The sequence below is a fragment of the Mesorhizobium marinum genome (assembly GCF_040813675.1).
Taxonomy (GTDB): domain Bacteria; phylum Pseudomonadota; class Alphaproteobacteria; order Rhizobiales; family Rhizobiaceae; genus Mesorhizobium_K; species Mesorhizobium_K marinum.
Genome location: NZ_JBFOCI010000005.1, coordinates 109,138 through 220,840, shown reverse-complemented (window position 1 = coordinate 220,840; position 111,703 = coordinate 109,138). Strand labels below are relative to the sequence as shown.

Genomic DNA, 111,703 nt, shown 5'->3' with positions numbered 1-111,703 from the left:
CGTCTCCTTCCCGCACATGAAGGACGCCTACTGGCTCGGCGTCGGCTACGGCGTGGCCGAGGAAGCCCAGCGCCTCGGGGTCAAGATGAACCTCGTCGAGGCCGGCGGCTACACCGAACTCGCCAAGCAGATTTCGCAGATCGAGGACTGCGTCGCCAATGGCGCGGAGGCCGTCGTGATCGGCGCCATTTCCTTCGACGGCCTGAACAACCTGGTGAAGGAAGTCCGCGCCAAGAACATTCCGGTTATCGACGTGATCAACGGCATCTCGTCGCCGGAAGTCTCGGCCAAGTCGCTCGTCTCCTTCTACACGATGGGACACTCCGCCGGTGAATACCTGGCCAAGAAGCATCCGGCCGGCGGCGAAGAAGTGCTCGTCGGCTGGTTCCCGGGACCGGCCGGCGCCGGCTGGGTCGAGGCCGCCAACAAGGGCTTCCTCGACGCCGTCAAGGACACCGCCGTCAAGGTCCTGCCGGCCAAGTACGGCGACACCGGCAAGGAAGTTCAGCTGAAGCTCGTCGAGGACGAACTTCAGGCCAACCCGGGCATTCGCTACATCGCCGGCACGGCGGTTACGGCGGAAGCCGCCCAGGGCGTGATCCGCGAGCGCGGGCTCGAGGGCAAGGTGGACCTGCTCTCCTTCTACATCACGCCGGGCGTGTACGAAGGCATCAAGCGCGGCTTCATCGCCGCCTCGCCGGCGGACTCGATGGTCATCCAGGGTCGCATCGCGATCGACCAGGCCACCCGGCTCCTCGAGGGCCAGGAAGTCATCAAGCATGTCGGCCCCAAGATCTTCGTGGTCGACAAGGACAACGTGGATTCCGTTCCGCAGACCAACATCCTGCCTCCCGACGACTACAAGCCGGTCTTCAGCGTAAACTAGGAAGAACCGACGGCGGTCCCGCGCGAACAGCGCGGGACCGCCGCAGGCGGGAGAGACACATGAGCGAAGCTCCTCTGGTCGAAATGAAGGGGATCACCAAGGAGTTCCCCGGCGTCAAGGCTCTGTCCGGCGTCGATTTCCGGCTCAATCGCGGCGAAGTGCATGTGCTGTTCGGCGAGAACGGCGCGGGCAAGTCGACGCTGATCTCGATCCTCTCCGGCGTCTATGCGCCGACGAGCGGGACGATGAAGATCGACGGCCGCGATGTCGAGTTCCGCTCGGTGCAGGATGCGCGGCGTGCGGGCATCGGCACGGTCTTCCAGGAATTCTCGCTGGTTCCGACGCTGAGCGTTTTCGAGAACGTCTACCTCGGCAAGGAGCCGAAGCGCGGCCTCTTCGTCGACCGCAAGGCGATGGAGCGCAACACCGAACAGCTGTTTCGCGAACTGGGCTTCGAGGTCGACATCCGCGCGCCTGTGGCGCGCCTGTCGCGCGCGCAGCAGCAGATGGTCGAGATCGCGAAGGCGCTGCATGCGAAGGCCAAGGTGCTCATCCTCGACGAGCCCACCGCGTCGCTGACCGAGAAGGAAACGCAGAAGCTCTTCGCCTTCATGCGGCGCGCCCGCGAGGGCGGTGTCGGCATCATCTACATTTCCCACCGCATCCAGGAATTCCAGGAAATCGCCGACCAGATCACCGTGCTGCGCGACGGCCGGCTGATCGGCACGGTTAACGCCAAAGACATTTCGGAGAAGGCGCTGGTCGAGTTGATGACCGGACGCTCGATCGATCAGGTCTACCCCCACATCGAGCGGCGGCCCGACAACCATACGGTGCTGTCGCTGCGCGGCATCCAAGCCGCCGGCGTCAGGGGAGTCGACATCGACGTGCGCGCAGGCGAGGTGCTGGGCGTCGCCGGACTGGTCGGCTCCGGCAAGTCGCGCGTCTGGCGCAGCATCCTCGGTCTGCAGCCGCTGAAGGCCGGCAAGGTCTCTTTGAACGGCAAGGACGTCACCGGCAGGCCGACCCGGCAACTGCTGCGCGAAGGCGTCTTCTATCTTCCGCCGGATCGCAAGTCCGAGGGCCTGGTGCTGACCGCATCGGCCCGCGACAACATCCGCCTCGGCCTGCTCGACAGGCGCGACCTTGGCGGGCCTCTCGGCCTGCATTCTCCAGCGAAAACCCGGATCGAAGCGGACGCCATCGCCGAACGCGTCGATCTGGCGCCGCACGCCTTCTCCAAGGCCGTGGCGACGCTGTCGGGCGGCAACCAGCAGAAGGTTCTGTTCGGCAAGGGTTTTGGCGAGGACCGTCAGGTCTACATTTTCGACGAGCCCACGGTCGGCGTCGACATGGGAACGCGCAGCCAGCTCTACCTGCTGATCCGGGATCTGGCGCAGGCGGGCAAGGCGATCGTGGTCATTTCGTCGGACCTGCCCGAGGTCATGCACCTCTCCCACCGTTTGCTGGTCTTCTCCAACGGCCGGATCTCGGCCGAACTCGAAGGAGACGGCATCACCGAAGAGGCCGTGCTCGGCCACTTCTTCAGTGACACAAGGATGCCTGCCTGATGCGTTCACCCGATATCGTAAAGGGGACCCCCGCAATGTCACAGCGCTTCTCGCCGGGCGATGCCGTGAAAACGGTCTTCCTGAAGGTTGGCGTGCTGCCCTTCTTTCTGGTTGCGGCGCTCGTCATCTTCTCGCTGGTCTCCGGGAATTTCGTGTCGGTGCAGAACCTGACCAACGTGGCGCGGCAGTCCGTCTACCTGATCCTCGTCTCCCTGGGGCAGATGATCGTCCTGATTACCGGGGGCTTCGATCTCGCGGTCGGCACCGCGATCGCGCTCACCTCCGTGGTCAGCGCGATGGCGATGGTGGCGCTGGCGGCGATGATGCCCGATCATGTCTGGATCGCGATCTCGCTCGGATGCCTTGCCGGTTTCGGCGCCGCCTTCGCGATCGGCTGTCTGAACGGGATCGGCGTCGCTCAGTTCGGCGTGTCGCCCTTCATCATGACGCTCGGCGTGCAGTCGGTGGGCGCCGGTCTGGCCCTCTTCCTCACGGGCGGCGTCCCGGTCTCGAAACTACCCTACGAGTTCGGCAACTTCTTCGGCTTCGGGCGGGTCTTCGGCATGCCGGTCCCGGTGATCGTCGCCATCCTGGCGATCATCGCCATCTGGATCCTGATCAACCGCACGCGTCTGGGCTCGCATATCTACGCGGTCGGCGGCAATCCCAAGGCGGCGCACCTGTCGGGCGTCAACACCAAGCGCGTGCTGTTTCTCGCCTATGTGATCTGCGCCCTCCTGGCCTCGCTTGCCGGTCTTCTGCTGACGGCCCGCGTGGAGTCCGGAGAGACCAATCTCGGCGGTTCGGTCGCCCTGGAATCGATCGCGGCATGCGTCATCGCCGGCGTTTCGCTCAGGGGCGGCGTCGGCCGTGTCGAAAGCGTCGTGCTCGGCGCATTCTTCATCGTCCTTGTCCAGAACGGCATGAACATCGCGCAGATCGGTTCGTATCTGCAGATGGTGCTGCTCGGCGGGCTTCTCATCCTCGCCGTGATCCTCGACCAGTTCCGCTACCGCATGCTGGTCGGCCGCGCGTAGCAACAACCTCAGACGCAGGAGTCTCACATGTCCGCAATGGTCACCCATCCGACGATCACAGACAGACTGGCCGGCGGCGGCAATGCCCGGCTTCGGAACATCTCGCTGGCGATTGCAGGATCGCTGGCGCTGTGGGTATCCGCCAAGGTGCAGGTGCCGTTCTATCCCGTACCGATCACCATGCAGACGTTCGTCGTCCTGGCGATGGGCATGGCGTTCGGCTGGCGCCTGGCCGCCGCAACGGTGGCTCTCTACCTGGCACAGGGCGCGATGGGGCTTCCCGTCTTTGCCGGCACCCCGGAAAAGGGCCTCGGCCTCGCCTACATGATGGGGCCGACCGGCGGCTACCTCCTCGGCATGCTGCCGGCGGCGGCTCTGTGCGGCTGGCTTGCCGAACGCGGCTGGGACCGGAGCGTCGTCAGGACGGCGCTGGCGATGATCGCCGGCAACGTCGTCATCTATGCGTTCGGCGTCACCTGGCTCGGCGCCGTGATCGGTTGGGACAAGCCAGTGCTTCAGCTCGGCCTCTACCCGTTCCTCTACGGCGACCTCGCCAAGCTCGCCCTTGCCGCCTGCGCCTTGCCGCTTGCCTGGAAACTGCTGGGCGCGCAGCCGTCGGGCTCCGGTCTCTAGCACCCCGGGATGCGGCGCGAGAAACGATGGATGGCGGCCGCGTGATGATCCAGGGAGGACGTCGGGTTGCCCGCCACTAGCGCCATCACACTCGTCATGCCCGAGGCGGTCGACGATGCCGTCGCTGCGCTGGCCGAATTCGGCCCGGACGGCGCGCCGCTCGCCGGAGGCACGTGGATCATGCGCGCGCCGATCCGCGGCGAAGCGCGGCGTAGCGCCTATGTCGGCCTGGGTCGCATCGCCGCGCTGCAGGCCGTCGACCTGGATGACGATGAGATCCGCATCGGAGCCGGCGTCACGCATGTCGGCCTCGTCGCAGCCCTGTCGGACGTGCCTCAGTGCCGCGGCCTGGTGACGGCGGCGGCAAAGGCGGCAAATCCCGCCGTGCGGCAGATGGCGACGATCGGCGGCAACCTCGCGGCCTGGGAGTTCCCGGCGTCCGACCTTACCCCGGCCTTGCTCAGCCTCGAGGCGGCCGTCGAGTTGCGGTCGCCGGGCGGCACGGAACGCGTTTCGCTCGAGCGGTTCCTGCTGCGTCGCCGGGCCGTCGAGCCGGGCATCCTGGTGTCCCGCGTGGTGATCCCGCGAAGGCCCCTGACGACAGGCCATGCGCGCCTGCCGCTTCGCAAGGCTGGCGACTATCCCGTCGCGATCGTCAGCGCCGCCGCGTCGATGGACGGGCACGGCAAGGTCGACGACATCCGCCTGGCGGTCGGCTCGGTGGAAGCGTCGGCGCGCCGCTGGCCCGGGCTGGAACGCGCGTTGCTCGGCGCGCGGCTGGACCCGGCAAGCGCGCAGGAACTGGCGCGAGAACGCAGCGGCGACTTTGCCGGGCGCGACAGCGTCGAAGCGCCTGCGTGGTACCGCGTCCAGGTGCTTCCGGCTTTGGTGAGGCGCGCCGTGGAAGCGGTGCTGGCGTCGCCGCGATGACGACGGGTTTTTGAGATGCCGACATTCCTGACAGTCAACGGCGAGCAGAAGGTGTCTATGCGGGCGCCGATGACGCCACTGATCGACGTGCTGCGCGAGGAATTCCAGCTGACCGGCGCGAAGAACGTCTGCCGGGAAGGTATCTGCGGCGCCTGCACGGTCCTTGTCGATGGTCGCCCTGTCGTGTCGTGCCTGGTCCCGGTGGGCAGCATTCCGAACGCGGAGGTTCGAACGGTGGAGTCGCTCGCCGACGACGGCGAGCTTTCGCCGCTCCAGCGCATCATGGAGGAACACGACGTCGTTCAGTGCGGCATGTGTTTTCCGGGGATCCTGATGGCCCTCACCAGCTTCTTCAAGGAGTGTCCGCACGCGGACAAGGACGAGATCCGGGCGGCGCTGGTGGGCAATATATGCAGGTGCACCGGCTACGAGCGCCTGATCGATGCCGCAGTGGCGCTGGCGAAGTCGAGTTGATCCATGGTTGACGCTGATCCCTCCACGGTCCGGATGAACCTTTCGCGGCGGGATGCGCGCGACAAGCTGCTCGGCCGCACCAACTACACGGTGGACCGGGCCTACCCGCGCATGCTGCACGCGGCGATCAGGCGTGCCGACGTCGCGTCGGCGCGGATCGTCCGGCTCGACACGACGCGGGCGCGGCAGATGCCCGGCGTGCGCGCCATCGCCACCATCGACGACGCGCCCGGCATGCACGGCATCGGCATCGCCGACCACCCTCTCTTCGCTTCGGGCGTGATCCGCTTCCACGGCGAGCAGATCGCGGCGGTGGCCGCCGACACACTCGAGCAGGCGGAGGCGGCGGCCGCCGCGATCGAACTCGAACTCGAGCCGCTGCCCGCGGTGCTGACCATGGAAGAGGCGCTGGCGCCGGGCGCGCCGCTCGTCCACCCGGGCTGGAAGGACTACGAGATCCTCGTCGAAGGCGCGGCGCGCGGCGGCAACGTCGCGTGGGAGGCCACCGTCATCCGCGGCGACACGGACGCGGCCTTCGCGCGCGACGACGTCACCATCGTGGAGAGCTGCTTCCGGGTTGGCCGGCAGAACCATGTCTCGCTGGAGGGAAGGGCGGTCGTCGCCGCCTTCGAGGACGGCCGCTATCGCATCGAGACATCGACGCAGGTGCCGTGGACGGTGCGCAACCAGACGGCAAAGCTGCTCGGCGTCGCGCCGTCCATGGTGCAGGTGACGGTGCCGCCGGTCGGCGGCGGGTTCGGCCAGAAGTTCGACTGCACGCTGGAACCCTATGCCGCGATTCTCGCCCGCAAGTCCGGCCGGCCGGTCCGGCTGGTCTACTCGCGCCAGGAGGAGATGCTGACCTGCCTGTGTCGCGAAAACGCCGACATCAAGATGCGCTCCGCCGTCACCGGGGACGGCGAGATCGTCGGGCGCGAAGCGGTCGTGCTGATGGACTGCGGCGCCTACGGCGGCGAACAGATATTCCTCACCACGATGACGGCGCACACGCTGACGGGCAACTACAGGCTTGGCTCCGTCAAGCTCGTCAGCCGGGCTGTCTACACCAACACCGCGCCGAATGGGGCGTTCCGCGCCTGCAACGGCGTCTACAACACGTTCGCGATGGAATGCCACACGGACGAGATCTGTCAGGCGATCGGCATGGACCCGCTGGAGTTCAGGCGGCGGCAGGTGCTCGGCGACGGGGACATCGGCGCGACGGGACAGGTCTTCGAGGGCGACGTGCTCGGCCCGATGCTGGACCGAATGGAGGCGATGCGCGCCAGGTCTCCGTCGAAGAAGGACGAGGCCGGCGACCGTCTCTACGGTCGCGCCACAGTGGTCGGGACATGGTTCGTCTTCGTCGGCCCGTCGACGGCGACGATCAATCTGAATGCCGACGGCAGCGCCACCCTAATCACGGCCGCTGTCGAAATCGGCCAGGGCACGACGGTCCAGGCCCTGCCGCAGATCGTGGCGCACGAACTCGGCATCCATCCGGACAAGGTTATCGTGCGCGGCGCCGACACCGACGCCGCCGGCTTCGATCTCGGCGTCGGCGGCGGCCGTACCACCGTGTCGGTCGGCGCGGCCAGCAAGGCGGCCGCCAGGGTCGTGCGCGACCGGATCCTGGAGACGGCCGGCGAACTGCTGCAGACGAAGCCCGAGAAGCTGGTTCTGAAGGAGGGCCGCGTCGAGATCGCCGGCGTTCCCGGTTCGGGAATGACCATCGCCCAGGTGGTGCAGCGTGCGCATCAGGTGTCCGGCCCGGTGGTCGGCAGCGGCTCCTTCACCAATCCGGGCACCGCGGCGATGCCAGGCTGCGCGGCGGGGCACTTTATCGACGCGATCGACATCCCCGTCTTCAACGTCCACGACTGCGAGGTAGCGGTCGACCCCGACACCGGCCATGTCGACATATTGAGCTACCGCGTCGTGCAGGATGTCGGCCGGGCGCTGAACCCGCGCGCGATCCACGGGCAGATCCAGGGCGGCGTCACGCAGGGCATCGGCTATGCGCTGCACGAGGAGCACACGATCGGCGATGACGGCTGCATCCGTCAGAACAGCCTTGAGACCTATCGGGTGCCGCTGGCGCTCGACACGTTGCCGATCGAGATCGAGCTCTACGAAGGCGCGCCTTCGATCGGGCCGCTTGGCGTGAAGGGCGCGGGCGAGGTGCCGATCCTCAATCCGCCGGCGGCGCTGGCCTGCGCCATCCGCAACGCCACCGGCTGCCGCGTCCAGCAGACGCCGATGACCCCTCCGCGCATCCTCGGCTACATGACGGGACACGAACCGGCGCTCGAACTGCCCCATATCGCCGAGGACTGGTGGGACAACGTCCTGATGACCCCGCCCGCCCGCTGACGTGCTCGATAGGGCTGTGGGGCTTGTTCAGGACTCCGTCCGGCGATCCGCAGGTTCCTGTGCCGGGTTCGTCGACTCTTCATGCCTGGCGAGCGAGCCCATGATCCATTCCTTCAGGCGGTTCACGCGTTCGTCCTCCACGCTCCTCGGCGCGAGCAGATAGTACCCGCCCACGCGGATGTCAGTCTTGAACAGCTCGATCAGCGAACCCCGCTCGATCTCGTTTGCCACCATCAGGTTTGTCGTGAGTGCGACGCCCTGTCCGGCCAGGGCAGCGTCAAAGCCCAGATTGGCGTCCCAAAGCCTGGGGCCGCTCAGCGAGCGGTCGAGCTTCACGCCGGCCTGCAGGAACCAGCTCGTCCACTGCGTGTAGGACTCCTCGTGGATGAGCGGCAGGCGGGTGAGGTCCTCGATCGTCTCGGGCATGCCGTGCTTGACGATCCAGGCAGGACTGACGACCGGGAACATGCGCGGCCGGAGAAGTGGCACCGCTCCGTCCGGAAGGCGCGCGAAATCGCCGAAACCGATCATCACGTCGGCGTCGCCCTCCGCGAAGTTCGGCACCTGGTCCGTTGCCCGCACCAGCACCTCGCCGGACGAGATTACTTCTCTCAGTTCGTCCAGGCGCAGGATGAGCCAGCGTGTGGCGAGCCCCGGATAGCACCAGATGTGCAATTCGTCGGCGCCTGCCTTGGCGCGAAGCTGCATCGCCACGCTGGCGATCGACTGGAAGGCGGCGGAGGTCGCGGTGTACAGCGACCGGCCCTCCGGCGTGAGGTCCACGCCTCGCGGTCCGGCGCTCAAGAGCTTCCAGCCGATCCAGGTTTCCAGGCTGCGCACATGCCGGCTGACGACGGTGTGGCTGACGCCGATGTCGTCGGCGGCCTTGCGCATGCTGCCCGTGCGCGCCGTCGCCTCGAAGGCGCGCAGCATCGTCAGGGGCGGCAATCGCCCGGAAAGCGGCCGTGCCGGGTCGAAGCGGACACCGCCTCTCTTCTTGTCGGTGATGGTCGTCATTCGGCAGGTTAGTGGTGCATCAGATGCACCACTGTGCCATAATCCATCTCATACCTGAAGGGCCTGCGGCTCTGATATCAATTCGGGCAGCTGCCTCTGCCGGAGCGAACCGGTCGCGCATCTCAGCGTACCCCGCCGCCGGCAGCGGCTCATGTTCGACAGACGCCATCGATTGGAGAACCAGGATGCCAAATGCTGCCATCGCTGCACGCCGCCAGGACGCGATTTCTCGCGGCGTCGGTGTGACCACGCAGATCTATGCGGACAGGGCCGAGAACGCGGAGCTCTGGGACGTCGAGGGACGCCGCTATATCGATTTCGCGGCCGGCATCGCCGTGGTCAACACCGGGCACCGCCACCCCAGGGTGATCGCCGCGGTCAAGGACCAGCTCGACCACTTCACCCACACCTGCCACCAGGTCGTGCCGTACGAGAACTACGTGACGCTGGCCGAACGGCTGAACAAGGTCGTCCCGGGCGACTTCAAGAAGAAGACGATCTTCGTCACGACCGGTGCCGAAGCGGTCGAAAACGCCGTCAAGATTGCGCGCGCGGCGACCGGACGCTCGGCGGTGGTCGCGTTTACCGGTGCGTTCCACGGCCGCACCTTCATGGGAATGACGCTGACCGGCAAGGTGCAGCCCTACAAGGCCGGCTTCGGCGCGATGATGCCGGACGTCTTCCACGTGCCGTTCCCGGTCGAACTGCACGGCACCTCGATCGAGGATTCGCTCGGCGTGCTCGACAAGCTGTTCAAGGCCGACGTCGACCCCAACCGCGTCGCTGCCTTCATCGTCGAGCCGGTACAGGGCGAGGGCGGCTTCTACGAAGTGCCCAAGGCGTTCATGGTCAAGCTGCGCGAACTCGCCGACAAGCACGGCATCCTGCTGATCGCGGACGAGGTGCAGACCGGCTTCGCCCGCACCGGCAAGCTGTTCGCCATGGAGCACTATGGCGTGGCGGCCGACATCACCACCATGGCGAAGGGGCTCGGCGGCGGCTTCCCGATCGCCGCCGTCACCGGCCGCGCCGACATCATGGACGCGCCCGGGCCCGGCGGCCTTGGCGGCACCTATGGCGGCAACCCGATCGGCGTCGCGGCGGGCAATGCCGTGCTCGACATCATCGCGGATGAGGACCTGTGTGCGCGCGCCGAGCGCCTGGGCGCACGCCTCAAGCAGCGGCTGCAGTCGCTCGCCGGCTCGGTGCCGCAGATCGCCGACATTCGCGGTCCGGGCTTCATGAACGCCGTCGAGTTCAACATCCCCGGCGGCAAGGCGCCGAATGCCGACTTCGCCAACAAGGTCCGCGAGAAGGCCCTCGAGAAGGGGCTGATCCTGCTGACCTGCGGCGTCTACGGAAACGTCATCCGCTTCCTCGCGCCGATCACCATCCAGGACGAGGTGTTCAGCGAGGCGCTCGACATACTCGAAGACACGCTGCGCGCCTGCGCCGCGGAGGCCTGAACCATGAGCATTTCGAACGCGCTTTTGTCGAAGCTGAAGGACCCGTCGCTTGTCACCGACAAGGCGCTGATCGGCGGCGACTGGATCGCCGCGGGCGACGCCGGCAAGACATTCGAGGTGACGAACCCGTCGACGGGCGACGTCATCGCGGTGCTGCCCGACATGAACCGGGCCGAGGCGTCCCGCGCGATCGACGCGGCCCACGTGGCGCAGAAGGTCTGGGCCAGGAAGACGGGCAAGGAGCGCGCTGCGGTGCTGCGCAAGCTCTACGACCTGATGGTGGCGAATGCCGACGACCTCGCCACCATCCTGACCATCGAGATGGGCAAGCCGTTCGCCGAGGCCAAGGGCGAGATCCTCTACGGCGCTTCCTATGTCGAGTGGTTCGGCGAGGAGGCCAAGCGCGTCTATGGCGACACGATACCCGGCCATCAGCCCGACAAGCGGATCATCGTCATCCGCCAGCCGGTGGGCGTGGTCGCGGCGATCACCCCGTGGAACTTCCCGAACGCCATGCTCGCCCGCAAGTTTGCGCCGGCGGTGGCGGCGGGCTGCGCGATGATCTCCAAGCCGGCGGCCGAGACGCCGCTTTCGGCGCTCTCGCTTGCCGTCCTAGCGGAGCGGGCCGGCTTGCCCGCCGGCGTGTTCAACGTCGTCACCTCGAAGGACTCGCCCTCGATCGGCAAGGAGTTCACCGAGAACGAGAAGGTGCGCAAGCTGACCTTCACCGGCTCGACCGAGGTGGGGCGCATCCTGATGCGCCAGGGCGCCGACCAGATCATGAAGCTCGGGCTCGAACTCGGCGGCAATGCACCGTTCATCGTCTTCGACGACGCCGACATCGACGCCGCGGTCGAGGGCGCGATGATCTCGAAGTACCGCAACAACGGCCAGACCTGCGTGTGCGCCAACCGCCTCTACGTGCAGTCGGGCGTCTATGACGCCTTTGCGCGGAAGCTCGCCGAGAAGGTGTCGGCGATGAAGGTCGGCGACGGGTTCGAGGCCGGCGTCAGCGCCGGGCCGCTCATCGACCGGAAGGCGCTGGCGAAGGTCGAGGAGCACATCGCCGACGCCGTGTCCAAGGGCGCCGCGGTCGCGCTCGGCGGCAAGCCGGATGCCAGGGGCGGCCTGTTCTTCGAGCCGACGGTGCTGACCGGCGTCACCCGGGACATGAAGGTGGCGCGGGAAGAGACGTTCGGGCCGGTCGCGCCGCTGTTCAGGTTCGACACCGAGGACGAGGTCATCGAGATGGCCAACAACACCGAGTTCGGCCTCGCCTCCTACTTCTACGCGCGCGACGTCTCCAAGATCTTCCGCGTCGCCGAGGCCCTCGAATACGGCATGGTCGGCATCAATACGGGACTGATCTCGACCGAGGTCGCGCCATTCGGCGGCATCAAGCAGTCGGGCCAGGGCCGCGAAGGCTCGAAATACGGCATCGATGACTATGTCGAGATGAAGTATCTCTGCCTGAGCATTTGACGTCCGTCGCGCGGCGGCCCCGCCGAGGGCCGCCGCCGATCCTTCAGAACCGACGCTCGCCGTCGGGGCCTCTCTCGCCGCTCGATGACGGGACGGCGACCGGGCCTCGGCCGGCCTCCTCAGCCTGGCCCGGCGATCTTGCGCCTGCGTCGCGGGCGGCCGGGCGATAGTTCAAGCGGGAGTGGCATGCGCATCCGCGATGCTTCTGCGGGCGGAAAAGCCGCGCGAGGAGGGACCTGATGCTCATGTCGCCTGCCTTTCCCAGCTTGGAAACGGGTCGGGCAACGCGCGCCAGCGGCCGGGCATGTAGTCGCCATCGGGCACCAGGCACGCGTCGAGCGCGGCGCAGATCCGGCCCTCGTCCATCGGGTCGCAGCCGATGAAGACGATTTCCTGTCGGCGGTCGCCCCAGACCGGGTCGAGATAGGGCTTCATCGCCGCCTTCCACTCGGGATGCTCCGGCCACTGGCTTTTTGGAACGGAAGCCCACCACAAGCCGCGCTTGCCGGTGCGGACCAGCGCTCCGGCCTGGCTGATCTCGCCGACATGGTGCGGCCGGGTGGCCAGCCAGAAGAAGCCCTTGGCGCGCACCACTCCTGGCCAGGCGTTTTTGACGAAGGCATCGAATTTGGTCGGGTCGAAGGGCCTGCGCTCGCGATAGACGAAGGAGCGGATGCCGTACTCCTCGGTTTCCGGCACATGGTCGCGGAAGCCGTTCAGTTCCTTGAACCAGAGAGGATGCTGCTGCGCCCTGTCGAAGTCGAAGCGGCCGGTGTCGAGCACCTTGTCCAGCGGCACCTGCCCGAAATCGGCTTCCACCAGTTCGGCGTCGGGATTGAGCGCCCTTACGATCATTCGCGCCAGATCGAGATCCTGCGGCGACGCGTCCGACACCTTGTTCATGACGACGACGTCGGCGAATTCGATCTGTTCGACCAGCAGGTCCACCAGTGCGCGCTCGTCGCCATCCCCGGCGACTTCGCCGCGATCGCGCAGGAAATCCTGCGATGAGTAGTCCTTCAGCAACTGCGCCGCGTCGACCACGGTGACCATCGTGTCGAGGCGGGCGACGTCCGACAGGCTTGCGCCGTTCTCGTCGCGGAAGTCGAAGGTGGCCGCGACCGGCAGCGGTTCGGCGATGCCGGTGCCCTCGATCAGCAGATAGTCGAAGCGGCCCTCCCGGGAGAGGCGGCGCACCTCGTCGAGGAGATCGTCGCGCAGCGTGCAGCAGATGCATCCGTTGTTCATCTCGACCAGCTTCTCGTCGGTACGGGACAGATTGGCGCCGCCGTCGGCCACCAGCCGGGCGTCGATGTTGACCTCGCTCATGTCGTTCACGATCACCGCGACACGGCGGCCTTCGCGGTTGTTGAGCACATGGTTGAGCACCGTGGTCTTGCCGGCTCCCAGGAAGCCGGAGAGCACGGTGACGGGCAGGCGGTCGGGGCGGTTGGCGTTTTCAGGCACGGCGCTTTCCGTTGGCGTTGAGGGGGCATCCGGCCCGGCGGGGGCTGTCCGGGCCGGATGCGGGTACCGCTTGGGAGGAGCGGGCGTCGGGCGGCCGATCCGGTGTCCCGGGGCGTTCGACACTTGACTGTTATGTAATACCATAACAAAACACAAGCGTGCGGTTCGGAATTGTCCGCGGCCGCTTGCCACGAATCTGGGGATTGGCTAGGAACGGGTGTCGGTTTCCGCAAGGAAATAACAGGGAATTCGCCGCGGCCCTGCCGCGAAACGAAACTGCCCCCGCAACTGTAGGCGGTCAGTTCCTCTCGAACGAGCCACTGGGTTTGTACCTGGGAAGGCCGGGAGGAACGAAGACCCGTCAGTCAGGAGACCTACCGACACCCTAGTAACTGAACGCGCCGGGCGGGGTGTCCGGGGAGGTTGTCGATGATGTTTGCCACGCCTGGAGTGCAGCCGCATTGCGTCCGTTGGGACGCGATGACGATCATTGCCGTCCCGCCCCGTCTCCTTCGGTGCCTGTTCGCAACCGATCGGAGCTCTTCGCGTCATGACTTCCTCGCGCCTGCCATTCGCTGCCGCTAGCCTCGCCGCCCTGACGACCGTCGCGGCGGCCGAGCCGACCCTATATCCGCTGACCCTCGAGAATTGCGGCGAGACGCTGACCTTCGAGAAGGCTCCGGCATCGACGGTGGCCGTCGGCCAGGCGGCGACGGAAGTGCTCTATTCGCTCGGCCTCGCCGACAGCGTGGCCGGCACGTCGGTCTGGTTCAACGAGATCCTGCCTGAGTTCAGGGACATCAACGACAGGGTCGAGCGGCTCGCCGACAACGATCCGAGCTTCGAGAGCGTCGTCGCGAAAAAGCCTGAACTCGTATCGGTGCAGTTTCTCTGGCATGTCGGTCCGGACGGCATTGTCGCCACCCGCACGCAGTTCCACGATGTCGGCATCCCGACCTATGTCCTGCCGGCCGACTGTGAAAAAAAGGACAACACCGTCGGCGTCGATGGCACGCGCAGCGAATTGTTCTCGACCGAGGCAATCCATCAGGGCGTGCGCGAACTGGCGCGGATCTTCGACATCCGGGACAGGGGCGAACAACTCGTCGCCAGCCTGACCGAGCGCGAGCGGAAGGCCGTCGCCGCCGCCTCGGCGCTGAAGCTTGAGGATGTCTCGGCGGTGTTCTGGTTCTCCAGCGCGGAGATGGACATCGATCCCTACGTGGCCGGCAGCAAGGGCGCGCCCGCCTACATGATGGACAAGCTCGGGATCGCCAACGTCGTCGAATCGGATGAGGAGTGGCCGGTCGTCGGCTGGGAGACCATCGCCAGGGCCAATCCGACCCTGATCGTCGTCGCAAGAATGGACCGCCGCCGCTTTCCGGCCGACGACCACGAGAGGAAGCTCGAGTTTCTGAGGACCGATCCGGTCACGAGCCAGATGGACGCCGTGAAGAACAACCGCATCGTCGTCATGGACGCCCATGCGATGGACGCGACCATCCGCACGGTGGCCGGCATCGAGGTGCTTTCGAAGGCGCTCGAGGATTTCGGGCTGGCGAAGAAGTGAGCCTCACCGATTCCCAAGCCATCTACGTCTCCCGGCTCGGCCGGGGGACTTTGGGACTGTCCGTAGTCGTCGTGGCGATCCTTGCCGGCATCTGCATCGGCGAGACGCCGATTCCGGTCGCGACGGTTCTGCGGACGCTCGCCAACAGGATTTTCGGCGCCGCATATGCGGTCGATCCGATCGAGATGGGCATCGTCTGGAACTATCGCCTGCCGCGCGCCATCGTCGCCGCATGCTGCGGTTCCGGGCTGGCGATCTGCGGCATGGTGCTTCAGTCGCTGTTTCGAAACGCGCTGGCCGATCCCTATCTGCTCGGCATTTCCGCCGGCGCCTCGACGGGCGCCGTCGCGGTGACGGTCGCCGGACTTGGCGCCGGCGTCGTCTCGATGTCGGTCGGCGCATTTGTGGGCGCCGTCGCAGCCTTCCTGTTCGTCGCGGCGCTGGCGCGCGCCGCCGGCGGCGGCGTGACGCTGCAGGGCACCGGCCAGATCGTCCTCGCCGGCATCGCCGGCTCGCAGCTCTTCAACGCGCTGACCTCCTTCGTCGTCACCAAGTCCGCCAACGCCGAGCAGGCTCGCGCCGTCATGTTCTGGCTGCTGGGCAGCCTGAGCGGCGCGCGCTGGCCCGACGTATGGCTGGCCGTCCCCATCGCGGTGATCGGACTGTTCGCCTGCATCTGGTACGCGCGCGCCCTGGACGCCTTTGCATTCGGGGCTGAATCCGCGTCGTCGCTCGGCATCAGCGTCAAGCGGGTTCAGGTCGTGCTCATCGGTCTGACCGCACTGGTGACCGCCGTCATGGTCAGCATCGTCGGCTCGATCGGCTTCGTCGGCCTCGTCATCCCGCATGCGGCGCGGTTCCTGGTCGGCGTGCGCCACGGCCGGCTGGGACCGACAGTCGCCCTCATCGGCGCCGCCTTCCTGATTGCCGCGGACGTCATCTCCCGCACCGTCATTCCGGGCCAGGTCCTGCCGATCGGCGTCATCACCGCGCTCGTCGGCGCGCCGGCCTTCGCGCTGATCCTCCTTCGCGGTCGCCGCCGGCCATGATCCTCGAGGCGCGCAATCTCGGCTGGTCGGTGCGCGGCAGGCCGATCGTGTCGGGCGTCGACCTTGCCGTCAGCGAGGGCGAAACGCTCGGCCTGGTCGGGCCGAACGGTTCCGGCAAGTCGACGTTGATGAAGCTGCTGGCCGGCATCCGCGAGCCGACCGCCGGCAGCGTCGCCGTCGCCGGCAAGGCGCTTGTCGCGATGCCGCGCCGCGAGGTCGCGCGACGGATCGCCTTCCTGGAGCAGCAGTCGGAAACGACCGAAGCCATCACTGTGAAGGATGCGGTCGAGCTCGGCCGCACGCCGTGGCTCACGCCGCTGCAGCCATGGTCCCAGGAAGACGACCGCATCGTCGCCCAGGCGCTCGCCGACACCGACATGCGAGGTTTCGAGCGGCGCTCGTGGACCACGCTGTCCGGCGGCGAGCGCCAGCGCGTGCACCTGGCCCGCGCGCTCGCCCAGCAGCCGCAGATCCTGCTCCTCGACGAGCCGACCAACCATCTCGACATACAGCACCAGCTGTCGCTCCTGCACCTGGTCGCGACCCTGCCGGTCACCTCCATCGTCGCGCTCCACGATCTCAACCAGGCGCTTTCCTGCGACCGCGTCGGCGTACTGTCCGGCGGCAGGCTGGTGGCGCTGGGCGCGCCGCGCGAGGTGCTCACCGTCGGGCGTATCGGGTCGGTGTTCGGCGTCCGCGCAAGCGTTCTCGTGGATCCGGCAGACGGCTCGCAGATCTTCCGCTTTCACCCAGCCTCCTGAAAGGAGACCCATGCGCTCGCAGATACTTGCCCTCTTCCTGTCGCTGTCGGCGTCATCGTCCGCCTTGGCCGAGATGCACGAAGTCAGGATGCTCAATCGCGGCGCCGCCGGACCGATGGTCTACGAGCCGGAGTTCGTCCACGCGAGGCCTGGCGATACCGCCAAGTTCCTGAACGGCAGCAGGGGGCACAACGCCGTCACCGTGGACGGCATGCTCCCCGAAAAAAGCTCCGGCTTCAAGGGCAACCTCAACGAGGAGATCGAGGTCAGCCTCGACCAGGAAGGCTTCTACGGGATCAAGTGCTCGCCGCACTACGCCATGGGCATGGTGATGGTGATCCGCGTCGGCGACGCGGCCTTGCCCGATGATTTCGTAAGGGCCGACGTGCCCGCCCGCGCGCGCCGGCGATTCGGAGAGATCATCGCCCGCGCGGGGCTCGCGCAATGACGGCCGACGGTTCGGTTTCGACGCCTGGCAACTTCGACCTGCGCGACGAGATCCATGAATACTGGTCGCGCCGGTCGGAGACCTTCGACCTGGCGTTCGGACACCATATCGCGCCCGGGCGCGAAGCGGACGCCTGGGCGGCGCCGGTGCGGGAAGCGCTGGGAGCCGTGCCGCGGCGGATCCTCGAACTGGCATGCGGCACCGGCGAGGTGACGCGCCTCCTGCACGATCTCGGCCATGACGTCACCGCGCTCGACTTTTCGGAGGCGATGCTGGTGAAGGCGCGCGCAAAGCACGCCGGGAAGCCGCGCCTGCGGTTCCTGAACGCCGATGCCGGTCGCACGATGGAGCCCGACGAGGCCTACCACGCCATCGTCTGCCGGCACCTGGTATGGACGCTGACCGACCCGGCCTGCGCATTTGCGGACTGGCTCCGCATCCTGCGGCCGGGCGGCAGGCTGATCGTCTATGACGGCGACTGGACCAAGCCCCGGCCGTCGGGTGTCTGGGCGGCGCGCGTGCTGGCTCTGTGGGAGCGCCTGGCGCCGGACCCGTACTACGACGCCGCCATGGGTGATAGGCACGCCGCGATCATGTTGCGGCTGCCCTTCAGCCAGGGCCTGACATTCGATCGCCTGGCGCCGCTCCTGGCCGACGCCGGCTTCGTCTCGATCCGCGAGCGCTCGCATGACGGCATCGCCCGGGCGCAGAGGCACGGGCAGGGCCTGCGCAACCGCATGCGGACCCTCGTCTACCGCCGCTTCATCCTGGTCGCCGAAAAGCCGGCCGGCCCCGACGGTCCTTCCCATCCAAGGAAATCCCCATGACGATGCGCTCCGTTCTGGCCGGGCTGGCCCTGGCCGCTTTCTCCTCCGCAGTCGCGATAGCTGGCAATGCAGGCTACCCGTTGACGATAGAGAACTGCGGGCGGACGCTCACCTTCGAGAAGCCGCCGCAGAAGGTCGTCTCGCTTGGCCAGGCCATGCACGAGATTGTCTACGCGCTCGATCTCGGGCAGCGTCTGACCGGGACCGCCGTCTGGCTGGGACCGGTCAGGGAAGAACATGCCGAGGCGAACGCGACGGTGCCGCGCCTTGCCGATGAATCGCCGAGCTTCGAGAGCGTTGTCGCCTCCGGGCCTTCGCTGGTCCTGTCCGAGTTCGAATGGCATGTCGGGCCCGATGGCGTCGTCGGGACGCGCGATCAGTTCGCCGAACTCGGCATCCAGACATACATCGCGCCGATGGACTGCACCGGAAAGGACAATGCGTCGGGCGGCAACGGCCGCCGCGTGCAGCCCTTCACGATGGAGCAGGTCTACCGGGCGATCAGCGACCTTTCGCAGATATTCGATGTTCGCGATCGCGGGAATGCGCTCATCGCCACGTTGAAGGAACGCGAGGCCAGGGCGGTGGCCAGCGTGGCGAGGGCCAGCGATGTGCCGGTGCTGGTCTGGTTCACCAGCCCGCAGATGAAGGGTGACGCATCGGTCGCCGGCAGCAATGGCGCTCCGGCCTACATCATCTCGAAGCTGACTGCCCGCAACGCGATCGCATCCGACGACGAATGGCCGTGGGCGAGCTGGGAAACGATCGCGAAGTCAAATCCGGCGGTGATCGTGCTTGCCGCGATGGACCGGCGGTTCAATCCAGGCGATGACCCGCAGGCGAAGATGGCGTTTCTCAGGACCGATCCCGTCGCCAGCCAGATGCCTTCTGTGCAGGCCGGCCGCTACTTCGTGATGCGCGCCGAGGCCATGAATCCCAGCATGCGCACCATCGACGGGATCGAGCTTCTGGCCAGCAAGATGCGGGAGTTCGGCCTCGCCGAATGAGCGGTCTGGTCTGCCTCGCCAACCCTGGAGTTCGCGCAGCGCGCCGGATCGTGTCGGTGCTGTTGACGGGATGCGTGCTCGGACGCTAGATCGCCGCTGCCCAATCCGCGCAGACAAGGGATTGTAGATGTTGGAGCTTGTGACCTTCCGCTGATCGTCTCGGTTGATCGAGACATCTAGCTGCACCGTTCAGCCACGGCCGCACCGGCCGGGGGCCTGGATCGTGCGCGGGTGGTTTCTTTTCACAGGCTTTTCCATGAACATCTCACGCAGCGAGCAGCGCGTCCTGCACGTGCTCGCACAGGGCGGCTACATCCGCCACCAACGCGGCGAAAACGGCCGCATCGTCGACGTCCTCTGCTTCACCCGCGACGGCCACGTCCTGGTCGATTGCACGACCGAGGTCTTCGCCAAGCTCCGGCGCAAGCGGCTGATCGAATCCAGGGCGTCGAGCCCCTACCGGATTTCCGACAGGGGCCGCCGTTCCGTCCGCGCCCAGCTCGACAACCGCTAGGGCGCCGTTCCCCGCTCCGTTCGTCCGCTAAAAGGGGGGGACTGTTGGTTATCACCGCACAGTCATGCGCACGCGACTGTGCGGTGATGCCATACCGGTCTCCCGAGAGCCAAGCCTCGGTGCGCAATGATCAATCCAGCAGATGCGCCGGCACGCCGAGCGCAGGCGCGGCCTCGGCCAGCCGACGGTCCAGCGTATGGACCGTCGCGCCGTGGTCCGACGCGATGGCGAGATGCAGCGCATCCCCGGCGCGAAGCCCGAGCGCGTACTGATCGGCAAACCTTGCCGCTGCCCGAAACTGCCCGCCGGTCACGCCCAGCACGGTCAAGCTCTCCGCCACCAGCTTGTTGAACATTGCGAGCGCATCGGCGCGCTGTGTCACGTTGATCTGACCAGTCCGCACCTTGATCGCCATGGCGGAGGATATTTCGGTGACGCTCCAGTCACTGATGAGGAGCTGCGCCGGATCCTGCTCCGCGAGCCACGCCTGAACGCGCGCCGTCATCGCTTCGTTGGAAAGCGCCGCGACGATCAGCGACGTGTCCAGATAGAGCATCAGTAGCGGTCGCCATCCCGCATCGACCGCACGAGGTCGGCGGCGCCCTGGGGCTGGGGCGGCAGTGTGGCCGTCAGCGATTGAAGCAGCGCAACATCGATCGGCTTGCGGGGCCTCGCTACGGCGGTGAGCCGCGCGACCGGCTTGCCGCGGCGCGTGATGTCGATCGAATCGCCCGCCTCGACCCGGTCGATCAGTTCGCTCAGGTGGGCTTTGGCTTCCGCCAGATTGATCGCATTCATGGTGCGCTCCTGACTATGTAGATGGTCATATAGCGCGTTGAGGCTGAAAATTCCAGAGTACGTCGCGTCACTGGGGCGGCCCTTCCGTCCGCGCCCGGGCAACTGGCGAAGCGCTATATGGCGACCGTCCTTCCTTCCCCGTCGCAGCCGAGCGCCCGCAGCAGGGCAACCGGTGCGTCCAGTTGGGCTTCCTTGCCGGCGGTCAGGAGGAACGCCGCCGTCTGCGGCTCCCGGTAGGCGAGGATGACGTCGCGCGCCGCGCCCGTATAGAGGCCGCGGAGCGCGCGCAGGCAGCCGCTGTGCGTGACCGCCACATGCGGCCGGTCGGTATCGAGCGCGGCGAGCCAGCCTGCAAGCCGGTCTGTATGCTCGGTGCGGGTTTCTCCCGCGGGCATGCGATAGCACCAGGGATCGGCGGCGTTGCCCCGGTGCTGGTCCGGCAGGTCTTGCTCGACCTCGTCGAGCGTCATGCCTTCCCACGCGCCGTAGCTGCGTTCGGCGAGCCTTGGATCTTCGGCGAAGGCTGCGAACGGCATCGACCAGATGTCGGCGAGGATGGACGCCGTCTGCCGCGCGCGGCCGAGCGGACTGACCCAGAAGACAGGATCTTCGAGTTCGGCCACCGCCGGCGCGAGCCTGGCCGCAACCGCCAGCGCCTGGCGCATGCCGTTGACGGTCAGCGGGGTGTCGAGGCGACCCTGCAGCCGCCCGGCGACGTTCCACTGGGTCTCCCCGTGCCGGACGACGAGGAGCGTGGGCAATTGTCGTGTCATGAACTCAGGCGCTGCTTTGCATCGGTCGGACGTGTCAGGCGGCGAGCCACAGCGCGGATCCCGGCTTGATGCCGAGCACGGTCTTGCTGCCCGGCGAAAGAAGCGCGTCGCCCGAATGGAAGGGGGCGTCGACGAGCACGGTGGATTTGCCGATCTCGACGCCGTATCGCACCGTGGCGCCCAGGAACTCGCGGTGTGCGATGGCGCCGGCGAGCGGCACCGCGTCTGGCTCGACCGTGCCGATCGTCGCGTATTGCGGGCGGAAAACGAGCTTCGCGCCGGGCGGCACGTGCGCGTCGGCCGGCACCGGGATGCTGCCGCCGCCGGCCACCTCGAAGGCGCGCGAGGAGCCGCTGCCCTCGACGCGACCCTCCAGGATATTGGCGGTGCCCAGGAAGCCGGCGACGAACAGGTTGTTCGGGCGTTCGTAGAGCTGCATCGGCGCACCGGTCTGCTGGATTTCGCCGTCGCGGAACACGGCGATGCGGTCGCAGATCGTGTTGGCTTCCTCCTGGTCGTGGGTAACGAAGATGGTGGTGAGGCCGAGGCGCTGCTGCAGGTCGCGCAGTTCGCGCCTCACCTGCACGCGCATCTTGGCGTCGAGGTTGGACAGCGGCTCGTCGAGCAGCAGCACCTTGGGCTCGATGGCGATGGTGCGGGCAAGCGCCACGCGCTGCTGCTGGCCGCCGGACAGCTGCGACGGGCGGCGGTTGCCGAGGTGATTCAGCCCGACGATCTCGAGCGCGGCGCCGACACGCTGCTTGATCTCCGCGGCCGGCAGCCGCCGCTCCTCGAGCCCGAACGCGACGTTCTTCCAGACGCTCAGGTGCGGCCAGAGCGCATAGGACTGGAAGACCATGCCGATGTCCCGTCGCCATGGCGGAAGGCTGAGGATCTCGCTTCCCGCCACCTGCACGCTTCCCGTCCGCGCCTCCACGAAGCCGGCGATGAGGCGCAGCAGCGTGGTCTTGCCGCAGCCGGACGGGCCCAGGAAGGCGAAGAACTCTCCCGGCTCGATGTCGAGGTTGATGTCTTTCAGGGCGTGGAAGTTGCTGTAGAAGACGTTGGTGTCCCTGATGCGGATGTCCTTCGCCTGCGGCTTGTCGTCCGAGTGTTTTCTGTTGCCGGTCATGACCAACTCCTAGTGCCGTGTTCCGTGGCTCTGTTCGACGAGCCGACGCGAGCGTTCGAGAACGTAGTGTGAAGCGAAGGTGCAGAGCGCGACGAGGATCACGGCGATGATGCCGAGCGCGGCGCCCGGGCCGCGACCTGCCGCCGACTGCATGAAGACGTAGAGCCCGTAGGCGATCGGTGCGTCGGCGTTGCTCTGGATCAGCATCAGGGTGGCCGAGAGCTCGACGGCCGCCGTCGCGAAGCTGGTGACGAAGCCGGCGAGGATGCCGCCGATCATCAGCGGCAGGACGATGCGCCGGACGGTGCGCACCTTGGTGGCGCCGAGGTTTTCCGCCGCCTCTTCGAGCGACGGGGAGATCTGCTGGAGCGCCGCGTAGCAGGACCTGAGCGCGTAGGGCAGGCGACGTATCGCCAGCGCCAGCACGACCATGAACCATAGCGTCGCCAGCGGCGTTCCGTCGGGCAGGGTCACGCCGTAGAAGGTGCGCAGGTAGCCGATGCCCAGCACGACGCCCGGAACCGCGAGCGCCGCCGTCGCCGCCCAGTCGAGCCATTGCCGGCCGACCAGCTTGGTGCGCAGGACCAGATAGGCGATCGCGCTGCCGATGATGACGTCGATCAGCCCCGCCAGCGATGCGTAGATCAGCGTGTTCTTGATGTAGACCGAGCTGTCCTCAAGCACGCGTCCGTAATGGGCGAAGGTGAAGCCGTCCGGCAGCGGGCTGAAAGACCAGACGGTGGCGATCGACAGCAGGAACAGGCCGATATGCGGCGACAGCACGAGCAGCAGGATCAACCCGACGATCCCGTAGGCGACGATGCTCTGGCCCGTCGTGAGCTTGCGCCGCGCCATGCCGCCGCCGCCGCGCTGGACCGTCGAATAGTCCTTGTTGCGCATGGCGACCGCCGACAGCCACATGGCGGTGATCGAGACGACGATCAGGATGACCGAGATGACGTAGCCCATCGGATCCGCGATCCCGATCGAGGTGATGCGCAGATAGGCCTGAGGGGCCAGCATGTCCTTGACGTTGAGCAGCAGCGGCGTGGCCAGGTCGTCGAACACCTTGACGAACACCAGCGATGCGCCGGCCAGGTAGCCCGGCATGGCCAGCGGCAGGACGATGCGCCGCATCAACCGGAAGCCCGACGATCCCAGGTTCTGGGCAGCTTCCTCCATCGACTGGTCGATGTTGCGGAGGCTGGCCGAGAGGTTGATCAGGATGAACGGGAAGTAGTGCAGCGACTGCACGAAGATGACCCCGTTCAGGCCGTCCATGAAGGGGATCCTGAAGCCGAACATGTCGTTCAGCAGCAGGTTCACCGTGCCGTTGCGGCCAAACAGCAGCTGCATGGCGACCGCGCCGACGAAGGGCGGCATGATGAGCGGGATGAAGCCCAGCGTCTGCACCACCATCGCGCCGCGGAAATCGAAGCGGGTGGTCAGCACGGCGAGCGGCAAGGCAAAGACGGTGCCCCAGACCACCGACATCGCCGAGACGTAGACGGAATTCCAGAACGACCTGACGAACAGCTCCGACCGGAAGAAGTCGGCGAAGTTGACGAGCGTCAGCGTGCCGGTCCCCCGTTCGACGAAGGCGGTGTAGATGACCGTACCCGTCGGGACGATCAGGAAGAGGCCGAGGAAAGCCACGATGAGACCCGCGGTCAGCCATTGACCTGGCGAAAAGCGGATCTGCGCGGCCCTGCTGACGGTGATGGCTGTCATGTCGGGCGGTTCCGGAATCTGGGTTGATCTGCCCGTGCCGCGTCGCGGGGCGCGGGAAGCCGGGCGAGGGGAGGCGGCCGGCATCGAGGACGCCGGCCGCGCTCTGCCGCTAGTTGACCAGGGCGAGCGCTTCCTCGGCCTTGGCCTTGGCGTCGGCGTAGTTCTTGTCGGCGAACGCCGCCCACTGCTGCTCGAGCTCGGCCTGGCGGCTGGTCTTCTGGTCGCCGCCCGTGAAGGCGTCGCCGATCTCGGGGCTGGCGGCCTGCTCGGCCGTGATCGGCATCGCGGCGATCAGCGCGCGGGCTTCGTCGAGCTTCGCGCTGGCCTCGGCGTTATCCTTGCCCTCGAGCGCCTTGCTCGCCGCATGGATCGCCGCCGATGCACCCTTGAGGTTGTCGAGCTGGAACGAGATCAGCTGGTCGAAGAGCACGTCGACGACGTCGGACCGGCTCGATGAGGTTTCCGCGCTGAAGGTGATCATCGACTGGAAGCGCGGATCGGTGAACGGGTTCGGAAAGCCCTCCGGCGCCTTGGCATAGATGGCGGGGTTGACCGGAAGCCTGCGGATCGCCGGTTCGAGCAGGATCGTCTGCCCGTCCTCGCCGAGCAGGAAGTTGATGAACTTCGCTGCGCCGTCGGCGTTCGGCGCATTGGCGACGATGCCGATATTGGCCGGCACGACCGTCGTCACCGACGGGTAGGCGAAGCCGACCGGGAAGCCGCTGCCCTGCGCCGAGAAGGCGAAGAAGTCGATGACGATGCCGATGCCGGTCTGGCCCGAATTGACGGCGTCCGGCACGCCGAAGGAGCGCTCGGTAACCTGCTGGAGGTTGCCGCCGATCGCCTTGAGCGTGCCCCAGCCCTTGTCCCAGCCTTCGCCCTGGAGAATGGTCTCGATGGTCAGGTGCGTGGTGCCGGAGCGCGACGGCGCCGCGATCGCCACGTGGTCGTGATATTCGGGCTTGACCAGATCGATCCACTCGGCGGGCTTGGCGATGCCGTTGGCCTCGAGATAGCGGTCGTTCCACATGATGCCGTAGCCCGATGCGGCGAAGCCGAAATAGTAGCCGTCCGGGTCGTTCACGCTGTAGGAGCCGACCTTGTCCGGCAGGCCGGTGACGGACGGGCTGAACTTCGCCAGCAGGTCCTGGCTCTTCAGGTTCTCGAACGCGTCGGGGGCCGAGGCCCAGAACAGGTCGACCTGGTTGTTGGACTTCGTCTCGGCGAGATATTTCACGCCGGCGCTGGTATTCTTGTTCTGGACGTCGAGCGTGACGCCGGGGTGCGCGGCCTCGAAGCCAGCCTTGAACGGGTCGGTCACGTCCTTCGAGAACGACGTGACGATGGTTACCTTGCCGCCTTCGGCATAGGCGCTCGTAGATGCGGCAAGCGCGAGCAGCGCTGCCGCCGTTATCGATCTGATCATGTTTTCCTCCACTTGCGGACCCTTGGCGGGGCCGGCGCAAAGGACTTTGCAGGTTGCGTGCCAGATCGATGGGCTGAACGATTACAATAAGTTAGCTTCTGAAGCCTTCGCGCGATGGGAAAAATCGGTAACATCGCGGGAGCGCCAAGGGGAAAAGAATGTAACGCCCTGGCCGAGTCAGGAACCCGGCGATGCGGCGGCTTCCTGAGAGAGGCCCAGCTTCTTCATCTTGAGATAGAGCGTCTTGCGGGAGATGCCGAGCGCGCCCGCGGTCTCGCCGATGCGCCCGCCGAAACTGGCAAGCGTGCTAGCGATGATCGCCGCCTCGTGCGCATCCATCTGCTCTTCGAGGCTTCCTCCCGTCGGTGCAAATGGCGTTGCCGGTGCGGGATCGGCGACGTCGTCGATGGCCAGCGCGTAGCGTTCGGCCGCGTTGCGCAACTCGCGGATGTTGCCCGGCCATTCCTTCTGGCCGAGTTGCTGCAGGGTGCGTGCGTCGATGTCGCGGACGGGCCGGTCGTACCGCCGCGCCGCCTGGTCGACGAAATGCCTGAACAGGAGGGCGATGTCGCCGTGGCGCTCGCGCAGCGGCGGCAGCACCACGCGGGCGACGTCGAGGCGGTAGGACAGGTCCTCCCGGAACCGTCCCTGCCGGACCAGATCGGCCAGCGGCGTCTTTGTCGCGGTGACGACCCTTAGGTCCACGGGAATTTCCTTGTTGGAGCCAAGCCGCTCCAGCTTGCGCTCCTGCAGGACGCGAAGAAGGCGGACCTGGGCGGCGGCGGTCATCGACTCGATCTCGTCCAGGAACAGCGTGCCGCGATTGGCGTATTCGATCTTGCCGATGCGGCGGTCCCTCGCGCCGGTGAAGGCGCCGGGCTCGTGGCCGAACAGCTCGGTCTCCAGCATGGTCTCGGGGATCGCGCCGCAATTGACCGCCACGAAGGGATGCTTCGCGCGCGCGCCGAAATCGTGTAGCGCGCGGGCGGCGACCTCCTTGCCGGTCCCGGTCTCGCCGACGATCAGGACATCGGTGTCGAGATCGGCGAGCCGCATCAGCGCGCGCCGCATGGCCACCGTCGCGTCGGCATGGCCGATGATGCGTCGCTCCCAGTCGCCCTGTCCGTCGACCGCCACCCGAAGCCGGCGGTTTTCGAGAACCAGCCTGCGATGGTTCAGCCCGCGCCGGATGGTCTCGACCAGCAGGACGGGATCGGCCGGCTTCTCCAGGAAATCCCAGGCTCCGGCGCGAAGCGCGCGCAGCGCCATCGGCACGTCGCCATGGCCGGTGATCAGCACGACCGGAATTTCCTCGTCGATGGTTTTCACCAGTTCGAGGACGTCGAAGCCGTCGCGCGAAGGCATGCGCACGTCGGTCAGCACCACGCTCGCGGATTCGCCGGTGATCCCCGCGAGCGCGCCAGCGGCGTCGCGGCTGGACGCAACCTTGAACTGCTCCAGTTCCAGCGTTTCGGAATACGCCTCGAGGACCTGCGGGTCGTCATCGATGAAGATCACGTCAACTGCGGTCATCCGCTGCGGCCCTGAGCGTTACGAGGAAGGATGTGCCCTCCGGCGAGGTGCGCAAAACCGTCACGCCGCCGCCGAAGTCTTTGAGGATGTTATAGGTGATCGACAGCCCCAGGCCGAGTCCCGAGCTGGGCGGCTTGGTGGTGAAGAAGGGGTCGAAGATGACGTTGACGTCGTCGGCGACGATCCCGCCGCCGGTATCCTCGACCGTGATCTCGACCCGCTCGCCGATCGATCTGGCGGTGAGCCTGATCGTCCTCTCGTCGCGGCCGGCCACGGCATCCATGGCGTTGGCGATCAGGTTGACGAACACCTGTTCCAGCCGCACGCCCTCGGCGATCACGAGGGGCAGTGCCTCCTGCAGCGACACAGTCAGAACCGCGTCCTCGTCCTGGAAGCGGTGCGCGAGCAGGCTTGTCGCGCCCTCGACCGCGGCGGCAAGGTCAACCGGGCCGATCCGGCTGTCCGGCAGGCGCGCGAAACGGCGCAGGTGCCCGATCTGGTTGCTCATGCGCTGCGTCAGCTGGCCGATCTTCTCAAGGCTTTGCATGGCCTTGTCAGGGTCGCCCCGCTCGATCAGCACGCCGCCATTGTGGGTATGGGAGCGGATGGCGGCGAGCGGCTGCTTGAGTTCGTGGCCGATGCCCGCCGCCATCTGGCCGAGCGCCGCCAGCTTGGCCGACTGGATGAGTTCGTCGCGGGTGTGGCGAAAGACGTTGAGCGCGCTCGCGAGGTCGCCGAGTTCGTCGCGGCTGGACACCGCCATGGTCGCGCCCGGCTGCCCGGCCGAGATGTCGAAAGCCGATTCGGCCAGCGCCCGGATGCGGGCCAGCAGGTTCCTGTGGACATAGAAGTAGCCGATCGCCAGCGCGGCGGCTACCGACAGCACGGCGATCGCCAGCAGGACGCCGCTGCCGGTGGCGATGGCCCGCTCCGCGCGTTCCGAAGCCAGCCGGCCGCTCGCCTGCGCCGCGCCCACCTCCAGGCCGATGCGCTGTCCGAGTTCCTCGACCAGTCTGCGGTTCTCGTTGGCGAGCGCCTGCACGTTGCCGCGTTCGATCAGCTCGGAGCGCTTGGTATGCGGCAGGCCCGCGGTGACGTCGGCGCTCGACAGGATGCGTTCGGCCAGTTGCCGGACGGTGATGCTGTCCGGCCAGTCGGCCAGCGTCTGCTGGCCGAGCCTCAGGGCATCGGTTGAATCGCCGAGATAGGCGATCGTCTCCTGGATGTCCTCGACCGAATTCAGGTCGACCAGCCGGGCGATCAGGCCGGTGGCGAGGCTCGCCTGCGCAATCACCGACATCAGCGCCTCGCTCTTGCGCTGCTCGTTCAGGATGCGCGCCTCGCGTGCATCCGCCTTGAGTTCGGTCTCCATGTTGAAACGGACGTCGTCGACCAGCGGCTCGGCTTCGCCCAGCAGGTCCGTCTGCACCCAGCGGAGCTCGTCGAGGTCCGCGCGCATCTCTTCCTGCAGGGTGAAGCGCCGGCCCGATGCGATGTCGAGTTCAGACAGGTTCCGGTTGATCGATTCGACCAGCGGGCCGAACTCGCCGTTGTCGAGATCGGCCGCCTGCATTTCGGCGAGCACGGCGTTCAGCGTATCCAGGCGCTGCGCGTAGACGGCCCGGATGGCGGTGTAGCCGGATCGTGTAGGGCTGCTGGCGAGGTTCGGCATCACCGAGCTGATGTCGGCCCCGGTCTTGGAGAGCCGGGTGGCGAAAGCCAGCCGCGGCATCTGCGAGCGGGCGATCTGCGAGAGTTCGCCGGACAGGCTCACATAGGACAGCCAGCCGACGATGCAGGCGCCCACGGCCAGACCGACGATGGTGACGAACGCCGCCCCGAGCCGGAAGCCGATACCGTGGCGCGAGCGTCGCGCCAATCCGGTCGGGGAGCTGTCGGCGCCTCCTTGCAAAGCCATTGTCATCGCTCAGCGCAACAGCCCGCGTTCGTCCTGCGGCGGGGCCAGCGCGTCCAGGATCTCGCCGGCGCGCCGAAGGCGGACCTCGATCGACGAGCGCAACTCGTGCGTGAAGTCCTGCAGCGCTTCGGAACCGGGCAAGCCCGCCGGCATGTCGTCGATGCTGAGCGCGCCGGAGCGGTCGACCGCCCTGGCCTCGGCCAGCGGCGGGCCGACGAGTTCCCGCACGGCTTCGTCGATCCGCTCCTGCGCCTGCGGGCTGGGCGCGGCCGAAGAGATGATGTTGACGCGTCGCCACAGGCTGGCCAGCACCGGCCGCTTGCGCACGATGAACTCGTCGAACAGCAGGTTCACCATGTTGTAGCGGCTGGCCGACAGCGACGCGTCGAACGTCTTGCCGTTCATCAGCCCTGGAAAGTCGAAGGGACGCGCCGGCTCGGCCGCCGCGTCGCGCAGCCCTGGGACGACCGGGATGCGGTCGATCCCGCGCGTCAGCAGCAGCGATTGCCCCTCCAGCGAAAGCACGAAGTCGAGAAAGCGCTCGGCGGCGGCGTCGTTCCGGCTGCGGGCGAGGATCGCGATGCTGGCCGGCACGAACACCGTATTGTGCGGCAGGACGAAGCGGACCGCGTCCGGCCGTTCGGTCGGCTGCGCCAGGAAGTCGATGGTGATGCCCACGCCGAACCGGCGCTGGACGACGCCGGAGGGAACTCCGAAGCTGCGCGCCGTCACGGTGGACAGGTTGCCGCCGAGCCTCGACAGCAGGGCCCAGCCATCGTCCCAGCCATAGGTCTGCAGGATGATCTCGACGATCAGGTGGGTGGTGCCCGAACGGGACGGCGAGCTGATTCCGATATGCCCGTCATAGACCGGCTTGGTCAGGTCGGCCCATGTCGTGGGCACCGGCAGGTTGTGCGCGGCCAGGTAGGCCGGGTTGTAGACAAAGCCGTAGCCCGAAAGCGCGAAGCCGAGATAGTAGTGGTCGGGATCGTTGACCGGATAGCCGGAAACCAGTTCCGGCGCGCCGGTATTGCGCGCGGTGGTCCGGCTGAGCTGCCCTTTTGCCTTCAGGACTTCGAAGGCGTCCGGCGCCGACGCCCAGAACATGTCGGCGTCGAAGTCGGGACGCTCCAGGATCAGGCGCATGCCGTTTGCGGTGTTGCGCTGGACGACGACCAGGTCGATTCCCGGGTTCGACCGCTCGAAGGCCTGCTCGAACGGTTCGTAGAAGGATTGCGGAAAGGACGTCAGCACCCTGAGCTGCGTCGATCCGTAGTTGGCCCGCGCGGCCTGCGGCAGGACCCCTATAGTGGCGGCGGCCAGGATGGCGACCGCCAGAAGGCGCGAGACGGCGCCGAAGCGCTGCGCGCGGCGGTGCGTCGCGGCGATGTCTTGATCGATCCTGCCCGGTTTCACGGACCGTTTCCCCATGTTCCATGCGCGGCGCCTCGGCCGCTGCAGCCGGCGACAAACTATGACAGCACCCCCCGGGTGGCAAAATCTATGTTCCAGGCAGGAAAGTCAGCACCTTCGCAAGCGGCGAATTGGCCCTGTCGGCTGGTTGCTTGACTCGGTCCGATTCTGACCGCAGTGTGAAATCGGTCAGACCATTTGACCGATTGCACGGTTGCGATCCTGCCGGGGAGGGGCGGGGACGATGCCCATACACGCCATCGAAACCCCGCGGCTCTACCGCCAGGTTGCCGACCAGCTGAGGCAGCTGATCGACAACGGCGAGTATCCCGTCGGCGCCCGCCTGCCGACCGAGCGCGAGCTGGCGCAGCAGTTCGGCCTGTCGCGGCCGACCGTGCGCGAGGCCCTGATTGCGCTCGAGGTGGAAGGGCGGGTGCGCATCCGCGTCGGCTCGGGCATCTACGTTCGCGCGGTCCGGGACCCTGCGCCGGCGCGCGCCCGCGACAATGACGAAGGACCGTTCGAATTGCTGCGCGCCCGCGAGTTCGTCGAGGGCGCGGTGGCGGCCGAAGCCGCGCTCCATGCGGGCGCCGAGGATATCGGCAGGCTGGACGACATCCTCGCGCGCATGCGGACAAGCAGCCACCCGTCCAGGGAGACGATCGTGCTCGACCGCGATTTCCACACGGGCGTGGCCGGCATTCTCGGAAACGCCGTCCTGGTGCGGGTCGTCGGCGAGATGTTCGACCAGCGCCTCAATCCCTTCTTCGAGCGCCTGTCCAGCTATTTCGAGAACGACCAGTCGTGGCTTGCGGCCGCGGACGAGCACGAGGCCGTCCGCGACGCCATCGCCGCGCATGACGCCGAGGGCGCCAAGGAGGCCATGCAGAGGCACCTGCAGCTGTCGCAACTCAGATTCTCGCGCAACTTCGGCGAGAGATTCGAGCCCTGAGCTCGCCAAGCAAAGGCCGGGAGGAAATCGGCCGAACGTCAACCTGAGGAGGAAATACATGTCCAGGAAATACGCAGTCCTCGCCTCGGCGCTCGGCGCCCTGGTTCTCGCCTGTGCCCCGGCATCGGCCCAGACCGCGCTCAAGTGGGCGCACGTCTACGAGACGTCTGAGCCGTTCCACACCGAATCCGTGTGGGCGGCCGAGGAGATCGCCAAGCGCACCGACGGGCGCTACACGGTCGACGTCTTCCCGGCGTCGCAGCTCGGCAAGGAGTCCGACATCAACCAGGGCCTGACCCTGGGAACGGTCGACATCATCATCTCGGGGTCCAGCTTCGCGGCGCGCGAATACGCGCCGATCGGCGTCACCTACTACCCCTTCATCTTCCGCGACGCCGCGCACCTGCTCAACTACACCAAGAGCGATACCTACAAGGCGCTCACCAAGGGCTATGAGGAAAAGTCCGGCCACCACATCACGGCGACCACCTACTACGGCACGCGCCATACCACGTCGAACCGGCCGATCGCCAAGTGCGCCGACATGGCCGGCCTGAAGATCCGCGTTCCCGACGTGCCGGCCTACCTGGCGATGCCGCGAGCCTGCGGCGCCAACACTGCGCCTATCGCCTTCGCCGAGGTCTATCTCGCCCTGCAGAACGGCACCGTCGAGGCGCAGGAAAACCCGCTGACCACCATCGAGGCGAAGAAGTTCTACGAGGTGCAGAAGCACATCGTGCTCACCGGCCACATCGTCGACCACCTCAACACCATCGTGTCGAAGTCGCGCTGGGCCTCGCTGTCCGACGAGGACAAGCAGATATTCACCGAGGTGATGCAGGAAGCCGCGGCACGCGCCACCGAGAAGATCGTCGCGCGCGAGAAGGAACTCGTGCAGGTGTTCAAGGATCGCGGGCTGACCGTCACCGAGGTCGACCGTTCCGACTTCGAGAACAACGTCATCGAAAAGGTCACCTTCGAGGAGTTCGGCTACAACAAGGCCGACTGGGAGGCGATCCGCGCCATCCAGTAATCCGGCGTCAGCGGATCGAGCCCGGCGCCGTGCGGCGCCGGGCTCTGTCCCGATGTCTTTGCGCAAGTGCTATCGCCCGACAGCCGAAGGTTGACGCCATGTCCGAGGACCACCACTCGCAGATCACCGCCGAGGAGATGGCGCAGGCTTTCGAGGAGGAAGCCGAGCCGGTTGATCTGTCCGGCCACGCTATCGAGGACTGGGTGACGCTCGCCGCCTTCTGGGGCATGTCGCTGTGCGTGTTCCTGCAGTTCTTCACCCGCTACGTGCTCAACAACAGCCTCGCCTGGACCGAGGAGATCGCGATCAACTGCCTGATCGTCACCGTCTTCCTGGGATCGGCGATGTGCGTGCGCATGAGCCGGCACATCCGCGTCGACTTCATCTACCGCTACCTGCCGCGTACCGCCGGCCGCTGGCTCGCGCTGGCAGTCGACCTGGTGACCATCGGCTTCTTCGCCTACGCCAGCTGGCTGCTCTGGCGCTACGTCGCGGTCGTCGGCGGCGAGCGCATGGTGACCATCGACCTGCCGCGCGGCATCGTCTTCTACGCAGTGTTCGCCGCCTTCGTTCTGATGTTCCTGCGCGCAGTGCAGGTGTTCGTGCACGACTGGCGCGAGGAGGGGCCGCGGCTCGACGAACCCGGACCGGCGGGAGGCTGAGGCGATGCTGGTCCTGATCGGTTCCTTCCTGCTTCTGATGCTGGTCGGCGCGCCGGTAGCGGTCGCGCTCGCCACCTCGTCGCTGCTCTATCTCGTCATCTACGGCGTCGCGCCCGACATCATCGCCGCGCAACGCATGATCGCCGGCGTCGAGAGCTTCCCGTTGCTCGCCGTTCCCTTCTTCGTGCTCGCCGGCAACCTGATGAACATCGCCGGGGTGACCGGCCGCATCTACAGCTTCGCGCTGGCGCTGGTCGGCTGGATGAAGGGCGGACTGGCGCAGGTCAACGTGATCGGGTCGGTCGTCTTCTCCGGCATGTCGGGGACGGCGCTGGCTGACGCCGCCGGCATCGGCACGATCGAGATCAAGGCGATGCGCGACCACGGCTATCCCGTCGAGGCAGCGGTCGGTGTGACGGCCGCCTCGGCGACCCTCGGCCCGATCTTCCCGCCGTCGCTGCCGTTCGTCATCTACGGCATGATGGCCAACGTCTCGATCGGCGCGCTGTTCATGGCCGGCATCCTGCCGGGCCTCGTCATGACCGGCCTGATGATGGCGACGATCGCCTTCTTCGCCTATCGCCGCGGCTGGGGCTCCGACACGCCTTTCAGCGTCCGCCGGCTGTTCGCGGCGTCGCTGGAGATCCTGGTCGTCCTGGCCTTCCCGGTCGCTGTCTATGCGCTCTACGCAGCCGGCCTGTCTCTCAACATCGCCGTCGGCCTCGCGCTGATCGCGCTGATCGCCCTCGACTGGTACTACGACTTCTCGGCCGTCATGGCGCTGATGACGCCGGTGATCCTCATCGGCGGCATGACCATGGGCTGGTTCACGCCGACGGAAGCCGCAATGGCCGCCGTCATCTGGTCGCTCTTCCTCGGCCTCGTGCGCTACCGCACGATGACGCTGCGCACCCTGGTCAAGGCGAGTTTCGACACGATCGAGACGACGGCGTCCGTCCTCTTCATCGTCACAGCGGCGTCGATCTTCGCCTGGCTCCTGACCGTCAGCCAGGCTGCGGCGCTGTTTTCCGACTTCGTCTTCTCGCTCACCGACGACTGGTGGACGTTCCTGATCCTGGTGAACCTGCTGCTGCTGGTCGTCGGCTGCTTCCTCGACACCATCGCCGCGATCACCATCCTGGTGCCGATCCTGATGCCGGTCGCCGCGCGCTACGGCATCGATCCCGTGCATCTCGGCCTGATCATCACCCTCAACCTGATGATCGGCCTGTTGACGCCGCCCGTCGGCATGATCCTGTTCGTGCTGTCGCGAATCTCGAAACTGTCCATCGAGCGCACGACCTGGGCGATCCTTCCGTGGCTCGTGCCGCTGGTGGCGGCGCTCCTGCTCATCACCTTCATCCCGCAGATTACGCTGTGGCTGCCGACGCAGCTCGGGCTGATCCGATGACGGGCGCCGCGCTCGCCGCCACGCTGTTCGCGCCGGAGGACCTGCGCCTCGTCGCGTGCGATCCCGGGCCGCTTGCGCCGGGCATGGTGCGCGTGCGTTTCGGCGCGGGCGGCATCTGCGGCTCGGACCTGCACTACTTTCGCCATGCCCGCACCGGCGATTTCGTGGTGCGGTCGCCTCTCATCCTGGGCCATGAGGTCGCCGGCGACATCGTCGAGATCGCCGGCGAAGCCCCGGGCCTCTCGGTCGGCGACCGGGTTGCGGTCAATCCGTCGCGCTGGTGCGGCCACTGCGTCTATTGCCGGGCGGATCGCCCGAACCTCTGCGAGAACATCTATTTCATGGGCTCCGCGTCGAAGACGCCGCACATGCAGGGGGGCTTCGCCGACCATTTCGACGCGATCCCGGCGCAATGCGTAAAAGTGCCCGCCGCGACGCCCTATGCCGCGGCCGCGCTTGCCGAGCCGCTGGCGGTCTGCCTGCATGCGGTGACGCGCGCCGGCGATATTCGCGACCGCAACGCGGTGGTGTTCGGAGCCGGCCCGATCGGTCTCCTGACCATGCTGGCGGCCAAGCTCAAGGGATGCGCCGCCGTCACCATGGTCGACATCGCGCCGGCGCCGCTGGCGTTTGCCGGAGAGCTCGGGGCTGACCGCGTCGTCAATGTCGGCGACGGGTCGGATGAGCTGGCGGACGCGGCTGCGGAACGCCTGTTCGACGTCGCCTTCGAGGTGACGGGATCGCCTGCCGGTCTGGCGTCGGCGATTTCCGCCGTGCGGCGCGGCGGCGTCCTGGTTCAGGTCGGCAACCTGCCCGGCGGGCAGTTCCCGGCGCCCGCCAATGCCGTGATGGCGAAGGAGCTCGATTTCAGGGGCAGCTTCCGCTTCGGGCGGGAATTCTATGACGCCGTGTCCCTGATCGTCGACGGGGCCGTCGACGTGACGAGGCTGGTCACCGCGCAGTTCCCGCTGTCTTCCGCCGAGGCGGCGTTCCGCCTCGCGCTCGATCGGTCGAAGAGCGTCAAGGTCGTGCTGAGCCGCGACTGACGGCGGCCAGCCTTACCGCGAAGGGAGAGCCTGCGCTCCCTGCTCCGCCAGCGCCCGCTCGAGGAAGGCGCACGCCGCCTTCGGGTCGAAAGCCGCCGTGGTGTCGACGTCCTGCACGGGACCGAAACGCGCCGGCTCGGCGCGGGCGGCGAGTTCCACCAGTTCCCCGACATATTCGGGGCCGGGATGGCCGGGCAGGCGGCTTGCCGCGCGCGCGCCGTAGCGCTTGCCGATGACGTCTGGCGGCGCCGAGCACCAGAGTTCGGCGATGGCGTCCACGCCTGCGTCATCGAGCAGGCCCTCGACGAAGGCGCGCGGCTGGAAGCCGAACCAGGCGTCCATGATGACCGTCGTGCCGGCGGGGGCATCGCGCAGGATGGCGAACATCGCCGCCAGGCTTGCCCGGCCGAGCTTGCGGTTGAACGGGCGGTCGACGCCGTCGATCTCGCGCAGGAACGGCTCCTTGACGGTGTCGAGCGACAGCACGGGCCAGCCGGTTTCGCGAGCCAGCGCGGCCGCGACGTGGCTCTTGCCGCTCGCCGGCACGCCGTTGACCATGACCAGCCGTTTGCCGGTCGCGGCTTTGACCCGCGCGGCGGAAAGCGCCGCGCCGATCATGCCGGCGTCGTCGCCAAGCTGCGCCGGGACCAGCGCGTATCTGAACCAGGACGAAAGGTCGGGATGGGCCGATAGTGCTGCGACCGCCGCGCCGCCGAGCCCGCCGCCGAGAACCACCGTCTCGGGCGAAAATGCCGCCGCGAGGCTGTCGATGGCGGCGCGCAGCGGCTGCGCCCAGGCGCGCAGCACCGCGTCGGCCTGCTTGTCGCCCGCCACGCGCCTGGCGAGCAGGTCGGTCGCCGTGGTTGCCGCATCGAGACCCGCTGCTGCGATATGTCGACCGAGCGCAGTGCCCGAACTGACGGTTTCGACGCAGCCGCGGCGGCCGCATTTGCAGACGATGCCGTCCGCGTCGACCACCACGTGGCCGAGTTGTCCGGCCGCGCCGGCGCCGCGAAAGATCGTTCCGCCGGTGAGGATCGCGCCGCCGATGCCGGTTCCGATGGTCAGCATCACCGCGTCGTTGCGGCCCCTGGCCGCGCCGCAGCGCGCCTCCGCCACCAGCGCCATGTTGCCGTCATTGTCGATGACGACGGGGCGGCCGAAGCGCGCCTCGATCCGCTCGCAGACCGGCGCGGAGGAAAGGTCGACATAGCCGCCCGACAGCACTTTGCGCGTACGGAAATCCACCTGGCCGGGCACGCCGATGCCGATCCCCTCGACCGAGGGATCGTCGATCTCTGCGATCAGCGCCTCGACGCGGTCGAGCACGACGGCAGGGTCCGCCGAACTGGCGGTGCGGGCGCGCGCCAGGATGGCGCCGTCGGCGGCGACGCGGGCGGCCCGAATGTTGGTGCCGCCGATGTCGACGCCGATCGAGGTTGCGGGCAAGGCTGCCGGCGACAATCAGGCGACCCTGGCGGCCGGCGCGTGATAGCGGGCGATGATCGCCTGCAGTTCGCGCAGACGGGGGACGGCGACCGTCTCCAGCCGCTCGCGCGTGACGGCGCGGTCGAGCGAGATACAGTCTTTCCAGAGCGAGCGCCCGGCGATGACGCCCGACGCGCCCTCAGCCATGGCGGTTTCGACCTGGCCCAGGAACGTCGCATGGTCGACGCCGGCGGACAGCACCGCCCACGGCACGTCGCCTGCAAGCCGCGTGACCGCCGCGCAGGACTCCGCCGAGCCGGGGTAGGGCAGCTTGAGCACCTTGGCCCCGAGGTCGAGGCAGATTTTGGTGCCGCCCTGGATCAGTTCCGGAATTTTCGCCTGGTAGTCTTCGGCGCTTTCGCCCTCCAGCCGGTAGGTCAGGAATTCGGTGACCAGGAGCAGGTCCTCGCGCGCGAAATCATCGATGACCTGCCGAAGGATCGCAATGTTGTGTTCGTTCGCGGCCGGCGTGTCAGACCTGAGGTAGACCATGATCTTGCCGCCGGTCGCGCCGAGGGCGCGAACGTGGCGCGCATCGACGCCGTCGACCAGCTTGGAGAGCCGGTAGCCTTCCGGCGACGTGTCCCAGCCGGAGGCGTCGAGCCCGATGAGCAGCGCCGTCCCGCGGTCGAGCACGCCGTCGTCGACCAGCTGCGGCACCGCGCAGATCGGGTCGACCAGCACGCAGGTCGCCTTGCTCGCCAGGTATCGGGTGATGTCGGCCTTGGTCTCGCCGAGCGTGTCGTTGCCGATCTTGGCCTGCTCGTCCGGGTCGGCCGCAAGCAGCGAGCGCATGCCGCCACGCTGGTCGCAGGCGATCACCATCATGGCTCCGTCGGCGTCGCAAATCTGCTGGTAGCCGCGGCGTTCCGCGGTGGTCATCCGTGCCATGCTTCGAAAATCTCCTCGGCACCGCGCTGGCGGCGATGCGCCAACACTGAAGTGATTGCGTGCCAGCGAACAATGGTCTATCCTGTAACATATTGCAGAAAGGATTTGCAAGCTGTCACGCTCCTCAACACCCGGCCAGGCCGTGTCGCGCGCGCTGCTGCATACGGTCGCGAAGCTGCACTACGAGGGTGATCTCAGCCAGGTCGAGGTCGCAAAGCGGCTCGACCTGTCGACGGCGACCATCTCCAGGCTGCTGCAGAAGGCGCGTGCGGAAGGCATCGTGCGCATCGAGGTGCGCGACCTCGCGGCTCCTGAATATCTGGCGAAGGAGGTCGTCCGGAAGCTGTCGCTGAAGACGGCTTCGATCGTCGAGGCGACCGGCGCCGGCGCTCTGGCGTCGCTGGGCGGCCCCGTCGGCGCGCTGCTTCAGGAAGCCGGCCTCGCCGCGGGATCTGTGCTGGCGATCGGCTGGGGGCGGGCGGTGCGCGCCGTGATCGAGGCCGGGCTTCCGGAAATTCCCGGCGTGCTCACCGTGCCTGCGATGGGCGGCATGCAGCAGCATCAGCCGCACTTCCAGATCAACGAGTTCGTGCGCCTGGCCGCGCTGCAACTCGGCGGCACGCCGCATTTCGTCCATGCGCCGTATCTGCCGTCGCGGGCGTCGCGGCGCGCCTATCTCGCCGACCCGGTAGTCGCCGACAACGTCGCGCTTTGGGACAGGGTCGATGCCGCCGTGGTCGGCATCGGCCTGCCGCACGAGACCGCGGCCTCGGGTCCGGAGCATCATCCGGACGCGGCCGGCGACGTGATGCGCCACTACTTCGATGCCGAGGGCGTGCTCCTCGATCCCGAGGCCGGCAAGCGCATGATCGCCATGTCGGCCAAGCAGTTTCGCCACGCGCCGTTGGTCATCGGCGTCGCCGTCGGCGAGGCGAAGGCGCGGGCGATCCGCGGGGCGGCAAAGGCGCGCCTGATATCGGCGCTGGTCACCGATGCGGGGACGGCCGAGGCGCTGCTGGATCTGCCATGAGGAGCGATTTCAAATTTTGCGGCGCGGAAATTTTCATGTTTGCCCGCACAAATCCATTGACAGCCAACCGGCGTCTGCGTCTTAATTCGCGGACGCTAGGCGAGGGTGCCCGCATCGTCGCCGCGCGGGAGGAGGGAAGCGATCGCCGGGGGTCCGTCAGCGGGTCTGCGGATCTGGCGAGAGAGCAGCGCTTCCAGCGAGAATTGCGGGCCGGGTTCCGGTCCGATGCCTGGTTCTAGAGGATGCGGCGGCCGCCGGTCGCCGTGAAGCTTGCAAAAGGGAGGAGTTCCATGAAGCGTCGTTCAGTACTCAAGTCCGCGGTGGCCCTGGCCGCCGTCGCAGCCGTCGGGATCAGCTCCGGCGCCGCACTGGCCCAGGAGAAGCACACGATCGCGCTGATCCCCGGCCTGACCACCGATGCGTTCTACATCACCATGCGCAAGGGCGCCCAGGCTGCCGCCGACGCGCTCGGCGTCGAACTGGTCTTCCAGGGCGGTCCGGAGTTCAACCCGGTCGTCCAGGTTCCGGTGCTCGACGCGGTCATCGCGCGCAAGCCCTCGGCGATCCTGATCGCGCCGACCGACACCACCCAGCTCGTCGAGCCGCTGCGCAAGGCCAACGACGCCGGCATCCCGGTGATCACGGTCGACACCTTCATCGGCAACGGCAAGTACCAGACCGGGGCCGGCGACGCCGACTTCCCGTACTCCTACATCGCCTCCGACAACGTTCTCGGCGGCAAGATGGCGGCGCGCGCGCTTGCTGCGGCGATCGGCGGCGAAGGCAAGGTCTACGTGTCCAACGTCAAGCCGGGCATCTCGACCACCGACCAGCGCGAGGAAGGCTTCAAGACCGCGATGGCCGAGGAGTTCCCGAAGATCACGGTTCTCGAGACGCAGTTCAACGAGAACGACGCGAACAAGGCCGCGAGCCAGTTGCAGGCGGTGTTCGCCCGCAACGCCGACCTGAAGGGCGTGTTCGGCGCCAACCTGTTCTCGGCTCTCGGCGCCGGCAACGGCGTGCAGCAGGCTGGCCAGACCGGCAACATCAAGGTCGTGGCCTTCGATGCGCCGACCTCGATCGTCGACAACATCAAGACCGGCCTGGTCGACGTGGCGATTGCCCAGCACCCCGCCGAAATCGGCTACTACGGCGTGGTCTCGGCCTATGCGCACGTGACCGGACAGTCGATCCCCGTGTCGATCGGCACCGGCTTCACCGTCATCGACAAGTCCAACGTCGATGACCCGAACGTCGCCAAGTACATCTACTCGGAATAGGCAGCCGCATCGGTCGGCTCCCCGCGCTGTCGCGGGGAGCCGACCCACGCCTTCGTCATCACCGGCCAGCCAGCGCTGACCGCCACGGGAAGGGGAGCATATGACAGCTTCCGATACAGGCGAGCCGCTGGCCGGCGCAGCCGCTGAAGAGATTCAAGTCAAGCCGCAGGCCGATCACGCCGACAAGGCGAAGACCCTGGTCCAGCGCATCGCCGACCTGCGCGCCTGGCTGTTCCTGCTCGCATTGGTCCTCGGTTTCGAGGCATGGGCGCGCCTCGAGTTCGGCGGCACCTTCATCCTCAACCCGTTCAACCTGCAGTCGATCGCCATCTTCGCGGTGGCGCCGCTGCTGCTGGCCACCGGGCAGACCTTCGTCATCATTTCCGGCGGCATCGACCTGTCGCTCGGCTTCATCATGGGCCTTGCGGCCGTCGTCGCCGCCCACACGATCAACGCCGTGACGCCCGGGCTGGGCATGCCGATGGCGGTCCTGATCGGCTTCATGGTGGCGATCCTGGTCGCCGCCATTCCCGGCACGATCAACGGGCTGCTCGTCTCGCGGCTGCGCGTCCCGCCCTTCATCGGCACGCTCGGCATGTTCGGCGTCGCGCGCGGCGTCGCCTTCCTGCTCGCTGGCGGCACCACCGTCCCGGTCAGCAACTCCTTCTTCGCCACGATCGGCAACGGGCGCATCATGAACGTGCCCTACATCGTCATCATCACCGCTCTGTTCGTGCTGGTCATGCACTATCTGCTCAGCCAGACGCGCTTCGGCCAGCACAACTATGCGATCGGCGCCAACGCACAGGCGGCGCGGCGCGCCGGCATCGACATCAAGTCGCATCTCCTGCGCCTCTACATCCTCTCCGCATGCTGTGCCGGCATGGCTGGCGTGCTCTACGCCGCCCGCTTCAACGCCGGCGCCGCGCAGGCCGGCGAGCCGCTGCTGCTCGACAGCGTGGCCGCGGTCGTCATCGGCGGCGCCAGCCTCTTCGGCGGGTCGGGCACGATCATCGGCACGGTTGCCGGCGCCTTCGTCATCGCCGTCATCCAGTACGGCCTGGTGTTCGTGAACGTCGAGCCGTTCTGGCAGTTCATCAGCGTCGGCGTGGTCATCATCATTTCGGTCCTGATCGACCAGGCTCAACGTCGCTTCAGTGGAGGTCGCCAGGATGAGTAGCGTCGCCCCCCTGCTGGAAGTCAGCAGCGTCTCCAAGCATTTCGGAGCCGTCCGCGCCTTGCACGAGGTGTCGATGGTGGTCCATCCCGGCGAAGTCGTCGCCCTTGCCGGCGACAACGGCGCCGGCAAGACGACGCTCATCAAGGCGATCTCGGGCGTCTACCGCCCGACGTCCGGCGAGATCCGGCTGAAGGGCGAGACGGTCGATTTCGGCACGCCCCAGGAGGCCCGCGACAAGGGCATCGAGACGATCTACCAGGACCTCGCGCTGGCCGACAACCTGACCATCGGCGCCAACATCTTCCTCGGTCGCGAGCCGATGCGGCGGGCCTTCGGGTTCCTGCCGGTGCTCGACCGCCGCAAGATGGCCGACGCCGCCCGCGAGACGATGGCGCTGCTCGACTTCCATGTCTCTCGCATGGAAGCGCCGGTCTCCAACTTCTCGGGCGGACAGCGCCAGGCGGTGGCGATCGGCCGCGCCGTCTACTGGAACGCGCAGGTCCTCATCATGGACGAGCCGACGGCGGCGCTTGGCGTGCCCGAGCAGCGCAAGGTCATCTCGCTCATCAAGCAGCTCAAGGCGCAGGGCAGGGGCGTCATCTTCATCTCGCACAACCTGCAGGACATTTTCGCCGTGTCCGATCGCATCGTGGTGCTGCGCCGCGGCGTTACCGCCGGCGAGCGGAAAATCTCCGAAACGACCCATGACGAAGTGGTCAAGCTCATGGTCGGCGGCTGACGCCTTGCGCGTCGCCGCACGACTGCCGCGCGCCGGCTGCGCCCGCGACGCCCGTGCGCGCTCAGGCGGAGGAGCGCAGGATGAGGTCGCCGTCGACCAGAACATGCTCGCCGCGCGGCCGCGGCTTGCCGGCGCTGTGCGCGAGGTCGATGCGGGCGAGCAGCATGTCGAGCGCCCGGCGCCCCATCTCGGCGGTGTTCTGCTGGACCGTGGTCAGCGGCGGCCAGATGTATTCGGAGAGCGGCTGGTTGTCGTGACCGGCGACGCGCAGGTCGCAGTCGGGCGTGATCCCGACCTTGCGGCCGGCCTGGTGCAGCGCGGCGAGCACGCCGAAGGCGACACGGTCGTTGCCGCAGAGAACGACGCGGGTAGGGAACCCGCCCTCGCGCAGGATGCGCGACGCTTCTTCGAAGGCGTAGCGCTCGAAGTCCCAGTCCTGCGACCACGTCAGCGGGATGATCACCGGCTCGAGGCCGCGGCGATGCATCGTCGCGATGTAGGCCTCGCGGCGGTCGCGGGCGTTGGAGTTCACCCACGGCATGTCGAAGTAGCAGGGGGCGTCCTCGAAGCGGGTGAGGTAGTCGGTGATCAGGGCCATCGACTGGCCGTTGTTGGTGCCGACGAAATCCTCTTCCTCGTCGAACGGGGCGTCGATGAAGACGACCGGGATCTTCTTGGCCAGCGCCTTGACCTTGGTTCGGTGCGCATCGTCGCCGCTGACCGGCGCCATGATCACGCCGGCGGCGTTGAGGGAGGACAGCGTCTCCAGCGCGTCGGCTTCGAGCTTGGCCCGGCCGTCCGAGGAGAACACGAAGGGCATGTAGCCGAGCGCGGTCGCCTGCGATTCGATGCGCCGCCGCAGTCCCGTGTAGAAGGGGTCCAGCGAACTCGGGAAGATCAGCCCCAGGATCTTGGTGCGCCGGCGGTTGAGGTTGACGGCGAACAGGTTCGGCCGGAAGCCGGTTTCCTTGAGCCCTGCCTCGATCTTCTGGCGCAGCTTGGGCCTTACCGAATCCGGGTTCTGGAAGTATTTGGAGACGGTCGGGCGCGACAGGCCGACCGCCTCGGCGAACTCCTCCATCGTCCGGATCTGTCTGGCCTTCACGATCGTCGTCCATGCGGGTCGGGGCGGAAGTCCGCCCGGGTTCGACGCAACGCTGCCACCAGCTTGCGGCCGGATCAACATGTTTGTCGCGAGGAAATGAAAATATTTGCACGCAATAAAAATTTCGGGCGGGCGTCGTGAGCGCCGCGGAACCCGGGAAGTCCGGCCGGATCGGCTCGATGGGCGAACTGCTCGTCGAGTTCGTCTGCGCCGAAAAGGACGGCCGCAATCTGCGCGCTTCGACCTATGCCGGGCCCTTCGCGTCAGGTGCGCCGGGCATCTTCATTGATCAGGCCGCGCGGGTCGGCGCAAGCACGATCTTCTCCGGCGCCGTCGGCGACGACGCCTTCGGGCGGGTCATTCTCGACCGCTTCGCGGCTGTCGGCGTGTCGGATGCGCTGCTCAAGGTGGCGCACGGCGTTCCGACAGGTTCGGCCTTCGTCTCCTACAATTCGGACGGCAGCCGCGATTTCGTCTTCAACATCGCGCGCTCCGCCTCGGCGCGCCTGCCGGTCGGCCACGCGGCGGTCGAGGCGCTGGTGTCGTTCGGCCTCGACGCCTTCCACATTTCCGGATCGACGCTCGGCGATCGGAAGATGGCGACGGCCGCGCTCGAAATCTGCCGGGCGCTTCGATCACGGGGCGTTGCGATTTCCTTTGACCCCAACGTGCGCAAGGAACTGCTCGCCGACCCCTCCTACATGGACATCGTGCGTGCGTTGACCGACCTGGCCGCTTTCGTGCTGCCGAGCGAGGAAGACGCGGCGGTGCTGTTTCCTGGCGAGGCCTTCGAGGACTTCGCCCCGCGCCTGGTCGCGGCCGGCGCCCGCTGCGTCGTGCTGAAGCGCGGCGAGCGGGGCTGCATCGGCATGGATGCGGGCGGCGAGGTCCAGTCGCTCGGCGCGCACGCGGTCGAGGTGGTCGATCCGACCGGAGCCGGCGACTGCTTCTGCGCCACCTTCGTCGCGCTCTCGGTTGCCGGCAATTTCCCGATGCGCGAAGTGCTGCGCCGCGCCAACGCAGCCGGTGCGCTCGCCGTCGGCAGGCTCGGCCCGATGGAGGGCAACAGTTCGCTGTCCGACATCGAAGCCTTCCTCGCGAGCCGCCCATGAGCGTGCTCGGCGGTATCGTTTCGGCCAACCGGGCAGGCGCGCAGCGCGGCATCCCGTCCTGGTGCACCGCGCATCCGCAGACGCTCGCCGCCATCTTCGCCGCCTACCGCGACGACGACGCGCCGATCCTCGTCGAGGCCACCTGCAACCAGGTCAACCAGTTCGGCGGATACACCGGGATGAACCCGGCTGCGTTCCGGACCTTCGCCGAGGACCTTGCGCGGCGCGAGGGCGTCGATCCGGCGCGCCTCGTGCTGGGCGGCGACCATCTCGGTCCCAATCCGTGGCGGTCGGAACCCGCCGCAAGCGCCATGGCCAAGGCTCGCGACCTCGTCGCGGCCTATGTGGACGCCGGTTTCGCCAAGATCCATCTCGACGCCTCCATGGCCTGCGCCGACGATGTGAACCTGGCCGAAGACACGATCGCCGGCCGCGCCGCCGACCTCTGCGCCATCGCCGAAGGCCGCGGCCGTCAAGGCCTTGTCTACGTGGTCGGAACCGAGGTGCCGATACCCGGCGGCGAGACCCACGCGATCGACGCGCTGGCGGTGACGACGCCGGCCGCGGTGCGAGCGACGTGGTCGATGCACGAGCAGGCGTTCGCCGAGCGCGGCCTGTCGGGCGCGCTCGAACGGGCAATCGGCATCGTCGTGCAGCCCGGCGTCGATTTCGGCAACGACACGGTCTTCGCCTTCGATCCCGGCAAGGCGCGGTCCCTTTCCGCGGCCCTGTCCGGCATGCCGAACCTGGCGTTCGAGGCGCACTCCACCGACTACCAGAGCGAAGCCGCGCTCAGCGCCCTCGTCGCCGGCCACTTCGCCATCCTGAAGGTCGGGCCGGAACTGACCTTCGCGTTCCGTCAGGCGGTGTTCGCGCTTGCGGGAATGGAAGCGCTGATGCGCGTGGCCGAGCCGTCCGGTCTGGTCGACGTCGTCGCCGCCGAGATGCAGGTCGACCCGCGTGACTGGCGCAGCCATGTGGCGTCTGGAGCGCGCGAGCGCGAGATGATGCTCTACGGCCTCTCCGACCGCGTCCGCTACTACTGGCCGCGCCCGGCTGTCCAGGCGGCGCTGCAACGGCTCTGCCGCAACATCGCGGCGGCGAGGCCGGAGCCGGGCATCGTCGCGCAGGCGCTGGGCGACCTCGTGGACCCGAAGCCGGCGGCGGAAAACCTGCCGGACCGCGTCATCCGCAACATGGTCGGCGCGGTCGTGCGCAAGTATCGCGCCGCGGCCGGGGAGATCGGCGCGACGACAGGGGCGCACGGCGCCGTTTTACAGGAGCGGGAAGAGTGCCAGTAAAAGCAGATCGCAGGCTGCGCGTCGGCGTGCTGGGTTGCGGCCCGATCGCCCAGGCCGCTCATTTCGAAAGCTGCGCCAAGGCGGCGAACGCCGACCTCTACGCGATCTGCGACGTCGCCGACGACCTGCGCGAGCGCATGGCCGCCACCCATGCGCCGCAGCGGACCTTTGCCGACTTTGACGCAATGCTGGCCGATCCCGACCTCGAGGCGGTCATCGTCGCGACGTCGGATGCGTTCCATGTGCCCGCCGCCATCCGCGCGCTCGAGGCCGGCAAGCATGTCCTTTGCGAAAAGCCCGTCGCCACCGGCGTGGAGGAGGCCGAGGCGCTGAAGGCGGCGGTGAAGGCCAGCGGCAAGGTGCTGCAGGTCGGCCACATGAAGCGTTTCGACGCCGGATTGCAGGCGGCGCGCGCCTTCATCGACGACGGCATGGGCGAGATGGTCGCGCTGAAGGCGTGGTACTGCGATTCCACCCACCGCTATCCGATGACGGACGCCGTACAGCCGCTGATGGTGACCAGCAGGAGTGCCCGCAAGCCGGCCGGCGACCCGAAGGCCGACCTCAACCGCTACTACATGCTGGCGCATGGCAGCCATCTGGTCGACACGGCGCGCTACTTCGCCGGCGAGATCGTTGCCGTCGATGCCAGGCTCAGCTCCCGCGGCGGCATGCGGTGCTGGTTCGTCGACGTCGAGTTCGCCAACGGCGTGCTCGGCCATCTCGACCTGACGGTGGCCGTGCGCATGGACTGGCACGAAGGGTTCCAGATCTACGGCGCCAACGGTTCGATCCTCGGCAAGACCTACAACCCCTGGTACTACAAGACGAGCGAGGTCGACATCTTCCACGAGGCCGACGGCTCGACCCGCCGGGTGCTCGGGGCGGACGGCCACTTCTACCGCCGCCAGCTTGAGGGCTTCGCCTCGGTGGTCCTCGACGGTGCGCCGATGACCGGCGCCGACGTGGACGACGGCATCGCCTCGGTGCGCGCCATGGTTGCCATCGCCCGTTCGGCCGCGACGCGCCAGCCGGTGCGCCTCGCCGACGTCTCCGGGGACGTGTGATGCGCCTCGGCATCTTCGCCAAGACCTTCCCGGGCAGCGACCCCGCCTCGGTCCTTGCCGCGGTGGCGGCAGCCGGCTTCGAAGCGGCGCAGTACAATTTCGCCTGTTCCGGCTTGCCGCCGATGCCCGATGCCGTCGAACCCGGGATAGCCGCCGCCGTCGCCCGCGCCGCGGCGTCGTCCGGCGTCGCGATTCCGGCGGTGTCCGGCACCTACAACATGGCGCATCCCGACCCGGCGGTCCGCGCCGACGGGCTGCGGCGGCTCGAGGTCGTCGCCGCCTCCTGCGGATCGATCGGCGCCGGCCTCGTCACCCTGTGCACCGGCACGCGCGATGCCGACGATCAGTGGCGCCATCACCCCGACAACGACACACCCGAGGCCTGGCGCGTCATGCTGGCCGAGATGGAAAAGGCCGTCGACATAGCGAGCCGCCATGGCGTCCGCCTCGGCATCGAGCCCGAACTCGCCAATGTCGTCAGTTCCGCGGCCCATGCGCGCCGGCTGCTCGACGAGATCGGCGGCGACAGGCTGGCCGTAGTGCTCGACCCGGCGAACCTCTTCGAACAGGCCGGTCTTGCCGAACAGCGCCGCATCGTCGCGGAGGCAATCGACCTTCTCGCGCCCGACATCGTCATGGGCCACGCCAAGGACAGGAATCCGGACGGCTCCTTCGCCACGGCGGGGAAGGGCGTTCTGGACTTCGGGCACTATCTTTCGCGCCTGCGTGCTGGCGGCTTCGACGGCGATCTTGTCGCCCACGGTCTTGCCGCCGCGGAGGCGCCCGGCGTCGCCCGTTTCCTGCGCGGCGCGCTGCAATGAAGCCGACGGCCCTTTCCCGCTTCGCCTTCGAGCGCGACGGTCTTGCGCTGGCGGCCTATGACAGCGGCGGCGACGGGCCGGCGGTGGTGTTCCAGCACGGGCTCTGCGGCGACATCGGGCAGGTCGCGGAAGCCTTTCCCGAGGGAACCGCGTTCAGGCTGGTCGGCCTCGAATGCCGGGGGCACGGCGCATCGGCGGCCGGCGACGTCCTGTCCATCGCCACCTTCGCGGACGACGTCGCCGCCCTGATCGAGCGGATCGGCGGCCCCGTGGTGCTCGCCGGCATCTCGATGGGGGCGGCGATCGCCAGCCGCATCGCCGTGCGGCGGCCGGACCTGGTGCGCGGGCTGGTGCTTGCCCGCCCGGCCTGGGTTTCAGAACCGGAGCCGGCGAACATGCGGCCGAACGCCGAGGTCGGCGCGCTCCTGTCGCACTATGCGCCCGAGGTCGCCCGATCGCGATTCGTGGCGGGCGACGCCCATGCGATGCTGTCGCGCGAGGCGCCCGACAACCTCGCTTCGCTGCTCGGCTTCTTCGAACGCCAGCCCGCAGACGTCACCGCAAGGCTGCTCAGCGCCATCTCGGCGGACGGGCCCGGGGTTTCGGAGGACGACCTCTCCGGGCTGTCCGTGCCGACGCTCGTGCTCGCGACGGATCGCGACTTCATCCACCCTCTCGCCCATGCAGAGCGCCTGTTCCGCCTTGTTCCGGCCAGCCGGATGGTGGAGATGACGCCGAAGGGCGTCGACAAGGCCGCCTACCTGTCCGATTTCCATACGGCGCTCGGCGCCTTCCTGAGAGAGTTTTGACCATGACAAGCGCGAACTGGCTCGCCACGCTCCCGACCGACCGCCTTATCGCCGAGTATTCCATGTGGTCGGCCGACCTGATCCGGCTCGCCGACGATCTCGACCGCATCCAGGGCCATGCCGACATCCTGCATGTCGACGTTGCGGACGGCCATTTCGCGCCGGCCTTCCTGTTCTTCCCGGATCTGGTCGCCAGGATGCGCGCTGCGACGACGCTGCCGATCCATGTGCATCTCATGGTCGCCGACGCCGTGCTGGTGGAGCAGGTCCGGCAGTTCGCCGACGCCGGCGCCGACCTGATCAGCATCCATGCGGAGAATGCCGCGGTTGCCGACGAGGCGCTGGCGCTGATCGGCGAGCGCGGGCTTGCCGCAGGCATCGTCCTGCGCGTCGAGACCGCCGTTGCCGCCTGCCGCCCCTATCTCGACCGCATCGACTTCCTGACGCTGCTCGGCACCGCCATCGGCGTGAAGGGCCAGGGGCTCGATCCCGCCGCGACCGAACGCCTGCGCGATGCGGCTCGGCTGATCGGGCAGGCGGGCCGACGCATCGTGCTCGCCGCCGACGGCGGCATCCGCGAGAACACCGTGCCCGTGCTGCGCGCGGCCGGGGCCGAGACCGTGGTCATGGGGTCGCTCGCATTCGGTGCCGAAAACCTTGCCGACCGCATGCGGTGGCTGCACGCGCTGTGATCGGTCGGTGTCGCATATTTTTACGCGAGGAAAAGTTATTATTGACGGACTGAAGCATCGTTCATAGTCTGCCGACCCAACAGGCAGGCATCGTGGAGGAGGACGTGCGATGGTGAAGCGGCTGGCAGGCAAGGTCGTTCTGGTCACCGGGGGCAGTTCGGGCATAGGGCGCGCGCTGGCGCGGGCCGCCGCCGCCGAAGGCGCGCAGGTGGCTCTGGCAGGCCGCTCGGCCGAGCGCCTCGAGGCGGCCGCCGCCGCCCTCGAGACCGACGCCCTGCCGCTCGCCGCCGACCTCGCCAAGCCGGCCGAAGTCGACCGTGTCGTCGCGGCCACGCTTCAACGGTTCGGCAGGATCGACATCCTGCTTCCCAACGCCGGCATATACATTCCGGGAGAGGTGGCCGAAGGCGACCCAGACGCCTGGGACGACATGCTGGCGATCAACGTCAACAGCGTCTTCCGGCTGGTGCGCGCGGTGCTGCCCGGCATGATCGGGCAGGGCGGCGGCCACGTCCTGATCACCTCCTCGATATCCGGCCACGAAGCGATCCACTGGGAGCCGATCTATTCCGCGTCCAAGCATGCCATCCAGTCCTTCGTGCACGGGCTGCGGCGGCAGGTCGCCAAACACAACATCCGCGTCGGCGAAATCGCTCCCGGCGTGGTCCTGAACGAGCTCTGGGGGTACACGGACCAGGCGGCGATCGAGGCAAAGGTCCAGTCGCGCGAGGGGCTGCGCTCCGAGGACGTGGCCGACGCGGTGATGTTCATGCTGACCCGACCGGCCAATGTGAACATCCGCGACCTCGTCATACTGCCGCAGAACCAGGACATCTGAACCGTGGACCGGTTCGACTACGTGATCGTCGGCGCGGGCGCAGCCGGTTGCGTGCTCGCCAACCGCCTCAGCGAGGACCCCGGCGTCCGCGTCGCGCTGGTCGAGGCCGGACCGGACCGGAACGCCCGCAAGGCTATCGTGCGGACGCCGCTGGCCATGGTCACCTTCATGGCGCCGGCGCTGGCCTTCCTCGGCGGCCCGAAATTCATGTCGTGGTTCGAGACGGAGCCCGAGCCGGGGCTGCAGGGACGCACGATGGCGCTGCCTCGCGGCCGGGGCAGCGGCGGCAGCACCAACGTCAACGGCCAGATCTTCATCCGCGGCCAGCGCGAGGATTTCGACGGCTGGCGCGACCTCGGCAACCCGGGTTGGGGGTTTGACGACCTGCTGCCCTATTTTCGCAAGCTTGAACGTTTCGAGCCGCTGGCGGACCCTGCGTCCGGCCGGCGCATCCGCGTCGACGGAAAACCCTTCTACGATGATGTCGATCCTGCCTATCATGGCGTTTCGGGGCCGCTGAACATCGCCCCGCTGCGCAGCGTCAATCCGCTCGCCTTCGCCTATCTGGAGGCGGCACGCCTTGCCGGCTTTGCGCTCAATCCGGATTTCAACGGCCCGCGCCAGGGCGGCGTCGGCCTCTACACCTTCACCCAGAAGGATGGCCAGCGCGTCACGGCCGAAGGCGCCTATCTCGACCCGGTTCGCCACCGGGCGAACCTGACGGTCATCCCGGACACCCAGGTGACGAAGGTGCTGTTCGACGGCAGCAGGGCAACCGGCGTCGCGTGGCGGCGCGGCGACGAAACCGGTACGCTCGACGCCCGCGAAGTCATCCTGTCGGCCGGCTCGTTCGTGTCGCCGCATCTCCTGATGCTTTCGGGCGTCGGTCGCGCGCGCGACCTCGCCCGCCACGGCATCGATGTCGTCCGCGACTTGCCCGGTGTCGGCGAGAACCTGCAGGACCATCTCGACGTCACGCTGGAGTACCGGGCAAAATCCACGACGCCCTACGGCATTTCGTGGAAGGCGCTGCCGCGCAACGTGCTCCATGTCGGCGACTGGCTGCTGCGCCGGCGCGGGCTGTTCTCGTCCACCACGGGGGAAGGCGGCGGCTTCGTCTCGACCGACCCGGCGAGCGAGCGGCCCGACACACAGCTGTTCTTCTGCACCGGGCGCGCCAACACCCAGGCAGCCTCGGGCTTCACCGGCCACGGCTTCCTGATGCATGTCTGCCAGCTCCGTCCGGGCAGCATCGGCCGCCTGGCGCTGAACAGCGCGGATGCCGGCGACAAGCCGTCCATCCTCTACAACTTCTTCCGCGGCGACAGCACCATGCAGGTGCTGCGCGAGGGGGTCAGGCTGGCGCGGCGCATCATGGCCCAGAAGCCGTTCGAGCCGCATATCGACGCCGAGATCGATCCCGGCCCGGAGGTGCAGTCGGACGGCGCGCTCGACGCCTTCATCCGCGAGCGGGTCGGCACCCTGTTCCATCCGGTCGGCACCTGTGCGATGGGTCCGGGCGAGGAGGCGGTCGTCGATCCGAAGACGCTGCGCGTGCACGGCGTCGCCGGGCTGCGGGTGGTCGACGCGTCGATCATGCCGGCGATCGTCTCGGCCAACACCGTTGCGGCGACCTACTGCCTGGCCGAAAAGGGGGCAGACCTGATCAAGGCGGACGACAGGCGTCTGCCGGACGCGGCCTGAGGGACAATGACGATGGCGGATTTCACCGGGAAGGTGGCGCTGGTCACGGGGACGACAGGCATAGGCCGGGCGGTCGCGCTGCGGCTTGCCCGCGGCGGCGCGCGCGTGCTCGCGCTGGGCATCGACGAGGCCGGCAACGCGGCGCTCGCAGCCACCGACGGGGCGATCGCCGTGCGCAGGGTGGATGTCGCGGTCCCGGCCGAGGTCGAGGCGGCGTTCCGCGCGCTGGAGCTCGAGTTCGGCGGCCTCGACATCATCGTCAACGCTGCGGCGGTGCATCCTTACGGCGACGCGGTCTCCACCGATCCGCAGACCTTCCAGCGCTGCCTCGCGGTCAATGTCGGCTCCATCCACCTGACGGCGCATTGGGGCGTGCCGCTGATTCGCACGCGCGGCGGCGGCGCCATCGTCAACATCTCCAGCGTGCAGGGGCATGCCTGCCAGCCCGGCGTGGCCGCCTACGTCGCCTCCAAGGGCGCGATCCACGCGCTCACCCGCGCCATGGCGCTCGACTTCGCCGCCGACAGCATCCGCGTCGTGTCGGTGAGCCCGGGCTCTGTGCGCACGCCCATCCTCGAGCTTGCCGCGCGCACCTTTGACGGGCCGGACGCGGACATCGATGCGGCCTTCGCCCGCTTCGGCGCTGCCCATCCGATCGGCCGCATCGGCGAACCCGAGGAAGTCGCGGACCTCGTCGCCTTCCTGGCGTCGCCCGCGGCAGGCTTCATCACCGGATCGGACCATGTCATCGATGGCGGGCTGACCGCCGCCATCGGTGTTCGCTGAAGCATCGCAGGAGGGTATCATGACGGACGACGCCAGCACGCAGTGGGTCGGCACCGCCGGTCCACGTTTCGCCCAGCGCCCGGCGCATCGCCGCTGGCTGCTCGGCCAGGCGATGGGCCTGCTCGACTTCTTCCAGCACGGCAGCTTCAATCCCGCCGGGGGCTTCTTCCCTCTCGACGACCGCGGCATCCCGTTTCCGGCGGCCGGGGACGGCGGCGTCGTGCGCCAGATCCACGACACCACGCGCACCGTGCACTGCTTCGCCATTGCCCACCTGCTCGGCCTGCCCGGCGCCGACCGCATGATCGATCACGGCATGGAGTTCCTGTGGCGGCGCCATCGCGACGGCGCGCACGGCGGCTATTTCTGGGGTGTCGACGACGGTACTGCGACCGACCCGAAGAAGCAGGCCTACGGCCACGCCTTCGTGCTGCTCGCGGCGTCGTCGGCCAAGGTCGTCGGCCATCCCGACGCCGACCGCCTGCTGGCGGACGTCACCGAGATCCTGCGCACCCGCTTCTGGGATGCGGCGGCGGGGGCCACCACCGAGGAATACGCCGCCGACTGGTCGCCGCTCGGCGACTATCGCGGCCAGAACTCCAACATGCACCTGACCGAGGCATTGATGGCCGCCTACGAGGCGACCGGCGAGAAGTCCTATCTCGAGATGGCCGAGAGCATCGCCGCGCTCATCATCGGCCGTCATGCGCGCGAGCAGGGCTGGCGCGTCGCCGAACATTTTACCGGGGACTGGCAGGTCGATCGAGACTATGAGGGCGACCCGACCTTCCGGCCGGCCGGCACCACGCCCGGCCACGCGCTCGAATGGAGCCGCCTGCTCGTCCAGCTCTGGGAACTCGGCGACCGCAAGCACGACTGGCTGATCGACGCCGCGAAAAGACTTTTCCTGAAGACCGTCGAGATCGGCTGGGCGCCGGACACCGGCGGCTTCTACTACACGCTCGACTGGCAGGACCGGCCGGCGCGCTCGGACCGCTTCTGGTGGCCCTGCGCGGAAGGCATCTGCGCCGGCGCGGTGCTAGGCGCGGTCGATCCCGACCCGCGCTACGAGGAATGGTACCGCCGCATCTGGGGATTTGCCATGAACCACCTGATCGACCACCGCAACGGCGGCTGGTTCCCCGAGCTGGACTCCGCCCTGAAGCCGGTCAACCGCGTCTTCCAGGGCAAGCCCGACCTCTACCACGCGCTGCAGGCCTGCCTCATCCCGCTCTTGCCGCCCGACGGCAGCATCACGCGGGGGCTTCTCGGCGGCCTGCCGGCGACCGACGCGTAGAGGTCAGATCCCCCAGCGCAGCGCCGGTGTATGCACCGGCGCGTCCCACAGCCTCGCGGCTTCGTCGTCGAGCATGGTCAGCGTGATCGAGCAGCCCGCCATGTCGAGCGAGGTAACGTAGCTGCCGACGAGCGAGCGGACGACGGTCACGCCCTGCTTCTCCAGCAGCTTTCGCGCGCTGTTGTACATCAGGTAGAGCTCCATCGACGGGGTGCCGCCGAAACCGTTGACGAACAGCAGCGCGTTGCCTCTTGCCGCGCTGCCGAGGTCGCCGACGATCGCCGCGCAGATTTCCTCGGCGATCGCGTCCGCGCTCTTCAGCCGGTCGCGCCGACGGCCGGGCTCGCCATGGATGCCGACGCCGAACTCCATCTCGCCGTCGCCGATCTCGAAGGTCGGCTTGCCGGCCGCCGGCACCGTGCAGGAGGTCAGCGCGACACCCATCGAGCGGGTCGCGCGGTTGACCGTGTCGCCGAGCTCCTTGAGTTCCTTCAGCGAGCGGCCTTCCTCCGCCGCTGCGCCGACGATCTTCTCGACGACCAGCGTTCCCGCCACGCCGCGCCGGCCGGTCGTGTAGAGCGAATCCTCAACCGCGACGTCGTCATTGGTCACCACGTGCATGACGCCTTCCGACATCTCGGCGGCCATGTCGAAGTTCATCACGTCGCCTTCGTAGTTCTTGACGATGAAGAGGCATCCCGCGCCGGTGTTCACCTCGGTGGCGGCCTCCATCATCTGGTCGGGCGTCGGCGACGTGAAGACCTGGCCGGGGCACGCGGCGTCGAGCATGCCCTGCCCGACGAACCCGCCATGCAACGGTTCGTGGCCCGAGCCGCCGCCCGAGATCAGCGCCACCTTGCCCGGCTTGAGGACCTTGCGGCGGATGAACTTGTGTCCGCCGCCAAGCGTCAGGATGTCGGAATGCGCGGCCGCGAAGCCGTCGAGGCTCTCGGCCAGCACGGTGTCGACGCCGTTGATGAACTTCTTCATGCGATTTCCTCCGCTGTTCCGCACCGTCGGCCCCTCTGCCTGCGATGCGGGTGGCCTGCTGCCTATCCGCCCTTGCCGGCGATGCTGGTGATCCTGTGGATGAATTCGTTGATGGCGCGGTCGAGCGCGGCGTTCTGCTTGGCGTCGCCGAGATCGGGCACGACCAGCGAAACGTGTCGCGTGCGCCGCATCTCGCCGTCCACGGGAGCCTTGCCGGGATGCGCGATCCGGTAGGGCGCCAGGAAGGCGTCGCGCTCCTGCTGGCTGAAGTGGCAGACCGAAAAGATCGCCTGCAGGTGCTTGGCCGGGATCGGCGTCGAATAGACCGGGCTGGTGATCTGGGTGACGAAGCTGCGGTGCTTGCCGAGCGCGTCGGCAAGCCGCTGGCGCGTGCCGGACGGGCGTTGCTCGATGACGGCCGACAGCACGCTCTTGTAGGCGCGGATCGACGCTTCAGCGTCGGGCAGGGCGGGCGTCGCCTTCTTCGCCATGTCAGACCGCGACGTCGGCAATGGCCGCCTTGGCAAGCGCAAGCTGCGCCGGGACCACCGACAGGTCGCGCAGCCCCGCCCTGAGCAGATGCGGGATCGCCGCCGGGTCGCCGCCGGCATCGCCGCACAGGCTGACCGGTATCGCATGATCGCGCCCGAAACCGGCGACGCCGGCGATCAGCCGGAGCACGGCGGGGTTGGCGACCGAATTCAGCGCGGCGACCGACGCATTGTCACGCGCCGCCGCCATCACATATTGCGTCAGGTCGTTGGAGCCGATCGAGAAGAAGGCCGCGCGGGAGAAGAGTTCGGGCGCGATCGCCACCGAAGGCACCTCCACCATGATGCCGAGCGGTGGCATGGAATGCGGCACGCCGGCCGCGCCAAGTGCGTCAGCCTCCTCCCTGAAGAGCGCCAAGGCCCGCTCATACTCTTCCGGCACGGCGACCATCGGCAACATCACCTTCAGGGCGCCGTGGACCGCAGCCCTGAGCAGCGCGCGGATCTGCAAACGGAAGATCTCGGGGTTGGCCAGCGACAGGCGAATGCCCCGCAGGCCGAGGAAGGGGTTGCTCTCCTCGACGGTGAAGCCCGGCACCGGCTTGTCGCCGCCCGCGTCGACGGTCCGGATGGTGACCGGCTTGCCGGCGGCCCATTCGAGCACGCGGGCATAGGCGCGGTACTGGGTTTCTTCGTCGGGCAGGCCGGCGGCCTTGCCGAACAGGAATTCCGTGCGCATCAGGCCGACGCCGTCGCAGGTCGCGATATCGATGGTCTCGACATCGGCCGGGCCGGCGATGTTGACCTGCACGCGCACCGGCGTCCCGTCGGCGGTCGCGGCAGGCCGGTAGAGATAGTCCTCCGCCTGCCGGCGTCGCGCCGCGAAGGCGCCGGCATTCGCCCGGAAAAGATCGGCCTCGTTGCCGGCGTCCCCGAGCAGGATGTTTCCGTGTTCGGCATCGAGCAGCGCGACCCCCTCGAAATGCGTCGGCAGCGGTCCGAGACCGACCACCATCGGCACGCCCCGTGAGCGCGCAAGCATGGCGACATGGCTCGCCGAACTGCCGGCCGCCAGCGCGATGCCGCCGCCCTTCGACCAGTCGGTCGCCAGGAAGCGCGTCGGCGCGATGTCGTCGCCGACCAGGATGGCGCCGGCCGGCGCCTCGGCCGCTCCGCTCGCCGTCAGCGCGTCCAGAACCTGCTGCCTGATGTCCCTGAGGTCGGCCGAGCGTGCCCGGAAATACTCGTCGTCCGCTGCCTCGTAACCCTCGATCTCGGCCGCCAGCGCAGCCGACCAGGCTTCGTCGGCCGCGGCGCCGTTCTCGATCGCCGCAAGGGCCGGGTCGGACAGCGAATCGTCGGCGAGCATGGCGAGTTGGAACTCCAGCATCTCGGCGGCTTCGCCCGTCGATTGCGCGGCAAGCTCCGCGAGCTTTTCGGAGGCGGCTGCGATGGCCGAACGCAGCGCATCGGCGTCGTCGGCGGGAGAGGCCTTGCGCTCGTAGCGCGAAGCCGCCGCGGCGAGCCCGAAAAGCGGTCCCTTTGCATAGCCGGCCGAAGCGGGCACGCCGGTCAGGCGGATGGCTGTCGGGGCAGGGGACAGGCCGCTAGGCGCTCCTGGCATGAGCTTCGCCCTCACCAGCCTCGTCGAAGTCGCGCGTGACGAGCGCCACCAGCGCCGCGACGGCTTCCGAGGCGCCTTCGCCGTGCGCGCGCAGGTAGAGCGTGGTGCCCTTCGGCGCCTTCGCCGCCATCACCTTGACGATCGACTTGGCGTCGATCCAGGGGCCGCCTTCGGCGAGCGCCATCTCGACAGTCGCGGGAAACGTCTTGGCGAGCTTGGTGAACTTGACGGATGGCCGTGCGTGAAGCCCGACGGCATGGGTGATTTCGACCTTGGCTGATGCTGTCGCCGTCATGGCTTCTTCCCGTTCGTTCACGCCGGCGCGAGTTCGTGCGCGGTGGCGACGACTTCCTTGAGCGAGGCGCCGCCGGAGGCTTCCGTCGCCGCCATCACCGCGCCCTCGACGATCGGTGCATTGCAAATGACGATCTTCGCGCTTCGCGGTTCGCCTATCATCTCGACGGCCATCTCGCTATTTGTTTCGGCCCCGCCGAGGTCGACGAGGATCGCCACGCCCGCATCCGACCATGCCCGGTCGATCGCCTCCATGATCTCGCCAACCTGCGTTCCGAGGCCGCCGTCCGCATTGCCGCCGCACCAGGCGAGCGGCACTTCCTCGCCGACCATCTGGCGCACCATGTCGGCCGTGCCTTCCGCGACCTTGGCCGAGTGGGAGACGATGACGATGCCGACGTTCTTCATGCGCCGCCCTCCAGGCTTTCTGCCACCGCCCGCACGATCAGCGCGCTGGAGCGCGCCCCGGGATCGACATGCCCGACGGAGCGCTCGCCGAGGAAGGATGCGCGCCCCCGGATCGCCTTCATCGGCGCCGTCGATTGGGCCGCGGCGTCTGCCGCCGTTGCGATGTCTGCCGGGCCCTCGCCGGCGACAAGCGCCGCCTGCACGGCATACAGCACGTCGAGCATCGTCTTCTGGCCGGCCTGCGACTTGCCGCGGGCGGCCACGGCGTCGATTGCCTTGCCGAAGGCTCCGATGAGGTCGGCGCGGCCGGGTTCGGCCGGAAGGTCCTTGCCGAGCGACATGAACAGCGTCCCGAACAGCGGACCCGACGCGCCGCCAACGGTCATCACCAGCTTCGTGCCGATCGCTTTCAGCGCCTCGGGCAGCGGCTTGGCGGCGAGCCCATCCGCATCTGCCCTGACCGCCTCGAAGCCGCGCTTCATGTTGAGCCCGTGGTCGCCGTCGCCGATCGCCTGGTCGAGCGCGGTCAGTTCGTCCGCATGCGCAGCGATCGTATCGGCGACGGCCTCGATCAGTTGCTTCAGATCAATCCTGTTCATCGCGGCGGCTTCCATCACCCTGCTATCCTGTTGCCTGCGCCATCGAAGAAGAGCGGTTCGCGCAGGCGTATGGTCACCCGGTCCCCCTTGGCGAACGGGGTGTCGGGGTCGGTCAGCGTCACCAGCTTGCGGTCGCCGACCGTCACATGCAGGTGGTTCTGGTCGCCCAGGTGCTCGACCCAGTCAACCGTCCCGTCGGCATGGCCGTTCGCCGTCTTTTCGATCGCCAGGTGCTCGGTGCGCGCGCCGATGGTCGTCGCGCCGGCCGGCGCGTTCGTCTCGGGCAGCAGGTCGGCGGGGAGCAGGTTGATCGCCGGCTGGCCGAGTCGCGCCGCGACGTGCAGGTTGGCCGGCTGGGTGTAGATCTGCCGGGGCGTGCCGATCTGCACGAGCCGGCCTTCGGACAGTATGCCGATGCGGTCAGCCATCGTCATCGCCTCGATCTGGTCGTGCGTGACATAGAGCATGGTCGACCCCAGTTCCGCCTGGATGCGTTTCAGCTCGAGCCGGAGGTCGCCGCGCAGCTTGGCGTCGAGGGAGGAGAGCGGCTCGTCCATCAGGTAGATCGCCGGCTTGCGCACCAGCGCGCGGCCAATGGCGACGCGCTGCATCTCGCCGCCCGAAAGCTTGGTCGACTTGTTCTCGAGCTTGTGGTCGATGCGCACCAGCCTGGCCACCTCGAGGACCCGCGCCTTGATCTCCGCGTCGGACCAGTTGCGGGCCGGCGATCGCAGCGGAAAGGCGAGGTTCTCGAACACCGACAGGTGTGGATAGAGCGAATATTGCTGGAACACGAAGGCGACGTCGCGGGCGGCCGGCTCCAGCGCGGTCACGTCGCGCCCGTCGATGACGATCGAACCGCTGTCGGGACGCTCGAGCCCGGCCGCCAGGCGCAGCGTCGTCGTCTTGCCGGCGCCGGTCGGGCCGAGCAGGACGACAAACTCGCCGTCCTTGATCGTCAGCGTCAGGTCGTCGATGGCCTGGGTGTCGCCGAACGCCTTCGACACGCCGCGAAGCGAGACGTCAGCCATGTGCACCTCCTTCCCGCGCGCTCGTCAGGATGGCGCGGCCGGAGGCCTGCTCGAACAGCGACAGGCGCTGGGCGTTGAACGCCAGTCCGACCGGCTCGCCGGTGCGCAGCCGCACGTCGGCCGGGACGCGGGCCTTCAGCATGCCGCCATCGGTCTCCACCGCCACGATCTGCGTCGTCCCGAGATATTCCGTCCCGTAGATCGAGCCGCGCAGTCGCGAGGCGTCGTCGAAGCGGATGTGTTCCGGCCTGACGCCCAGCGCGCAGTCTGCCCCGGCCAGGTCCTCGCGCACCTCCGGCACGGCGATGTCGGCGCCCTGAACCCGGATCTCGGTCGCCCCCTTGCGCAGGCCGCCCGTGAATTTCAGGAAGTTCATCGGCGGCGAGCCGATGAAGTCGGCGACGAACATGGTGGCCGGGTGGTCGTAGATCTCCTGCGGCGTGCCGAACTGTTCGATGACGCCGTGGTTCATCACCGCGATCTTGTCGGCCATCGACATGGCCTCCAGCTGGTCGTGCGTGACGTAGACCGTGGTCGCGTGGATGCGGTTGTGCAGGTCTCGCAACTCGTGGACCATCAGGTCGCGGAATTCGGCGTCGAGCGTGCCGAGCGGCTCGTCCATCAGGAAGCACTTCGGCCGCCTGACGATCGCCCGGCCGAGCGCGACGCGCTGGCGGTCGCCGCCGGCAAGGCCCGACACCGGCCGGTCGAGCAGATGGTCGATGCGCAGCAGTCGCGCGGTTTCTTCGACGCGTGCCCTGATTTCGGCCTTCGGCATGCCCTGCGCGAGCAGCGGGAAGCCGACATTCTTGCGCACGTTCATGTGCGGGTAGAGGGCGAACAGCTGGAACACGAAGGCGATGTCGCGTTCGCGCGCCCTCAGCATGGTGACGTCGTCGCCGCCGAGCAGGATCTGGCCGCTCGTCGGCAGCTCGAGCCCGGCGATCATCCTAAGCGTCGTCGTCTTGCCGCAGCCCGACGGTCCCAGCATGACGAAGAACTCGCCGTCGTTGACGACGAAGTTGGAATCCTGGACCGCCACGAACGCTCCGAATTCCTTGCGCAGGTTCTGGACCCTGATCTCCGCCATCGCCTACTCCGGGAACTTCGAGACGACGATGAACATGGCGGTCCCGGCCAGCATCGTGATGAACGACCAGGTGTAGAGCGGCAGCGCGAAGGGCTGGAACAGCATCAGGAACCCGATGCCGATGATACCGGTCGCGATGTTCTCCATCAGCCCGCGCCGCAGGACCTTCGGCCAGTTGGATCGTTGCTTCCGTCGCGTGGTCATTTGCGCACCGCCCCGAAGGTGATGCCGCGCAGCAGCTGCTTCCTCAGCAGAACGGTGAACACGAGGATCGGCACCAGGAAGACGGTCGTGCCGGCGGCGACCGCCGGCCAGTCCTGGCCGCCTTCACCGATGATCGTCGGGATGAAGGGCGGGGCGGTCTGCGCGGTGCCTGAGGTCAGCAGCGAGGCGAAGGCATATTCGTTCCAGGCGACGATCAGGCAGAAGATCGCGGTCGCGGCGATGCCGGTCGTCGCCTGCGGCAGCACCACCTTGCGGAACGCCTGCAGGCGCGTGTAGCCGTCGATCATCGCCGCCTCTTCGTACTCGCGGGGGATCTCGTCGATGAAGCCCTTGAGCAGCCAGACGGCGAGCGAAACGTTCACCGCCGTGTAGAGCAGGATCATGCCGAGCGCCGTGTCCGAGAGGCCGATCTCGCGGTACATCAGGTAGATCGGGATCGCCACCGCGATCGGCGGCATGAAGCGCGTGGAAAGGATGAAGAACAGAAGGTCGTCGGCGAGCGGCACGCGAAAGCGCGAGAAGCCGTAGGCGGCGAGCGTGCCGAGGAACACCGCGCAGAAGGTCGAGCCGAAGGCGATGATCAGCGAGTTGACGAAGCGCGGCAGGAAGTTCGAGGGGCCGGCGATCACCATGTTGCGCTTGCGCGTGGTTTCGTCGCAGAAACTCTCCGCCGGCGGCAGCGACGCTATGTATTCGGCGGTCTGGCGCGTGCGCGTCGTGAACAGGTTGCAATAGCCTTCGATCGACGGCGTGAAGACGATCTTCGGCGGGTAGGCGATCGAATCCGGCGGTGTCTTGAAGCTCGTCGCGAAGATCCAGAACAGCGGGATCATCGAGACCATCGCGTAGACCACGACCAGCGTCGCGGCGACGCGCTTCGACGTGACGCTCGGCTCGACGACCGAATGGGCGGACGCGCTCATCGGCTTTTCACCCTGTTCAGCACCTTGACGTAGATGTTGGCGAGGCCGAACACCGCGACGAACAGGATGATGGCGAAGGCCGACGAGAAGCCGGTGCGCCACTTCTCGAACGCCTCGCGCTTCAGCGTGATCGACGCGACCTCGGTGGTCGAGCCCGGCCCGCCGCCGGTAAGGAGGTTCACCATGTCGAACATCTTGAAGTTCTCGATGCCGCGGAACAGCACCGCCAGCATGATGAAGGGCAGGGCCATCGGCAGGGTGATCGACCAGAACTGGCGCCAGTTGGAGGCGCGATCGACCTCGGCCGCCTCGTAGATGTAGTCGGGGATCGAGCGCAGGCCCGCCAGGCAGATCAGCATCACGTAGGGCGTCCACATCCAGGTGTCGACGATGATGATCGCCCAAGGTGCCAGGTCGACCGACGACACCATCAGGATCTCGGTCGGCGGAATGCCGGTGAAGAACGAGACGATGTAGGCGAAGAGCCCGATCTGCGGCTCGTAGAGGAAGCGCCAGAAATTGCCGACCACGGCCGGCGACAGCATCATCGGCACCAGGATGATGGTCGTCCAGAAGGCGTGTCCGCGGAACTTGCGGTCGATCAGGTAGGCGAGGGTGAAGCCGATCAGCGTCTGCAGCACGATCGTCCAGAACACGAAATGCGCCGTCGCCTGCATGGCAACCCAGGTGTCGGCGTCGTGCAGGATGCGCGAATAGTTCTGCAGGCCGACGTTCTTGATCGCCTCGTTCGGCCGGTTGGCGCGGTAGTTGGTGAACGACAGCTGGATCGCCCAGATCAGCGGGAAGATGTTGATCGCCAGCAGGAGCACGATGGTCGGGGCGATGAAGATCCAGGCGACCATGCGGTCCGACAGGCCGCGAACCCGCCTCGCCAGGCTGTCGGGCGTCGCCCGCGCCACGGCTTCCGCCGTCCGATCCAGTATGGTGGTGGTGTCGGTCACGACAGGTTTTCCGCTGGGTGGGTCTAGCATCGCTTCGGGTCTCCGCCCCACGCCACTCTACATGGCGCGGGGCGGGCTTGGGAGGACGAAGGCTACATCTTGCCGTCGTCTTCGAAGATTTCCGTCCAGTCGGCCACCAGGCCGTCGAGCGCTTCCTTCGCGGTGCCCTGGCCGGCCACCACATAGTCGTGGAAGCGCTTCTGCGAGGCCTGCAGCAGCGAGGCGTAGCTCGGCTCGGCCCAGAAGTCCTTCACGATCGCCATCGAGTCGAGGAAGGTCTTCGCGTAGGGCTGGCTGGCCGGGAACGCCGGGTCCTCGACGACCGACTTCAGGCAGGAGAAGCCGCCGAGCGACCACCACTTCTTCTGCACGTCGGTGGTGGCGAACCACTTGATGTACTGCAGCGCGGCGTCCTGCTTGTCCGAATAGGACACGACCGAGATGCCCTGGCCGCCGAGCTGGGCGTACTGTTCGCCGTCGGGGCCGGCCGGATTGGCGAAGAAGCCGACCTTGTCGCCGCCGACCATCTCGTCCTTCTGCAGTCCGGGCCAGGTGAAGGCGAAGTTCATGTGCAACGCCACCTGGCCGGATTTGAAGGCGTCGATGCCTTCGCCCATGTAGCTGTTGGAGGCGCCGGGAGGCGTGCAGCAGTCATAGAGCGCCTTGTAGAACTCGAGCCCCGCGACCGACTTGTCGGAGTTGACGTAGCCTTCCATTTCGTAGGGCTTGTCCGGATTCTCGTACTTGAAGCCGAACGAGTAGAGCACGTCCATGACGCCCATGGTGACGCCCTCGGAGCCGCGTTCCGTGTAGATCGAGGCGCCGTAGACCTTCTTGCCGTCGATCTCGCGGTTCTGGAAGAACTCCGCAATATCCCTCAGCTCGGCAAAGGTGGCTGGCACGGCCAGGTCACGGCCGTACTTTTCCTTGAACGCCGCCTGGATTTCCGGCTTTGCGAACCAATCCTTGCGATAGGTCCAGCCGACCACGTCGCCGAAGGCCGGCAGCGACCAGTAGTTCGGGGTGTTCTTCGGCCACTCGGAATAGCCGACGACCGTTGCGTCGACGAAGTCGCTCATCTTGATCCCTTCCTTGTCGAAGAAATCGTTGAGCTTGACGTAGTGGCCGTTCTCGGCCGAACCGCCGATCCACTGGCTGTCGCCGATGATCAGGTCGCACAGCTTGCCCTTGGAGTTGAGCTCGTTGAGGAAGCGGTCGGCGTAGTTCGTCCACGGGACGAACTCGAATTTCATGCCGATGCCGGTCGCGGCGGTGAAGTCCTTGGAAAGCTCGACCAGTGCGTTGGCCGGATCCCACGCGGCCCAGCAGAGCGTCAGGTCTTCGGCCTGCGAAGCGCCCGTCATGGCGGTCGAAGCGGCGAGCCCCGCAGCCAGGCCGAGCGACACTTTCAATGTCGATTTCATGCCTACCTCCCATTTGCGAGGCGGTCCGGATGACTGCCTCTGAAACCCGTCCCCGGTTCTCCTCCCGGGGCCCAACATGCGCGTGATTGGTTCGCGTCGATGTTGAGTAATTTGTTTAGTTGAAACACAATTCACTAAACACGCAAGAGGAAAAGTGTGTTGCGCTGCACAACGCCCGTGGCCGGTGAGCGCGCCCGCCCGTATTGACGGACGCCCGCGGCGGCAGCACTATTTTTGCGGAGCGGGGCCGTCGACACACGGCGCAACGAAACCCCGGGAGGAAGCAGATGGCCACCTCGATCCGGCTCTTTCGCGGATCGTTCGGGCACGTATCGGTGCTCAACGTCGCGAGCGATTTCGTCACCCACGCCCATGCCGAGGCCCATATCATCCTGTGGCTCGACGGGGCCGCCGGCGAGATGACCATCGGCGGCGAGAAGGTGCAGCTCGGGCCGACCGTCGCCGCCGGCATCAACGCGCTCGAGCCGCACAGCCACGCGCTCGCGGCGGACGGGCGTCCGGGCCGCTTCCTCGCCTTCTACATCGATCCCGAATGGTTATGCCGGCGGCGCGGCGTGGCGCTGGACCGGCCGATCTTTGCCTCGCCGGCGATCCCGGTCGACGACTGGCTGCACGGCGTGGCGGTCGCTCTCCATGCGGAACTCGACGGCGGCGGGGCCGACGATCTCGCCTTCTATGAGATCGAGCGGCTGATCGACTGCCTTGTCGACGCCGCCGATTCCATCGGCCGGCGCCGTCGCATCGCCGCTGGCGACCAGCTCGACATCCGCGTCCGCCGGGCGATCGAGCTGATGCGCGCCAATGTCCACGAGCGCATCTGCTTCGACGCGGTGGCGAAGTCGGTTGGCCTGTCGCGGCCGCACTTCTTCACGCTGTTCAAGGAGCAGACCAGCCTGACGCCCAACGTCTACTGGAACACGCTGCGCATGCAGGAGGCGCAACGGCAGCTGCAATGGTCGCGCGAGCCGCTGACCTCAGTCGCCTGGAACCTCGGCTTCACCACCCAGGGTAACTTCACCCGCTTCTTCCGCGACCATGCCGGCGTGCCGCCGACCCTCTACCGCGAGGCCGCGCGGAACGCCGCCTGACCCGGTCGCGCCGAAGTGAGCCCCGTTTCGGGGACATACGGCAAACGAAAGAATTTCAGACGCATCGATAAGCAATCGAGACGCATTGATAAGCGGCGTTTAGCCCCGCTGGATACTCTTCTCTCAACGCATCGAGGGAGGATTGTGTGCCGAAGATCAGGATTTCGAGCGTCATCGACGCGCCTGTCGACAAGGTCTGGGCGCGGATACGCGACTTCAACGGCTTGCCGGCTTGGCATCCGCGCATGGTCGAGAGCGAGATCGAGGACGGCCGCGGCGCTACCGACATCGGCTGCGTGCGCAAGTTCAAGGTGGCATCCGGCGCGACCATCCGCGAGCGGCTTGTCGCCTTCTCCGACGATGACTTCCTGACCACCTACGCCATCATCGAGCATCCGGCGCCGATCTCGAATCATACGTCGACGCTCAAGCTCGAGCCCGTCACCGACGGCGACATGACCTACGCGGTCTGGACGGCGGATTTCGACGCGCCGGCCGACAAGGGCGACGAGATCGCCAAGGGCATGGGCGAGAACGTGTTCCAGGGCGGCTTCAACGCCCTGAAGAGCCATTTCTCGGGACAGAAGTAGAACCGCGGGGAGGCCCGTATGCCGCTTGCGCTGAAGACCTACCCGACGCTTGGCGAAGCCGGCTCGGCGCTCAAGGAGACAGGCGCCCGCTACCTCGGCGGCGGCACGCTGGTCGTTCGTTCGGCCAACGAGGGCGACGTCTCGTTCTCGACCTTCGTGCGCTCGACCGATCCGGCCCTGTCGGTGATCGACGTGAAGGCCGGTCGCGCGACGGTCGGCGCATCCGTCACCATGTCGGCCGTCGCCGCCCATCCGGACCTGTCGGCGATCGCCATGGCCGCGAAGGCCGTGGGCGGACCTGCGGTCCGCAACATGGCGACGGTTGGCGGCAACCTGTTCGCTGCCGCGCCCTATGGCGATTTCGCCGTGGCGCTCCTTGCGCTCGATGCGACGGTGCACACGACGGCGGGCGACCTCGGCATCGAGGAGTTTCTGGCCAGGCGCGACGGCAGGATCGTCGCCGGCGTCAGCTTTGCCGTGCCATTGGCCGGAAGTTTCCGCTTCCTGAAGGTGTCGCGCGTCCGGCCGAAGGGAACTTCGGTACTCAGCATCGCAGCGGTGTTCGATGTCGACGCCGGCGTCGTCGGGGATGCAAGGATCGCGCTCGGTTGCATGGCGGATCGTCCGATCCGGGCCAGGGCCGCCGAGATGGCGCTCGCCGGCGCAACGCTCGGGGAGGAGGACGTTGCGCCGGCGGTGGCCGCGATCGGCGAGGGCACCGAGCCGATCACGGATGCGGTCGCCAGCGCCTGGTACCGCGCGGAGGTGCTCCCCGTGCACTTCCGCCGCCTGCTTCTGGAATAGCGCGCAAGACGGATGTCGCTGGAGTAGCCGTCAGGGAGGAAAGATGGCGAGAGTCCCGGTTCAGTTCACGCTCAACGGCGAGGAGAAGGCCGAGTTCGTCGAAAGCGGCGCAACGCTTCTCAAGGTGTTGCGCGACAAGCTCGGCGACACGTCGCCGAAAGGCGGCTGCCACCAGGGCACCTGCGGCGCCTGTTCGGTCATCGTCGACGGCGAGCTGAGGCTTTCCTGCCTGACGCTTGCCGAGACCTGCGGCGGCGCCGATATCCTGACTGCCGGCGGGCTCGCCGCGGACGGCCGCCTGCATCCCCTGCAGCGCGCCTTCATGGACGAGTTCGCCGCGCAATGCGGCTTCTGCACGCCGGGCATGATCATGGCCGCCAGGGCGCTGCTCGACCGAAATCCGAACCCGACGCGCGACGACGTTGTCGAGGCGCTCTCCGGCAATGTCTGCCGCTGCACCGGCTACGAACCGATCATCCGCGCCGTGCTGACGGCCGCGCGCTCCAACTCACAGAACGCGGCGTGAGGTCCGAGATGAAACTCGCGAAGAGCTATTTCGCCGACCAGCGCAAGGACGATCTCAGGGAACTCGGCCAGGGCCTGCAGCGCGCCGACGTGCCCGGCCACGTTACCGGCAAGACGGCCTACTTCGCCGACCGCACCTTTCCCGGCATGCTCTACCTCAAGATGGTGCGCAGCCCGCACCATCACGCCCGCATCAGGAGCATCGATCTCTCCGAGGCCGAAAGACATCCGGGCGTTCATCGCATCCTCACCCACAAGGATATCCCGCACAATCTCTACACCGTCCTGATCCTGATTCAGGTCGGGCCGGAGGACGAGCATGTGCTGGCCGAGGACAAGGTGCGCTGGAAGGGCGAGGCGGTTGTCGCCGTGCTCGCCGACAGCGAGCGCGCCGCCAGCGAGGCCGCCGCCAGGGTGAAGATCGACTACGAGGTGCTTCCGGCCGTGCTCGACATCGAGGCCGCGCTGGCGCCCGGCGCGCCGGTCGTCAACGAGCACCACGGCCAGAACCACTACATGTACGACAGCGGGCCGTCGCGGAAGGTGCGCTTCGGCGACGTCGCGAAGGGGTTCGCCGAGGCCGACCATGTCCTCGAGCAGACCTACTGGTCCTCGCCGATCGAGCAGGCGCCGATGGAGACCACGGGCTGCATCGTCACGCCCGACGGCAACGACCGCTTCACCTGCTACACCAATACGCAGGCGATGTTCTTCACGCTCGACAACACCTCGATCATCCTGCAGATGCCCGGCCACAAGCTGCACCTGGTGGGCGGCACGGTCGGCGGCGGCTTTGGCGGCAAGGTCGACGTCACGGTCGAGCCGATCGCCATCCTCGCCGCCAAGCTGACGGGCAGGCCCGTTTCCTTCATCTACAGCCGCTACGAGGAGATGCAGGTTTCCTCGCCGCGCGCCGCCGAGAAGATCGTGCTCAAGGACGGCGTCATGAAGGACGGCCGCATCGTGGCGCGGCAGGTCTGGGGCTACACCGACGCCGGCGCCTACTCGCGCCACTCGCCCTATGGCGCCCAGAAGGGCGCGGCCCACTATCCCGGCCCCTACACCATCCCGAACGTCTGGGTCGACACCTGGTGCGTCTATACCAACCGCACGCCGTCTTCGGCGATGCGCGGCTTCGGCGTGACCATCGCCGACTTCGCGCTTGAGGTGCAGATGGACAAGCTGGCGCGCCTGATCGGCATGGACCCGCTCGAATTCCGTTTCGTCAACGCCTACCGCGACGGCGACATGAAGGCGCATCGCCAGGAAACGACGGGCGCGGCCCTCATCGAGTGCATGCAGGAGGCGTCGCGCGTCGCCAGCTGGCCGGTCGCCGAAAAATACATGAACATGTCGTCCTACAGGGAGAGCTAGAGCCATGGCGATCCGGCGCGGCCGCGGCGTTGCGGCGATCAACTACCCGACCGGCATGAATCTCGGCGGCGACCCCAGCCAGGCGCTTGTGCATTCGACGCCGACCGGCAATTTCATGGTCACGCTGTCCTCGGTCGACCTGGGACAGGGGCTGAAGCAGGTGATGGCGCAGATCTGCGCCGAGACGATCGGCGTCAAGACCGAGCAGGTCATCATCGACACCGCCGATACCGACACCGGCCCGCACTGCATGGGCACCTTCGCCTCGCGCGGCACCCACCGCATCGGCAACGCCGTCATCCAGGCGGCGAAGGAAGCGCGCCAGGTGATGCTGGAGGTCGCAGCCGAGGCGCTCGAAGTCGATGCCGGCGACCTCGACACGGACGGCGAGGGCAACATTCACGTCAAGGGTGCGCCGCAGAAGGCGATCTCGATCTTCGACACCGCCCTGATGGCGCATTTCAAGCTCGGCCGGTCGATTTCCGGTCGCGGCATGTTTTTGGTGCCGCGCTCCTACCCGGAGGTGGAGACCGGCGCGATGAAGCCGTCGACCTGCTATGCGCATGCCTGCACCGTGGCCGAGGTCGAAGTCGACGACGAGACGGGCGAGGTCACCGTCGTCTCGGTGAAAAACGTCTTCGAGATCGGCCGTGCGCTGAATCCGAAGATGGTCGAGCAGCAGCTTGTCGGCGGCTCTTGGATGGGCATGAGCCACGCGCTCTACGAGACGACCGAGCCATACTATCCGAGCCGCGACCACGCCGGCGTCGACTTCAACGAATATCTGATGCCTGGCCCCGGCGACCTCCCGCAGACCGAGATCGTCGTTCTGGAACGCCCCGCCGCAGACGGCCCCTATGGCGCCAAGGGTCCCGGCGAAATGTGCGCCAACCCGCAGATTCCGGCGCTCGCCAACGCCGTCTTCGACGCGGTCGGCGTGCGCATCGACACGATGCCGATCACGCCGGAACGCGTCCTCAGGGCACTGAAGCAACAGCGCGCCGGTTAGGCCCGCAAAGGCGATGTCCGTTTGCGTGAACACCCCCCTCTGGCCTGCCGGCCATCTCCCCCTCAGGGAGGGAGATCGGCTGCGGCAACCGCCTTGCATCGCCTTCAAGGTTGGAGATTGGCGAAAGTCGTGGTGCAGGCTGATCTCCCCCCTTGAGGGGGAGATGGCCGGCAGGCCAGAGGGGGGTGCCTCGCACCTGCGTTCGCTACTATGAGGCCCGCCGCAGACCAGATCGCCGCGTCGCCCGAATCCCTCGCCGCCGGGCTCGCGGACATGCGCTATCTCGCCGACGACGGCCTCGCCACCGCCATCTTCCTCGCCATCCGGCTCGGCAAGCCGCTGCTGCTCGAGGGCGCGCCGGGTGTCGGCAAGACGGAGGCCGCGAAAGCCGTCGCCGCGCTTCTCTCGCGCGATCTCGTCCGGCTGCAATGCTACGAGGGCATCGACGCCGCGCACGCGCTCTACGAATGGAACTACCAGCGCCAGCTTCTCGCCATCCGCCAGGCGGGCGAGCGCGAGGTCGACATCTACGACGACCGTTTCCTGATCGCGCGGCCGCTGCTCCAGGTCCTGCAGGATCCGGAGCGCAGCATGCTGCTGGTCGACGAGATCGACCGGTCCGACCATGAGTTCGAGGCGTTGCTGCTCGAGTTCCTATCGGATTTCCAGATCACGATCCCCGAGCGCGGCACGATCCGTTCGGCGAGCCAGCCGCTGGTCGTGCTCACCTCGAACCGAACGCGCGAGCTGGCAGAGGCGCTGCGCCGCCGCTGCGTCTACCACTGGATCGCCTATCCCGACGCGGACCGCGAGGCCGCCATCATCATGCTGCGCGCCGGCGCGGTGGCGGAAGCCACCGCCCGCGCAGTGGCGAATGCGGTCGGCGAGATACGCGCAAGGCCGCTGGCCAAGCCGCCCGGCATCGCCGAGGCGGTCGAGTGGGCCAACGCCGCCACTGTTCTTGAGAAAGGCGGCAGCCCCTGGCCGGAAGCCTTCCGCCGGGCGCTTGGCGTGCTGGTCAAGGACGAGGAGGACATGCGCTTCCTCGATCCCGAACTCGACCGCATCCTGGAAAAGGCGATGGCGTGACCCCCCTCCCGCAAGGTGCGCGTCCCTTCGCCGGCTTTGCCCGGCATGTCAGGCGTTTCGGCTTTTCAGTCGCAGGCGAACAGGCCATCGCCTTCATGCAGGGCGTGGCGCTGCTCGGGCCGCGTTCGATGGAGGACATCCGGCAGGCGGCCCTTGCCACGCTCGGCCCATCCGCCGACCGCATGGTCGAGTTCGATGCGCTGTTTCGCGGCTACTTCTACGGCGAGGCGACCGTCACGGCCGACGCGCGCGGCGACGAAGACACCGAGGTGAAGGACGACAGCGGCGTCGAACAGCAGGGCGACGGGCGGGACCTCAGGCAGGAGGAGGGCGGCGAAACCGCCTCCGCCCTGGAGCGGCTCGGCCAGCGCGCATTCCTGGCCGACCGCGAGACGCTCGGCCAGTTCCGCAGGGTGCTTCCGTCCGCCCTGCCGCAGCGGCGCTCCCTGCGTTCGGTGCGGACGAATTCCCGCGGCACGCCCGATCTCCGCCGTGCGCTCCGCACTATCGTGCGCGCCGACGGCGACGTGCCGGCGCCGCCTTTGCGCCGCCGCCCGACTGTCGCGCGCCGGCTCTTGATCCTGATCGACATTTCAGGCTCGATGAAGCTCCATACCGGCGACTATCTGAAGCTCGCCCATGCCGCCGTGCAGGCGACCGACCGCGTTGAGGTCTTCACGCTGGGGACGCGGCTCACCCGCATCACCCGCGCGCTCAGGCGCGGCGACGCCGATGCCGCGCTTGGCCGCACCGCCGCGCTGGTGGAAGACTGGGACGGCGGCACCCGCATCGGCCCGACGCTTCTCGCCTTCCTCTCGGTGCCGCGCTTTGCCGCCTTCGCCCGCGGCGCTGCCGTCCTGCTCCTGTCGGACGGTCTCGAGCGCGGCGACCATGCCGAGATGGAGACGGCAATCAGGCGGCTCGGCGCGCGCGCGCATCGTCTGACGCTCGCCACGCCGCTCGCCGGCGATCCGCGCTTCTCGCCACAGACCGCCGCCCTGAAGGCGATCCTGCCCTGGCTCGACGATCTGGTCGACGGCTCGTCGCTTCCACGCCTCGCCGATTTCGTGCTGACGCTTGCCCGGCCGGCGCCACCGGCCGCCTCTCTCTGGAGGAGCAACTCCTGATGCAGAAAGCCATCGATTCCCACTTCCACATCTGGCGGCAGAAGGACCAGCCCTGGCTGGTCGGACCCATGGTGCCGCGCATTTTCGGGCCTTACGAGGCGATCCGCCGCGACTACCCGATCGAGGAATTCCTCGCCGACCAGGAAGGATCCGGCGTCGAGAAGGCCGTCTATGTGCAAACCAACTGGGCGAAGGAGGATTTCGAGAACGAGGTCGCCTTCCTGGCCGAGACGGCGGCGCGGACGGGCTGGCCGCATGCCATCGTCGGCTATGCCGACATGACCGTCGACGACGTTAGGCAGCAGATCGACCGGCTGGTGAAGTATCCGCTGTTGCGCGGGGTACGCATGCAGCTCCACTGGCACGAGACGCCGGCCTTCCGCTTCGCAAAATCCGCCGACCAGGTCATCGACCCCGTTGTGCGCAGGAACGTCGCGCGTCTGAAGGACTACGGCCTTTCCTTCGACCTCCAGCTTTTTCCCGCGCAGATGAAGGACGGGCTGCAACTCGTCGGCGAGAACCCCGGAACCGATTTCATCCTCACCCACGCCGGCATGCTGACCGGCCTCGCCGCGCCGGTCGTCGAGGAATGGAAGGCGGGGCTGCGCACGCTTGCCGAGGCGCCTAACCTCTACGCCAAGCTTTCCGGCCTCGGGACCTTCGCGCATCGCAACGACCCGGAGGTGATCGCCACGGTGGTCGGCAACGCCATCGACATCCTCGGCAGCGACCGGCTGATGTTCGGCTCCAACTTCCCGATCGAAAAACTCTGGACCAGCCACGCCGAGTTGATCGCGGCCCACCGCAAGGCGGTCGCGACGCATGGGGCCACGGTCGAGGCCGACATCTTCTGGAACACGGCGGCGCGCGTCTACCGGCTGGATTGACGTTTAAGGCTGGCACAATGTCGTCGTGGCGACACGGCGCAGGCGCGCATGTGGCGCAAAGCGGCGCGCTTTTGTGCTATGCCGATGCCGCAATCGATCGAAGAGGCGAGCAAGCATGAGCAACCATCTGAAATTCTACATCGACGGCAAGTGGGTGGACCCGGTGAAGCCGGCGCTTCTCGACGTGATCGATCCGTCGACCGAAGAGGCCTACACGCAGATTTCGGTGGGTTCGTCGGCCGATGTCGACCGGGCGGTCGCTGCCGCCAAGGCGGCGTTCCCGGCCTTCTCGCTGACCACCAAGGAGGAGCGGCTGGCGCTCCTGAGGCGTATCCTCGAGGTCTACAACGAGCGCTACGAGGACATCGCGCAGGCGGTCAGCCAGGAAAACGGTTCGCCCATCACCTGGGCGCGCGAGGCGCAGGCCTGGGCCGGCAGGGCGCACATGGAAGCGACCATCAAGGCGCTGGAGGACTACTCCTTCTCCGAACGGCGCGGCTCCACCATGGTGGTCAAGGAGCCGATCGGCGTCTGCGCGCTCATCACGCCGTGGAACTGGCCGCTCAACCAGATCGTCTGCAAGGTGGCGCCGGCGATCGCGGCGGGCTGCACGGTGGTGCTGAAGCCGTCCGAGATCGCGCCGATCTCCGGCATTGTCTTCTCCGAAGTGATGGACGCCGCCGGCACGCCGAAGGGCGTCTACAACATGGTCAACGGCACCGGGCCAGACGTCGGCCAGGTCATGGCCGGCCATGCCGATGTCGATATGGTGTCGTTCACCGGCTCGACGCGGGCCGGCATCATCGTCGCCGAGACGGCCGCCAGGACCGTCAAGCGCGTGGCGCAGGAGCTCGGCGGCAAGTCGGCCAACATCATCCTGCCCGACGCCGATTTCGAGCGCGCGGTGAGGAAGGGCGTCAACGCCTGCTTCGGCAACAGCGGCCAGTCCTGCGACGCGCCGACCCGCATGCTGGTGCCGGCCGCCCGCCATGACGAGGCGCTCGAGGTCGCCAGGAAGGCTGCCGACGCCCACAAGGTCGGCGACCCGCGCCTGGAAGACACCCAGCTCGGTCCCGTTGTCAGCGAGCTGCAGTTCAACAAGATCCAGGGCCTCATCGAGAAGGGTATCGCCGAGGGCGCCACGCTGGTGACCGGCGGCCCGGGCCGTCCGGAGCATCTCAACCGCGGCTACTACGTGCGCCCGACGGTGTTCGGCCATGTGAAGCCGGGCATGGCGATCGAGAAGGAGGAAATTTTCGGGCCGGTCCTGTCGGTGATTTCCTACGAGGACGAGGACGAGGCGGTGAAGATCGCCAACGACACCGTCTACGGCCTCGCCGGCTACGTGCAATCGAAGAACATCGACCATGCGCGCCAGATCGCCTCGCGCATCCGCGCAGGCCAGGTGTCGATCAACTATCCCGAGTGGGACACCTTCGCCCCGTTCGGCGGCTACAAGCAGTCCGGCAACGGCCGCGAATACGCCGACTGGGCGATCCACGACTTCCTCGAGGTCAAGGGCATCATCGGCTACGGCGAGTAGGCTTGTAGTTCCGCTACTTTGACGTGAGGGGTGGCGGGAAGTGCCGACCGGGCCCGCGTCTTTATGCGCGACGCTCAAAGGGACGTCTCGCGTTCATCGGCCGCCCCACCCGTCGCGCCGCCTCCGGCAGTCGTCTCCCTCCCCAAAAAGGGGAGGGAAGGTGCCGTCTCAGCTCAGCTTCGCGATCACCGCCTTCAGCGCCTCGCCGAAGCGGCGCACTTCGTCCAGCGTGTTGTAGTGCAGCAGCGACGCCCGGATCGCCCCGGAATCCATCGACAGGTTGAGACGGTTCATCAGGCGCGGCGCGTACATGTGGCCGTCGCGGATGCCGATGTCGCGCTTCGCCATCTCTTCGACGATCCGCTGCGGCGACAGCTTGCCGATGTTGAAGCAGAAGGTCGGCACACGCTCGTCGAGCCTCGCTTCGTCGGCGACGCCGTAGATCGTCGCGCCGCATTCGTGCAGCACCTTCATCATCGCCAGCGCCAGCACGAGTTCGTATTGCCGGATGGCGGTCATGCCGGCGACGATGTTTTCCCGGCGCGTCCGGTTGTTGGATGGCGCGAAGTTGCGGCCGATGGATTCGAGGTAGCGCACGGCGGCGTCCATGCCGGCGACGTTCTCGTAGATGAAGGTGCCGGCTTCCACCTTGTAGGGCGGCTCGTCGGGAATGAAGTCCTCGCGGAAGGTCGGCAGGCGCTTCAGGAGGTCGAAGCGGCCCCACAGGAAGCCCATGTGCGGCGAAAAGTTCTTGTAGCCCGAGCAGACCAGGTAGTCGCAGTCCCAGGCCTGCACGTCGATCAGCCCGTGCGGCCCGTAGTGGACGCTGTCGAGAAAGACTTCGGCGCCGGCCGCATGCGCGATCCTGGCCACGGAGGCGACATCGACGATCGAGCCGATCGCATGCGCCGTGACCGTGCAGGCGACGAGGCGCGTGCGCTCGCCGACCAGCGGCTTGAGATCGTCGACATGCAGGTTGCCGTCCTCGCGCATCCGCCACCAGACGAATTTCGCGCCCTGCGCCTGCAGCGCCAGCCAGGTCGCGATGTTGGCGTCGTGGTCCATGTCGGTGACGACGATCTCGTCGCGCGTCCGGTCGGCGGCGATCATCTGGCCGATGCCGAGGCTGACCAGGCGGATGAAGGAGGTCGCGTTCATGCCGAAGCAGACTTCCTCGGGGCGGTAGGCATTGATGAGGATCGCCACGCTCTGGCGCGCCTCGTCGATCACGCGGTCGACGGTGACGCTGCGGCCGTAGCGGCCGCCGCGCTGCACGTTGTGCGAGACAAGATGGTCGGTGACGGCGTCGAGCACACTCTGGGGGATCTGCGCTCCGGCGGCGTTGTCCAGGAAGATGAAATCGCCGGCCTTCTGCAGCGCGGGAAACATCGTCCGGATGCGGTCGACGGGAAATGCGTCTGCGGCGGCGGATGAATGCTGGTTCATGGACGTTCCTCGGATATTGCGGGGGTCTTGAGGCCGGCGCTCAGCGCGTCTTCTCGACCTTGAACTTGCGCTCGAGCATGCCGACCAGCCGCACCATCGGCCACAGGAAGATCAGGTAGACGAGCGCCGCGCCGATCAGCGGCGACGGGTTGGCGTAGAGCGCCTGTGCGTTGTTGGCTTCCTTCAGGAGCTCGGGCAGTGCGACCACCGACGCCAGCGACGTGTCCTTGAACATCGACACGCAGTTGCTGGTGGTCGGCGGGATGACGAGGCGCACCGCTTGCGGCAGGATCACCTTGCGAAGCGTCAGCAGGAACGGCAGGCCGAGCGCCTGGGCCGCCTCGAACTGGCCCTGCGGGATGCTCTCGATGCCGGAACGGAAGACTTCCGCCGAATAGGCCGACATGACGAAGGTGAACGCAAGCGTCGCCGACGCCCATGACGACAGGCGGATGCCGACGAAGGGCAGGGCGTAGTAGATCAGGATCAGCACGACCAGCACCGGCATGGCGCGGAAGATGTCGATGTAGCCGATGGCAAGCCAGCGCAGCGGCTTCGGCGCATAAAGGCGGACCAGGCTGATCACCAGCCCGACCGGGATGCCGATGCCCACGGCGAGCAGCCCGAGCTTCAGCGTGTTGACGAGGCCGCGCATCAGCGCCGGAAAGGCCGAAATCATGACCTGTCCGTTGAAGAAGGTGTCGAGCAATGTCATGTGCGTCCCTACCCAAAACAATCGTGCCGGCGGTTGCCGGCACGATTCACCACGACAGGTTCCGGGGCCGTCAGGCCTTCGGCATCGGCGCTTCGGCCGCCGTCGAGGAATCGGCCGGCGCGTCGGTGCCGAACCACTTCTTGTGGATCGCCTGCAGCGTGCCGTCCTTCTTCATCTCGGTGATGGCGTCGTTGATCTTGCCGAGCAGCGGCGAATCCTTGGTCATCATCAGGCCGTACTGCTCGCCGGTCTTGATGCGCTCTACGACGGCGAGGCCCTGCATCTTGGTGAAGGCGTAGTCCATGCCGGGAACGTCGCTGACGACGCCGTCGACGCGGCCGGCGGCGAGGTCGAGCAGAACGTCCTGCTGGGTGTTGTAGCCCTTGACCTCGCTGAAGCCCTGCGCGGCCTGGTTTTCCATCGACCACTTCTCTCCGGTCGAGCCGCTCAGCACGCCGACGACCTTGCCCTTGAGGTCGGCCAGCCCCTTGACCATGCCGTCGGTCTTGGCGGCGACGCCCATGTCGGAATCGTAGTAGGGCTGCGTGAAGGACTGCGAGCCCAGCCGCTCCGGGGTGATGGTGATCGAGGAGATGGCGGCGTCGATGCGGCCCGAGCTCGTGGCGGCGAACAGCGGCTGGAAGTCGTAGCCCTCGATGTTGACGGTCATGCCGGCGCGCTTGGCGGCCTCGGTCACGATGTCCACCTCAAAACCCTCGAAGTTGCCGCTTTCGGCCTTGAACTCGAAAGGCGGGTTGTTCGGGTAGGAGCCGACGTTGAGCACGCCCTCGGCGAAGGCGGAGACCGGGCCGGCGGCGATGCCGGCCAGGGCTGCGGCGATGATCAGGTTGCGACGGGTGAATTTCATCTTTCTTTCCCTCTGTTGGTCCGGACGAGTCCTCCCCGCCGGTCTTTTGCCGCCGCTGGTCCGCGCGGCGTCAATTCTTCATGGCGAGCATGCGCTCCAGCGCCGTCTCGATCTGGGCGGCGTCGCGATAGACGCACATCCTGACGAAGGCGGCGGAGGCGTCGCCGAACAGGTAGCCGGGCGCGAGGCCGACGCGCGCCTTTTCGAGGATGTCCGCGCAGAGCCGGCGCGAGTCGCTCTCGCCCTCCATCGCGAAGAAGGCGTACATACCGCCGCGCGGCTTCGTCGGCAGGACGATGCCCGGAATGTGCGAAAGCCTGTCATAGGCGAGGTCGAGGCCGGTCCGGATGCGCGCCTTGATCTCTTCCACCAGCGGCTCGCCCCGGGTGATGGCCGCGGTCGCGCCGGCCTGGATCGGGCCGGCCGTCCCGCTGTTGATATATTGCGTCATCGCGCCGATCTGGTCGGCGACGCCGGAGGGGTGGGTCAGCCAGCCGACGCGCCAGCCGGTCATCGCCCAGGCCTTCGAGAAGCTGTTGACCGACAGCACGCGGTCGCCGTCCTCGGCGACCTGCAGGATCGAAGGCGCGCAGTCGCCGTCGAAATAGAGGCGGTTGTAGACCTCGTCGGAGATGATCCAGACGCCGGTGCGGCGGCTGAACTCGAGCAGCGCCTCCATCTCCGTGCGGCTCGCGGTCCAGCCGGTCGGGTTCGACGGTGTCGACAGGAAGATCGCCCGGGTGCGCGCGTCGCAGGTCGCGAACAGACGGTCGAGGTCGAGCTTCCAGTCGCCGTCGAAATCGAGCGCGAACGGGCGCGGCTCGCCTCCGATCAGGTGGATGGCGTTGTGGATGTTGGGCCATTGCGGCGCCACGTAGACGACGTTGGTGCCGACGTCGACCAGCAGTTCCAGAGCCATGTAGAGCGCCTGCATGCCGCTCGGCGCGACGGTGGTGCGCGTCGTGGGGATGGGCTGCCCGTGCAGGCGCGACTGGTAGGCCGACAGCGCCTCGATCAGCGGGCCGTAGCCGCGCATGTTGGGGATGTAGAAGGTCAGCCCGTCGTCGAACGCCGCCTTGGCGGCGTCGCTTATGAAGGACGGCGTGGCCAGGTCGCCTTCGCCGTACCAGAGCGCGATGACGTCGCCGAGTTCCCTGGCGCGCAGCGCGAGGTTGGCGATGGTTTCGGTATGCAGGTCGCGGATCTGGGCGCGAATGCCGTCGAACGCGTAGCGGGCTTTCGCCGAAGATGACGATTGCGGTGGCAGGAACGACAAGACCGGACCCTTCGCGCACACTCGGGCAACGCTGCGTGCGACGGCCCCCCAAGCCGATGTCCAGGCCACTGTCCCACGCGTTTCGGCCTTCGATGCTATCCGAACCGGAGCGCATTTCAAGGCAAAAGTTTTAAGCTTAAAAAATTAGCGTTACCCCTGCGGCAGGCGCTCGGCAGGCCCGATCGGCCGCCGCCGGCGCGTCCGGGCACTATTTCAGGCTTGAAATATTTCCGACCCGTCGTAGCGTGAGGGCCGGGTCGGGAGGACCAGCATGATCAAGCAGCATCCGCTCAAGGGATCGAACCGCCTGAAGCTCGGCGTCTTTTCGGCAAATGCCGATGGCGGCCTCGCCATCACCGACGTGCCGGAGCGCTGGCAGGCGACCTGGGACGACAACCTGACCGCGGCCCAGGTCGCCGACCGCGCCGGGCTGGAGTTCTTCCTGCCGATCGCCCGCTGGAAGGGGTTCGGCGGCCGGAACCGGGTCCGCGAACATTCCTTCGAGACGTTCACCTGGGCCGCCGGTCTCGCCGCCGCCACCGAGCGCATAGGCCTCTTCATGACCGTGCATGTGCCGCTGGTGCACCCGCTCTACGCGGCCAAGGCGCTCGCCACCGTCGATCACATCAGCCACGGCCGCGCCGGCCTAAACATCGTCTGCGGCTGGAACCCGAAGGAATTCGGCATGTTCGGCACGCCGTTGGTCGAGAAAGGCTACGATCAGGCCGCCGAGTGGATCGACATCGTCGAAAGGCTCTATGCTGCCGACGAACCGATCGACTTCGACGGCGAATACTATCGCCTGAAGGAGGCGGTCAGCCGGCCGGCGAGCCTGCAGGTTCCGCGTCCGGTCACCATGAATGCGGCCTTCGGCGACCCCGGCCGCAACTTCGCCGCCGCGCATTGCGACTATCTGTTCACCACCTTCTCCGAGATCGCCGACGCCGGCCGGCATGTCGCCGACATCGGCGCGCGTGCCGAAAAGGCCGGCCGCACGGTCGGCTGCTACACCGTCGCGCACGTCGTCTGCCGCGAGACGCAGGAAGAGGCGGAGGCCTACTACACGCGCTACGCGGTGACGCTGGCCGACCACGCCGCCGTCGACCAGCACATGGCGGGCAAGAAGGAGTTTTCGCAGTCGCACGACGCGCACGCCTATGACCGCTACCGCCAGCGCTTCGCCGGCGGCGCCGGCACCTATCCGCTGGTCGGCACGCCCGAGAAGATCGCCGAGGACATGGTCGCGATCTCCGCGCAGGGCTACGAGGGGATCGCGCTCTCCTTCGTCAACTACACGCAGGAACTGCCCTTCTTCTGCGACCGCGTGCTGCCGCTGCTGAGGCAGGCGGGGGTGAGGGGGTAGGGTAAGCGGATTATCGTTCCGCCCCCTCCACCGCCTTTGGCGGTCCCCCTCCCCCGTAAACGGGGGAGGATCAAGGTCGCGGATGGCCGCAGCGCCGGTTCCTCCCCAGCGAAGCGGGGGAGGGGGACCACGCGAAGCGTGGTGGAGGGGGCGGATGCGATATGTTGCCTGAGGGTGAGGCTCACTTACTTCGCCGGGCTCGCCAGCGGATTCGTCTTGTCGACCACGAACACGCTGACGGCCTTCGCCGGCACGCTGCCGATGCTCTTAACGTCGTGCTTCGCGCCGGATGGGACGACGTAGGAATCGCCCGCCTTCAGCATTCGGTCCGGCTCTCCCTCGACGCTCATCAGCACCTCGCCTTCCAGCACGTAGCCGGTCTCGATGCCGGGATGCGTGTGCATGCCGGAGGCATGGCCGGGCGCGACTTCGGCGAGCCCCGTCACGGTCCGGTAGCCCTCGGGAAAGTCGATCGCCTGCAGCGGCGTGCGCTTGATGCCTGTCGGCGCTTCCTCGGCCAGCGCCGGCGCGGCCATCAGGGCAAGGCACAGCGTCGCGGCGATCCGCATTGCAGCTGGCTTCGGCATGGTCAGTTCCTTCTGCGGGGGTTCTGTTGCGGGGTCTTGGCCGGCATCTCCGCGTCGGGGCGGCCCGGCCGGTGGCGGTGCGTGGCCGCCTCGCGCACGGCCTGTTCGTAGATGCCGGTCATCAGGTCGAGCGCATGCGCCGCGTCCGGCAGCCGCTTGGCGAGGTCCGGCTGCCGCGCGATCGACGGCACCAGGAGGTCGGCGCGCACGTCGGCATAGCGGTCGCAGACGTCGCGGCCGAGCGCGGTCGCCTCGTAGGTCACGCCGGCGCGTCCGCTGCCGCTCTTCGCCACCAGCCCGCCCTTGATCAGCTTGCGCAGGCTGTACTGGATGTTCGGCACGTCCTGCCGGTTGGCCATGTGCGCGAGGTCGCGCACGCTCTTCGGCCGGTCGTTGGCGCGGATCATGTGCAGCAGCGCGTTTTCCGGTCCGCTCGCCTGGAACTCGACGACCGACGCCAGGCATTCCGCCTGCCAGTGGCCGAACGCCTCGAAACAGCGGATCAGCGCGTATTCCAGGTCGGCGACATCCATCTCCTCGGGCGTGCGCGCCAGGTGCCAGGATCGGTCGAGCGGCTTTTGCGGGCCTGCCTGCCTGTTTTTCATCGGGTTCTCCCCCTCGGCCGGAAACTGCCTCAGCGCCCCGCTTGCGTCCACCTCGATTTTCAAATAGACTTTCTATCATAAAATAAATCTAAAACCGGGGTAACAATCTGGAGGAGAATGCGATGGTTTCGCCACGCAACCGCATGTTCAATCGTGATCAGTTCCTGCTCGGCACGTTCGCGTCCAACTGCTCGGGCGGCATGACCGTCACCAAGCTGCCGGAACGCTGGAACAGTTCCTGGGACAACAACCTGAAGCTCGCAAAGCTGCTCGACGGCGCCGGCATCGACTTCATGCTGCCGATCGCCCGCTGGATCGGCTATGGCGGCGAGACCAACTTCCACGGCAGCGTACTCGAGACGATGACCTGGGCCGCCGGCCTCCTGGCGCACACCAGCGACATCACCGTTTTCGCCACCATCCACACCGCGGCCAACCATCCCGTGGTGGTCGCCAAGCAACTCGCCACCATCGACCAGATCAGTCGCGGCCGCGTCGGCCTCAACATCGTCGCCGGCTGGAACAAGCCGGAATACGAGGCGCTCGGCCTGAAACTGCCGGACGACCATGAGACGCGCTACGGCTACGCGCAGGAATGGTTCGACGTCGTCAAGGCTTTGTGGGGCCGCGACGAGGCCTTCGACTGGGACGGCAAGTTCTTCCAGCTCAAGAACGTGCTCGGCGATCCCAGGCCGTCCGCGCCGCTGCCGATCATCAACGCCGCGGGCTCCGGCCAGGGCCGCGAGTTCGCGGTCAGGAACGCCGACTTCCTGTTCACCCCGGCGATCGACCTTTCGCGCTCGGGCGAGGAGATCGCAGCGCTTAAAGCGCAAGGGAAGGCGGCGGGCCGCGACATCGACGTTCTCACCTTCAGCCATGTGGTGTGCCGCCCGACAGAGAAGGAAGCAAAGGACTACCTGCAGCATTTCGGCCAGGCCAATGCCGACTGGGAAGCCGTCGACAACCTGGTGCGGCTGCAGTTCGCGCATGCGCAGTCCTTCCCGCACGATCTGCTTGCGCTGATCCGCGACCGCATGGCGGCCGGCCATGGCGGCTTCCCGCTGACCGGCACGCCGGAGCAGGTGGCCGAAGGCATTGCGGCGCTGCATGCGGCGGGCTTCCGCGGCACGACGCTGTCCTTCGTCGACTATGTCGAGGAGTTCCCCTATTTCCGCGATCACGTCCTGCCGCTGCTCGAGGAACGCGGCATCCGCGTGCCCGTCGCCGCTGCGGCTGCCGCGGCATAGGCGGCGGCGATGACCGCCGTCTTGCAGGGCCCGACGGTCGACGCCGCCGACTTCCGCGCGGCGATGCGCATGATCGTCGGCAATGTCAGCGTCATCACCGCCGGCGTCGGCGACGACCGCACCGGCCTCGTCGTCATCTCCATGGTGTCGCTGTCGGCCAGCCCGCCGAAAGTGATCGCCTGCGTAAACCGCTCGTCGTCGACATGGCCGGTCATGGAGCGCTACGGCCATTTCGGGGTGTCGTCGCTTGCCGCCGACCACCAGCCGGTGGCCGAGCGCTTTTCGGGCTTCGGCGGTATCAAGGGGCCGGACCGCTACGCCGGCGCCGACTGGTTCACCCTGGAAACCGGCGCGTCGCTGCTCAAGGGCGCGACCGCTGCTTTCGACTGCCGGCTCGACGAGATGATCGACCGCGGCTCCCATTCGATCATCGTCGGGTCGGTCGCGGCGGTGCGCACCAACGATGTCGGCGAGGCGCTGCTCTACTGGCGCGGCGCGTACCGGCCGACGCGGTTCGATAGCTGAAAGAATGAATGGCCGCCTTTCGGCGGCCGTTCAGTTTGCGGACGGCAACGCAATTTCCGTCGTGCCAACCCGAGCATCTGCCAAGTCGGCAGGAATGGCATGTACGCCATTCCTGCCTGACCGTTGGGGCCGGCCGATCCCTGGGACAAGCCTGGGATGCCGGCCCAAGCAGCGATGTTACTTCGCCAGGTCGGCCTTCAGCTTCACCACGTCCTCGGCGCTCATCTCGCCGACGGTCGTCACCGCGCCGTCCTTGATCTGCCAGAGGCGGAACGGGCCGGTGATGTCGCCATACTGGTCGAAGCTGATCGGGCCGATGACGCCTTCGTACTTGATCGGCTTGCCTTCCTTGATCAGCGCGAGCGCCTTGGCAAAGCCGTCCTTGCCGGCCGGGATCGGCTCGCCGTCGGCGGACACGACCTCGGGGATCGCCGCCTTGATCGCAGCGGAATCGCCCTTGCCAGCCTTGGCGATGGCGAGCGCGACGATCGCGCCTGCGTCATAGGAACGGTCGGCGGCCGGCGCGTCCGGCTTGATGCCGCCCGAGAAGGCCTCGTAGGCGCCGTAGAAATAGTCGGTCGAGGCGGTCTTCGAGGTGCCCGACGACGTGCCGTAGGCCTCGTTGAGATACTGCGCGCCGACCGCGTCGATGAACTCCTGCGAGTTCATGCCGTCGTTGAGCAGGAACTTCGCCGCGCCGCCGCCCGAGATCCAGGCGCGGGCGATCGTCGCGCCGTCGACCGGGTAGCTGACGAGGTAGAGCGCCTCCGGCTCGCCGGCCATGGCGGCGCTCGCCTCCGACGAATAGCTCGCCTGCTTCTCGTTGTAGGCGGTCGTCGAGGTGATCGTGCCGCCGAGCTTTTCGAAGGCGGCCGAGAATTCCTTGACCATGTTCACGCCGAAATCGTTGTTGACGTGGATGATGGCGAGCTTCTTCAGGCCCTGGTCGATGGCGTATTTCGCGGCAGCCGTGCCCTGCAGCGCGTCCGAGGTGATGGTGCGGAAGAACACGCCGTTGGTCTTGCCGTCGCGGCCGAGCGCCGTCAGCGTCGGCGAGGACGAGGCGGGCGACACCTGCACCACGCCGGCCGGCGCGGTCACCGACGTCAGGATCGGGATCGACACCGACGAAATGATGCCGCCGATGATGACCGGCACCTTCTTGATGTTGACCAGCTGCGTCGCCTGGTCGACCGCGACGGTGCCCTGGCTCTGGCTGTCGCGCGTGTCGGTCGTCAGCTTGCAGCCGTCGGCGCCGGACGCCTCGTTGAAGTCGCGGAACGCCATCTCGACCGATTTCGCGCCGGCCTGGCCGTAGGCCCCGGCCGGGCCGGTCAGTTCCATCACCACGCCGACGGTGACGTTGCAGTCCTGCGCGGCGGCGGGCAGCGCGAAGGCGGCCGTCGCCAGCAGCGTTGAAGCGAGCAGAAGTTTTTTCATGGTCATTCCCCTTTTGGTTCGACGCTCTCCCCGAGCGGCTTCGGTGTTTCAGGCGATAGAAGCGGGCGGGACGCCGTCTCAGGCGGCTCCCTTGTTGAGGTTGTATTTCATGATCGAGCCGTGCCGCCCGTGGCGGTCGCGCTCGAGCGTGTAGACGTCGCCGTCCAGTTCGCTGGCCTGGGCGAGGACGGCGTCGATTTCGTTGTGGTCCTGCGCCGTCAGCGAGACGCTGGAGATGGCGAGGTTGGAGGCGAGGTGGTCGCGGTTGCGCGCCCCGACGATCGTCGCCGCGACCGCCCTTTTCGGCAGCATCGCGGCGCTGGCGATCGTCGCGATGTCGACGCCGTGGCGGTCGGCGACGCCGCGCAGCGCCCTTAGCAGGGCCTGGAAAAGGTCCCAGCCGCCGAGGTCGTCGATGATCAGCTTGTACTTGATCAGCGAGCGGTTCTCGAAGTCGTGCGGCTCCGGCTGGCCGAGCCAGCGGTCGCCAAGGAAGCCGCCCGCGACCGTGCCGTAGCAGAACAGCCAGATTCCATTCTCGGCCGCCGCTTCGGCCATGCGCTTGGCGGGGCGCTGGTCGAGCAGCGAATACTGCACCTGCATCGATGTCAGCGGCACGCCTGCGCGCACCATGTGCAGCATGCGTTCGGTGTCGAAGTTGGTGGCGCTGACCTTGTGGATCTTGCCGGCCTGCCTGAGCTCTTCCAGCCATTGCGCGGCTTCAAGCCACATCGGCGCGGCATAGTCCCACCAGTGGAACTGCACGAGGTCGAGGCGGTCGAGGTTGAGCCGCCTCAGCGATTGGTCGATGACGCCCTCGACATAGCCCTTGCTGATGGTCCTGAGAACCTCGAGGTCGGGCACGAACTTGGTGTGCACCTTGATACGGGAAAGCGCTTCCTCCCCGCGCAGGTCGCGGTAGCGCAGGCGGAAGCGGCCGATCATCTCCTCCACGCCGGTATAGATGTCGGCGCAGTCGAAGGTGGTGATGCCGGCGTCGGCGAAGGCGATCATGTCCGAAACGGGATCGTCGCTCTTCACGGCGCCGTGGCCCGCGGCCAGCTGCCAGCCGCCGCGGATGACGCGCGAAATCTCGTAGTCGGGCGCGAGCTTGATGCGTTGCATGTCAGTCATCGAGGGGCACCGCGGTGGTTTCCGCATGGCTGAACTTGCGCACCGCCACCCGCGTGATCCTGAGGCGCGAGCCGCAATGCGGGTCGGGACACGCGATCTCGGCGTCGGTGGTCATCCAGTCGTTCTTGTGGGTCTGCCGCTGCTTGGCCGCCAGGAGCGGCAGCGCGGACGCCAGCGAGTAGATCGAGATTCCCTGCCCGGGCGGCAGGTGCAGCATCTCGCCGCGCAGTTCGAAATGGTCGCCCACCTTGGCGCCGCAATAGATCTTCGCGCCCTCGTCGGCGACGACCTCGACGCGCAGGTCGAACAGTTCGAACGTGTCGTCTCGTTTGTCAGCCATAGGCGCGCTCCTTCTCGCCGGCGTCGGCGTCCTCCAGGCCCCGGCGCACCAGGTTGAACGAACGGGTGATGTCGTTGGTCAGGGCCTTGATCGCCTGTTTCCGGTCGCCCCGCTCCAGCGCGTCGATCAGCGCCCAGTGATGGTGCGTGCCGGACATGTCGCGCAGTTCGTCATGGATGCGCGCGGCGGCGCGGACATAGGGTCCGGACTGCAGCCACAGGCTTTCCACGACGGGGATCAGCACCGCCGATCCCGCCGCGCGATAGATGTAGAAATGGAAGGCGTGGTTGAGTTCGGAGGTATGATGCGGCTTGTCGGGATCGTCCGCGGAGAAGGCGGCCTCGCATTCCCGGGTCAGCTGCCGCAGTTTGGCGAAATCCTCGGCGGCAAGCCGGGGCAGCGCCAGCGCGGTCAGTTCGCCCTCGATCAGGCAGCGCGCACGGGCGAGGTCTTCCAGCTTTTCGCGGGTGATGACCGGAACGCGCACCGTGCGGTTGGGCAGCGATTCCAGCGCCTGCTCGGACACCAACCGCCCGAGCGCCTCGCGCACCGGCATGGTGCTCGTCTGCAGCGTCGCGGCCAGGTCCTGGATGCGAAGCGATGCGCCGGCGTCGAACATGCCGTGGATCAGCGAGCGCCTCAGTTCGGCGTAGACCCGGTCGTGCAGGGTCTCGCGACCGACCGGTGACAACGCGCGCCGCGGGGTCACCCGAGGTTCTCCCGCCAGACCGCGAACTCTGCCTTCGACACGCTCATCCAGACCGCCATTTCCTGCTGCCGGCGCCTTGCCGATTTTTGTAGTTGCAAAATTTCCGGCTGTAAAGTTTGATCAAACATCATCGATCAAGAATCGTGGCAAGCGCGATGCAACCCGATCCGGACCTCGCCCATACCCTCGCCACTCCGCCGCTGGAGACCCGTGGCGTGGTCAAGGCGTTCGGCGGGCTGCGCGCCGTCGACGGCATGTCGCTCGCCCTGCAGCGCGGCGAACTGCTCGGCCTCATCGGGCCCAACGGCGCCGGCAAGACGACGCTGTTCAACCTGCTGGCCGGCAGCCTGAAGCCGGATGCCGGCAGCATCCTTGTCGATGGAAAGGACGTGACAAGGGCCGGGCCGGAGACGCGCATCGGCGCCGGCGTCGGCCGCACCTTCCAGATCCCGCGTCCCTTCGCCGAGATGACCGTGCTGGAGAACGTGCTGACCGGCGCGCAGCGCCAGTCCGGCGAGCGCGCCTGGCTGAACCTCGTCAAGCCCGGCCGCGTCGCCGCCGAGGAGCGCGCGGCGGTCGAGAAGGCGAGGGGATTGCTCGACTTCGTCACGCTGTCGAAGCTGGAGCACGAGCCGGCGCGGGTGCTGTCCGGCGGCCAGCGCAAGCTGCTCGAACTCGCCCGCATCCTGATGGCCGACCCCGATACCATCCTGCTCGACGAGCCGGCTGCCGGCGTCAACCCGACGCTGCTCCAGTTCATCGTCGACCGCGTGCTCGAGCTCAATGCGCAGGGCGTCTCGATCCTGCTCATCGAGCACAACATGGACATGGTCGCGCAGCTCTGCTCGCGCGTCGTCGTCATGGCGGGCGGCCGCTTCCTGGCCGAGGGCGCCCCCGACGACGTGGTGCGCGACCCGGCCGTGGTCGATGCCTATCTCGGCGGGGTGGCGTGATGGCCGGCGCGGCGTCCACGGTGCTGTCGACGGAGGCTCTGGTCGCCGGCTATGAGCGCGACCTGCCGATCGTTCGGGGCGTCGACTTCCGCGTCGCCTCAGGAGAACTGGTGCTGATCCTCGGCCCCAACGGCGCCGGCAAGTCGACCTTCGTGAAGGCCATTGCGGGGCTGGTCCCCGTTCATTCCGGCAAGGCGTCGCTGGGCGGTGCCGACATCACCGACGTGCCTGCGCACGAGAAGATCAGGCACGGCCTGGCCTTCGTGCCGCAGACCGAGAACATCTTCGCCACGCTGTCGATCCACGACAACCTGCTGCTCGCCGCCGACATCCTGCCGAAGGAAAAGCGCAGCGAGCGGATCGCGGCGCTCTACGCCATGTTCCCTGACCTCGCGGGGCGGCCCTCGCGCCGCGCCGGCGCGCTGTCGGGCGGCCAGCGCCAGATGCTCGCCGTCGCCCGCGCGCTGATCGTCGAGCCGAGCGTGCTGATCCTCGACGAGCCGAGCGCCGGCCTGTCGCCGAAGATCGTCTCGGAGGTGTTTGCCCGCCTGAAGGAGATCAACGCGAAAGGCGTGACCATCGTCCTGGTCGAGCAGAACGTGAAGGCGGCGCTGGCGATCGCCGACCGTGCGGTGATCCTCGTCGAGGGCAAGGTCGCGCATGAAGGGACCGCCGCCGGCCTCGCCGACGATCCGCTGGTCGGTGAGCTCTATCTCGGCGCTCGGCGCCACGCGACGGTGGCGCCATGAACCCGCAGGCGCTGATGGACGGGCTGGTCGCCGGCTCGATGATCGGGCTCGGCGCGGTCGGCGTCACGCTCACCTACTCGATCCTGCGCTTCGCCAATTTCGCGCATGGCGAATTCATCTCCTGGGGTGCCTATTTCGCTCTGGTCGTGGCCGGCGCGCTCGGCATGCTGTTCGGCGGCTTGGCTACGCCGATCGGGCCCTTCTCCTTCGGCTGGGCGCTGGTTCTGGCCACGCTGGTCGCGGTCGCGCTGAACGGCGGGCTCGCGCTTCTGGTCGACGCGCTGCTGTTCGGCCGCCTGCGCTCCAGCAGGAGCTCGGTCATCATCATGGTCATGGCGAGCTTCGGCGCCGCGCTGACCCTGCGCTCGCTGCTCGAGTTCATCTTCACCTCTCAGCCGCTCTACTTCTCCAAGGCGCTGCAGATCGCCATGCCGCTCGGCTTCGGCATCCGCGCCACGCCCGACCAGTTGCTGTCGCTCGGCGTCGCCGCTGCGCTCGTCGTCGCTGTCCACCTGCTTTTGTCGCGCACCGCGATCGGCCGCGCCATGCGCGCCGTCAGCGAGAACCCGCAGCTTGCCGGCGTCGCCGGCGTCGAGGTGCGCCGCGTCGTCCGCATCGTCTGGCTTCTGGGCGCAGCCCTTGCCTGCATCGCCGGTGTCAGCGCCGGGCTGATCGTCCAGATCAGGCCGCAGATGGGCCACGACCTGCTCCTGCCGCTGTTCGCCGCCGCCATCCTCGGCGGCATCGGCTCGGTGCCCGGCGCGATGGTCGCCGGCCTGGTCGTTGGTCTGGCTGAAGCCTTCGCCGTTCAGCTCGTCGGGGCGGAATGGCGCGCGGCCATCGCCTTCGTCATCCTCGTCCTGGTGCTGCTCCTGCGCCCGCAGGGCCTCTTCGGGAGGGTCGAATGAGCGTTGAGCTTGTCAGCTACGGCGCGTTTTTCCTGACCATGGCGCTGACCTACGCCATCATCTGCCTCGGCCTCAACGTGCAGTGGGGACAGACCGGGCTGTTCAACGTCGGCATCGCCGGCTTCGTGGCGGTCGGCGCGTATGTTTCGGCGCTGCTCACCACGCCTGACGACCCCAACCGCCTCGGCGGTTTCGGCCTGCCCATCGTGGCCGGCTGGGTCGGCGGTGCCATCGCCACCGGCTTCGTTTCCTTCCTGGTCGGCGCGCTCACGATCAGGCTGCGCGCCGACTATCTCGCCATCGCCACGTTCGGCGTGGCCGTCGTGGTGCAGCTTGTCGCGCTGAACCTGGAGCCGGTCACCGGCGGCCCGTTCGGCATCGGCTTCATCCCGCGCCCCTTCGCCGACCATGCCGGCGATCCGCTGTTCTTCAGCCTCGCCAATCTGGGCGTGCTGGTCGCCATCGTGCTGATGCTCTACCTCGTGCTGGAGCGGCTGGCCCGCAGCCCGTGGGGCCGGGTGCTGCGGGCGATCCGCGAGGACGAGCAGGCGGCGCTGGCGCTGGGCAAGAACGCGACGAGGTTCCGCCTGCAGGCCTTCGCCATCGGCGGCGGCATCATGGGGCTGGCGGGCGCCGTGCAGGCGCATTTCATCGGCTTCATCGCGCCGGACAACTACGTGCCCATGCTGACCTTCCAGGTCTGGGCCATGCTGATCGTCGGCGGCTCGGGCAACAACAAGGGCGCGATCCTCGGCGCGATCCTCGTCTGGGGCATCTGGGCGGCCTCGGCCGGCGCGGTTTCAGAACTCTTCCCGCCCGGCCAGCAGGCACGGGCGGCCGCGCTGCAGATCGTCATGATCGGCGTCGCGCTCTGCGCCATCCTGCTTCTGCGCCCGCGCGGCATCCTGGGCGAGGAGCGCGTCGTCTCCCGCCATGTCGGCCCGCGCGCCCAACCCGATGCAAAGGCTCCTGATGCCCCGAAGTCCTGACCGCACGACAATCGCCGAAAATCTCTCGATCAGCCGGCTCGTCTGCGGCCTCTGGCAGGTCGCCGACATCGAGAAGTCCGGCGAGATCATCGATCCCGAGCGCGGCGCCGATGCGCTCGAAGGCTACGCGGGCGCGGGTTTCGACACTTTCGACATGGCCGACCACTACGGCAGCGCCGAAATCATCACGGGACGGCTGCTGGCGCGTTATCCGGCCGGGCAAAAGCCGCTCGCCTTCACCAAATGGTGCCCCGAACCGGGGCCGATGACGGCGGAGATCGTGCGCAAGGGTGTGCAGGAGCGGCTCGACCGTCTCGGCGTCGAGAAGGTCGACCTCCTGCAGTTCCACTGGTGGACCTTCGAGCATCCGGCCTGGCTGGATGCCCTGCACGAAATGGCGAGGCTGAAGGAAGAGGGGCTGATCGGCGCCATCGGCGTCACCAATTTCGATGCCGCGCATCTGCGCGTGGCGCTCGCCGACGGCGTTCCGCTCGCTACCAACCAGGTTTCGTTCTCGCTTGTCGACCGCCGGGCCGCGGGCGAGCTTTCCGCCCTTTGCGCGGAAAAGGGCGTGAAGCTGCTCGCCTATGGCACGCTCTGCGGCGGCTTCCTTTCCGAAAAATGGCTGGACCGGCCGGAGCCGACCGAAATTCACGACTGGAGCCGCTCGAAATACAAGCGCTTCATCGACGTCGCCGGCGGCTGGCAGGCCTTCCAGGGCATTCTTGCCGCGGCCGCGGGGATCGGGCGCAAGCATGGCGTTTCGCTCTCCAACGTGGCGTCGCGCTGGGTGCTGGAGCACGAAGCGGTGGCGGCGACCATCATCGGCGCGCGGCTCGGCGAAAGCGAACATCGCGACGACAACCTGAAGGTCTTCGGCTTCGCGCTCGACGCCGAGGATCGCTCGCTGCTCGACGCGGCTTTTGCCGCGACGAAGCCTGTTCCAGGCGATTGCGGCGACGAATACCGCAAGCCGCCCTATCTCACGGCGTCGGGCGACCTCAGCCACCATCTCGACGCCATTCCCTCGGTGTTCAGTGCGACGCCGGTGCCCGGCCGTCCCGGGCGCCTGCGGGTGTCGTCGGGCAGCGTGTGGGAGCCGGTCGCGGGCTTCAGCCGCGCCGTTCGCGTCAGGGACACGATCCGCGTGTCGGGCACCACTGCCACCCACGGCGCCGATCGCTGCGTTGCGCCCGGCGATCCCGCCGCCCAGACGACCTACATCCTCGACAAGATCGCCGCGTCGATTTCGGCGCTCGGGGGGCGGCTCGAAGACGTCGTCAGGACGCGCATCTACCTGAAGGACGCCGCCAGGTGGGAGCCGGCGTCGCGCGCGCACGGCCGCGTGTTCGGCGGGATCATGCCCGCCAACACGATGATCCAGGCCGGCGACCTGATCGGCGACTACGAAGTCGAGATCGAGGCCGAAGCGGTGGTGGACGAGCCTGCTTCCTGGACGGGACAGGACTTCTCGACCCCGCAACGATAGGGGCGACTACTGCTACCGCCCGGCAACGAACATCGGCCCGCCCTTGTGGGCGGGGAAGCCGTAGCCGTTGATCAGCACGAGATCGATGTCGCTGGCCCGCTGGGCGATGCCGTTTGCAAGCAGCCTGTCGCCCTCGGCTGCCATCGCCCCGAGCAGGCGCGCCACGATTTCGTCGGCATCGATGCTGCGCGGCGAAATCCCCTTCTTCGCCCGCGCCGCCTCGATCAGCGCGGTCACCTCAGGGTCGACCGTGCGCTTGCCGTCGGGATAGGCATACCAGCCGCGGCCGGCCTTCTGGCCGAAGCGGCCGGCTTCGCAGAGCCGGTCGGCTATCTCGACGTAGCGCTCGCCGGGGTCGCGCGTCGCCGCCTGGCGCTTGCGCCGCGCCCAGGCGATCTCCAGCCCGGCAAGGTCGAACACCGCGAAGGGTCCCATCGCGAAACCGTAGCCCTGCATCGCCGCGTCGATCTCTTCGGGCAGCGCGCCGTCTTCGAGCAGGAATTCGGCCTCGCGGCGATAGGCCGAAAAGATGCTGTTGCCGATGAAGCCTTCGGTGACGCCGGAGACAACCGGCAGCTTGCCGAGCCTCTTGGCGACGGCCCACGCGGTCGCCAGCACGTCGGGCGCCGTCTTCGCGCAGTTCACTACCTCTATGAGCCGCATCACGTTGGCCGGCGAGAAGAAATGCAGGCCGACGACGCGTTCCGGCCGCGCGGTTTGCGCGGCGAGCGCGTCGGGATCGAGATAGCTGGTGTTGGTGGCGAGCACCGCGTCTGGCCGCACGATGCCGTCGAGCATCCGGAAAAGCGCCGTCTTCACGGCGAGATCGTCGAACACCGCCTCGATGACGAGATCGGCGTCCGCCAGGTCGGCCATGCTGTCCGACGTGCTGAGCCGCGCCAGCCGCTGTTCGCGCCCGGCGGCGTCAAGCCGACCGGAGGCGACATTGCGATCGAGCAGGGCGGCAATGCGGTCACGGCCTTTGGCTGCGGCCTCCGCGGTCATGTCGACGCCGGTCACCGCGTAGCCTGCGTCGAGCGCGGCGACCGCGATGCCGGACCCCATCAGGCCGAGCCCGACGACGCCGATCGTCTGGACCGGCCGCGGCTCCACGCCGTCCAGCCCCTCTATCTTCGCGGCGGCGCGTTCGGCGAAGAAGACATGGCGCAGCGCCTTCGACTGGTCGGAATCGCGCAGGCGCAGGAACGTCGCCCGTTCGTCGGCCAGCCCCTCGGCCAGTGCACGTCCTGCCGCCGCGCGCACCAGCCGCAATGCTTCAGCCGGCGCTTCCTGCCCGCGCGCACGCGCCAGCACCTTGGCGGCCATCGTCTCGACCGCTCCGCCGTCCGCTGCCGGCACAGGCAGGTCGCCGGTGCGGCGCGGCGGCGTGCCGGCAAGTCTGCGCGCGGCCGCAACTGCCGTCGCGACTAGGTCGTCGCCAGCCACCTCGTCGACGATGCCGAGCGCCTGCGCCTCGTTTGCGCCGACCATGCGGCCGGTCGCCGCCATCTCCGCGGCTGCGACCACACCGGCAAGGCGAGGCAGGCGCTGCGTGCCGCCTGCGCCGGGCACCAGTCCGAGCTTGACCTCGGGCAGGGCGAGTTTCGCAACGGGCGCTGCGACGCGGTGGTGGCAGCCGAGCGCGATCTCCAGCCCGCCGCCCAGCGCCGCGCCGTTGATCGCGGCGACCACCGGCTTGTCGCTCGCCTCGATACGGCCGATCAGGTCCGGCAGCAGCGGACTGGCCATCGGCTTGCCGAACTCGCGGATGTCGGCGCCGCCGACGAAGGTCTTCCCCGCGCCGGTGATGACGACGCCTTCGATGTCGGGCGCGGCCGCCGCATGGTCGATCGCAGCCAGGAGCCCCTGCCGCATGTCGGCCGACGCCGCGTTGACAGGCGGATTGTCGATCGTCGCGACCAGCACGCCGTCGACGACGCTGCCGGTCACGCTTTCCGAAAAAGTCAGCTTCACGTTGTTCTCCCGCGCTCCGCGCGTCAGTCCGGCACGACTGCGATGGCCTGGATCTCGACCTTGGCGCGATCCTCGACCAGCGCCGTCACCTCGACCGCCGCCATCGCCGGAAAATGCTTGCCGATCACGTCGCGGTAGGCCTGGCCGAGCCCCTTGAGGTTGGCGAGGTACTCCTGCTTGGAGGTGAAGTACCAGGTCATGGTGGTGATGTGCTGGGGCCCTGCGCCGGCCTCGGCGAGGATGGCGACGATGTTTTCCAGCGTCTGCCGGACCTGGCCGGCGAAGTCGTCGGTTTCCCACTGCTGCTGGCCATTCCAGCCGACCTGGCCGCCAACGAACACCAGTCGTCCGCGCGCCGCGACGCCGTTCGCATAGCCGATCGGCTTGGCCCATCCCTCCGGCTGCAGGATCTCGTTCATCAAGTCCCTCGTCAAATCCATGTCCTAGAGTTCCGTCCTGACTTTCCAGAGTTCGGGGAACAGTTCGACCTCGAGCATGCGCCTGAGATAGGAGACGCCGGCCGTGCCGCCCGTGCCGCGCTTCAGTCCGATGATGCGCTCGACCGTGGTCACGTGGTTGAAGCGCCAGCGGCGGAAATAGTCCTCGAAGTCGACCAGCTTCTCCGCCAGTTCATAGAGCATCCAGTGGGTCGTCGGCTCGCGGTAGACGGCCTTCCAGGCGTCGAGCACCTTCTGGTTCTCCGTCCGCGTCTCGCGCCAGTCCGTGCGCTTGTCCTCGCCGCCGATGTCGAAGCCGTTGCGGGCGAGCAGGCGCAGCGCCTCGTCGTAAAGGCTCGGCGCCGCGAGGATGTCCTCCAGCTTCGCGGTGATGTCGGGCCGGTGCTCGTGCGGCTTCAGCATGGCCAGGTTGCGGTTGCCGGCCAGGAACTCGATCGCCCGGTACTGCCAGGACTGGAAGCCGGAGGACTGGCCGAGCGACGCCCGGAACTCGGTGTATTCGCTCGGCGTCATGGTGCGCAGCACGTCCCACGCGCCGGTCAGCTGTTCGAAGATGCGCGCGACCCGGCTCAGCATCTTGAAGGCCGGCTGCAGCCTGTCTTCGCGGATCGCCAGCATGGCGGCCCGGATCTCGTGGATGGCGAGCTTCATCCAGAGTTCCGAAGTCTGGTGCTGGATGATGAACAGCATCTCGTCATGCGCGGACGACAGCGGCTCCTGCGCGTCGAGCACGCGTTCGAGACGCAGGTAGTCGCCGTACGACATGCGCCCGGAAAACGACATCTGCGCGCCCTCGGAGGAGGGGTCGTAGGGTTTCCCGCTCATGTCACCGCCGCCTTCCTGTGGTATTCCGGCCGGTCCCACAGCCGGTCCTTCATGATCGTCTCAAGGATGGCGGCTGCGCCGAGCACGTCCTTTTCGCCGATATAGAGCGGGGTGAAGCCGAAGCGGATGGCGTCAGGCGCGCGAAAATCGCCGATGACGTTTCTGGCGATCAGCGCCTGCATGATGGCGTAGCCCTGCGGGTGGCGGAACGACACCTGGCTGCCGCGTCTTTCGCCGTCGCGCGTGGTGGCGAGCACCAGGTCCGGACAGCGTTTTTCCACCTCGGCGATGAACAGGTCGCACAGCGCGATCGACGTCGCCCTGACGTCGGCCATCGATACGCCCTCCCAGGCGTCGAGCGCTGCGTCGAGCACGGTGAGCGCGATGACCGGCGGCGTGCCGACGCGCATGCGGTCGATACCGGCCCCCGCGCGGTAGTCGAGGTCGAAGGCGAACGGCGCCTCGTGGCCGAGCCAGCCGGAGAGGGCAGGGCGTGCGGTCTCCAGGTGCTTCGGCGCGACATAGATGAAGGCCGGCGCGCCCGGTCCGCCGTTGAGATATTTGTAGGTGCAGCCCACCGCGAAGTCCGCACCGGCGCCAATCAGGTCGACCGGCAGCGCGCCGGCCGAATGCGCCAGGTCCCAGACCGTGAGTGCGCCGGCCGCATGCGCCTTCGCGGTCAGCGCCTTCATGTCGTGCAGCCGGCCGGTGCGATAGTCCACCTCGGTCAGCATCAGCACCGCGACCGTCTCGTCGATCGCATCGGCGACCGCTTCCGGCTCGACGACCTTCAACTCCAGCCCGCGGCCGAGCGAGCCGATCAGGCCCTGCGCCATGTAGAGGTCGGACGGGAAATTGCCGCTGTCCGACAGCACCACCTGGCGGCCGGGATTGAGGTCGAGCGCTGCGGCCAGCGCCTGGTAGACCTTGATCGACAGCGTGTCGCCCATGATCGTGGTGCCCTCGGGCGCGCCGATCAGTTTTCCGACACGGTCGCCGATGCGGCGCGACTGGTTCATCCAGCCGGCGGCGTTCCAACCCTTGATGAGGTGCTTGCCCCACTCGTCGGCGAGCATGGTCGCCACGCGCTCCTTGGCGGCAACCGGCAGCGGCCCCAGCGAGTTGCCGTCGAGGTAGATCATCCCTTCCGGGATGTCGAAGAGCGCGCGGGTACGTGCGAAATCGGTCATTTTTTCTCCCGCAGCCTGAACCGCTGGATCTTGCCGGTCTGCGTCTTCGGCAGCGCGTCGATGAATTTCACCGAACGCGGATATTTGTAGGGCGCGATCGTCGCCTTGACGTGGTCCTGCAGGATCTTGCGGGTCAGTTCGTCGCCTGCGACGCCCTCGACCAGCACGACATGCGCCTCGACGATCTGGCCGCGATCGGCATCGGGAACGCCGATCACGCCGCATTCCTTGACATGCGGGTGGGCCAGCAGCGCCGCTTCCACTTCGGGTCCGGCGATGTTGTAGCCGGACGAGATGATCATGTCGTCGGAGCGCGCGGCGAAATGGAAAAATCCGTCCTCGTCCTGCACGAAGGAATCGCCGGTCAGGTTCCAGCCGCCGCGCACATACATCTTCTGCCTGATATCGGCCATGTAGCGGCAGCCGGTCGGGCCGCGCACGGCAAGCCGGCCGACCGCACCCCGCGGCACTTCCCGCATGTCCTCGTCGACGATCTTCGCCTCGTAGCCGGTGACCGGCTTTCCGGTGCGGCCCGCAGCCATGTCGGATAGGCGGTTGGAGATGAAGATGTGCAGCATCTCGGTGGCGCCGATGCCGTCGAGGATCGGCTTGCCGGTCTTCTGCGTCCAGTCGTCGAAGACCGGCGCCGGCAGCGTCTCGCCGGCCGAGACCGCGATGCGCAACGAAGAAAGGTCGGCCCCCTTGTCCATGGCTGCCAGCATGGCGCGGTAGGCGGTCGGTGCGGTGAAGCTGATGGTCGCCTTGTAGGTCTCGATGATCTCGACCATGTTCGGCGGCGTCGCGCTTTCGAGGAGTGTCGCGGCGGCGCCGAATCGCAGCGGGAAGATCGCCAGCCCGCCGAGCCCGAAGGTGAAGGCGAGCGGCGGCGATCCCACGAACACGTCGTCGGGCGTCACGCCAAGCACTTCCTTCGCGTAGCCGTCGGCGATGATCAGCAGGTCGCGATGGAAGTGCATCGTCGCCTTGGGTTCGCCGGTCGTGCCCGACGTGAAGCCGAGCAGCGCGACGTCGTCGCGGCCGGTCGCCACCGCCTCGAAGCGCACGTCCTTGTTGAGTGCGGCGCGGTCAAGCTCCGCGTCGTGGTTGGCCGTGCCGTCGAAGCCGACGACCTGCTTGAGGAACCGGCTGGTCTTGGCGCAGGCTACCAGCTCGTCCATCAGCCTGGTGTCGCAGAGCGCCAGCGCGATCTCGGCCTTGTCGACGATCTGCCCGAGTTCGCCGGCGCGCAGCATCGGCATGGTGTTGACGACGACCGCACCGGCCTTGGTGGCGGCGAGCCAGCAGGCGACCATTGCCGGGTTGTTCGCCGAGCGGATCAGAACGCGGTTGCCGGGCTTGACCCCATAGGTCTCGACCAGCGCATGCGCCAGCCGGTTGGTCCAGTCCGACAGTTCCTTGTAGGTGCGGCGGCGGCCGTTTCCGATCAGTGCGGTGCGGTCGCCAAATCCCTTCTCGACCATGCGGTCGGTCAGTTCGACGCCGGCGTTCAGCCGGTCCGGATAGTCGAAGCCGTCGAGCAGGAAGTCCGGCCACTGGTCCTCGGGCGGAAGGTTGTCCCGCGCGAACGTGTCGGAATGAGCGGACGGTCCGAGCATCTCAGGCGTTCGCTTCTTCCGGCAGGAAATCGACGTCGTGCTCGGCCGACAGCCTGATGATCTCGGGGATGTCGCTCTTGTCGTGCAGTTCCACGAACAGCTCCTTCAGCCGACCGGCCGGCGACACCCAGAACAGGGCGCGGCAGGGCTTGTCCGACTTGTTGAAATAGCCGTGCGGGATGCCGCGGGGCATGCGCACGAGATCGCCGGCTTTCGCCGTCGTCCAGACACCGTCGAGCTTCAGTTCGAGCTGGCCTTCCTGGACGAGGATGAACTCGTCCTGGTCGGGATGGATGTGCACCGGCACGAACTGGCCGGGCGCGCTGTTGGTCTCGAAGGCGAAGGTGCTCTCGCACTCCGCCTTGGGATAGTAGACCTGTCCGAGGATGTTCCACTTGACGCCGTCGAAGCCGGTGCCGTTGGCCGTGATGCCTTTCGCGAGTCCCTTCGTCATCTGCGCAGTCCTTCCCTCTGGCGTTGTGTTTTCTGCACGTCCGCGAGCACCTGCCTCGCGATGACAACCTTCTGCACGTCGGATGCGCCCTCGTAGATCCGGAGCGCGCGGATTTCCCGGTACAGGCTCTCGACGATGTGGCCCTTGCGCACGCCGTCGCCGCCATGCAGCTGCACTGCCTTGTCGATGACCTCCTGCGCCTTGTCGGTGGCGAAGAGCTTGGCCATCGCGGCCTCGCGGGTGACGCGCGCGGCGCCGGAGTCCTTCGTCCACGCGGCGCGGTAGATGAGCAGCGCGGCGGCGTCGATGTCGAGCGCCATCTCGGCCAGATGGCCCTGCACCATCTGCAACTCGGCAAGCGGCGCGCCGAACAGCTTCCGCTCGCCGGCGCGCTTCACGCTCTCGTCGAAGGCGCGGCGCGCAAAGCCGAGTGCGGCGGCCCCGACGGTGGAGCGGAACACGTCGAGCACCGACATGGCGATCTTGAACCCTTCGCCGGGCCTGCCGATCATCGCGGATGCCGGCACGCGCACGCCCTCGAACGAAAGCCGTGCCAGCGGGTGCGGCGCGATCACCTCCAGCCGCTCGGCGACGGTCAGGCCATTGGCGTCGGCGGGAACCAGGAAGGCGGAAATGCCTTTCGCGCCCGGCGCCTCGCCGGTGCGTGCGAAGACGACGTAGAGGTCGGCGATGCCGCCGTTGGAAATCCAGGTCTTTTCGCCGTCGAGAACGTAGCTGTCGCCGTCCTTCGTCGCCGTCATGTCCATGTTGGCGACGTCGGAGCCCGAGCGCGGCTCCGACAGCGCGAAGGCGGAGATCGCCTTGCCGGCCCGCGTCTTCTCAAGCCATCTCTTCTGCCCGTCCGTGCCGAACAGGCTGATCGCCCCGGTGCCCAGCCCCTGCATGGCGAAGGCGAAGTCGGCGAGCCCGTCATGCCTGGCCAGCGTTTCGCGCGTGATGCAGAGCATGCGCACGTCGAGCGGCGCTGGATTTGCGGCGTCGACCGCCGTCGGCTTCAGCCAGCCGTCGCGCCCGAGCAAGTCCACCAGGGATCGGCAGGCTGCATCCACGTCGTGATGGTCGGCCGGCAGGTTTTGCGCGCACCACGCGTCGAGCTTCTCCGCCCACTCGCGGTGGCGGGGCTCGAAGAACGGCCAATCGAGAAACGAGCGGTCAGGCATTAGTTCCCCTCGAATACCGGCTTTTCCTTTGCCACGAACGCGCGATAGGCGCGCTCGAAATCCCTTGTCTGCATGCAGATCGCCTGGGCCTGTGCCTCGGCCTCGATCGCCTGGTCCAGCCCCATCGACCATTCCTGGTTGAGCTGCGTCTTTGTGATGCCGTGCGCGAAGGTAGGCCCGGATACGATGCGGCGCGCCAGTTCCATCGCTTCGGCCTCGAGCGCAGCGGCCTCTGCGAGGCGGTTGTAGAAGCCCCAGCGCTCGCCTTCCGTCGCGCTCATCGTGCGGCCGGTGTAGAGCAGTTCGGCCGCGCGGCCCTGGCCGATGATACGCGGCAGGATCGCGCAGGCGCCCATGTCGCAGCCGGCGAGGCCGACGCGGGTGAACAGGAACGCCGTCTTCGCTTCCGGCGTGGCGATGCGGATGTCGGACGCCATGGCGATGATCGCGCCTGCGCCGACCGCCACGCCGTCGACGGCGGAGATGATCGGCTTGCCGCAGTTCAGCATCGCCTTGACGAAGTCGCCGGTCATGCGCGTGAAGGCGAGCAGCTGCTTCATGTCCATCGCGACCAGCGGCCCGATGATGTCGTGCACGTCGCCGCCCGAGCTGAAGTTGCCGCCATTGGGCAGGAACACCACCGCGTCGATGTCGTCGGCATAGGCGAGGGCGCGGAAGGTGTCGCGCAGCTCGGCGTAGGACTCGAAGGTCAGCGGGTTCTTGCGCTCCGGACGGTCGAGCCGGATCTTCGCGATGCGGTCCTCGGCCTCCCAGACGAAGTTCTTCGGCTTGAGCGCCGCCATCGCGGTCATTCGCGTCCCTCCCAGTTGCTGCGGAACGACTTCAGCATGCTGGCGAGCCGTTTCGTGTCGTCCTCGCTGACGCCGCCGAGCAGTTCGCCGATCCAGCCCTCGTGTGCCGCGGCCATCGCCTCGAACTGCGCGCGTCCCGCATCGGTAAGCTTCACCATTGATGTCCGGCGGTCGCCGTTTCGCCGGGCGCGGGTCACAAGCCCTTCGGAAACCAGGCGGTCGACGATCCCGGTGACGTTGCCGTTCGAAACCAGCAGGAAGCTAGACAGGCCGCTCATCAGCATGCCTTCCGGCGCGCGGTAGAGCGCCGCCATGACATCGAAGCGCGGCAGCGTCGTGTCGAAACCCTGCCTGAGACGCTCGCGCAGCTCGGCCTCGATGGTGCGCGACGCCCTCAGCATCCGGATCCAGAGCCGCAGCCGCTCCTTGCTGTCCTTGGAGATCGCGGAAAGCGGCGCGCTCACCATGTCTCGCCCCCCGACAGCGCTATCGTCTGGCCGGTGACCGAGCGGGCGTCCTCGTCGCAAAGCCAGAGGACCGAGCCGGCGATTTCCTGCGGCTGCACGAAACGTCCCTGCGGGTTGTTCGCGGAGAGGATCGCGCGCGCCTCCTCGACCGAGCGCCCGGTCTTCTCGACGATGTTGTTCACGGCCTTGTCCAGCATGTCGGTCTCGACATAGCCCGGGCAGATCGCGTTTACCGTGACGCCGGTCTTGGCGAGTTCGGCCGCCAGCGACCGCATCAGGCCGACAACGCCGTGCTTCGACGCGACATAGGGCGCGACGTAGCCGTAGCCCCTGAGGCCGGCGACCGATGCGATGAAGATGACCCTGCCGCTCTTGCGCGCCGCCATGCCCGCCAGCGCCGGCTTCACGGTGAGGAACGAGCCGGTCAGGTTGACGTCGAGCGTCTTCTTCCAGTCGTCGAGCGTGACCTTGTGCGCCGGCGCGCTGTCGGCAGCGCCGGCATTGGCGATCACGATGTCGAACGGCCCGCGCGCGCTTTCGGCCGCCTTGAAGAGGTCGAGCATCGACTGCTCGTCGGTCACGTCGGCGGCGATGCCGTGGATACGGTCGTTTCCGGCCGCCGCCGCTTCAAGCGCTTCGGCGCGGCGGCCGCAGATCGTCACCTCGACGCCGGCGTCCGCGAGAGCGGTCGCGATCGCCAGCCCGACGCCGGATCCGCCGCCGGTGACCAGCGCGTGGCGACCCCGGATGTGCCGGTTCGCGCTCATACCTTGAACTCCGCCGCCGCGTTCTTCTGGGCGGCTAGCCTGTACATCTGGTCGCGGCCGGGCCGGTAGGGATCGGGCCACTTCACGCCGCGGTCGCCGAGTGCCACCGCCGCGTGCAGCGTCCAGTAGGGATCGGCGAGATGCGGCCTGGCCAGGCAGACGAGGTCGGCGCGCCCCGCCATCAGGATCGAGTTGACGTGGTCGGGCTCGTAGATGTTGCCGACTGCCATCGTCGCCATGCCGGTCTCGTTGCGGATGCGGTCGGAGAACGGCGTCTGGAACATGCGGCCGTAGACCGGCTTGGCGCGGGTCGAGGTCTGGCCGGCCGAGACGTCGCAGATGTCGACGCCCGCCGCCGATAGCATCTTGGCGATCTCCACCGCGTCGGCGGGCGTGACGCCCTCGATGCCGACCCAGTCGTTGGCCGAGATACGCACCGAGATCGGCTTGTGCAGGGGCCACACCTCGCGCACCGCATGGAAGATCTCCAGCGGGTAGCGCATGCGGTTCTCAAGCGAGCCGCCATAGTCGTCGGTGCGCGTGTTGGTCAGCGGCGTGATGAAGGCCGACAGCAGGTAGCCGTGCGCGGCGTGGATTTCCAGCATGTCGAAGCCGCAACGGTCGGCCATCTCGGCCGATGCCACGAACTGGTCGCGCACCATGTCCATGTCGGCGCGGGCCATCGCCTTCGGCGCCTGATGGCCTTCCGACCACGCCACGGTGGACGGCCCGAGGATCTGCCAGTTGTCTTCCTTCAGCGGCATGCCGTCGTCTTCCCACGGCACCTGCACCGATGCCTTCGGTCCGGCATGGCCGATCTGCGCGCAGATCTTCGCCTCGGTCTCGCGATGGACGAAGTCGACCAGCCTTTTCCAGGCGACCTCGTGCTCGGGCGCGTAGAAGCCGGGGCAACCGGGCGTGATGCGGCCCTCCGGGCTGACGCAGGTCATCTCGATGTAGACGAGGCCCGCGCCGCCCTTGGCGCGCTCGGCATAGTGGGTGAAATGCCAGTCGGTCGGGCAGCCGTCGACGGCCTTGTACTGCGCCATCGGCGAGACGACGACGCGGTTGACGAGTTCCATGTCTCGCAGCCGGTAGGGCGCGAACATCGGCGCGCGGTTCCAGTCTTCCTCGGGTGCGCCGGCCTCGCGCTGGAACCAGGCTTCCGCGCCGCCCAGCCATTCCGGGTCGCGCAGGCGCAGGTTCTCGTGGCTGATGCGCTGCGATCGCGTCAAAAGCGAGTAGTTGAACTGCACCGGGTCGAGGTCGAGGTAGCGCTCGACCTCCTCGAACCATTCGAGCGAGTTGCGCGCCGCCGACTGCAGCTTCAGCACCTCGGTGCGCCGCGCATCCTCGTATTTCTGGAAGGCCGACGCCATGTCCGGCTCGGAATGCAGGTAGTCGGCGAGCGCGACGGCGCTTTCCAGCGCCAGCTTGCTGCCCGAGCCGATCGAGAAATGCGCCGACGCCGCGGCATCGCCCATCAGCGCCAGGTTCTCGTGCGACCAGCGCTCGCACAGCACGCGCGGGAAGTTGATCCAGGCCGACCCGCGGATGTGGTTGGCGTTGGTCATCAGCGAATGGCCGCCGAGATGCCTTTCGAAGATTTTTTCGCAGGTGGCGATGGATTCCTGCTGGCTCATCGCGCCGAAGCCGAACTTGTCCCAGGTCTCCTGGCTGCATTCGACGATGAAGGTCGCGGTCTCCGGATCGAACTGGTAGGCATGCGCCCACACCCAGCCGTGCTCGGTCTTCTCGAAGATAAAGGTGAAGGCGTCGTCGAACTTCTGGTGGGTGCCGAGCCAGACGAACTTGCACTTGCGCGTGTCGATGTCCGGCTTGAACACGTCGGCGAAGGTGGCGCGGGAGCGGGAATTGAGGCCGTCGGCGGCGACGACCAGATCGTGCGTCTCCATGTAGGGGCGCGGGTCGGGCGCTTCCGTCTCGAACCGCACCTCGATGCCGAGTTCGCGCGCGCGCCGCTGCAGCAGGAGCAGCAGGCGCTTGCGTCCGATGCCGCAGAAGCCGTGACCGGTGGAGACCGTACGCTGGCCCTTGTAGATGACGGCGATGTCGTCCCAGTAGGCGAAGTAGCGCTTGATCCAGACCGCGCTGACCGGATCGTTGCGGTTGAGGTTGTCGAGCGTCTCCGCCGACAGCACGACGCCCCAGCCGAACGTGTCGTCCGGCTTGTTGCGCTCGATGACCGTCACCTCGTGCGCGGAGTTGCGAAGCTTCATCGAGATCGCAAAATAGAGGCCGGCAGGCCCGCCACCGAGAACCGCAACCTTCATCCGTGCGCTCTCCTCCGTTATTCGCTTTGCCTGACTATCGCGCCGCGAGTCATTTATTTCAAGCTTAAAATTTCATGCTGAAGCGAATTGCCTGTGACCCTGGGACGATCAAGAATTTGTCCTTGCGACCGTGGACATTGTTTCGGGAACCGGATCGTCGGCATAGCTGCAGCGACGTCATCCTCGGGCTTGTCCCGAGGATCTACTGCGGTCTGCGATTGCCATTGCAGTTGTCACCGGCGGCGGCAGATCCTCGGGACAAGCCCGAGGATGACGCATGCCGGCGACTTGTCTTTGGCGTAAACCCTATTTCGCCGGGTCTTTCGGGCTCCAAAGCACCGTTGCCGCGCCCTTCTCGTAGGCCATGCCGTCGGGATAGCTGATCGCCTCGAACTGCAGGCCCCAGGGCGCCTGGAAATACATCACCGTCTGGCCGGCGGCCGGGCCTTCGCCGACCGGCAGCACGATGCGCGTCGCCACGCCCTTGCCTTCTAGGTAGGCTTTGGCCGCCGGCACGTCGTCCACGTAGAAGGCGATGTGATAGCCGCCGATGTCGCTGTTCTTTGGCGTCATGTCCTTCTGGTCGGGCGAGGCGTATTCGAACAGTTCGATGTTGGAGCCGAAGCCGCAGCGCAAAAGCGTGATCTCGTTGATCACCGCTTTCGGGTCGACGCCGAGCAGGTCCTGCATGAAGGTGCCCTTGTCGTCGGCGAACGGCCCGAACGACATCGCCTTCTGGCAGCCGACGACATTGGTGAAGAAATCGACGGCCTGCGCCATGTCGGGCACGGTCACGCCGGTGTGGTCGTGCCCGCGCATGCCGGGTATTGAGTCGGCGGCGGCGATGCCGGCGCTGCCGACAAGCGTGGTGGCGAGGATTGCGCTGCGAAGCAGGGTGTTCACGGTGACGTCTCCCATTGGCGGGCCGTTCCCTTGTTCCGCGCCGGCCGCCCGCTGCTGCCGGAGCGGCCGATTGTCCGTCGGGCTAGCCCGCCTTCAGCCAGTCTCCGTCGATTTCCGGCAGCGGGATCGCCGCGATGAGGTCGCGCGTATAGGCGTGCTTCGGGTCGGCGAACAGCGCGTCGGTCGGCCCCTGCTCGACGATCTCGCCGTTGCGCATGACGATCACCTGCCGGCAGAGCCGCCGGATGACCGAGAGGTCGTGGCTGATGAAGGCGACTGTCAGGCCCATCTCGTCGGCGAGCTTTTCCAGCAGCGTCAGGATCTGCGCCTGCGTCGAGACGTCGAGGCCCGACACGATCTCGTCGGCCAGCACGAAGTCGGGCGACAGCGCCAGCGCGCGGGCGATGCCGACACGCTGCCGCTGCCCGCCCGACAGTTCGTGGCGGTAGCGGCCGGCGAAGCTGCGCGGCAGGCCGACGCGGTCCAGCGCATCGTCGACGCGGCGCTGCACATTGTCGCCGAGGCCGTTCTGCTTCAGCGGCGCGGCGATGATCGCGCCGATGGTGCGGCGCGGGTTGAGCGACGACATCGGGTCCTGGAAGATCATCTGCAGGTTGCGCCTCAGCGGCCTGAGTTCCGCCTCCTGCAGGTGCGTGATGTCGCGGCCGTCGAACGTCACGCTGCCGGCGCTGGGCTCGATCAGCCGGACCAGCGCGCGCCCCAGCGTCGACTTGCCGGAGCCGGATTCGCCGACGATGCCGGTCACCGTGCGGCGCGGCAGCTCGAAGTCGAGCCCCTTCAGGATTTCCACCAGTGGCGCGCTGCCGACAAGCGGTTTCCTGGTCATGTCGGGCAGCGCGACCTTCAGGCCGCTGACCTTGAAGAGCGCGTCAGCCACGGGCCTGTCCCCCATGAAGATTGGGCCTCCAGTCGTGATCGGCGACCGCGATCTCGGCGGCGAGCCCGGCGAGCACCGCGTCGTCGACCGGCTTCAGCGAGGCCTGCGGATCGGTGTATTTCGGCGTCGCCGCCATCAGCGCCCGCGTATAGGCATGCGCCGGGTTCGCAAACAGCGTGGCCGTGTCGGCTTCCTCGACCACCTTGCCGGCGTAGAGCACGGTTACCTTCTGGCTGATCTTCGCGACGACGCCGAGGTCGTGCGTGACGAACAGGATCGCCGTGCCGTGCTCCTTCTGGAGCTGCGCGATCAGCCTCAGGATCTGCTTCTGCACGGTGACGTCGAGCGCCGTGGTCGGCTCGTCGGCGACGATCAGGCGCGGTTCGGCGGCGAAGGCAGCTGCGATCAGCACGCGCTGGCGCATGCCGCCCGACAGTTCGTGCGGATAGGCGCGCATGACGCGGTCCGGATCGCGGATATGCACCTCGTCCAGCAGCTGGCGTACCCGGCTGTCGGCGCGGTCGGCTGTCCAGCCGAGGATATGCACGAGACGGTCGGTCATCTGCGGGCCGATGCGCCTGGACGGGTTGAGCGCGGTGAGCGGATCCTGCGGGATCAGCGCGGTCTTCGCGCCGATCACGCGCCGACGCTCCCTGGCCGGCAGCGCGCCGAGGTCGGTGCCCTCGAGCCGGATCGAGCCCTCGACGATCTTCACGCTCGGCGGCAGTACGCCGAGCACCGCCTTGCCGATCATGCTCTTGCCGGCGCCGCTCTCGCCGACCAGCGCGCGGACTTCGCCTGGCTCGACCGTCAGCGACACCGAGCGCAGCACCCGCTGGCCGCCGCTGAGCGTGGCGCTGAGGTTTGTGATGTCGAGGCAGGCGGTCATCTGAGCACCGGGTCGAAACGCGCCTTCAGCCCTTCGCCGAACTGGCTGAAGGACAGCACGGTGAGGAACAGCGTGATCAGCGGGAACACCAGCACCCACCAGGCCTGGTGGATCGACAGCCGGCCCTCGGCGATGATGCCGCCCCAGGTCGGGTCGTCGGTGGAGATCGACAGGTTCACGAAGGACAGGATCGCCTCGACGATGACCGCGATGCCCATCTCCAGCGACAGCAGCGCGACGATCGACGGCAGCACGTTGGGCAGCACTTCCGAGACCATGATGCGGAATCGGCCGAAGCCGGCGATTTTTGCGTTCTCGACATAGTCCATGCGCGCCTGGCCCATCGCCTCGGCGCGGATGACGCGGCAGAAACGCGTCCAGTCGATGACGGCGATGGCGATGATGACCGAGGAGAGCCCGGTGCCGAAGACGGCGACCAGCAGGATGGCGAAGAGAACGGGCGGGAACGCCATCCAGATGTCGACGATGCGCGAGATGATGCGGTCCGCCCAGCCGCCGAAATAGCCGGCGACGAGGCCGAGCGTCGAGCCGACGAGGCAGGCCGCGAAGGCCGCCGCGAAGGCGACGATGAAGGCGACACGCGCGCCGTAGATTATGCGCGAGAGCAGGTCGCGGCCGAGGCTGTCGGTGCCGAGCCAGTAGCCGGGCTCCGCCCCCTGCATCCAGAACGGAGGCAGGCGTTCGAACAGCAGGTCCTGCGCCAGCGGGTCCTGCGGCGCGATCAGCGGTGCGAGGATCGCGGCGGCGAGCGCGATGGCGAGCCAGCCGCCGGCAAGCACCAGGCGGGCGTCGAAGCGGCGGCGGGGCAGGGCGCGTGCGTCAGCCATGGCGCAGCCTCGGGTTCAGCAGCGCATACATCATGTCGACCGCGAGATTGATGAGCACGAACAGCAGGGCGAACACGAGCACGATGCCCTGGATCAGCGGCAGGTCGCGGTTGATGACCGCGTCGATCGCCATGTTGCCGAGCCCTTCGTAGGAGAACAGCCGCTCGATGATGACGGTGCCGCCGATCAGGAAGGTGAACTGCACGCCGACCAGCGTCAGCGTCGGCAGCGCCGCGTTCTTCAGCGCCTCGCGCAGGATCACCGCCGTCTCGGAAAAGCCCTTCACCCTGGCGAGCGTGACGTAGTCGAGCGTCATCACCTCCTTGAGCGACAGTTTCAGCAGTTGCGAGATGATGGCGGCGAGCGGCAGCGCCAGCGCCAGCGCCGGCATGAACATGTGGCTGATCAGGTCCTTGGCGAGGTCGAAGCGGAGCCTGACGATGCTTTCGAGAAGGTAGAACTGCGTGACGAAGGGCAATTCGAGGCGCGGCGAAACGCGTCCGGAAATCTCGAAGATCGGCCACAGCACGCCGAACAGCAGGATGAACGCCAGCCCCCACAGGAAATCGGGAATGGACAGCGCCGCGCCGTTGGCGACGTCGATGCCGGCCTCGACCGCCGTGCCCTGCTCGCGTGCGCCGAGGATGGCGAGCGGCATGCCGATGGCGAGTGCGAGCAGCAGCGCGAATGTGGCGAGTTCGAGCGTTGCCGGCAGGCGGTTGAGCACCAGGCTCATCACGTCCTGGCGTAGCGAGATCGAGGTGCCGAAATCGCCCGACAGAACGCCCGACAGCCAGATGAAATATTGCTCCACGATCGAACGATCGAGCCCGTAGAGCGCGCGCAGCCGGTCGATGTCCGCCTGTGTCGCGCCGGGCGGCAGCATCATGGCGATCGGGTCGCCGGGCGCGACGCGGATGATGACGAACACCACCACCGACACGCCAAGCAGCGTGACGGCCATGGTGATGAGGCGAACGAGGAAGCGTTGGAGAATCATCTAGGACACAGCGCTTGCAATGCAGTTTCGGCAGTGCCGAACTGCCCCTGATCCTTACCTTCTCCCCGTAGGGACGGGGGAGAGGGGGACGCCAGCTTTGCCGCTTCGCTCCTCTCCCCGTTCTTTACGGGGAGAGGAGGCCGGCAGGCAGGTCAGGGGCAGCGCGATGCTGACTTGTTCAGGTCACGTCAGGCAGGCGTCATCAGGTGCGGCAGCAGCGCGCCGGACTTGTGTGGCACCACCTTCACGCCGTTCGAATGCACGATCGGCTGGGCGTACTGCAGCAGCGGCAGCACGTAGGCGTGATCGGCGATCAGCTTGTCGACGGCCTTCCAGCCGGCGATGCGCTTGGCCTGGTCGGGCTCGCCCCACAGCGGGTTGATCGCATCGATCACGTCCTGGCTGTCCCACACCGAGTGCGGGCTCGGCCCGTACATGGCAAAGCCCGTCGAGGTGGTCGGGTCGCCGATCGAGTTGCCCCAGTTGTAGAAGGCGGCGGGCGCCAGCTGGTCGGCCGCGCGCAACTCGTAGTGCTTGGCGATCTCGTAGACCTCGATGTTGGCCTCGATTCCGACCTTGCGCCACATGCCGACGATCGCCTGGATCATCTCGTAGTCCTTCGGCTTGAAGCCGCGCGTCGTCTGGATCGTGAACTTCACCGGATTGTCGGTGGAGTAGCCCGAGGCCTTCAGCAGCTCGACCGCCTTCTCCGGGTTGTACTCGACCTTGATGGAGGGATCGAAGGCGTCGTATTCCGGGGTTTCCAGCGTGTCGATCGGCAGGCCGTAGCCGCGCAGCAGCCGGTCGACCAGCAGCTTCTTGTCGACCGACATCACCGCGGCCTGGCGGACGTTCTCGTCCTTCATCACGTCGATGTCGTTGAAGAAGATCATGCCGATGTCGGACACCGTGTCGGCCGATCCGGCCAGCCCGTCCTTGGCGATCAGGCGGTCGTATTCCTCATAGGGGATTTCCAGCGTCACCTGCGAGGAGCCGGACTCGATCTCGGCCACGCGGCTCGCCGCGTCGGTGACGAACTTGATCGTCACGTTCTCGAACGCCGGCTTGCCGCCCCAGTAGTTCGGGTTGGCCTTGAGCCTGACATAGGCGTTCTGCTCGAACTTCTCGACCATGTAGGGGCCGGTGCCGATCGGCGCCTTTTCGAAGCCTTCCGCGCCGACCTTCTCGTAATAGGCCTTCGGCAGCACGTAGCCGGTTAGGAAGGACATCCACTTGAAGTAGGTCGGGTCGAAGCCGACGACGTCGCCGGTGATCTTGTTGCCGTCGATCTTGAAGTTGTTGACGTTCTTCCAGACGAACTGGATCGGGTTGCCGGTCTCTTCCTTGCCGGCGCGCTCGAGCGACCAGACGATGTCCTCGGCGGTGAAGGGCGAGCCGTCATGCCAGGTCACGCCCTCGCGCACGGTCATGTGCACCTGCTTGAGGTCGTCGGAGAAGCCCCACTCGGTGAGCAGGCCGGGCGCCTGCGACAGGTCGGGCTGCTGCAGGATGAACTGGTCGAACACCGACTGGTAGATGCCCTGGATGGTCGGGTTCACCGCCGAGGGGCCGGTGGTCGGGTCCCAGGAGGGCAGGTTGACGTTGTAGGCGATCACAAGTTCGTTCGCTTGTGCGCCGGCAATCCGCGGCATCGACAGTCCGGCCATGGCCAGGCCGGCGCCGGTCAGTTTCAAGACGGTTCGTCTGTTTGGGTGTCTGATCATCTTGGTTCCCCATTTGGTTGTGTTGTGATCGGAATGGCCGCCTGCGCGGCCGCATGTGAACTAAAGCGCCGCCGTTGCTTCGATCTCCACCAGGAAGTCCGGCAGCGCCAGCGCCTGCACGCCGATGAAGGTGTTGGCGGCCGGAACGACCCCGTCGTAGAAGGCCAGGAGTTCGCCGATGACCGGCCCGAGCTTCTCGGGCGAGTGGTCGACCACGTAGGTCCTCAGCCGCACGATGTCGGCCGGAGTGGCCCCGGCCTCGGCCAGCACGTCCCTGAGGTTGGCCAGCGCCTGCCTGGTCTGTGCGGCGAGGTCGCCGGCGCCCACCACTTCGCCGTCCTTGTTCCAGGCGACCTGGCCGGCGAGGTGCAGCGTTCGCCCGCCGTTCTGCTCGACCGCATGCGAAAAGCCGAATTGCGTTGACTCGTAGAGTGTCGATGGGTTGATCGCCTTGCGCTTCATTCGATACCTCCCGCCTGCGTGGTCATGCGCCTGCCAGCCGCTGGGCCAGCATGAAACCCGAACCTGCACCCGTTCCGGCTCCGGGCCAAGTGGCGGCGCCGACGAGATGCAGGTTGCGGACCGGCGTGTTCCAGGCCGCGAAGCCCGGCGCCGGCCGGAACAGGAAATTCTGCGCGATGTGATGGCTGCCGCAGATCTGGTCGCCGCCGACCAGGTTCGGGTTGTCGCGCTCGAGATCGATCGGCGAGAAGACCATGCGTCCCAGGATCTTCTGCGCCAGCCCGGGCGCGTTCTTCTCGATCAGGGCGAGCGCCCGGTCGGCATAGGCGTCCTTGATGGCGTCCCAGTGGCCGGGCGCGATCGTGCCGGCCGCGTCGCCGCGCACTTCGGCCGGCAGCGCGCGCACCTGCACCCACAGGACATGCTTGCCCTCGGGCGCGCGCGACGGATCGATCGCGGTCGGCTGTCCCACCACCAGCACCGGCTCGTCCGGCAACAGGCCGGCGACCGCTTGGGCGTAGGTCTTCGCCATCTGGTCGAGCGACGGTGCGACGTGGACATAGGCGAAGTTCTTCAGCTCCGCGCCGGCCGTCCAGTCGGGCAGGCCGTCGAGCGCGAGATGGATCATCATCGTGCCCGGCGCATGGCGGAATTTCTTCATCGCCGTGTCGAAGCCGGCGTTGCCCGAGCCTTTCGGCAGCAGCTTGCCCGGCAGCGCGCCCGGCGCGACGCCCGCGATCAGCGCCTTCGTCGCGGTGTGCGTCTCGCCGTCGGCGAGCCTTATGCCGGTCGCCTTGCCGTCCTGGGTGAGGATCTCGGCGACGTCGGCGTTGTGGAAAATCCTGCCGCCGGCCGCGGTCAGCATGCCTTCCAGCGCCATGATGATGGTGTCGGCGCCGCCCTTGCCGATCACCATGCCAAAACTCTGGTTTGCCATCGATTCGAGATAGGGAAAGACCGCGCCGCCGGCGATGTCGGGCGCGAAGTCGAGATGCATGCCCCAGGCGGCGAGCGTCGCCTTGACATGCGGCGAGGCAAAAGTGTCGTCGAGCCAGGCGCGCGGCGACGAAAGCAGGAGCTTGCCGGTGTCGAGCGCGCCCGACACGCCCTTCTTGCGCCAGAGGTTCCAGGCCGTGCCCGCAAGCGCGCGGCCGCTCATCGGCGATCCGAGCAGGCGGAACAGGTGCTCCGCTTCGCCCATGAAGCCGCCGGCCAGCCGCCGCCACGTCGCGGCGTCCTCGGCCGAAAATTCCGTGAGCCGCGCTACGGTCTTTTCGATGTCGGAGCTGACGCCGAACCAGCGTCCGTCGGGGAACACGGAGGCGAAGCAGTCGGCGACCGGGGCGAATTCCAGCCCGGCCGCTTTCAATTCATTTGCATATTTCCGGTGGAAGGCCGAGCCGGCGAACAGGCTGAGATTCATCGCGCCGAGGTCGTGCCGGAAGCCGGGGAGCGTCGCCTCGCGCGTCTTGACCGCGCCGCCGCTGACGGGATTGCGCTCGAAAACCGCGGTTTTCCAGCCTTTCAGCGCCAAATGCGTCGCACAGGCCAGACTGTTGTGGCCGGCACCGACGAATATGGCGTCGAAATCGCTCACGCCCCCATCCCCATTCCTTTAGGCTTAAAGATAATTGCAGATGCATAGGTTTTCGTCTAGTAGCATATTAACGGCCGGCAGAGCCGGGCTCGCATCCGAACAAGGGGAACAGGAACCATGGAAACGCAGAAACTTCTCGGCGAATTCGCCAGCCAGCTTCTTTCCGGCGCGATCGAGGTCGTCGACCTCTCGGCCGTGCTCGGGCCCGACACCCCGCTGATCAAGCTGCCGCCGGAACTCGCCGTCGACACGCCGAAGGTCGAGATCCACGCCATCTCCGCCTATGACAAGAACGGGCCGTGGTGGGCCTGGAACTGGCTGAAGCTCGGCGAGCACTCCGGCACCCATTTCGACGCGCCGATCCACTGGATTTCCGGCAAGGACTACGCCGACGGCTCGACCG

Annotated in this window: 109 protein-coding genes and 1 riboswitch (2 of these 110 running past the window's edge); of the genes, 54 read left to right on the top strand and 55 right to left on the bottom strand. The window is 67.4% G+C overall.

The window, feature by feature from the left end; translation table 11 throughout:
- The 7 genes from torT to ABUE31_RS16920 form a co-directional block, all read left to right on the top strand.
- Positions 1–886: the 3' portion of a TMAO reductase system periplasmic protein TorT gene (gene torT, locus ABUE31_RS16950; RefSeq protein ID WP_367724862.1), read on the top strand. The gene continues 185 nt to the left of window position 1, outside the view; the window shows 886 of its 1,071 coding nt (coding positions 186–1,071); the start codon falls outside the window, past its left edge; it ends in the stop codon at positions 884–886.
- Between the two features lie 59 nt (positions 887–945).
- On the top strand, positions 946–2,457 hold the full coding sequence (locus tag ABUE31_RS16945) for a sugar ABC transporter ATP-binding protein (RefSeq protein ID WP_367724860.1): 1,512 nt from the start codon (positions 946–948) through the stop codon (positions 2,455–2,457).
- A gap of 35 nt (positions 2,458–2,492) precedes the next feature.
- A complete protein-coding gene (locus tag ABUE31_RS16940) occupies positions 2,493–3,494 on the top strand; it encodes an ABC transporter permease (protein WP_367724859.1) in 1,002 nt (333 codons plus the stop codon).
- 27 nt (positions 3,495–3,521) lie between these two features.
- Complete coding sequence (locus ABUE31_RS16935) at positions 3,522–4,127, top strand: biotin transporter BioY (RefSeq protein WP_367724858.1); 606 nt, start codon at positions 3,522–3,524, stop codon at positions 4,125–4,127.
- 66 nt (positions 4,128–4,193) lie between these two features.
- A complete protein-coding gene (locus ABUE31_RS16930; protein ID WP_367724857.1) occupies positions 4,194–5,057 on the top strand; it encodes an FAD binding domain-containing protein in 864 nt (287 codons plus the stop codon).
- A gap of 15 nt (positions 5,058–5,072) precedes the next feature.
- On the top strand, positions 5,073–5,531 hold the full coding sequence (locus ABUE31_RS16925) for a (2Fe-2S)-binding protein (protein ID WP_367724856.1): 459 nt from the start codon (positions 5,073–5,075) through the stop codon (positions 5,529–5,531).
- Between the two features lie 3 nt (positions 5,532–5,534).
- A complete protein-coding gene (locus ABUE31_RS16920) occupies positions 5,535–7,904 on the top strand; it encodes a xanthine dehydrogenase family protein molybdopterin-binding subunit (RefSeq protein WP_367724855.1) in 2,370 nt (789 codons plus the stop codon).
- Positions 7,905–7,931: 27 nt separating this feature from the next.
- Here ABUE31_RS16920 and ABUE31_RS16915 read toward each other — a convergent pair whose 3' ends face one another.
- Positions 7,932–8,921, bottom strand: a complete 990-nt coding sequence (locus tag ABUE31_RS16915) for a LysR substrate-binding domain-containing protein (protein WP_367724854.1) — start codon at positions 8,919–8,921, stop codon at positions 7,932–7,934.
- A 185-nt stretch (positions 8,922–9,106) separates the two neighbouring features.
- Here ABUE31_RS16915 and ABUE31_RS16910 point away from each other — a divergent pair, with 185 nt between their 5' ends.
- Together ABUE31_RS16910 and ABUE31_RS16905 are read left to right on the top strand one after the other, a co-directional pair.
- On the top strand, positions 9,107–10,387 hold the full coding sequence (locus tag ABUE31_RS16910; RefSeq protein WP_367724853.1) for a 4-aminobutyrate--2-oxoglutarate transaminase: 1,281 nt from the start codon (positions 9,107–9,109) through the stop codon (positions 10,385–10,387).
- 3 nt (positions 10,388–10,390) lie between these two features.
- Positions 10,391–11,869, top strand: a complete 1,479-nt coding sequence (locus tag ABUE31_RS16905; RefSeq protein ID WP_367724852.1) for an NAD-dependent succinate-semialdehyde dehydrogenase — start codon at positions 10,391–10,393, stop codon at positions 11,867–11,869.
- A gap of 243 nt (positions 11,870–12,112) precedes the next feature.
- Here ABUE31_RS16905 and zigA read toward each other — a convergent pair whose 3' ends face one another.
- A complete protein-coding gene (gene zigA / locus ABUE31_RS16900; RefSeq protein ID WP_367724851.1) occupies positions 12,113–13,336 on the bottom strand; it encodes a zinc metallochaperone GTPase ZigA in 1,224 nt (407 codons plus the stop codon).
- A gap of 204 nt (positions 13,337–13,540) precedes the next feature.
- Positions 13,541–13,732, top strand: a riboswitch (cobalamin riboswitch).
- A gap of 154 nt (positions 13,733–13,886) precedes the next feature.
- Here zigA and ABUE31_RS16895 point away from each other — a divergent pair.
- From ABUE31_RS16895 to ABUE31_RS16865, 7 genes are all read left to right on the top strand, one after another.
- Entirely contained in the window at positions 13,887–14,906 is a 1,020-nt protein-coding gene (locus ABUE31_RS16895; RefSeq protein WP_367724850.1) for an ABC transporter substrate-binding protein, read from the top strand.
- Complete coding sequence (locus ABUE31_RS16890; RefSeq protein ID WP_367724849.1) at positions 14,903–15,955, top strand: FecCD family ABC transporter permease; 1,053 nt, start codon at positions 14,903–14,905, stop codon at positions 15,953–15,955. The genes ABUE31_RS16895 and ABUE31_RS16890 overlap by 4 nt, the downstream gene beginning before the upstream one ends.
- Complete coding sequence (locus ABUE31_RS16885) at positions 15,952–16,716, top strand: ABC transporter ATP-binding protein (protein ID WP_367724848.1); 765 nt, start codon at positions 15,952–15,954, stop codon at positions 16,714–16,716. The genes ABUE31_RS16890 and ABUE31_RS16885 overlap by 4 nt, the downstream gene beginning before the upstream one ends.
- A gap of 10 nt (positions 16,717–16,726) precedes the next feature.
- Positions 16,727–17,164 carry a pseudoazurin gene (locus ABUE31_RS16880; RefSeq protein WP_367724847.1) on the top strand — a complete coding sequence of 146 codons (438 nt, stop codon included), beginning with the start codon at positions 16,727–16,729 and terminating at the stop codon, positions 17,162–17,164.
- Positions 17,161–17,991: a class I SAM-dependent methyltransferase gene (locus ABUE31_RS16875; RefSeq protein WP_367724846.1), complete on the top strand. Its 831-nt coding sequence runs from the start codon at positions 17,161–17,163 to the stop codon at positions 17,989–17,991. Before ABUE31_RS16880 ends, ABUE31_RS16875 begins: the two co-directional genes overlap by 4 nt.
- A gap of 2 nt (positions 17,992–17,993) precedes the next feature.
- Positions 17,994–18,998 (top strand): ABC transporter substrate-binding protein, encoded by a 1,005-nt coding sequence (locus ABUE31_RS16870; RefSeq protein WP_437344145.1) that lies wholly within the window; start codon positions 17,994–17,996, stop codon positions 18,996–18,998.
- 256 nt (positions 18,999–19,254) lie between these two features.
- Positions 19,255–19,512 (top strand): YjhX family toxin, encoded by a 258-nt coding sequence (locus ABUE31_RS16865; protein WP_367724844.1) that lies wholly within the window; start codon positions 19,255–19,257, stop codon positions 19,510–19,512.
- A 130-nt stretch (positions 19,513–19,642) separates the two neighbouring features.
- On the opposite strand, the gene ABUE31_RS16860 is transcribed toward ABUE31_RS16865, so the two are convergent.
- The 9 genes from ABUE31_RS16860 to ABUE31_RS16820 form a co-directional block, all read right to left on the bottom strand.
- Positions 19,643–20,068: a type II toxin-antitoxin system VapC family toxin gene (locus ABUE31_RS16860; protein ID WP_367724843.1), complete on the bottom strand. Its 426-nt coding sequence runs from the start codon at positions 20,066–20,068 to the stop codon at positions 19,643–19,645.
- Positions 20,068–20,310 (bottom strand): type II toxin-antitoxin system Phd/YefM family antitoxin, encoded by a 243-nt coding sequence (locus tag ABUE31_RS16855; protein WP_367724842.1) that lies wholly within the window; start codon positions 20,308–20,310, stop codon positions 20,068–20,070. Before ABUE31_RS16855 ends, ABUE31_RS16860 begins: the two co-directional genes overlap by 1 nt.
- 113 nt (positions 20,311–20,423) lie before the next feature.
- Positions 20,424–21,083 (bottom strand): histidine phosphatase family protein, encoded by a 660-nt coding sequence (locus ABUE31_RS16850; RefSeq protein WP_367724841.1) that lies wholly within the window; start codon positions 21,081–21,083, stop codon positions 20,424–20,426.
- 34 nt (positions 21,084–21,117) lie between these two features.
- Positions 21,118–22,215 (bottom strand): ABC transporter ATP-binding protein, encoded by a 1,098-nt coding sequence (locus ABUE31_RS16845; RefSeq protein WP_367724839.1) that lies wholly within the window; start codon positions 22,213–22,215, stop codon positions 21,118–21,120.
- A 9-nt stretch (positions 22,216–22,224) separates the two neighbouring features.
- On the bottom strand, positions 22,225–23,946 hold the full coding sequence (locus ABUE31_RS16840; RefSeq protein ID WP_367724838.1) for an ABC transporter permease: 1,722 nt from the start codon (positions 23,944–23,946) through the stop codon (positions 22,225–22,227).
- Positions 23,947–24,055: 109 nt separating this feature from the next.
- On the bottom strand, positions 24,056–25,372 hold the full coding sequence (locus tag ABUE31_RS16835; RefSeq protein ID WP_367724837.1) for an ABC transporter substrate-binding protein: 1,317 nt from the start codon (positions 25,370–25,372) through the stop codon (positions 24,056–24,058).
- Between the two features lie 177 nt (positions 25,373–25,549).
- Complete coding sequence (locus tag ABUE31_RS16830) at positions 25,550–26,905, bottom strand: sigma-54-dependent transcriptional regulator (RefSeq protein ID WP_367724836.1); 1,356 nt, start codon at positions 26,903–26,905, stop codon at positions 25,550–25,552.
- Complete coding sequence (locus tag ABUE31_RS16825; protein ID WP_367724835.1) at positions 26,892–28,823, bottom strand: ATP-binding protein; 1,932 nt, start codon at positions 28,821–28,823, stop codon at positions 26,892–26,894. The genes ABUE31_RS16830 and ABUE31_RS16825 overlap by 14 nt, the downstream gene beginning before the upstream one ends.
- A 9-nt stretch (positions 28,824–28,832) precedes the next feature.
- On the bottom strand, positions 28,833–30,239 hold the full coding sequence (locus ABUE31_RS16820) for an ABC transporter substrate-binding protein (RefSeq protein WP_367724834.1): 1,407 nt from the start codon (positions 30,237–30,239) through the stop codon (positions 28,833–28,835).
- A gap of 241 nt (positions 30,240–30,480) precedes the next feature.
- Here ABUE31_RS16820 and ABUE31_RS16815 point away from each other — a divergent pair, with 241 nt between their 5' ends.
- The 5 genes from ABUE31_RS16815 (at position 30,481) to ABUE31_RS16795 (ending at position 35,340) form a co-directional block, all read left to right on the top strand.
- The gene (locus tag ABUE31_RS16815; RefSeq protein ID WP_367724833.1) at positions 30,481–31,188 is read left to right on the top strand and encodes a FadR/GntR family transcriptional regulator; all 708 of its coding nucleotides are present in this window, start codon (positions 30,481–30,483) and stop codon (positions 31,186–31,188) included.
- A 58-nt stretch (positions 31,189–31,246) separates the two neighbouring features.
- Positions 31,247–32,221: a sialic acid TRAP transporter substrate-binding protein SiaP gene (locus ABUE31_RS16810; RefSeq protein ID WP_367724832.1), complete on the top strand. Its 975-nt coding sequence runs from the start codon at positions 31,247–31,249 to the stop codon at positions 32,219–32,221.
- 98 nt (positions 32,222–32,319) lie between these two features.
- A complete protein-coding gene (locus ABUE31_RS16805; protein WP_367724831.1) occupies positions 32,320–32,883 on the top strand; it encodes a TRAP transporter small permease in 564 nt (187 codons plus the stop codon).
- Between the two features lie 4 nt (positions 32,884–32,887).
- A complete protein-coding gene (locus tag ABUE31_RS16800; RefSeq protein ID WP_367724830.1) occupies positions 32,888–34,294 on the top strand; it encodes a TRAP transporter large permease in 1,407 nt (468 codons plus the stop codon).
- Positions 34,291–35,340 carry an L-idonate 5-dehydrogenase gene (locus ABUE31_RS16795; protein ID WP_367724829.1) on the top strand — a complete coding sequence of 350 codons (1,050 nt, stop codon included), beginning with the start codon at positions 34,291–34,293 and terminating at the stop codon, positions 35,338–35,340. The genes ABUE31_RS16800 and ABUE31_RS16795 overlap by 4 nt, the downstream gene beginning before the upstream one ends.
- A 12-nt stretch (positions 35,341–35,352) precedes the next feature.
- Here the strand turns inward: ABUE31_RS16795 and ABUE31_RS16790 are convergent, their stop codons facing one another.
- A complete protein-coding gene (locus tag ABUE31_RS16790) occupies positions 35,353–36,789 on the bottom strand; it encodes an ROK family protein (protein ID WP_367724828.1) in 1,437 nt (478 codons plus the stop codon).
- Positions 36,790–36,804: 15 nt separating this feature from the next.
- Positions 36,805–37,719, bottom strand: coding sequence for a tagatose-bisphosphate aldolase (locus tag ABUE31_RS16785; RefSeq protein ID WP_367724827.1), 915 nt, complete (start codon positions 37,717–37,719; stop codon positions 36,805–36,807).
- Positions 37,720–37,873: 154 nt separating this feature from the next.
- On the opposite strand from ABUE31_RS16785, the gene ABUE31_RS16780 reads away from it, so the two are divergent.
- The 4 genes from ABUE31_RS16780 to ABUE31_RS16765 all read left to right on the top strand — a co-directional run bounded on the left by ABUE31_RS16780 (position 37,874) and on the right by ABUE31_RS16765 (position 41,948).
- Complete coding sequence (locus tag ABUE31_RS16780) at positions 37,874–38,749, top strand: sugar-binding transcriptional regulator (protein ID WP_367725038.1); 876 nt, start codon at positions 37,874–37,876, stop codon at positions 38,747–38,749.
- A 290-nt stretch (positions 38,750–39,039) separates the two neighbouring features.
- Positions 39,040–40,029, top strand: coding sequence for an ABC transporter substrate-binding protein (locus ABUE31_RS16775; RefSeq protein ID WP_367724826.1), 990 nt, complete (start codon positions 39,040–39,042; stop codon positions 40,027–40,029).
- 100 nt (positions 40,030–40,129) lie between these two features.
- On the top strand, positions 40,130–41,209 hold the full coding sequence (locus ABUE31_RS16770) for an ABC transporter permease subunit (protein WP_367724825.1): 1,080 nt from the start codon (positions 40,130–40,132) through the stop codon (positions 41,207–41,209).
- A complete protein-coding gene (locus ABUE31_RS16765; RefSeq protein ID WP_367724824.1) occupies positions 41,202–41,948 on the top strand; it encodes an ATP-binding cassette domain-containing protein in 747 nt (248 codons plus the stop codon). Before ABUE31_RS16770 ends, ABUE31_RS16765 begins: the two co-directional genes overlap by 8 nt.
- Positions 41,949–42,009: 61 nt before the next feature.
- On the opposite strand, the gene ABUE31_RS16760 is transcribed toward ABUE31_RS16765, so the two are convergent.
- The gene (locus ABUE31_RS16760; RefSeq protein WP_367725037.1) at positions 42,010–43,029 is read right to left on the bottom strand and encodes a LacI family DNA-binding transcriptional regulator; all 1,020 of its coding nucleotides are present in this window, start codon (positions 43,027–43,029) and stop codon (positions 42,010–42,012) included.
- A gap of 161 nt (positions 43,030–43,190) precedes the next feature.
- Here ABUE31_RS16760 and ABUE31_RS16755 point away from each other — a divergent pair, with 161 nt between their 5' ends.
- From ABUE31_RS16755 to ABUE31_RS16710, 10 genes are all read left to right on the top strand, one after another.
- Positions 43,191–44,165: a sugar kinase gene (locus ABUE31_RS16755; protein ID WP_367724823.1), complete on the top strand. Its 975-nt coding sequence runs from the start codon at positions 43,191–43,193 to the stop codon at positions 44,163–44,165.
- Positions 44,162–45,466 carry a class II D-tagatose-bisphosphate aldolase non-catalytic subunit gene (locus tag ABUE31_RS16750; protein WP_367724822.1) on the top strand — a complete coding sequence of 435 codons (1,305 nt, stop codon included), beginning with the start codon at positions 44,162–44,164 and terminating at the stop codon, positions 45,464–45,466. The genes ABUE31_RS16755 and ABUE31_RS16750 overlap by 4 nt, the downstream gene beginning before the upstream one ends.
- Positions 45,457–46,533, top strand: coding sequence for a Gfo/Idh/MocA family protein (locus tag ABUE31_RS16745; protein ID WP_367724821.1), 1,077 nt, complete (start codon positions 45,457–45,459; stop codon positions 46,531–46,533). The genes ABUE31_RS16750 and ABUE31_RS16745 overlap by 10 nt, the downstream gene beginning before the upstream one ends.
- A complete protein-coding gene (locus tag ABUE31_RS16740; RefSeq protein ID WP_367724820.1) occupies positions 46,533–47,354 on the top strand; it encodes a sugar phosphate isomerase/epimerase family protein in 822 nt (273 codons plus the stop codon). Before ABUE31_RS16745 ends, ABUE31_RS16740 begins: the two co-directional genes overlap by 1 nt.
- The gene (locus ABUE31_RS16735) at positions 47,351–48,163 is read left to right on the top strand and encodes an alpha/beta fold hydrolase (RefSeq protein ID WP_367724819.1); all 813 of its coding nucleotides are present in this window, start codon (positions 47,351–47,353) and stop codon (positions 48,161–48,163) included. The genes ABUE31_RS16740 and ABUE31_RS16735 overlap by 4 nt, the downstream gene beginning before the upstream one ends.
- Positions 48,160–48,855, top strand: coding sequence for a ribulose-phosphate 3-epimerase (locus ABUE31_RS16730; RefSeq protein ID WP_367724818.1), 696 nt, complete (start codon positions 48,160–48,162; stop codon positions 48,853–48,855). The genes ABUE31_RS16735 and ABUE31_RS16730 overlap by 4 nt, the downstream gene beginning before the upstream one ends.
- A gap of 109 nt (positions 48,856–48,964) precedes the next feature.
- Positions 48,965–49,693 (top strand): SDR family oxidoreductase, encoded by a 729-nt coding sequence (locus ABUE31_RS16725; RefSeq protein WP_367724817.1) that lies wholly within the window; start codon positions 48,965–48,967, stop codon positions 49,691–49,693.
- Positions 49,694–49,696: 3 nt separating this feature from the next.
- A complete protein-coding gene (locus ABUE31_RS16720) occupies positions 49,697–51,397 on the top strand; it encodes a GMC family oxidoreductase (protein ID WP_367724816.1) in 1,701 nt (566 codons plus the stop codon).
- Between the two features lie 12 nt (positions 51,398–51,409).
- Positions 51,410–52,183: an SDR family NAD(P)-dependent oxidoreductase gene (locus ABUE31_RS16715; protein WP_367724814.1), complete on the top strand. Its 774-nt coding sequence runs from the start codon at positions 51,410–51,412 to the stop codon at positions 52,181–52,183.
- 19 nt (positions 52,184–52,202) lie between these two features.
- Positions 52,203–53,480 (top strand): AGE family epimerase/isomerase, encoded by a 1,278-nt coding sequence (locus ABUE31_RS16710; protein ID WP_367724813.1) that lies wholly within the window; start codon positions 52,203–52,205, stop codon positions 53,478–53,480.
- Positions 53,481–53,483: 3 nt separating this feature from the next.
- Here ABUE31_RS16710 and dhaK read toward each other — a convergent pair whose 3' ends face one another.
- The 12 genes from dhaK to ABUE31_RS16650 form a co-directional block, all read right to left on the bottom strand.
- The gene (dhaK, locus tag ABUE31_RS16705; protein ID WP_367724812.1) at positions 53,484–54,470 is read right to left on the bottom strand and encodes a dihydroxyacetone kinase subunit DhaK; all 987 of its coding nucleotides are present in this window, start codon (positions 54,468–54,470) and stop codon (positions 53,484–53,486) included.
- 62 nt (positions 54,471–54,532) lie between these two features.
- Complete coding sequence (locus tag ABUE31_RS16700) at positions 54,533–54,961, bottom strand: hypothetical protein (protein ID WP_367724811.1); 429 nt, start codon at positions 54,959–54,961, stop codon at positions 54,533–54,535.
- Position 54,962: 1 nt separating this feature from the next.
- Complete coding sequence (gene ptsP / locus ABUE31_RS16695) at positions 54,963–56,585, bottom strand: phosphoenolpyruvate--protein phosphotransferase (RefSeq protein WP_367724810.1); 1,623 nt, start codon at positions 56,583–56,585, stop codon at positions 54,963–54,965.
- The gene (locus ABUE31_RS16690) at positions 56,569–56,880 is read right to left on the bottom strand and encodes an HPr family phosphocarrier protein (protein ID WP_367724809.1); all 312 of its coding nucleotides are present in this window, start codon (positions 56,878–56,880) and stop codon (positions 56,569–56,571) included. Before ABUE31_RS16690 ends, ptsP begins: the two co-directional genes overlap by 17 nt.
- Positions 56,881–56,897: 17 nt before the next feature.
- Complete coding sequence (gene dhaM / locus ABUE31_RS16685; RefSeq protein WP_367724808.1) at positions 56,898–57,287, bottom strand: dihydroxyacetone kinase phosphoryl donor subunit DhaM; 390 nt, start codon at positions 57,285–57,287, stop codon at positions 56,898–56,900.
- The gene (dhaL, locus tag ABUE31_RS16680; RefSeq protein WP_367724807.1) at positions 57,284–57,886 is read right to left on the bottom strand and encodes a dihydroxyacetone kinase subunit DhaL; all 603 of its coding nucleotides are present in this window, start codon (positions 57,884–57,886) and stop codon (positions 57,284–57,286) included. The genes dhaM and dhaL overlap by 4 nt, the downstream gene beginning before the upstream one ends.
- 14 nt (positions 57,887–57,900) lie before the next feature.
- Positions 57,901–58,917: an ABC transporter ATP-binding protein gene (locus tag ABUE31_RS16675; protein WP_367724806.1), complete on the bottom strand. Its 1,017-nt coding sequence runs from the start codon at positions 58,915–58,917 to the stop codon at positions 57,901–57,903.
- Positions 58,910–60,007, bottom strand: coding sequence for an ABC transporter ATP-binding protein (locus ABUE31_RS16670; RefSeq protein WP_367724805.1), 1,098 nt, complete (start codon positions 60,005–60,007; stop codon positions 58,910–58,912). The genes ABUE31_RS16675 and ABUE31_RS16670 overlap by 8 nt, the downstream gene beginning before the upstream one ends.
- Positions 60,008–60,010: 3 nt before the next feature.
- The gene (locus ABUE31_RS16665; RefSeq protein WP_367724804.1) at positions 60,011–60,211 is read right to left on the bottom strand and encodes a hypothetical protein; all 201 of its coding nucleotides are present in this window, start codon (positions 60,209–60,211) and stop codon (positions 60,011–60,013) included.
- Positions 60,208–61,155 carry a carbohydrate ABC transporter permease gene (locus ABUE31_RS16660; RefSeq protein WP_367724803.1) on the bottom strand — a complete coding sequence of 316 codons (948 nt, stop codon included), beginning with the start codon at positions 61,153–61,155 and terminating at the stop codon, positions 60,208–60,210. Before ABUE31_RS16660 ends, ABUE31_RS16665 begins: the two co-directional genes overlap by 4 nt.
- Positions 61,152–62,099 (bottom strand): carbohydrate ABC transporter permease, encoded by a 948-nt coding sequence (locus tag ABUE31_RS16655; protein WP_367725036.1) that lies wholly within the window; start codon positions 62,097–62,099, stop codon positions 61,152–61,154. Before ABUE31_RS16655 ends, ABUE31_RS16660 begins: the two co-directional genes overlap by 4 nt.
- Before the next feature lie 110 nt (positions 62,100–62,209).
- The gene (locus ABUE31_RS16650) at positions 62,210–63,541 is read right to left on the bottom strand and encodes an ABC transporter substrate-binding protein (protein ID WP_367724802.1); all 1,332 of its coding nucleotides are present in this window, start codon (positions 63,539–63,541) and stop codon (positions 62,210–62,212) included.
- Between the two features lie 287 nt (positions 63,542–63,828).
- On the opposite strand from ABUE31_RS16650, the gene ABUE31_RS16645 reads away from it, so the two are divergent.
- From ABUE31_RS16645 to ABUE31_RS16600, 10 genes are all read left to right on the top strand, one after another.
- On the top strand, positions 63,829–64,650 hold the full coding sequence (locus ABUE31_RS16645; protein ID WP_367724801.1) for a helix-turn-helix domain-containing protein: 822 nt from the start codon (positions 63,829–63,831) through the stop codon (positions 64,648–64,650).
- A gap of 146 nt (positions 64,651–64,796) precedes the next feature.
- The gene (locus ABUE31_RS16640) at positions 64,797–65,240 is read left to right on the top strand and encodes an SRPBCC family protein (protein WP_367724800.1); all 444 of its coding nucleotides are present in this window, start codon (positions 64,797–64,799) and stop codon (positions 65,238–65,240) included.
- Positions 65,241–65,258: 18 nt separating this feature from the next.
- Positions 65,259–66,044, top strand: a complete 786-nt coding sequence (locus ABUE31_RS16635; RefSeq protein WP_367724799.1) for an FAD binding domain-containing protein — start codon at positions 65,259–65,261, stop codon at positions 66,042–66,044.
- Between the two features lie 43 nt (positions 66,045–66,087).
- Positions 66,088–66,570, top strand: a complete 483-nt coding sequence (locus ABUE31_RS16630) for a (2Fe-2S)-binding protein (protein WP_367724798.1) — start codon at positions 66,088–66,090, stop codon at positions 66,568–66,570.
- An 8-nt stretch (positions 66,571–66,578) separates the two neighbouring features.
- Positions 66,579–67,943, top strand: coding sequence for a xanthine dehydrogenase family protein molybdopterin-binding subunit (locus tag ABUE31_RS16625; RefSeq protein WP_367724796.1), 1,365 nt, complete (start codon positions 66,579–66,581; stop codon positions 67,941–67,943).
- 4 nt (positions 67,944–67,947) lie between these two features.
- Positions 67,948–68,952, top strand: a complete 1,005-nt coding sequence (locus ABUE31_RS16620; RefSeq protein ID WP_367724795.1) for a xanthine dehydrogenase family protein molybdopterin-binding subunit — start codon at positions 67,948–67,950, stop codon at positions 68,950–68,952.
- Positions 68,953–69,162: 210 nt separating this feature from the next.
- Complete coding sequence (locus tag ABUE31_RS16615) at positions 69,163–70,041, top strand: AAA family ATPase (protein ID WP_367724794.1); 879 nt, start codon at positions 69,163–69,165, stop codon at positions 70,039–70,041.
- Positions 70,038–71,168, top strand: coding sequence for a vWA domain-containing protein (locus tag ABUE31_RS16610; RefSeq protein ID WP_367724793.1), 1,131 nt, complete (start codon positions 70,038–70,040; stop codon positions 71,166–71,168). The genes ABUE31_RS16615 and ABUE31_RS16610 overlap by 4 nt, the downstream gene beginning before the upstream one ends.
- Positions 71,168–72,055, top strand: coding sequence for an amidohydrolase family protein (locus ABUE31_RS16605; protein WP_367724792.1), 888 nt, complete (start codon positions 71,168–71,170; stop codon positions 72,053–72,055). The genes ABUE31_RS16610 and ABUE31_RS16605 overlap by 1 nt, the downstream gene beginning before the upstream one ends.
- Positions 72,056–72,170: 115 nt before the next feature.
- On the top strand, positions 72,171–73,598 hold the full coding sequence (locus tag ABUE31_RS16600; RefSeq protein WP_367724791.1) for an aldehyde dehydrogenase family protein: 1,428 nt from the start codon (positions 72,171–72,173) through the stop codon (positions 73,596–73,598).
- A 168-nt stretch (positions 73,599–73,766) separates the two neighbouring features.
- Here ABUE31_RS16600 and ABUE31_RS16595 read toward each other — a convergent pair whose 3' ends face one another.
- From ABUE31_RS16595 to ABUE31_RS16580, 4 genes are all read right to left on the bottom strand, one after another.
- On the bottom strand, positions 73,767–75,044 hold the full coding sequence (locus tag ABUE31_RS16595; protein ID WP_367724790.1) for a cysteine desulfurase-like protein: 1,278 nt from the start codon (positions 75,042–75,044) through the stop codon (positions 73,767–73,769).
- Positions 75,045–75,084: 40 nt separating this feature from the next.
- Entirely contained in the window at positions 75,085–75,759 is a 675-nt protein-coding gene (locus ABUE31_RS16590) for an amino acid ABC transporter permease (RefSeq protein ID WP_367724789.1), read from the bottom strand.
- A gap of 70 nt (positions 75,760–75,829) precedes the next feature.
- A complete protein-coding gene (locus tag ABUE31_RS16585; protein WP_367724788.1) occupies positions 75,830–76,627 on the bottom strand; it encodes an ABC transporter substrate-binding protein in 798 nt (265 codons plus the stop codon).
- Between the two features lie 70 nt (positions 76,628–76,697).
- The gene (locus tag ABUE31_RS16580; RefSeq protein ID WP_367724787.1) at positions 76,698–77,903 is read right to left on the bottom strand and encodes a pyridoxal phosphate-dependent aminotransferase; all 1,206 of its coding nucleotides are present in this window, start codon (positions 77,901–77,903) and stop codon (positions 76,698–76,700) included.
- A gap of 271 nt (positions 77,904–78,174) precedes the next feature.
- Between ABUE31_RS16580 and ABUE31_RS16575 the strand changes: the two genes are divergently transcribed.
- Positions 78,175–79,266 (top strand): LLM class flavin-dependent oxidoreductase, encoded by a 1,092-nt coding sequence (locus ABUE31_RS16575; protein ID WP_367724786.1) that lies wholly within the window; start codon positions 78,175–78,177, stop codon positions 79,264–79,266.
- A 185-nt stretch (positions 79,267–79,451) separates the two neighbouring features.
- Here ABUE31_RS16575 and ABUE31_RS16570 read toward each other — a convergent pair whose 3' ends face one another.
- Together ABUE31_RS16570 and ABUE31_RS16565 are read right to left on the bottom strand one after the other, a co-directional pair.
- Positions 79,452–79,853, bottom strand: a complete 402-nt coding sequence (locus ABUE31_RS16570; RefSeq protein ID WP_437344138.1) for a cupin domain-containing protein — start codon at positions 79,851–79,853, stop codon at positions 79,452–79,454.
- Positions 79,854–79,855: 2 nt separating this feature from the next.
- On the bottom strand, positions 79,856–80,458 hold the full coding sequence (locus ABUE31_RS16565; protein WP_367724785.1) for a winged helix DNA-binding protein: 603 nt from the start codon (positions 80,456–80,458) through the stop codon (positions 79,856–79,858).
- Positions 80,459–80,580: 122 nt separating this feature from the next.
- Between ABUE31_RS16565 and ABUE31_RS16560 the strand changes: the two genes are divergently transcribed.
- Both ABUE31_RS16560 and ABUE31_RS16555 read left to right on the top strand, forming a co-directional pair.
- Positions 80,581–81,705, top strand: a complete 1,125-nt coding sequence (locus ABUE31_RS16560) for an LLM class flavin-dependent oxidoreductase (RefSeq protein ID WP_367724784.1) — start codon at positions 80,581–80,583, stop codon at positions 81,703–81,705.
- A gap of 9 nt (positions 81,706–81,714) precedes the next feature.
- The gene (locus ABUE31_RS16555; protein ID WP_367724783.1) at positions 81,715–82,230 is read left to right on the top strand and encodes a flavin reductase family protein; all 516 of its coding nucleotides are present in this window, start codon (positions 81,715–81,717) and stop codon (positions 82,228–82,230) included.
- A 177-nt stretch (positions 82,231–82,407) separates the two neighbouring features.
- Here ABUE31_RS16555 and ABUE31_RS16550 read toward each other — a convergent pair whose 3' ends face one another.
- From ABUE31_RS16550 to ABUE31_RS16535, 4 genes are all read right to left on the bottom strand, one after another.
- Positions 82,408–83,670, bottom strand: coding sequence for an ABC transporter substrate-binding protein (locus ABUE31_RS16550; RefSeq protein WP_367724782.1), 1,263 nt, complete (start codon positions 83,668–83,670; stop codon positions 82,408–82,410).
- 78 nt (positions 83,671–83,748) lie between these two features.
- Positions 83,749–84,795, bottom strand: coding sequence for an aldo/keto reductase (locus tag ABUE31_RS16545; protein ID WP_367725034.1), 1,047 nt, complete (start codon positions 84,793–84,795; stop codon positions 83,749–83,751).
- A 1-nt stretch (position 84,796) separates the two neighbouring features.
- Positions 84,797–85,144: a TIGR04076 family protein gene (locus ABUE31_RS16540; protein WP_367724781.1), complete on the bottom strand. Its 348-nt coding sequence runs from the start codon at positions 85,142–85,144 to the stop codon at positions 84,797–84,799.
- Positions 85,137–85,853, bottom strand: a complete 717-nt coding sequence (locus tag ABUE31_RS16535) for a GntR family transcriptional regulator (protein ID WP_367724780.1) — start codon at positions 85,851–85,853, stop codon at positions 85,137–85,139. Before ABUE31_RS16535 ends, ABUE31_RS16540 begins: the two co-directional genes overlap by 8 nt.
- 155 nt (positions 85,854–86,008) lie before the next feature.
- On the opposite strand from ABUE31_RS16535, the gene ABUE31_RS16530 reads away from it, so the two are divergent.
- From ABUE31_RS16530 to ABUE31_RS16510, 5 genes are read left to right on the top strand one after another with little or no spacing between them, the layout of a single operon-like run.
- Positions 86,009–86,806 carry an ABC transporter ATP-binding protein gene (locus ABUE31_RS16530; RefSeq protein WP_367724779.1) on the top strand — a complete coding sequence of 266 codons (798 nt, stop codon included), beginning with the start codon at positions 86,009–86,011 and terminating at the stop codon, positions 86,804–86,806.
- Positions 86,806–87,555 carry an ABC transporter ATP-binding protein gene (locus tag ABUE31_RS16525; RefSeq protein WP_367724778.1) on the top strand — a complete coding sequence of 250 codons (750 nt, stop codon included), beginning with the start codon at positions 86,806–86,808 and terminating at the stop codon, positions 87,553–87,555. Before ABUE31_RS16530 ends, ABUE31_RS16525 begins: the two co-directional genes overlap by 1 nt.
- Positions 87,552–88,463 carry a branched-chain amino acid ABC transporter permease gene (locus tag ABUE31_RS16520; RefSeq protein WP_367724777.1) on the top strand — a complete coding sequence of 304 codons (912 nt, stop codon included), beginning with the start codon at positions 87,552–87,554 and terminating at the stop codon, positions 88,461–88,463. The genes ABUE31_RS16525 and ABUE31_RS16520 overlap by 4 nt, the downstream gene beginning before the upstream one ends.
- Entirely contained in the window at positions 88,460–89,452 is a 993-nt protein-coding gene (locus ABUE31_RS16515; RefSeq protein ID WP_367724776.1) for a branched-chain amino acid ABC transporter permease, read from the top strand. Before ABUE31_RS16520 ends, ABUE31_RS16515 begins: the two co-directional genes overlap by 4 nt.
- Positions 89,436–90,941, top strand: a complete 1,506-nt coding sequence (locus ABUE31_RS16510) for an aldo/keto reductase (protein ID WP_367724774.1) — start codon at positions 89,436–89,438, stop codon at positions 90,939–90,941. Before ABUE31_RS16515 ends, ABUE31_RS16510 begins: the two co-directional genes overlap by 17 nt.
- Positions 90,942–90,953: 12 nt before the next feature.
- Here ABUE31_RS16510 and ABUE31_RS16505 read toward each other — a convergent pair whose 3' ends face one another.
- The 19 genes from ABUE31_RS16505 to ABUE31_RS16415 form a co-directional block, all read right to left on the bottom strand.
- Positions 90,954–92,915, bottom strand: a complete 1,962-nt coding sequence (locus ABUE31_RS16505) for a 3-hydroxyacyl-CoA dehydrogenase NAD-binding domain-containing protein (protein WP_367724773.1) — start codon at positions 92,913–92,915, stop codon at positions 90,954–90,956.
- Between the two features lie 23 nt (positions 92,916–92,938).
- Positions 92,939–93,334: a RidA family protein gene (locus tag ABUE31_RS16500; protein WP_367724772.1), complete on the bottom strand. Its 396-nt coding sequence runs from the start codon at positions 93,332–93,334 to the stop codon at positions 92,939–92,941.
- Between the two features lie 24 nt (positions 93,335–93,358).
- Entirely contained in the window at positions 93,359–94,198 is an 840-nt protein-coding gene (gene kynA / locus ABUE31_RS16495) for a tryptophan 2,3-dioxygenase (protein WP_367724771.1), read from the bottom strand.
- The gene (kynU, locus tag ABUE31_RS16490; protein ID WP_367724770.1) at positions 94,195–95,388 is read right to left on the bottom strand and encodes a kynureninase; all 1,194 of its coding nucleotides are present in this window, start codon (positions 95,386–95,388) and stop codon (positions 94,195–94,197) included. Before kynU ends, kynA begins: the two co-directional genes overlap by 4 nt.
- Complete coding sequence (locus ABUE31_RS16485) at positions 95,385–97,004, bottom strand: benzoate-CoA ligase family protein (protein WP_367724769.1); 1,620 nt, start codon at positions 97,002–97,004, stop codon at positions 95,385–95,387. The genes kynU and ABUE31_RS16485 overlap by 4 nt, the downstream gene beginning before the upstream one ends.
- A 1-nt stretch (position 97,005) precedes the next feature.
- The gene (locus ABUE31_RS16480; RefSeq protein WP_367724768.1) at positions 97,006–97,458 is read right to left on the bottom strand and encodes a cupin domain-containing protein; all 453 of its coding nucleotides are present in this window, start codon (positions 97,456–97,458) and stop codon (positions 97,006–97,008) included.
- Positions 97,455–98,639, bottom strand: a complete 1,185-nt coding sequence (locus ABUE31_RS16475; RefSeq protein WP_367724767.1) for an acyl-CoA dehydrogenase family protein — start codon at positions 98,637–98,639, stop codon at positions 97,455–97,457. The genes ABUE31_RS16480 and ABUE31_RS16475 overlap by 4 nt, the downstream gene beginning before the upstream one ends.
- A complete protein-coding gene (locus tag ABUE31_RS16470; protein WP_367724766.1) occupies positions 98,639–99,451 on the bottom strand; it encodes an enoyl-CoA hydratase family protein in 813 nt (270 codons plus the stop codon). The genes ABUE31_RS16475 and ABUE31_RS16470 overlap by 1 nt, the downstream gene beginning before the upstream one ends.
- Positions 99,448–99,918: a MarR family winged helix-turn-helix transcriptional regulator gene (locus ABUE31_RS16465; protein WP_367724765.1), complete on the bottom strand. Its 471-nt coding sequence runs from the start codon at positions 99,916–99,918 to the stop codon at positions 99,448–99,450. Before ABUE31_RS16465 ends, ABUE31_RS16470 begins: the two co-directional genes overlap by 4 nt.
- Positions 99,912–100,685 carry an SDR family NAD(P)-dependent oxidoreductase gene (locus ABUE31_RS16460; RefSeq protein WP_367724764.1) on the bottom strand — a complete coding sequence of 258 codons (774 nt, stop codon included), beginning with the start codon at positions 100,683–100,685 and terminating at the stop codon, positions 99,912–99,914. The genes ABUE31_RS16465 and ABUE31_RS16460 overlap by 7 nt, the downstream gene beginning before the upstream one ends.
- Positions 100,682–102,979, bottom strand: a complete 2,298-nt coding sequence (locus ABUE31_RS16455; RefSeq protein WP_367724763.1) for a bifunctional salicylyl-CoA 5-hydroxylase/oxidoreductase — start codon at positions 102,977–102,979, stop codon at positions 100,682–100,684. The genes ABUE31_RS16460 and ABUE31_RS16455 overlap by 4 nt, the downstream gene beginning before the upstream one ends.
- 306 nt (positions 102,980–103,285) lie before the next feature.
- Positions 103,286–103,897 carry a VOC family protein gene (locus ABUE31_RS16450; RefSeq protein ID WP_437344137.1) on the bottom strand — a complete coding sequence of 204 codons (612 nt, stop codon included), beginning with the start codon at positions 103,895–103,897 and terminating at the stop codon, positions 103,286–103,288.
- Positions 103,898–103,964: 67 nt separating this feature from the next.
- Complete coding sequence (locus tag ABUE31_RS16445) at positions 103,965–104,780, bottom strand: ATP-binding cassette domain-containing protein (protein ID WP_367724761.1); 816 nt, start codon at positions 104,778–104,780, stop codon at positions 103,965–103,967.
- Positions 104,773–105,669, bottom strand: a complete 897-nt coding sequence (locus ABUE31_RS16440; protein WP_367724760.1) for an ABC transporter ATP-binding protein — start codon at positions 105,667–105,669, stop codon at positions 104,773–104,775. Before ABUE31_RS16440 ends, ABUE31_RS16445 begins: the two co-directional genes overlap by 8 nt.
- A complete protein-coding gene (locus ABUE31_RS16435; RefSeq protein WP_367724759.1) occupies positions 105,666–106,517 on the bottom strand; it encodes an ABC transporter permease in 852 nt (283 codons plus the stop codon). Before ABUE31_RS16435 ends, ABUE31_RS16440 begins: the two co-directional genes overlap by 4 nt.
- Entirely contained in the window at positions 106,510–107,517 is a 1,008-nt protein-coding gene (locus ABUE31_RS16430; RefSeq protein ID WP_367724758.1) for an ABC transporter permease, read from the bottom strand. The genes ABUE31_RS16435 and ABUE31_RS16430 overlap by 8 nt, the downstream gene beginning before the upstream one ends.
- A gap of 188 nt (positions 107,518–107,705) precedes the next feature.
- Positions 107,706–109,184: an ABC transporter substrate-binding protein gene (locus ABUE31_RS16425; protein ID WP_437344144.1), complete on the bottom strand. Its 1,479-nt coding sequence runs from the start codon at positions 109,182–109,184 to the stop codon at positions 107,706–107,708.
- A 117-nt stretch (positions 109,185–109,301) separates the two neighbouring features.
- Entirely contained in the window at positions 109,302–109,703 is a 402-nt protein-coding gene (locus ABUE31_RS16420) for a RidA family protein (protein WP_367724756.1), read from the bottom strand.
- A 22-nt stretch (positions 109,704–109,725) separates the two neighbouring features.
- Positions 109,726–111,300: a phytoene desaturase family protein gene (locus tag ABUE31_RS16415; protein ID WP_367724755.1), complete on the bottom strand. Its 1,575-nt coding sequence runs from the start codon at positions 111,298–111,300 to the stop codon at positions 109,726–109,728.
- A gap of 117 nt (positions 111,301–111,417) precedes the next feature.
- Here ABUE31_RS16415 and ABUE31_RS16410 point away from each other — a divergent pair, with 117 nt between their 5' ends.
- Positions 111,418–111,703 carry the 5' portion of a cyclase family protein gene (locus tag ABUE31_RS16410; RefSeq protein ID WP_367724754.1) on the top strand. The gene runs 506 nt beyond the window's last position, so the window shows 286 of its 792 coding nt (coding positions 1–286); its start codon is at positions 111,418–111,420; its stop codon lies off the right edge, out of view.

Bases quoted from the DNA above. Each gene is read 5' to 3' on its own strand.
- ABUE31_RS16925 (WP_367724856.1), top strand. From the start codon at position 5,073: ATGCCGACATTCCTGACAGTCAACGGCGAGCAGAAGGTGTCTATGCGG.
- ABUE31_RS16875 (WP_367724846.1), top strand. From the start codon at position 17,161: ATGACGGCCGACGGTTCGGTTTCGACGCCTGGCAACTTCGACCTGCGC.
- ABUE31_RS16770 (WP_367724825.1), top strand. From the start codon at position 40,130: ATGACAGCTTCCGATACAGGCGAGCCGCTGGCCGGCGCAGCCGCTGAA.
- ABUE31_RS16660 (WP_367724803.1), bottom strand. From the start codon at position 61,155: ATGAGCGCGTCCGCCCATTCGGTCGTCGAGCCGAGCGTCACGTCGAAG.
- ABUE31_RS16810 (WP_367724832.1), top strand. From the start codon at position 31,247: ATGTCCAGGAAATACGCAGTCCTCGCCTCGGCGCTCGGCGCCCTGGTT.
- ABUE31_RS16915 (WP_367724854.1), bottom strand. From the start codon at position 8,921: ATGACGACCATCACCGACAAGAAGAGAGGCGGTGTCCGCTTCGACCCG.
- ABUE31_RS16575 (WP_367724786.1), top strand. From the start codon at position 78,175: ATGATCAAGCAGCATCCGCTCAAGGGATCGAACCGCCTGAAGCTCGGC.
- ABUE31_RS16850 (WP_367724841.1), bottom strand. From the start codon at position 21,083: ATGACACGACAATTGCCCACGCTCCTCGTCGTCCGGCACGGGGAGACC.
- ABUE31_RS16450 (WP_437344137.1), bottom strand. From the start codon at position 103,897: ATGGGAGACGTCACCGTGAACACCCTGCTTCGCAGCGCAATCCTCGCC.
- ABUE31_RS16855 (WP_367724842.1), bottom strand. From the start codon at position 20,310: ATGAATGCGATCAATCTGGCGGAAGCCAAAGCCCACCTGAGCGAACTG.
- ABUE31_RS16650 (WP_367724802.1), bottom strand. From the start codon at position 63,541: ATGAAATCGACATTGAAAGTGTCGCTCGGCCTGGCTGCGGGGCTCGCC.
- ABUE31_RS16525 (WP_367724778.1), top strand. From the start codon at position 86,806: ATGGCCGGCGCGGCGTCCACGGTGCTGTCGACGGAGGCTCTGGTCGCC.
- ABUE31_RS16845 (WP_367724839.1), bottom strand. From the start codon at position 22,215: ATGACCGGCAACAGAAAACACTCGGACGACAAGCCGCAGGCGAAGGAC.
- ABUE31_RS16880 (WP_367724847.1), top strand. From the start codon at position 16,727: ATGCGCTCGCAGATACTTGCCCTCTTCCTGTCGCTGTCGGCGTCATCG.
- ABUE31_RS16555 (WP_367724783.1), top strand. From the start codon at position 81,715: ATGACCGCCGTCTTGCAGGGCCCGACGGTCGACGCCGCCGACTTCCGC.
- ABUE31_RS16910 (WP_367724853.1), top strand. From the start codon at position 9,107: ATGCCAAATGCTGCCATCGCTGCACGCCGCCAGGACGCGATTTCTCGC.
- ABUE31_RS16775 (WP_367724826.1), top strand. From the start codon at position 39,040: ATGAAGCGTCGTTCAGTACTCAAGTCCGCGGTGGCCCTGGCCGCCGTC.
- ABUE31_RS16905 (WP_367724852.1), top strand. From the start codon at position 10,391: ATGAGCATTTCGAACGCGCTTTTGTCGAAGCTGAAGGACCCGTCGCTT.
- ABUE31_RS16740 (WP_367724820.1), top strand. From the start codon at position 46,533: ATGCGCCTCGGCATCTTCGCCAAGACCTTCCCGGGCAGCGACCCCGCC.
- ABUE31_RS16565 (WP_367724785.1), bottom strand. From the start codon at position 80,458: ATGAAAAACAGGCAGGCAGGCCCGCAAAAGCCGCTCGACCGATCCTGG.
- ABUE31_RS16785 (WP_367724827.1), bottom strand. From the start codon at position 37,719: ATGGCACGGATGACCACCGCGGAACGCCGCGGCTACCAGCAGATTTGC.
- ABUE31_RS16765 (WP_367724824.1), top strand. From the start codon at position 41,202: ATGAGTAGCGTCGCCCCCCTGCTGGAAGTCAGCAGCGTCTCCAAGCAT.
- ABUE31_RS16760 (WP_367725037.1), bottom strand. From the start codon at position 43,029: ATGGAGGAGTTCGCCGAGGCGGTCGGCCTGTCGCGCCCGACCGTCTCC.
- ABUE31_RS16590 (WP_367724789.1), bottom strand. From the start codon at position 75,759: ATGACATTGCTCGACACCTTCTTCAACGGACAGGTCATGATTTCGGCC.
- ABUE31_RS16750 (WP_367724822.1), top strand. From the start codon at position 44,162: ATGAGCGTGCTCGGCGGTATCGTTTCGGCCAACCGGGCAGGCGCGCAG.
- dhaM (WP_367724808.1), bottom strand. From the start codon at position 57,287: ATGAAGAACGTCGGCATCGTCATCGTCTCCCACTCGGCCAAGGTCGCG.
- ABUE31_RS16540 (WP_367724781.1), bottom strand. From the start codon at position 85,144: ATGGCTGACAAACGAGACGACACGTTCGAACTGTTCGACCTGCGCGTC.
- ABUE31_RS16945 (WP_367724860.1), top strand. From the start codon at position 946: ATGAGCGAAGCTCCTCTGGTCGAAATGAAGGGGATCACCAAGGAGTTC.
- ABUE31_RS16585 (WP_367724788.1), bottom strand. From the start codon at position 76,627: ATGAAATTCACCCGTCGCAACCTGATCATCGCCGCAGCCCTGGCCGGC.
- ABUE31_RS16940 (WP_367724859.1), top strand. From the start codon at position 2,493: ATGTCACAGCGCTTCTCGCCGGGCGATGCCGTGAAAACGGTCTTCCTG.
- ptsP (WP_367724810.1), bottom strand. From the start codon at position 56,585: ATGCCAGGAGCGCCTAGCGGCCTGTCCCCTGCCCCGACAGCCATCCGC.
- ABUE31_RS16615 (WP_367724794.1), top strand. From the start codon at position 69,163: ATGAGGCCCGCCGCAGACCAGATCGCCGCGTCGCCCGAATCCCTCGCC.
- ABUE31_RS16570 (WP_437344138.1), bottom strand. From the start codon at position 79,853: ATGCCGAAGCCAGCTGCAATGCGGATCGCCGCGACGCTGTGCCTTGCC.
- ABUE31_RS16630 (WP_367724798.1), top strand. From the start codon at position 66,088: ATGGCGAGAGTCCCGGTTCAGTTCACGCTCAACGGCGAGGAGAAGGCC.
- ABUE31_RS16675 (WP_367724806.1), bottom strand. From the start codon at position 58,917: ATGGCTGACGTCTCGCTTCGCGGCGTGTCGAAGGCGTTCGGCGACACC.
- ABUE31_RS16520 (WP_367724777.1), top strand. From the start codon at position 87,552: ATGAACCCGCAGGCGCTGATGGACGGGCTGGTCGCCGGCTCGATGATC.
- ABUE31_RS16735 (WP_367724819.1), top strand. From the start codon at position 47,351: ATGAAGCCGACGGCCCTTTCCCGCTTCGCCTTCGAGCGCGACGGTCTT.
- dhaL (WP_367724807.1), bottom strand. From the start codon at position 57,886: ATGAACAGGATTGATCTGAAGCAACTGATCGAGGCCGTCGCCGATACG.
- ABUE31_RS16440 (WP_367724760.1), bottom strand. From the start codon at position 105,669: ATGACCGCCTGCCTCGACATCACAAACCTCAGCGCCACGCTCAGCGGC.
- ABUE31_RS16885 (WP_367724848.1), top strand. From the start codon at position 15,952: ATGATCCTCGAGGCGCGCAATCTCGGCTGGTCGGTGCGCGGCAGGCCG.
- ABUE31_RS16510 (WP_367724774.1), top strand. From the start codon at position 89,436: ATGCCCCGAAGTCCTGACCGCACGACAATCGCCGAAAATCTCTCGATC.
- ABUE31_RS16530 (WP_367724779.1), top strand. From the start codon at position 86,009: ATGCAACCCGATCCGGACCTCGCCCATACCCTCGCCACTCCGCCGCTG.
- ABUE31_RS16700 (WP_367724811.1), bottom strand. From the start codon at position 54,961: ATGGCGAAGAAGGCGACGCCCGCCCTGCCCGACGCTGAAGCGTCGATC.
- ABUE31_RS16455 (WP_367724763.1), bottom strand. From the start codon at position 102,979: ATGAAGGTTGCGGTTCTCGGTGGCGGGCCTGCCGGCCTCTATTTTGCG.
- ABUE31_RS16665 (WP_367724804.1), bottom strand. From the start codon at position 60,211: ATGACCACGCGACGGAAGCAACGATCCAACTGGCCGAAGGTCCTGCGG.
- ABUE31_RS16475 (WP_367724767.1), bottom strand. From the start codon at position 98,639: ATGCCTGACCGCTCGTTTCTCGATTGGCCGTTCTTCGAGCCCCGCCAC.
- ABUE31_RS16795 (WP_367724829.1), top strand. From the start codon at position 34,291: ATGACGGGCGCCGCGCTCGCCGCCACGCTGTTCGCGCCGGAGGACCTG.
- ABUE31_RS16545 (WP_367725034.1), bottom strand. From the start codon at position 84,795: ATGCAACGCATCAAGCTCGCGCCCGACTACGAGATTTCGCGCGTCATC.
- ABUE31_RS16430 (WP_367724758.1), bottom strand. From the start codon at position 107,517: ATGATTCTCCAACGCTTCCTCGTTCGCCTCATCACCATGGCCGTCACG.
- ABUE31_RS16860 (WP_367724843.1), bottom strand. From the start codon at position 20,068: ATGCTCTATCTGGACACGTCGCTGATCGTCGCGGCGCTTTCCAACGAA.
- ABUE31_RS16830 (WP_367724836.1), bottom strand. From the start codon at position 26,905: ATGACCGCAGTTGACGTGATCTTCATCGATGACGACCCGCAGGTCCTC.
- ABUE31_RS16865 (WP_367724844.1), top strand. From the start codon at position 19,255: ATGAACATCTCACGCAGCGAGCAGCGCGTCCTGCACGTGCTCGCACAG.
- ABUE31_RS16625 (WP_367724796.1), top strand. From the start codon at position 66,579: ATGAAACTCGCGAAGAGCTATTTCGCCGACCAGCGCAAGGACGATCTC.
- kynU (WP_367724770.1), bottom strand. From the start codon at position 95,388: ATGACCGATTTCGCACGTACCCGCGCGCTCTTCGACATCCCGGAAGGG.
- ABUE31_RS16500 (WP_367724772.1), bottom strand. From the start codon at position 93,334: ATGAACGAGATCCTGCAGCCGGAGGGATGGGCCAAGCCGATCGGCTAT.
- ABUE31_RS16620 (WP_367724795.1), top strand. From the start codon at position 67,948: ATGGCGATCCGGCGCGGCCGCGGCGTTGCGGCGATCAACTACCCGACC.
- ABUE31_RS16840 (WP_367724838.1), bottom strand. From the start codon at position 23,946: ATGACAGCCATCACCGTCAGCAGGGCCGCGCAGATCCGCTTTTCGCCA.
- ABUE31_RS16895 (WP_367724850.1), top strand. From the start codon at position 13,887: ATGACTTCCTCGCGCCTGCCATTCGCTGCCGCTAGCCTCGCCGCCCTG.
- ABUE31_RS16725 (WP_367724817.1), top strand. From the start codon at position 48,965: ATGGTGAAGCGGCTGGCAGGCAAGGTCGTTCTGGTCACCGGGGGCAGT.
- ABUE31_RS16605 (WP_367724792.1), top strand. From the start codon at position 71,168: ATGCAGAAAGCCATCGATTCCCACTTCCACATCTGGCGGCAGAAGGAC.
- dhaK (WP_367724812.1), bottom strand. From the start codon at position 54,470: ATGAAGAAGTTCATCAACGGCGTCGACACCGTGCTGGCCGAGAGCCTC.
- ABUE31_RS16595 (WP_367724790.1), bottom strand. From the start codon at position 75,044: ATGAACCAGCATTCATCCGCCGCCGCAGACGCATTTCCCGTCGACCGC.
- ABUE31_RS16550 (WP_367724782.1), bottom strand. From the start codon at position 83,670: ATGAAAAAACTTCTGCTCGCTTCAACGCTGCTGGCGACGGCCGCCTTC.
- ABUE31_RS16560 (WP_367724784.1), top strand. From the start codon at position 80,581: ATGGTTTCGCCACGCAACCGCATGTTCAATCGTGATCAGTTCCTGCTC.
- ABUE31_RS16935 (WP_367724858.1), top strand. From the start codon at position 3,522: ATGTCCGCAATGGTCACCCATCCGACGATCACAGACAGACTGGCCGGC.
- ABUE31_RS16460 (WP_367724764.1), bottom strand. From the start codon at position 100,685: ATGAGCGCGAACCGGCACATCCGGGGTCGCCACGCGCTGGTCACCGGC.
- ABUE31_RS16710 (WP_367724813.1), top strand. From the start codon at position 52,203: ATGACGGACGACGCCAGCACGCAGTGGGTCGGCACCGCCGGTCCACGT.
- ABUE31_RS16645 (WP_367724801.1), top strand. From the start codon at position 63,829: ATGGCCACCTCGATCCGGCTCTTTCGCGGATCGTTCGGGCACGTATCG.
- ABUE31_RS16835 (WP_367724837.1), bottom strand. From the start codon at position 25,372: ATGATCAGATCGATAACGGCGGCAGCGCTGCTCGCGCTTGCCGCATCT.
- ABUE31_RS16480 (WP_367724768.1), bottom strand. From the start codon at position 97,458: ATGACGAAGGGACTCGCGAAAGGCATCACGGCCAACGGCACCGGCTTC.
- ABUE31_RS16920 (WP_367724855.1), top strand. From the start codon at position 5,535: ATGGTTGACGCTGATCCCTCCACGGTCCGGATGAACCTTTCGCGGCGG.
- kynA (WP_367724771.1), bottom strand. From the start codon at position 94,198: ATGAGCGGGAAACCCTACGACCCCTCCTCCGAGGGCGCGCAGATGTCG.
- ABUE31_RS16425 (WP_437344144.1), bottom strand. From the start codon at position 109,184: ATGGCCGGACTGTCGATGCCGCGGATTGCCGGCGCACAAGCGAACGAA.
- ABUE31_RS16805 (WP_367724831.1), top strand. From the start codon at position 32,320: ATGTCCGAGGACCACCACTCGCAGATCACCGCCGAGGAGATGGCGCAG.
- ABUE31_RS16515 (WP_367724776.1), top strand. From the start codon at position 88,460: ATGAGCGTTGAGCTTGTCAGCTACGGCGCGTTTTTCCTGACCATGGCG.
- ABUE31_RS16420 (WP_367724756.1), bottom strand. From the start codon at position 109,703: ATGAAGCGCAAGGCGATCAACCCATCGACACTCTACGAGTCAACGCAA.
- ABUE31_RS16600 (WP_367724791.1), top strand. From the start codon at position 72,171: ATGAGCAACCATCTGAAATTCTACATCGACGGCAAGTGGGTGGACCCG.
- ABUE31_RS16465 (WP_367724765.1), bottom strand. From the start codon at position 99,918: ATGGTGAGCGCGCCGCTTTCCGCGATCTCCAAGGACAGCAAGGAGCGG.
- ABUE31_RS16715 (WP_367724814.1), top strand. From the start codon at position 51,410: ATGGCGGATTTCACCGGGAAGGTGGCGCTGGTCACGGGGACGACAGGC.
- ABUE31_RS16815 (WP_367724833.1), top strand. From the start codon at position 30,481: ATGCCCATACACGCCATCGAAACCCCGCGGCTCTACCGCCAGGTTGCC.
- ABUE31_RS16800 (WP_367724830.1), top strand. From the start codon at position 32,888: ATGCTGGTCCTGATCGGTTCCTTCCTGCTTCTGATGCTGGTCGGCGCG.
- ABUE31_RS16485 (WP_367724769.1), bottom strand. From the start codon at position 97,004: ATGCTCGGACCGTCCGCTCATTCCGACACGTTCGCGCGGGACAACCTT.
- ABUE31_RS16690 (WP_367724809.1), bottom strand. From the start codon at position 56,880: ATGACGGCGACAGCATCAGCCAAGGTCGAAATCACCCATGCCGTCGGG.
- ABUE31_RS16670 (WP_367724805.1), bottom strand. From the start codon at position 60,007: ATGGCGGAGATCAGGGTCCAGAACCTGCGCAAGGAATTCGGAGCGTTC.
- ABUE31_RS16470 (WP_367724766.1), bottom strand. From the start codon at position 99,451: ATGACCGCGATGGCGGCGCTCAAGCCGAAGAACTTCGTCTGGGAGGCC.
- ABUE31_RS16635 (WP_367724799.1), top strand. From the start codon at position 65,259: ATGCCGCTTGCGCTGAAGACCTACCCGACGCTTGGCGAAGCCGGCTCG.
- ABUE31_RS16870 (WP_437344145.1), top strand. From the start codon at position 17,994: ATGCGCTCCGTTCTGGCCGGGCTGGCCCTGGCCGCTTTCTCCTCCGCA.
- ABUE31_RS16825 (WP_367724835.1), bottom strand. From the start codon at position 28,823: ATGGCTTTGCAAGGAGGCGCCGACAGCTCCCCGACCGGATTGGCGCGA.
- ABUE31_RS16435 (WP_367724759.1), bottom strand. From the start codon at position 106,517: ATGGCTGACGCACGCGCCCTGCCCCGCCGCCGCTTCGACGCCCGCCTG.